The sequence below is a fragment of the Rhizobium sp. BK289 genome, assembly GCF_014193575.1.
GTDB lineage: Bacteria > Pseudomonadota > Alphaproteobacteria > Rhizobiales > Rhizobiaceae > Rhizobium > Rhizobium tropici_C.
This window is the reverse complement of record NZ_JACHZO010000011.1, coordinates 114071-207399: the sequence shown is the minus strand read 5'-3', so window position 1 is coordinate 207399 and position 93329 is coordinate 114071. Positions and strand designations below refer to the sequence as shown.

Here is a 93329-nt window from a genome sequence, read left to right as displayed (position 1 = left end):
CGCCCATGGTACTTCGTCTTAAGACGCGGGAGAGTAGGTCGCTGCCAGGTCTGCTAATCGCAACTCCACGCTAAATCGATGAAATCGATTTATGCGTCACGCTAAACCGCTTCAGCGGTTTATGCGTCAGGCTAAATTGCTCAAGCAATCTATGCCTCATAAAATCTTCTCATCACACAGACGGCCCAAGCCGTGCTACAATAGGCCGCTCATGCGGCCTTTGCCGCTTCTGGAGCCAGGAAATTACCCCGACGTACCCGAAATACGGGGCCAAGGGCGCGGCAAACCCTTCGGGTTTGCGCAACCGCGATAAGCCCAAACGCGGCTTACGCTGGGAATACGCGACAAATCGCTCCGCGATTTGCGCTGGATAAGACGACAAATCGCTCCGCGATTGGCGTCGGTAACGCGATAAGCCACAACGCGGCTTACGCTGGGAACAAGGGACAAATCCTGCAGATTTGCCCGGATGAAGCATGAACCGCATAGCGGTTCACGCAACCGCGATAAACCCTTCGGGTTTACGCTGGTGACGCGGGGTGGAGCAGCCCGGTAGCTCGTCAGGCTCATAACCTGAAGGCCGCAGGTTCAAATCCTGCCCCCGCAACCAATTACAAAAAAAGCCCGCTTCAAGCGGGCTTTTTGCGTTCTGCCAACGCCGAAAGCATCCAACCAATCAGCCCCCAAAACAAGCATAACCAAACCACGCAACGCAACGCGCAAAACAAAGCATCAACACGGAACCAAGCGTTCCCAATACACACAATATCAAAGGTGCAAAGGCACAAGCGAGCGTTCCTAGATTTGCGTTGTAGTGCTTTCGCCGGGAGAGGCGAGGGGCTGCTCAGTCAACGGGCTCGCTCAGCGGTGATGATCCATGCGTGGGAGTTGAACAGCACGCCTCCGAAGATCATATGCGCTTCCAGTAGATCACGCAGCCGCTGCAGTGGCCGGTCGGGTGCCTCATCGGTGTGCATGAGCGCGTCCTTGACCATATAGAGACCGGCAAGGGCATCAAGGGCGGCATCGACATTAGCCCCATAGAACACCGGTTCCTTCACCTCGGTGAAGTCGATCGAGGTGAAGCCGGCGGTGCTTAACAGCTCTTTGGCTATGGTGGGATCGCCAAGCGAAAACGGCTTGCCGGCATTTTCTGGAATTCTGCTCCCTGGAGCTAGCGCATTCCGAATTGCGCCAGACCATTCGTTGCGCTCCTGGTTTTGCCATACCATCCAGGCGATGCGTCCACCCGGGCGCATTGCATGGGCGATATTGGTGAATGCCGCCGGCGGATCTGCAAAGAACATGACGCCGAACCGGCTGATGCATAGGTCGAAGCCGGCAGCTGGAAAGTCGTGAGTTTGTGCGTCACCCAGTTCGAAGCTGATGTTGCCCAATCCGGCTTCGGCGCTGCGTTGGCGGGCAATCTCAAGCATCTCGGCGGACGTGTCCACGCCGACCGCGCTGCCTTGTGTTGCGGCAAGAGCTGCTTCGCGAGTGGTTTGTCCAGCGCCGCAGCCGATATCGAGTATCCGGTCATGCGTCCGGACGCGGGCGGCGGCTCGCAAATGCAGGTTATGCCGTGATAGTTCAGCGTCGTAAAAATCAGCACATTGCAGCACTACAAGCCTCCCTCATCTCGTCTCGATCGCTATTGCGCGCAGTTCTCGCAAGACCCTCGAACAACTCCAATCCATTGTTCTCACACAATTCCGGATGAAAAACCGCTGGACGCTTTTCTGGAACTGCTCCGACGGACGTCGATGCCCCGTGTTGCAGCCTCATAAAACTGATTGCATAATAAAATCGGTTATGCAATATGAATCCAGTTGCAATTCGCAATCGGATGGGTTTTGTCATGGCAGAAACGAGATCGTTCGCAGCCACCGAGACGTCAATCGAGGTCAAGGGAGCGAAACTGCAGACCCAGGCTTTCGGTGATCCCTCCAGCCCGCCCATCATATTGATCATGGGAATGATGGCTTCGATGCTGTGGTGGCCGGACAGGTTCTGCGAGGCGCTCGCCGCCCGCCAGCGCTATGTGATCCGATACGACCAGCGCGATACGGGCCTCTCGACACATTATCCGCAAGGCGAACCCCATTATTCGTTCAGCGACTTGGCCGACGATGCCATCGCCATTCTCGACGGCTACGGATTGGAAACGGCGCATGTGGTGGGCATGTCGATGGGCGGCGCCGTTGCACAGGAGGTCGTGTTGCGCCATCCCCGGCGTGTGCGGACCCTCACGCTGATCAGCACATCACCGCTCGGCGTCGAGGGCTTGCCTTCCTCGACCAAGGCCTATCAGGAGCATTCCAGTTCGGCCGAAGCAGTCGATTGGTCCAAACTCGAGGCCATTGCCGATTTCCTGCGCCGCGAGACGGCCATGCTTGCCGGCACCCGGCATCCGCACGATCCTGATGCCGCAAGTGCCCTGATCGCCCGCGACATGGCGCGGGCGCCGTCATTTGCCAGTGCTACGAACCATTTCACGCTTGTGAGCGAAGAAAGGCCAGCAAGGCTTCACGCTTCCGATATCAAGCTGCCGGTCCTTGCGATCCACGGGTCAGCCGATCCGCTGTTTCCCATAGGGCATGGCGAGGCTTTCACCAAGGTCGTGCGAAATGTGCGGCTGCACCGGATCGAGGGTGGAGGGCACGAAATCCACGAGCGCGACATTGACGAGATCGTGCAGGCCATCATCGATCACACGGCCCGACAGACAACCGGAAAGCCAGGCATGACCTCGCTTTCCGGTCGTTAAAGATCAGCTTCTCGGCTTCAGGTTCTCTGCGTCATAGAGCGGCTTGTAGCCGACGCCGGCGACTTCGACCGGGTAGGTTTCGCCGAAATATTCGACCTTCAGTTTGCGGCCTTCCTGCGCATAGGACCAGGGGAGATAGGCGAGTGCGATATTCTTGCCGATGGTCGGGCCGTAGGCGATCGAAGTGGTGAAGGAGCGGCGGCCGAGCTCATCGACCAGGGTTTCGCCGGTTTCGGGATCCATGACCGGCAGGATGCCGACGGGGTAGCGGGCAACGCCGTTGGAGTCGATGTTGTCGGTCATCACAAGCGTGCAGAGCATGGCCGGCTGGTGTTCGCGGGCGCGGTATTCGAGGTGCTTGGCCTTGCCGCGGAAATCGGCTTCCTTGACCTTCGGGCGGCCGAGATCGGCTTCGAGAAGATTATATTCCGTCAGCAGGTCGGCATTCTGCAGGCGCAGGCTCTTTTCCATGCGGCGGCTGTTGGCATAGGTCTCGACGCCGACGGCGATGGCGCCGGTCGAGCGCAGCGCATCCCAGACGGCCAGCGCATCGCCATAGGCCATGTGCAGTTCCCAGCCCTGTTCGCCGACATAGGAGATGCGGAATGCCGTGACGTTCTTGCCGGCGATGCGGATCTGCTTGATCGCGGCGAAGGGGAAGTTTTCGTGCGAGAGGCTTTCCGGGTGCTCGACCACCTTCTGCAGGTTGGTGCGGGCATTCGGTCCCCAGATGCCGATCGTGACATAGCGTTCGGTGACATCGGTGATGGTGACGTCGAAACCCTTATCCTGGGCAACGCGGCGCATGTAGTGGAAATCGCGCGGGCCGGCGTCGGCGCCGTCGATCAGGCGGCAGCGGTCGGCCATGCGGATGACGGTGAAATCGGCCCGCACCATGCCCTCGTCGTCGAGGAAGTGGGTGTAGATGCCCTTGCCGATATTGGCCTCTCCGCCGATCTTGGCCGCGCAGAGCCATTCCAGCAGCTCGACATGATCGGGGCCCTCGATGTCGTACATGGCGAAGTGCGAGAGGTTGATGATGCCGCAATCTTCGCTCAGCGCCAGGTGCTCGGCATTGGAGACGCGCCAGAAATGGCGGTTGTCCCATTCGTTTTCGCGCACCGGGATGCGGTCGCCGTATTTTTCGAGCAGGTGCTCGTTGGCGGCATAGCCATGCGCGCGCTCCCAGCCGCCAAGCTCCATGAAATAGCCGCCGAGCTCTTTTTCCCGCTCATAGAAGGGCGAGCGGCGGATGTTGCGGCCGGTGGCATAGGGTTCGCGTGGGTGGACGGCGGGGTTATAGATCTTCTGGGCCGCCTCGGTGCAGCGGCCTTCGATGAATTTCTCTTCAAGCATATGCGGGTAGAAGCGGGAATAATCGATCCGGTTGTGGTCGATCGGCGTGCGGCCGTCCGTCATCCAGTCGGCGACCAGCTTGCCGAAGCCGGGGCCATCCTTCACCCAGATGGCGACGCAATACCAGAGGCCGCGAATCTTCTGGCTTTCGCCGACGGATGGGCCGCCATCGGTCGTGACCTGCAGGAGGCCGTTGAAGGAGTGGCCTTCATTGTAGCCGAGTTCGCCGAGGATCGGCGTCAGTTCCATGGCGCGTTCGAGCGGCTCGATGATCTGTTCCATGTCGAGGTCGCGCTGCGACGGCGACAGACGGGCCTCATGCTTTTCGAGGAGGTCGCGCGGATGGCAGAGGCGTGGGTTCTTCTCTTCGTAGTAACCCCATTCGATCTGGCCGCCTTCGGCGGTCTTCGGGTCGCCAGTGTCGCGCATATAGGCGGAGTTGCCCTGGTCGCGCATCAGCGGGAAACCGATTTCCTTACCGGTGTTGGCAAACTCGTTGTAGGGGCCGAAGAAGGTCAGCGGATGGTCGACCGGCATGACCGGCAGGTCTTCGCCGACCATTTCGGCGATCAGGCGGCCCCAGAGACCGGCGCAGACGATGACATAGTCTGCTTCGATCGTGCCGCGATGGGTGACGACGCCACTGATGCGGCCGTCTTTGACAATCAGCGACTGGGCCGGCGTATTGGCGAAGGATTGCAGCTTGCCGCTCTTTTCGCCCTGGTCGATCAGCTTGCCGGCAACGGTCTGCGAACGGGGTATGACGAGGCCGGCATCCGGGTCCCACATGCCGCCCTGGACCATGCTTTCCTCGATCAGCGGGAATTTTTCCTTGATCTCTGCGGGGTCGACCAGGCTCACGCGCGTGCCGAAGGCCTTGCCCGAGGTCACCTTGCGCTTGATTTCCGCCATGCGGTCGTCATCGCCGACGCGGGCGACTTCCAGGCCGCCGACGCGGGCATAGTGGCCGAGGTTATCGTAGAAATCGATGGAGTAGAGGGTCGTCCAGCAGGAAAGGAAATCATGGCTGGTCGTGTAGCAGAAGTCGGAGGCGTGCGCCGTCGAGCCGATATCCGTCGGGATACCGGACTTGTCGATGCCGACAATATCGTCCCAGCCGCGCTCGATCAGATGGTGGGCGATCGATGCGCCGACGATGCCGCCAAGCCCGATGATTACGACCTTCGCCTTTTGAGGAAATACTGCCATTTCGTGCGACCCTGATTGATACTGGAGACGGATTTTATGATGTGTGCGACGCCGACCAGAGCCTGTCTACGACATATTCAAGATGCTTGCACGACGACTGCAAGGCCGTTTCCCATCGAGACATCGCGCCCGTAGTTACAAGTGATCATGTCGCAAAGGCGACGGCATCGCCTCGGGGGCGTTTATTGCGGGATGGATTGCATCATGATCTCGCGACGCAGGATCGGGCCTTCCTCGCCGAAATAGGTCGTCAGCAGGTTGGCGAAATCATCCGACTGGTAGGTCTCGGTTAGCGTCTGATCGACGAGGAGGCGGAAGGCGGAATCGTCTTGCCGGAGCGCTATGCCATAGGGCTCATGCGTGAAGAGGCGGTTGCCGATGGCGAGCGTGGACGGATTGCGGGCATGGGAAGCGAGATCGAAGAGCAGGGCGCGATCGGCGAAATAGGCATCGATCTTGTGGTTTTCGAGCGCGACCAGGCCGTCCTGATGCGTGGCGAACTCGGCGATCCGCGTCTTCGGCACGTCGGAGCCTAGCGCTTCACGCAGGGTCGCGCCCGTCGTCGTGTTGGCGCGAACGCCGATCGTGCTCGTTGCGGGGGCGGGTTTGGCGGAGACTTGCGCCAGTCGCTTGTCGAGGAACAAAGTCATCAGATAATCGGGCGAATCCTTGCGCAGCAGGGCGCTGGCGCCGGTGATGAAGATCGGCTGCGAGAAGTCGACGCTCTGACGCCGTCCGAGATTGATGGTGAGGGCGCCGCAGAGAAGGTCGATCTGGCCGCTCTTCACCGCGTCGAAGCCATCGGCGAGTGCGGTTTCGACATAGTCGCGCTTCAGATTGGCGACCTTGCGTCCGACGGCATCGGCAATCTTGCCGCAGAGGTCGATGGCATAGCCCGTCGGGTTGCCGTCCTTCTTCTTGAAGGAGAAGGGTTCTTCGTCGCTGATGTAGCCAATGCGGATCGTGCCTTTTTGGGCGATGCGGTCGAGCGTCTGTGCTGCCGCTGCCGTATAGGCAGATATGCCGAGGAGAATGCCTGCCAGAACCAGTCGTCTCATGCAATTCGCCGGCATCATCCCGATCTCCAAAAGAAAAATAGGCAATCGCAAGGGCTTAGGCGCAGATTATGGGCTGTCAGGTTTTTGTCAACGGCGGATTGTCCCCGGTCTTTCCTGTCGAGCAGGAGTGGCGGAAACTGTGGTGCGCCGGAAGGCCAGATGTTTATCCGAACAAGGCGTGGCGATCCGCCCAGTCGGAAATCGCGGCGGCAATGGCTTCAGGTTGATCTTCCGGTGCATTGTGCCTGGCCGGTCCGCAATTCCTAACGTCGAGATTGGCAATATTTGCGCGACACCAGGCTGTCATAGGCTCGCCGATCAACAGCGTCTCGGGCGGACCTTCGAAGGTGAGCAGCAATTTGGGGACATCGGCATTCTCGGCAAGCCAGGCGTCGTAGGTCTCGATACGCCTGATCACATCGGCCGGCTCGCCTTCGATCGGCATCGAGCGTGGCCAGGCCAGCAGCGGCCGGCGGCTTTCGCGCGTTTGATAGGGGGCGGCATAAACGGCGTGATCCTCTTCGCTCAATCCTTTGAGAACGGTGGCCCTCAGAGCCTGTTCAATGAAGAAATTCTCGTCCAGCACCTTGGTTTCGCCGACCCCGGCCGTCCGCAGCGCTTCATAGCGAGGACGCGCATTTGGGAGATTCTCCCAGGTCATCGGCCTCACGATCGTTTCCATGAAGGCGATGCCGCGCACGCGCTCGGCATGGCGGGTCGCCCAGTCGAAGGCGAGAGCGCCACCCCAATCATGGCCGATCAATACGACATCATCGAGCGCGAGTTCGTCGAACCAAGCCTCGATATAGCGCGCGTGGTCGTCAAATGAATAGGCGATATCGGGCTTGCCGGACCGGCCCATGCCGATGAGATCGGGGGCAAGACGGCGGGCAGGCGTGGCGATCGCGGGCGCTACATGCCGCCAAAGGTAGGAGGAGGTGGGATTGCCATGCAGGAAGACGAAGGGTGTCCCCGTTCCGGCATCCTCGTAGAAGATCGTCGAGTCCAGGACATTGAGTGAGGGCACGCGGGTATCCCTTCCTGATGAGAAATGGTAAGGTAGCTGACTATTTATCACATTGGTCAGGTACCTGTCTATATCTCATGGAAAAGCGCGTTCCGACACATCTGTCACTGGGCTTGCTGCTGCGGCTCGTTCACCAGCATTGGGCGCAGGATGTCGATGCAGCTCTCGAAAAAGCAGGCTTCGACGATATCCGACCATCGCATGCCAATGTCTTCACCTTCATGCGCCCGGAAGGAATCCAGGTGAGCGAACTCACCCGGCTTGCGCATGTCCGCAAGCAGACGATGACGCAGGCGGTCGAGGAGCTGGAGCGGCTTGGTTACGTCGAACGACGCCCAGATCCCAACGACCGACGTGCACGGCTGGTCTTCCTGACCGAACGCGGCAGGGGAGTGCGGCCTGTCGCAATGGCAGCCGGCCGGCTGGTGGATCAGCGCTGGTCTGACATGGCTGGTTCGGAAGAAATCGATGCGCTCAAGCAAGCCCTGCAGAGCCTGCTGGGAAAGCTGCGCGGCGGCGACAGGAATGACGAAGGCCCAATGGGCGATACAGGCCCATAGGCGGCTCCCGCCGCTCATGGCGTCGGCAGAACACACCGCGAGACCATCACGAAGAGTTTCGTTACGCCCGCGCGTTTTCTCGCCTATCAATCCTGCACCATCGTCAAACTCATGAGGACGCTGATGCACAGGAGCAATGGACTTCGATACGGAGGCGGCGCGATAGGCAGAGCAGGTTTTGTCTTATGTGCCAGTTTTGCAGTTCTTTGTGCAGGCCTCAGCGCCATCTTCCCGTCGCCGGCGGCAGCGCAGACGATCATCGACGAATGGCAGACTGTGAAGCCGCCGGCGCCGCCGGAGCTGAAGACCGTTACCGTCGATCCGAAGACGACGGCGCTGCTGATCCTCGATTTCAACGGCGCGCAGGATCCGACCAAGGGGCCTTGCAACAAGAATACAAAGCCGCGCTGCCTCGCTTCCGTGCCCAAGGTGAAAACCCTGCTCGATCAGGCCCGCGCCAAGGAGATGCTCGTCGTTTTCAGTCTGGCGGGCGTTGGCCAGGCACAGGATATCGCGACCGCGCTGGCGCCCTTGGCAAGCGAGCCGGTCGTCAAATCCGGGCCGGACAAGTTCATTGGCACCAACCTGCGCAGCATTCTTTCCGACAAGGGCATCAAGACCGTCATCGTGACAGGCACGGCCGCGGAGGGTGCGGTGCTGGACACCGCAACGGACGCAGCGCTCAACGGCATGAATATCGTGCTTCCCGTCGACGGCATGTCGTCGACCGAGCTCTACGGCGAGCAATATGTGGCCTGGCACATGGTCAATGCACCCGGCGTCGCGCAGAAGACGGCGCTGACCAGCATCGACCGGATCAGGTTCTGATCCGCCGCGGTTTACCCTGCAGCCGGCCGGCCAGCAGGCTTCCAAGCGCGCCATTCTCCAAAAGTGCCGCGCTCGATGATCCATCGATCAACATCTCTTGAGTTTCGGTGGTTGTCGTCTGTGACATAGTATCGCCGGCAATAACCTCTATGCGACGAACCCTCGGAGGATACGATTTCATGTCTTTTCGCCAGATGGTTCCCGGCCTGGTGCTGGCTTTTTCGCTGATATCGGCAACCGCATCCGCCGCACCGCCCGAGCAAGGCCGTAATGCCGCCGCTGGTGGCAGTGGCGTGCTTTCGCTCCTGCCGCCGGATGCCGTGAGCGACCATGTGCTCAATGCGGATGGCAAGACCATACCCTATACGGCAACGGCGGGCACACTCGACCTCTTCGGCCAGGATGGCCAGCGTAGCGCGGCAGTCTTCTACACCGCCTATGTCGCCAAGAACCGGGATGCGAACCGGCCCGTGACCTTCATCTTCAACGGTGGGCCGGGCGCGGCTTCGGCCTTCCTCAATCTCGGGCTCGTCGGCCCGCGCATCGTCGATTTTGGTCCGGACGGTCGCGATGGCGCCAATGCCAAGCTGGTCGACAATCCGCAAAGCTGGCTCGAATTTACCGATCTCGTGCTGATCGATCCGATCGGTACCGGCTGGAGCCGCACTGCCAAGCCCGATGATCAGAATGATTTCTATAGCGTCGACAGCGATGCCGAAAGCCTGGCCAAAGCGATCGCGCTCTACATTGGCCATAATGGCCGCGCCTCGTCACCGAAATATATTCTTGGTGAAAGCTATGGCGGGTTTCGCTCGGTCAAGGTCGCCAACAGCCTGCGCGAGGATCAGGGCATCCTGATTTCCGGCATCGTCATGCTCTCGCCTCTGCTGGAGGGCCGGTTCGTCTTTGGTGATAGTGGAGATGCGCTCAGTGCGGCCTTGGAGCTGGCTTCGCTGGCGGCAGCCGAGCTGGAACGGCAAAATGCCTTCAGCGAGAAAGCGATCCAGGATGCGCAGGCCTTCGCCTTGAATGACTATCTGCCCGCGCTCGCCGGGCCGCCGCCATCGGGCGATGCCGGCCGAGCCTTCTATGGCCGGGTAGCGAAGCTGACCGGCATACCGCAAGATGTCGTCGCCAGGAACCAGGGTTTTCTCAGTGGGGTCTACCGCAAACATTCCGATGGGAACGGTGGGGATATAGCGAGTGCCTATGACGCCTCCTTTCTGGCACCGGATCCCTATCCGCAATCGGAGGCTGAGCATGGCGGCGATCCGGTTCTAGACGGTTTCGTCCGTGCCTATGGCGGTGCCTTTTCGAGCTATGCCCGCGATGAGCTAGGCTTCCACACGGACATGACCTACACGCTGCTGTCGGGAGCAGTGAACAGGGAGTGGAAATGGGGCGGGCGGAACGGCGGCTCTCGATCAACCGCCGGTGCCACCGACGATCTCAAGGAGCTGTTGTCGCTGTCGCCATCCTTCCGGGTTCTGGTGGGGCAGGGATACAGCGATCTCGTCATCCCCTTCGGCGTCAACAAATATGTGCTCGACCATATGCCGCAGGCCCTTGCCGATCGCGTGGCGCTGAAGCTCTATCGCGGCGGTCACATGTTCTACACGCGACCGGCGTCACGCGAGCAGTTCACGATGGATGCCAAGGCCTTTTATGCCGGGCAGGTTCAGGCGGCGCCATCGGCAAAGTCGAATTAGTCGTGCTGCTGTAGCTGAAAGAGATGCTTGATACGCGAACTCAGCGTGCTGACGGGTGTGCCATGGACCAGCATATCGGCATTGGCGAAGAGATGCTGCTCGGCCTCGATGCGTTTCGCCATGATGGCGCCGAGCTCCTCGGCGAGCGCGGGCCTGTCATGCAGCAAGGGCGCCAGGCAATCCTCACCGATTTCATAGGTGACGACAAAGGTCAGGGCTCGGACCGTCCCGACTTCGCCCGTGCCCATCAGCAGGCCGTTTTCGCCGAAATAGTCGCCCGGAGCGAGCCGCGTCAGCTCGATTTGCCGATGTCCTTCGCGACGGGTGATGCTGACGACGCCCGAACGGACGATGGTGAGCGCGCGTAGGCGAGCATCCTGTTCGGCGATCACGGCATCCTTGTGGTAGGTGCGGCGCTGCATGTTTGTCGCCAGATGCTCCTTTTCGTCCTCGGTCAGCGAAGCGAAAAGCGGGATGTTGTTGAGCAATCGCCATGGCGTGCCGGGGTTCTGTTGTTCTTTGACGGTTTCCGCCGCGTGTTCCGCCGCAACGGTGATCGTGCCGGGAGGGCCGGCGAGCTTCAGGCCTGCTGCTTTCGCATGGCGGTAGAGGAGATCGTAGATCTCGTTCTTGGCTGCTGTCGCCAGAGATATCTCGCGCACGCGGAAGGAAAGCTGCAATTCAATGGCCTGTTCATCGATCGAGCTGATGGCGACCGAAGGTTCGGGCGTCTTCTGGATGGAATTGCAGCTGATCAGCACATTCTGCATGACGTCTGCGACGACGCGTGGCTGCGTGGTCGGCTGGATTCTCACGGTGACGATGGCGCCGTGACTTTCATCGGGCGATGAAAGATTGGTGAGCCGTGTCTTTGCGAGGACGCTATTGGGAATAACGACCAGATCGTTGGTGCCGCTCAGGAGATACGTCGCCCGCCAGTTCGTTTCGACGACGCGGCCTTGAATATCATTGTCGACAACGATCCAATCGCCGACGGTATAGGGGCGGCCAAGGTTGAGTGCGATGCCGGAAAAGACGTCGCTCAACGTGCTTTGCAAGGCAAGGCCGAGAATGATGGCGAAGACGCCCGATGTCGCGATCAGTGTCCCGATCGGAACGCTGAAGACATCACCGACAATGGAGAGAATGGCGCCCAGATAGATGATGCCGACGATCAGATCCTGTAGCAGGCGGCCTTCGCGCGGTTTGCGCTCGAAGATCAGGAAGAGCCGCACGAAGGCGATCAGCACCCATGCGCCGTTGATCCACCAGACGATCTTGGCAAAGCCGACAAAGGTGCGCAGCGTCACGGAATCCTGCGGCGGGCTCGGCTCATAGGGTACGATGCCATGATAAAGCAAAAGCACGGTCAGGCAGACGAAGAAGGCGATCTGGCCGATCAGACGCCCAGCGCGCTGGTGACGCAGCATGACGCGGCTAACGAATGTGCCGACGACAACCAGGATACAGAACTGGACGATCGGATCACCAAGAAGTGCAATGGACATATGGGCTTGGCCGCACTCGGTCTTTCGGATGGCTGCTAAATTGGCATGAAAGGGGCTGCAATACCATATGCAGATAAAGTATGATTAATTGACGCTGATGCCTTGATCTCAGCACTTGTACCTTGATAATTAGATGACGATTATCATCTTATAACTGTCATCCCATCCTGCTATCTGCTCTCGTGGCGCGCAATCCTCAGCGCTCTGACATCCTTAAGGAATACCCATGACACAGTCTTTCGAGATTCGCGGCGATCTGCTGATCGGCTCAGATTCCACCGGCGGCAATAGAACCGTGCGTGCCATCAACCCGGCAACCGGCGCAAACCTGGAGCCGGCCTTTGCGATCGCCGGCGAGAGCGACGTTGCCAAAGCGTGTGAATTGGCGGCGCAGGCGTTTGACGTTTACCGTGCGACCAGCCCCGAGCAGCGTGCGGCATTCCTCGAAAAGATCGCCGACAACATCATGGAGATCGGCGATGCTCTGATCGAGCGGGCAACGGAAGAGACCGGCCTGCCGGTGCCGCGTCTGCAGGGCGAGCGTGCCCGCACCGTCGGCCAACTGCGGCTGTTTGCCCAGGTCGTTCGCTCCGGTGAGTGGCTCGATCTGCGCGTCGATCCGGCACTGCCGGAGCGTAAGCCGTTGCCGCGGCCGGACCTGCGCCTGCGCCAGATCCCGCTCGGCCCGGTTGCCGTCTTCGGTGCCAGCAACTTCCCGCTCGCCTTCTCGGTTGCCGGTGGTGATACGGCTTCGGCTCTTGCCGCCGGTTGCCCGGTCGTCGTCAAGGGCCATCTTGCCCATCCGGGCACGGGCGAACTGGTCGGCCGCGCCATCCGCGCCGCCGTCGCTGCATCCGGTCTTCCGGAGGGCACCTTCTCGCTGCTGACCGGTGCCAACGAAACCGGTGCGGCGCTGGTGCGCGATCCGCGCATCAAGGCCGTCGGCTTCACCGGCTCGCGTGGTGGCGGCCTGGCGCTTGGCGCCATTGCCGCGGCCCGGCCGGAGCCGATCCCTGTTTATGCCGAGATGAGCAGCGTCAACCCCGTTTTCCTGTTCCCGGCCGCTCTTGCAGCACGCGCCGAGGCGATCGGTACGGGCTTCATCGATTCCCTGACGCTCGGTGCCGGCCAGTTCTGCACCAATCCAGGCCTGCTTTTCGCAATCGAAAGCCCCGATCTCGACCGCTTCGTCCAGGCCGCCAGCGGTGCCCTGACCGGCCGTGCGCCCGCGCCGATGCTGACACCAGGCATTCACGCCGCCTTCGACAAGGGCGTTGCCGCGCTGGCCGAGCATGAGGCTGTCAAGACCGTCGCTCACGGCGCGCCGGCTGAAGGCGTCAATCGCAGCCCGGGTATCTTTTTCGAGACAGAAGCGCAGGAGTTCCTAGCCGACGAGCGCTTGGGCCACGAAGTTTTCGGCGCGGCAAGCCTTCTCGTGCGCTGCAAGGATGTCGATCAGATGATCGCCGTTGCGGAAAAACTCGAGGGCCAGCTGACCGCGACGCTGCAGATCGAAGCGGATGACTATGCCACGGCCGCCAAGCTGGTGCCGGTGCTGGAACGCAAGGCCGGGCGTATTCTCGCCAATGGCTGGCCGACCGGCGTCGAAGTCTCCCATGCCATGGTGCATGGCGGGCCTTTCCCGGCGACCTCGGACAGCCGCACCACCTCGGTCGGCACACTCGCCATCCGCCGCTTCCTGCGCCCGGTCTCCTATCAGGATCTCCCGGAAGGACTGCTGCCGTCTGAGCTGCGTGACGATGGGGTGAAGTCGCTGCCGCATCTGCTGGATGGCGTGCGCAAGTAACTGATCAGAGCCTCATCCGCCCTCGCCCTTCGAGGAGTCCTTCGGACTCTCCTCAGGGTGAGGGCTAATCTTTTCTTTCAGGCGAAGCTAAGTACAAATCGTTTCAAGTGAGCGGCCTTTTCCGCCCCCATCCTGAGGTGGGAGTGACCGAGCTTAGCGAAGGAGCGACCCTCGAAGGAAGAGGGTCGGCCCCAACGCGCCACGGCAGGCATGAAGTCGATTTCAAACCTCAAATCTCAGCGTAAACAATCCCGGTAAATGAGCCGGCATGGTGAAGAAGTTCGCGCTCGCCCGAGCCGTCGAGGCTGGCGGAATAGAGATTGCCGCCGATGTCGGTGAAGAACATGCGGTTGTTGGGGAGATCGAGCGAGAGGCCGATACCTTCGTCGAGGCCTTCGAGGACGACTTCGGAGGTTGCTGCGAGATCATCCATTTGGGCGCGATTAACGGTATTGCCGCGCGGGAGATTGCCGCGGTCGGTCCAGTAGATCGTGCGGGTGGCAAGATCCAGTTCGAGGTCGATCGGTTCCGGTAGCTTGTCCAGCAGGATTTCGATGCCGCTGCGGCTCGTCGCGGTTTCGCCGGCCGGTATATTGATGCCGGCGCGGAAGATGCGGCCGAGGCCGGCATCAGGCGGTCCCTTCTGGGTCCAGTAGATCTGGCCGAGCGGCAGATCGAGCGCGATGCCGACACACCAGCGTTCGATATCGGCGCTGTCTTCCGGGCTGTCGCCATTCTGCACCAGGGTTTCGATATCGCTGCCATCGATATTGGCACGCATCACCCGCATACCTTCGCGGTCGCACCAATAAAGCTTGCCGTTGTCGCGGTCGAGCTGGATCTGCTTCGGCGTGACGAGCGTGCTGCCTGGCGGGATCAATGTGATGTGGTTGCCGCCGTCGAGGTCCATGCGCTCGATGGAGCCGTCATGGGCGTTGTAGTCGCTGCCCATTTCCGTCCAATAGATCCAGCCGTTCTCGCTGTCGACGAGAATGCCGTCGGGGCTGCGGCCTTGCCGCTGGACGATGAGCTTGAGATCGGTGCCGTCGATGGCGGAGGAAAGAATTCGTCCGTCGTTGATATCGAGGAAGAACAGTCTTTCGGTCTGGTCGGTGGTGGCAGGCGTCCGTGCTTCTGCTTCTGACATGAGAGCATCCTTTCAAAGGGAGCGGATCTGCGGATCACAGCGCGGCAATCATGGCATCGGTTGATGACAACATCATTCGCCGCTGCGATCGTAACGACCATCTGCTGCGCTGCAGCAAAGATCAAGGGCCGGATTGTCGCGGTGCGCGCGGAGACCTGTCAAATAAGTGTCATCGGCCTGATATAAATCCCCGATAGTCCCATAGGGCTGAAACCGAAGCCGGAGGTGATTGATATCATGTCGACGCTCCAGCAGATCGCCTTTCGCGCCGGCTGTTCCGTCGCGACCGCCAGCCGGGTGATGAATCGCAGTGGTCCGGTCAGCGACGAGATGGTGCGGCGCGTGCGCCGGGCGGCGGCGGAGCTTGGCTATCGGGCGGGTGGGCGTACCGGCACCGGCCGGCCGGCGATCGGGGTGCTTATTCCGAGCATCACCAATCCCGTGTTCGCCGCATCTCTATCCAGTATCCAGAACAGGGCGCTGCATGCCGGGCATAGCGTGCTGATCGCCCAATCGAACTACGATCCGGCACAGGAGGTCGATGCCGTCGTCTCGCTGCTCCAGCAGCAGCCGACTGGCCTCATCCTGACACTCTGCGATCCCGAGCGCAGTTTTGTTCTGTCATCCGCCCTGCCGCCGACTGTGCTGCTTGGAAATCTTCCGACCAGCCGCTTCACAGCTGCGGTCGCGACCGACAATTTCGGTGCGGGCCGGGACCTGACCGAGCATCTCCTGGGCAAGGGACACCGCCGCATCCTATTCATATCAGGGCATTTCTCGGCATCGGATCGGGCGAAACTGCGCTATCAAGGCTATGTCAGGGCGATGACGGCGGCGGGGCAACAGCCTCTCGATGCCCTGGAGATTTCCTTCGTGAATAACCTCGAGCAGCTCGATCTTTCTGATGCTATTTCGCGGTTTAACCCAACGGCGATCATCGCTTCCAACGATCTTCTGGCGCTCGGCGTCATGGGTGCGCTTCGGCGCCAGGGTCTTTCGATCCCGCGCGATATTTCCGTCGCCGGCTTCGACGGGATTTCCCTTGGTTTTCTAGGGGAAGTTTCTCTGACGACCGTCGAAATTCCGGATGGGACGATCGGGGCGGCGGCCGCCTCGCTGCTGCTCGATATGGCTGAGAATGCCGCGCCGCCGCGTCATCTGAGTGTACCCTATCGGCTGCGTGCGGGCGGCACAGTGCGCGATCTCACTCTCCAATCCTGACATCCCTTTGCATATGAAAACGCCGCCTCTTGTTAAGAGGCGGCGCGGATCGTTCAGATGGGTTCGAAAGATCAACTGCGCGGCAGCAGGCCTTCGACGTCGGAAGCGGCGTCGTCGAGCGCTTCCTTCGGAGCGGCCGAGCCGTCGACGATGCGTGAGAGGTTGTCGACGATGGTTTGCGTAACCTTGACGCCGTTGGAGCCCGGGAAGGCATACCAGGGAACCATGATCGACATCTGGCTGAGGCCGGCCTGGAACAGCGGGTTCTTCTTGTAGAAATCGCCAAGATATTCGGCCGACTTGGCAGCAAGCTCATTGTTCGGAACATAGCCGGTGCCGGGAACAACGACCGAGGCGCCATAGGGGCCGGCGGCGAACTTGGCGAATTTCCAGGCGGCTTCTTCCTTGACCGGGTCGTGGGTCAGGATGACGACGGCGTTGCCGCCCGTCGGCAGGCGACCATTGACCGGGTCGATCAGCGGCAGCTTGGCGGTGCGCAGGTCGAACTTGGCGCCGACATTCTTGATGGTGTTGACGAGCGCGCCGGTCGTCTGGAATTCGAAGCCGACCTTGCCGGCAGCGAAAGCCTGTTCGCCGGCAGCCTTGGTGAAGACCGGCATGCCGCCTTCCTTGACGAAGCGCTGGATCAGTTCGACGGCCTTCTGGCCTTCGGGACCGTTGAAGGCGACCTTCGTCTCGTCGTCGCTCAGCATCTTGCCGCCGGCGCCGAAGAGGAGGGCGGAGAACATCCAGTCGTCGCCCTGCCAGCGGAAGTCCATGCCGTCGACACCGTTGCCGAGCGCCTTGATCTTGCCGGCAAGCGTGATGACCTCATCCCAGGTCTTCGGCGGGTTGTCCGGATTGCCGCCGGCAGCCTTCACCAGGTCGGCGTTGTAATACATGATCGGGTTGGACGTCGCGAAGGCGAGGCCGACCTGCTTGCCCTTGACCTGGGCGAGCTTCAGGATCGTGTCCGAGAAGCCCTTCTCGGCCATGTTGCCCTCTTTCTTGACGAGAGGGCCGAGGTCGACGGCGACATTGCGCTCGTCGATCATGCGCAGGCGGTTGAGGCCGATGAAGGTGACATCCGGCATCTCGCTGGTGCCGGCCTGGCGCAGGATAGTCTGGATGCCTTCCTCATAGGTGGCCGAAGGAGCGGCGAACTGGATCTTGATGTCGGGATTTTCTTCCATGAACTTCTTCGAGATCGTGTCCATCACGTTCTTGAAGAAGCCGGGCATGGGATAGTGAACCGTCAGGGTGGTTTCGGCATAGGCCGGGACCGTCACGACCATCGAAATGGCCGCGGCGGCGAGAATCTGGGTGATATGCTTCATCGCTCGTTCTCCGTTTTCAAATTTCGAACCGGTCATCCTTTGAGACCGGTCATGGTGATGCCCTCGACGAAACGCTTCTGAGCCAGAAGGAATGCCGCGACGAGGGGAAGGGTGATGATGAGGGTTGCCGCCATGAGCGCGCCGTAGTCGTCGCCGGCTTCGGCGGCGCGGAAATACATGAGGCCCAGCGGCGGCGTGAAATATTCCTGCTTGGTGATGACGATCAGCGGCCAGTAGAGGTCGTTCCAGTGCGCGACGACCGAGAAGATCGCGAAAGCCGTGACCGCCGGCCAGGCATTCGGCACGATGACGCGGGCGACGATCCCGATTTCAGACATGCCGTCGAGTCGGGCGGCATGGATCAGATCGTCGGGCATGGAACGGAAGAACTGCAGGAACATGAAGATCGCGAAGACCGAGATCGAGAAGGGCGCGACCAGGGCGGCGTAGCTGTTCAGCAGCGACAGGCTGTTGAAGCCGACATAGAGCGGCAGCGCCGTCGCATGGATCGGAACCAGCAGCCCAAGCATGACGAGAACCATCATCGTGCGGGCGGCCGGAAACTTCAGCTTCGCCATGGCATAGGCGCAGGGGATGGCGATCAGCACTTGGAAGAAGAAGATCAGCCCGCAGACGAAGACGCCGTTGAACAGCAGCGTGCCCATCGAAACCTTGCTCAGTGCCTTGGCGATGTTCTCGACGTAATAGAAATGCGTCGGGATCAGCTTTAGCGCCGAAGTGAAGATATCGTCCTGCGCCTTGCCGGCGGTCGAGATCATGAAGATGTAGGGCGCGAGGAAGATGAGCGAGCCCAGGATCAGCAGAGAGAGGCGCAGGATGCGGCCGGGAGTGAAGCCTGTCGAGGTCATGTGTAATGCACCTGCCGGTCGTGGACGCGATATTGCAGGAAGGTCAGCACCACGAGGATGGAGAGAAACACCGTGGTCATCGCCGAGGCATAACCAACGCGGAGATAGACGAAGCCTTCCTGGTAGATGGTGAAAAGCAGCACTTCCGAAGCATGGTTCGGGCCGCCGTCTGTCAGGGCCTTGACGGTATCGAAGACCTTCACCGCATTGATGATGCTGATTGTGGTGACGAAGAGCGTCGTCGGTCCGAGCATCGGCCAGGTGACGAGCCAGAAACGGTCGAATGACGACTTTGCACCATCCACTTCAGCTGCGGCGTAGAGTTCTCGCGGGATGGCGGTAAGGCCGGCGAGAAACAGCACCATGTTGAAACCGACAGATTGCCAGACGCCGATGATCGACAGGCTGTAGAGCGCGGTCGCCGAGGCGCCGAGCCAGTTCGGTCCGCGCACGCCGATCTCGCCGAGCAGCGCGTTGATCGGACCGATCGTCGGATGGAAGAGATATTGCCAGACGGTCGCCATTGCGACGATCAGCGAGGCAACAGGCAGGAAGTAGGCCGTGCGGAAGAAGCTGCGGCCGATGCCTTCGCTTTCGATCAGCAATGCGACCCCGAGGCCGAGCACGATCGAGACGGGTGCGACGATGGCGGTATAGGTCGCTGTATTCCAGAGCGACTTTATGAAGGCGCGGTCGCGAAGCAGATGCGCGTAGTTCTCGAAGGCGACGAAACGCAGGCTCTTGTCGCCGAGCTGGAAATCCGTGAAGCCGAGCACGACGACGGCAATGATCGGAACGATGATGAAGAGCACGATCAGGACGATGGCGGGCAGGGCGAAGAGGAGAGCCGTACGGGCTTCGCTGCGCTCGCGGGCCGCGGCAGCCTGCATCGGCAAGGAGGTGAGGGCAATGCTAGCCATGCGCCTTCTCCCGCGTGGCGTCGACGGTCGTCGGGCTCGCGCGCAGGCGGCGGCCGTCTTCGGCGAAGACCAAGGCCTGCTCGGCCGTGAGCGTCAGCGCAACCGGCATGCCGGCGGATAGGCCGGCGACTTCCGCCGGTGCGAGCTTGGCGACCATGGTTTCGCCGATGGCATCGAGCTTGGCATAGAGGATGACTTCGGAGCCGAGGAATTCCATCCGCTCGATATGGGCGGCGAGCGCATCCTGACGGCCCTGGGAGAGCTGCACGAATTCCGGGCGAATGCCGAGGGTCACGTTCCTGCCGGCAAAGGCACTGTCTTCGAGCGCCAGCCGGATGCCGCCGAAGGCGACGATGCCGTTTTCGGCGAGCGCCGGCAAAAGGTTGATGCGCGGCTGACCGACAAAACGGGCGACTTCCACATGGGCCGGGTCGTCATAGATCGTCTGCGGCGAGGCGAGCTGCAGCAGCTGGCCGCCGATCATGACGGCGACGCGGTCGGCCATCGACAGCGCCTCGGCCTGGTCATGCGTGACGTAGACCGTCGGCACTCCGGCGCGGCGATGCAGATCGACGATCTCGCCGCGGGCATGGACGCGCAGGTTGGCGTCGAGATTGGAAAGCGGCTCGTCCATGAGGAAGACGGCGGGGCGGCGCACCATGGCGCGGGCGAGCGCCACGCGCTGACGCTGGCCACCGGACATCTGGCCAGGCTTGCGGTCGAGCAGGTGATCGATCTTCAGCGAGACGGCCATTTCGCGGACATCGCGGATGATGCCGGCGCGAGTCGCGCGCTGGCCGGGGATCAGCGAGCCGATGAAAGGCAGGCGCTGCACGCGCGACAGGCGGCGCATGGCAAGCGGCACGGCAATGTTTTCCGAGGCCGTCAGGTGCGGATAGAGCGCGTAGGACTGAAAGACCATCGCGATATTGCGATCCGCCGCGGCGACGCCGGAAACGTCGCTGCCGCCGAGGATGATTTCGCCGCTGTCGGCATGGTCAAGGCCGGCGAGGATGCGCAAAAGCGTGCTCTTGCCGCAGCCGGACGGGCCGACCAAGGCGATGAACTCGCCGGGCTGAACATCAAGATCGACGCCTTTGAGGATGGCGTTGCCGCCGAAGGATTTGGCGATGCCGCGAAGCGAGAGCGCACTCATTCGGCCGGCTCCTTCTTTGCCTTCGGTGCTGCCTGCGGATAGACTTCCATGACGACATCATCGAGGAAGTAGGCGGTCATGCCGGGTACGGCGACGAGCTCGGTCGAGACCGTCTCGCCAAGTTCATGGATCGCTGCGCCGATCAGCCGTTCGCCCGGCATTTCGCGCTCCATCTCGCCGAGGATGAAGGCTGCGGGTGGTGCCCAGACCAGCTTCGTATCGTTGAAGCGGCCTTCCCAGGTCCAATGCAGGTGGCCGCTGCCGAGGAGGGCGACGTCATGGGTTGCGATCAGATCGTAGAGCCGGCGGCGCTGGGCGGGGCGCACGCTCCAGTAGCCGGTATCGCCCTCATCGGGCGCATCGACGAAGAGCGGCTTGTGGGCAAAGAGGGCGATGCGGCGCTCGCCACGGCTTTCGAGCTTTTCCTGCAGCCAGTCGAACTGCTTCTGCTCTTCGGCATCCTCGAAGCCCATCAGCAGGCTGTTGAGGCCGATCAGGCGCCAGTTACCGATATCCTTCGCCCAGTAGTCAGGACCGACGAGGCGGCGCCAGCGGTCCAGCCGCTCGGGATTAACGGGCTGATAGGAGCCGGGCAGGTGGCCGACATCGTGGTTGCCGGGCACGATCAGCATCGGCACGGAAATCTGGCGCATCAGATCCATGGAAAAGAGGAGATCTTCGTCCTTGTCGGCGCCATCGACGCTGAGATCGCCGGTATGAATGACAAGATCGGCGCCGCTTGCCTCGATCCATTTCGCCAGCGGCTCCCAATTGCCGTTGAAATGCGGCTTGTTGGGGCTCAAATGCGTGTCGGTGATCTGGATGATCTTCAAGGCGCTTCTCCGAAGTCTTCAGAATGGTGCGCCTGCGGAAGGGATTGCCCTCAAACCGGCGCGTCTCTGCGCTCTCTTTAGAGGGGCCCCATGTCAGTCAGGTAACAGGTGTTTTCAGCTGTTTTTCAGTTTTGTCACATCACCGTCAAATGACGCTGCCGCTTGCCTCATGCGGAATGGAAGGACTGTACGCGGCGGTACCGGTGCTGTAGATCGTTGCGAAAGGGATCAGACATGTCAGACGAACAGAGCCGCATCATCAAACTTGAGGAAACCGTCGCCTACCAGGCCAAGACGATCGAGGAACTTTCCGATCAGATTGCCGAGCAATGGAAGGTAGTGGAGCAGACGCGGCAGAAACTTGATCGGCTGACCGAGCGGTTTCTGACGCTGGAGGAACAGTCGCTCGACGCGCCGGCCATTACCAAGCCGCCGCATTACTAAGGGCCTCGTTCACGTTTCGGTGTTACACGCGGGCGTGTGTAACAAAAATCCCTGTCTTCCCGTATTTCCTTATGACCGGAGCATTTATAATCGCGGTCGAGAGGAAATCGTCATGAAGACTCTATCGACAGACACGATTCGCATTTATTCAGCGCGCGTCACCCGCTTGGCTGGCTTTGCGGCGATGGCGATATTGCTTGGCGGCGTTGCGCTGCAATTTGTCGGTCGCGCCTCTGCCGAGGACGCCCGTGTCATTCCCGCGCCGAGCATGGATGAAAAGGCATCCTCCGCCAATACGGAGACCGCGGTGCTTGCGGGCGGCTGCTTTTGGGGCGTTCAGGGCGTTTTCCAGCACGTCAACGGCGTGATCAGCGCCACATCCGGCTACACCGGCGGCAGCAAGAATGCTGCGCACTATGAAATGGTAGGCTCGGGCGATACCGGCCATGCCGAATCCGTGCGAATCGTTTTCGATCCCCATAAGATCAGCTACGGCCATCTGCTGCAGATCTATTTCTCGGTAGCGCATGATCCGACGGAGCTGAACCGTCAGGGCCCGGATACCGGCACGCAATATCGTTCAGCCATCTTCCCGACCAGCCAGTCACAGGCCGATATCGCCAAGGCCTATATCGACCAGCTCAACCATGCCAAGGTCTTCGACGCCGCGATCGTCACCAAGATCGAGCCCGCTCGGCAATTCTATGCCGCCGAGGCCTATCATCAGGATTTCCTGACGACGCATCCGAGCTATCCCTATATTGTCATCAACGACCTGCCGAAGATCAAGAACCTGCAGCATCTCTTCCCTGGGGATTATCGCGCCGACCCGGTTTTGGTCACGGCAAGCGTGAGCGCGAAATGATGGTCTGCCTGACCGGCGAGCGATGCCCGCCGGTCAGGGCCGCCTTGCAAGAAATGCTCGTTACTCCCGGTGTGTCTGGTGTATTTCTGCTTCACCAGATAGTCATCGAGAGTGCGTTTCGTCATGATCGTCCGCGACCGGCCGAATCTCTTCCAGCTTTTCTTCATCCTTCGTGGGTCGATCATTCGGCGCATTCTGCCGCAGATCATCGCCATCTTTCTGCTATCGGCACTGATCGTCTGGGGTCATGAGGAGCGACCGAACCTCATCGTCTCTTTCAACGGTTCGGCGCTTTCGCTGCTCGGCATCGCGCTTTCGATCTTCCTCGGTTTCCGCAACAATGCCTGCTACGACCGCTGGTGGGAGGGGAGGCGCGACTGGGGACAACTCGTCCAGCTCGCGCGCGGCTTCGCCCGGCAGACGCTGGTGCTGGAGAGTGAAGGCGGTGCGGGTGTCGAGGCGCGCAAAAACCTGCTGCGCCTGACCATGGCCTTCGCGCAGGCGTTGGTCTGTCTTCTGCGGCCCGGCAGCGACGAGGGCAAGGTGCTGCGCTTGCTTGCTCCAAGCGAGGCGGAATTCTACCATGCGGCCCGCAACAAGCCTGATCTCATTCTGCGCCTGATGTCCGCCGATCTCGCGCGGCTGAAAGCATCGGGTGTGATTTCCGATATCCAATATCAGATGCTGGATATCACGATCGGCCAGATGGGGGCGGTGCAGGCTGCTTGCGAGCGGCTGCGCAACACGCCGCTGCCCTTCGGCTATACGCTGCTTTTGCATCGCACCGCCTATCTCTTCTGTTTCCTGCTTCCCTTCGGCTATGTCGATACGCTCGGCTGGGGCTCGCCCTTCGTGACGGCCCTTATCGCCTATACCTTCTTCGGTCTCGATGCGCTGGGCGACGAGCTGGAAGACCCTTTCGGCAAGCGTCCCAATGCGCTCGCCATCGGCGCGCTTGCGGATACGATCGAGATCAATCTGCGCGAAGCGCTTGGGGAAACCGACCTGCCGCCGCTGCCGCAACCCAAAGATTTCCTGCTGATGTAAAAAATCGGCAAAAATATTCGTCGAGCGATGGAATAGAATCCGGAGTGCTTCCGTATATAGGTGTATGGAACGCAAAGGACGCACATTCGATGTTTTGGGGCAGCTCGGTTCGCTGAGACGTTATGCCCGCTCGCTCGTGCGCAATGCGGACGAGGCCGAGGATCTGGTGCATGACGCGCTGGTCAAGGCCTATGAGCGCAAGGCATCCTTCCGACGCGACGGCAATCTGCGCACCTGGCTGTTGTCGATCCTGCACAATGTGCATATCGACCGCCTGCGCCAGACGAAATCGCAGAACCGCCGTCACGAGGAGGCTGCGGCCGAACTTGAGCCGGTATTGCCGGCATCGCAGGATCATACGGTGCGCTTGAGCCAGGTCCGCGAAGCCTTCTTCAGTCTGCCTGAGGAGCAGCGCGAGGCGCTGCATCTCGTGGCGATCGAGGATCTCTCCTATCAGGAGGCGGCATCAGCGCTTGGCATTCCCGTCGGCACGCTGATGTCCCGCATCGCGCGGGCAAGGGCGAGCTTACGCTCTTTCGAAGAGGCGACCTCCAAAGTTTCACATCTCAGGCTTATCGAGGGAGGCGGCAATGAAAATCGTTGATCCGATCATCGATGCCGATCTCGACGCCTATGTCGATGGCGAGCTGACGCTCGCACGCCGTGTCGAGGTGGAATCCTATCTCTCCGAGCACCCCGAGATCGCGGCCAAGGTGATGGCCGATATGAGTATCCGCGGTGAATTGCGCATGGCGTTGGCCGGAGAAGGCCATGTCGTCCGCGCCGAAACGCGCGAAGCTGCCCGGCGGCTGGAGCGCGGGCTGGCCTATGGACGCATGCTGAGTTCTTTTCAGCGCGTCGCGGCCATTGCCGTACTGGTGACGACCGGCTGGGTCGCGCATACATCCTTCGGCGCCTTCACGGCAAGCGAAGTCAGCGCGTCGACACGGCCGCCGGCTTTTGTCGATGACGCAGTACGCGCCTACAAGACAACGGCGGTACGCGAAGAGATCAAGCAGCAGTCGGTCGCGAATTACAATCCCGAGGAAATCCGCGCGTCGACGGCGATCGTCCTGCCGGAGCTGCCGGGTGGCTGGCGCGTCACCGACGCGCAGATCTATCCGTCCGAGTTCGGTCCAAGCGTCGAAATGATGGTCGATGCTGGCAAGGATGGGCATTTGTCACTGTTTGCCGTCCGCCCGGGCACATTCGCCGTCAAGGACGTCAGTCACGTCAAGCGTGACGATGTCCAGGCTGCCTATTGGCAGATCGGTGAAGTCGCCTATGCGCTGATCGGCAATGGCCAGGCGAGCCAGCTCGACGGCGATGCCGAACAGCTTGCCCGAAGCCTCTACTAGTTCGAATTAAAGGAGAACGACCATGAACCCGACCAATCCGCGATACGGCTACGGAGCCGCCGCCGGCTCGCAGGCGCTCTTCGACGAGGGGCTGCGCCGGCATATGCTGCGCGTCTACAACTACATGGGTATCGGCCTTGTTGTGACGGGAATCGTCGCGCTGATCGTCGGCACGACGCCGGCGCTCTATGTGCCGATCTTCCAGAGCCCGCTGAAGTGGGTCGTCATGCTGGCGCCGCTTGCCTTCGTATTCTTCTTCTCGTTCCGCATCCAGTCGATGTCTGCCAGCACGGCGCAGATGATGTTCTGGGCGTTCTGCGCGGTCATGGGCCTGTCGCTGGCCTCCGTCTTCCTGGTCTTCACCGGCACGAGCATCGCGCGTACCTTCTTCATCGCCGCGACCATGTTCGGCGCGACCAGCCTCTACGGCTATACGACGAAGCGTGATCTCTCCAACATCGGCTCATTCCTGATGATGGGCCTGTTCGGCGTCATCATCGCCAGCATCGTCAATATCTTCCTGGGTTCGAGCGCGCTGCAGTTCGCCATCTCGATCATCGGCATCGTCGTCTTCGTCGGCCTGACCGCCTGGGATACGCAGAACATCAAGGAACAGTATGCCGAAAACTATGATCAGGAATCGCAACAGAAGCTCGCCGTCTTCGGTGCCCTGTCGCTCTACCTGAACTTCGTCAACATCTTCCAACTGCTGCTGAACTTCACGGGTGAACGGGAATAGTTGGAATTAATCGCTTGAGCATGATCTGAGCTGAAGGGCACTCCACGCCTTCGGTGATTATGCTCCGGGAATGCGTCTCCCTGGGGGCTTGTTGAGACGCATGACGCGCCTGCAGTATCTGCGCCGATACTGCAGGCGCAACCTTTTTGGGGGGCGAGCCAACTTGGCTGAACCGCTCGCAAAATCACCTTCGCCGCGGGGCGGCAAGGGGAAGGCGCCGGACCAGGAGAGCACCGTCCAAAGAAAAGGCCCGATAGCGCAGATCTGCTGCCATCGGGCCTTTCATCATTGGAGATATGCGGTTTCTCGTCCGTCAGGTGACGGGCGTGGTCTTACCATTCGGCGACGCTGCCGTCCTCATGACGCCAGACGGGGTTGCGCCAGCGGTGGCCTTCCTTGGCGCGTTCGATGACATAGGCTTCGTCGACTTCGATGCCGAGGCCGGGACCCTGTGGGATCGAAACGAAACCGTCGGCATATTGGAACACCTCCTTGTTGGAGATGTAGTCGAGGATGTCGTTGCCCTTGTTGTAGTGGATGCCGAGGCTCTGTTCCTGGATAAAGGCATTGTAGCTGACGGCATCGACCTGCAGGCAGGCGGCAAGCGCGATGGGGCCGAGCGGGCAGTGCGGGGCGAGCGCCACGTCATAGGCCTCGGCCATGGCGGCGATCTTGCGGCATTCGGTGATGCCACCGGCATGGCTGAGGTCGGGCTGGAGAATGTCGACATAGCCGTCCGACAGCACTGACTTGAAATCCCAGCGCGAATAAAGGCGTTCGCCGAGCGCGATCGGCGTCGAGCAATGGTTGGCGATTTCCTTCAGCGCCTCGCGGTTTTCCGAAAGCACCGGCTCCTCGATGAAAAGCAGCTTGTAGGGTTCCAGCTCCTTGGCGAGCACCTTGGCCATCGGACGATGGACGCGGCCGTGGAAATCGACGCCGATGCCGATGTAGGGGCCGATCGCCTCGCGGATGGTGGCGATGGTCTCAACAGCTTTTTCCACCTTGTCATAGGTGTCGACGATCTGCATTTCCTCACAGCCGTTGAGCTTGATCGCCTTGAAGCCGCGGGCGACCACATCCTTGGCATTGTTGGCGACGTCGGAGGGACGGTCGCCGCCGATCCAGGAATAGACCTTGATCTTGTCGCGCACCTGGCCGCCGAGCAGCGAATGGATCGGCTGGCCGAGCGCTTTGCCCTTGATGTCCCACAGCGCCTGATCGATGCCGGCCAGCGCCGACATGTGGACGGCGCCGCCGCGATAGAAGCCGGCGCGGTACATGACGTTCCAGTGATCCTCGATCAGGAACGGATCCTTGCCGATCAGATAGTCTTCCAGCTCGTGCACGGCCGCCTGGACGGTGAGCGCGCGACCTTCGACCACGGGCTCGCCCCAGCCGACGATGCCTTCGTCGGTCTCGATCTTCAGGAACAGCCAGCGCGGGGGAACGATATAGGTCGTCAGCTTGGTGATTTTCATGGGGATGATTCCGTTTGGACTTCGGGTTGCGTCAGCGGCGCGAGGCCGCGGATCTCGGGGTTTCGGGATTTGTTTTCCGGCCTTCGTCCAGCCGTCGTTCGACGGCGAGATCGCGGGCGGCAAGATCGAGCATGCGGTGAGCGCAGTCGCGCGCGGCGGCGCGGTCACGCAGGCGCAGCGCCTCTACCAGTTCGCCGTGAACCGCAATCGCCTCGTCGCGGCTATGGGCGGCGACGTTGGAGGCATGGAGCGCATATTTGAGGCCGGCATGCATGGCGCTGGACAGGCGCCGGAAGACCTGATTGTGGCTGGCACTCAGAAGTACGTTGTGAAAGGTCACGTCGGCCTCCGTAAAGCCTTCCGGATCATCGCCGCTGTCGCGCATGCGCTCCCAGGCGTTTTCCAGATCGGCAATCTCGCGAGCTGTCGCCCTTTCCGCTGCATATTCGGCGGCAGCCGGTTCGATCGTGCGCCGCGCTTCGAGGATCGAGCCGAGAATATCGAAATCGGCGATGTAGGGACCCATCCATTCCAGCACATCCTGGTCGAGAATGTTCCAGTCATCCTTGTTGCAGACCGTGGTGCCGATGCGCGGTTTGCCGCGCACGAGGCCCTTGGACTCCAGCACTTTGAGGGATTCGCGGATAACCGTGCGGCTGACACCGTATATTTCGCAAAGGTCGTTTTCGCGCGGCAGAGTCGAACCGGAGGGATAACGTTCGGCGCAGATGTCTTCGGCGATCGCGGCGGTCACGTTTTTGCGCACACGCGGGCGGCGCGCCGTCTGCGTCGAGGAGCCATGTCCTTGTTTTGCTAGGCCCTGTCTTTCCAGCGATTCCACCCTATCTCCCCCACACCGTTTCGCATGCTTTCCCAATATCTCCCCGGCCAAGGGCAGGCGGATCTTGCATGCAGGCGATGCCCGGCCAGCTTTCGCGGCCGTGTCGATATCATGATACGATAATCATCATACATTGGCAATATTCTTGTATGATGATTTGGAAAACTCGTATTGCCTTTTGGGATCGACGCCGCTTTTGTTACCGCGGCGTCGTCTTCAGCGGATAGAAGGGTTATGGTGGCGGTGCAGGTGGCCAAGCCGCTTGCCGTCGATCATCACGGGGAGGCGGCTTCCGCTCCCTAATTTCATTCAACGACAAGGAGGACGACATGCAGATCAATCGTACAGGTTCGGCTCAATGGTCAGGCGGTTTGAAGGACGGCAAGGGTCAAATCTCGACGCAAAGCGGTGCGCTCAATCATTATCCCTACGGCTTTGCCAGCCGTTTCGAAGGCGTTCCCGGCACCAATCCGGAAGAGCTGATCGGTGCTGCGCATGCCGGCTGCTTCACCATGGCCTTGTCGCTGATCCTCAATGAAGCCGGCTTCACTGCCGAAAGCATGGAGACGACGGCGAAGGTCACGCTTGAAAGCGTCGAAGGCGGCTTCGCCATCACCGCGATCCATCTGACGCTGACGGGCAAGGTTCCCGGCGCCGACGAAGCGACCTTCACCGAGCTCGCCAACAAGGCGAAAGCCGGTTGCCCGGTTTCCAAGGCGCTTGCCTCCGTTCCGATTTCCCTGGAAGTTCACGCCGCCTAGGCCGCAATTTCAGGTTTATGCGTCGCGCTAGCTGGCGCGGCGCGTTTCGTATATATTCCGCATCCGGGCATTGGGCTGTCATTTCCATTGAAATGCGGTGCTCACGGAGAGAGGCGAATGTCTGGAATTCTCTTGATTCATGTTGTCATAAGCTTGATTGCCATCATGAGCGGCATTGTCGTGGCCTATGGATTTCTCGTGGGCAACCGTCACAATCGGTCGACGCTCGTCTATATGCTGACCACCGTTCTCACCAGTCTGACGGGTTTTCTATTTCCATTTCACGGCGTCACGCCGGCGATCATCGTCGGGACTGTCTGTCTTCTCATCTTCATTCCGACGGCGCTGGCGCGCTACAGGTTTCATCTTGCAGGTATCTGGCGTCCCGTCTTCGTGATCGGCGCTCTGGTGCTGCTCTTCTTCAACTGTCTCGTGCTGATCGTTCAGTCGTTCCAGAAGATACCGGTGCTCAACGCGCTGGCGCCGAATGGCAACGAGCCGCCGATATTAGCCGCGCAGGTGGTGCTGCTGGTGGTGATCGTGTTCGTCGGCTTTTTCAGCCTTCGCCGCTTTCATCCGACGCTTATCGGCGCCTGAGCAGGCGACTTTCGCCGCTGCGATAAAATGCCGGACACTTTCGCTGCGTTCCGCGAGGAACGTTGTCGATGATTTAACTCTTGTTTCAAGTTGTTCGGCGCATTCTCGGTTTATTGAATAGCATCCGAAAACCGCCTGTGGGTTGCAGGCGGTTTTCTTGACATCGGCGCTCTGATGGTTTACGAGTGACGAAAATTGAAAATCGTCACTCGTAAACCATCAGGCTTGCTCATGCTCGACCTTTCCGACGTCAGCGCCGATCCTGCCCGCCAGGAAAACATCACCCGCATTCTCGATGCCGCCGAAAAGCTGTTTCGCCACTATGGCTACAGCAAGACGAACGTGGCCGACATTGCGCGCGATCTCGGCATGTCAACGGCGAATATCTACCGATTCTTCGGTTCCAAGACGGAAATCCATCAGGCTATCTGTGGGCGGATGCTCGGCCAGAGCTACCAGATGGCCCTTGGTATCCGCAATCAGCCGATCAGCGCGACCGAGCGGCTGCGGGCTTACGCGCTATCCCAGTACAAGATGATACTGGAGACCATGCTGGATGAGCAGAAGGTTCACGAGATGGTCATCGTCGCCATCGAGCGCGACTGGCATGTCATCGAAAAGCATATCGAGCGTACGCAGGCGCTGGTCGCCGAGATCATCGCCGAGGGCATCGCTGCCGGCGAATTCGCCGAACAGGATCCGCATCTTGCCGCCAAATGCTTCGCTGCGACGACCGTCGATCTCTGTCATCCGCAGATGGTGGCACAGTGCCTTGCCAAATCCTACCAGGCGGATCCCGAAGATATCATCGCGTTCGTCATTAGGGCTTTGAAGAAATAACAATGCGCATCCGGGTGCCCGGCGTGCTCTTACTCTTTGTTCGACTTTAGGAGAGCGACATGGTTTCGCTGACGACCAACACTTTACGGACCATTGCCGGCGCGGCTCTTTTTGCCGCTTTCGGGCTTGGGCTTGCGGGCTGCAATGAGAAGAAAGAGGAGACGGCGGAGGTGATCCGGCCGGTGAAGGTCGTCGAGATCGCTCAGGCTGATACAACGCGCAAACTCGATTATTCCGGCGTCGTTCGCGCGCGGACGGACATGAATCTCGGCTTTCGCGTCAACGGTAAGATCGTCGAGCGCAAGGTGGATATCGGCCAGAGGGTAAAACCCGGCGATGTGATCGCCCGCATGGACGCCACCGACTATATTCTTGCGGTGCGCCGCTCGCAGGCCGATCTGGATGCGGCGGAAAAACAGGTGCAGACGACCGAGCTCGCCCGCACGCGTGCACGGACGCTCTTCGACAAGAATGTCACCTCCAAGTCGCAGCTCGAACAGGCGGAGCTTTCCTATGAGCAGGCCGTCTCGACCCGGGATTCCGCGGCTTCGGCATTGACCGAGGCGAAGAACCAGGTCGCCTATGCCGACCTGACCGCGGACATGAGCGGTATCGTGACTGCGATCAATGCCGATGTTGGCCAGGTGGTCAGTTCCGGCACGCCCGTCATCACCGTTGCTGTCGATGGCGAGAAGGAAGTGCAGGTTGCCGTGCCGGAAATGGATATCGCGCAATTCAAGGTCGGCAAGGACGTCAAGGCACGCTTCTGGTCCGACTCGGCTCTCGTCCTGGATGGAAAGGTGCGCGAAGTATCGGGCAGCGCCGACCAGTCGCGCACCTTCGCGGTGCGCGTGAGCCTGCCGAACGATCCGCGCGTGCTGCTCGGCATGACCGCGACCATCGAAGCGCTCGCCGGCAATACGCAGCCCTATGTGTCCATTCCGCTGAGCGCGCTTGCGCAAAAGGACGGACAGCAGATCGTCTGGATTGTCGATCGGAGCGGAGGCACGGTCCATTCCCGTGCCATCAAGGTTGTCGATTTCGCCGATGACGGCGTAAGGGTTGCCGATGGCCTGAAGGCCGGCGATGTCGTCATTGCCGCCGGCACGCAGTTCATGACCGAGAACATGAAGGTCAAGCTTCCGAGCGCTGGCGCTCAGCAGGCCTCCGCAGACACCAAAGCCGCCTCGGCGGATATCGTACGCTGACCCGGATCGAGGGGACGAGATCATGTCCATCAACAGCACCTCCGGCGAGAGGAAGCGTTTCAACCTGTCGCGCTGGGCGATCGCCCATCCAAGCATCGCTCGTTTTCTGTTCGGGCTCATCATCATCGCCGGCGCGCTCGGTCTCACCCATATGGGCCAGAAGGAAGATCCGGATTTCACCTTCCGCGTCATGGTCGTGCAGACTGTCTGGCCGGGCGCCTCGCTGCAGGACATGGAAGACCAGGTGGTCAACAAGATCGAGCGCAAGCTGCAGGAAACGCCGCATCTCGATTGGGTCAAATCCTACACTCGCGCCGGCTTTGCCATCACCACCATCCAGATCAAGGGCGACACTAACACCGCCGAGGTGAAGGACGCCTTCTACCAGATCCGCAAGAAGGTGGGCGATATCGGCAACGAGCTGCCGTCCGGCCTGCTCGGTCCCTATTTCAACGATGAATTCGGCGATACTTTCATCACGCTGCATTCGATCAGCGGCGACGGCTACACCTATCCGGAGCTGAAGAAATTCGCCATCCAGGCCCGTGACATGCTGCTCTCGACGCCCGGCGTCGAGAAGGCCACCATCATCGGCGACCAGGCGGAGCAGATCTATATCGACGTCTCCTCCAAGGTCCTGGCCGAGCGTGGATTGACGCTCAACGACCTGAGGAACGCCATTATCGGCCAGAATAATGTCGATCCGGCCGGCACCGTCGATACCAGCACCCGCTCTGTGCGCATCTCGGTCGAGGGTGACGTCAACAAGATCGAGGATATCAAGAACCTGCGGCTCAACGCCGGCGGCCAGGTGACCCGTCTCGGCGATATCGCCACCGTCACCGCCGGGCTGCAGGACCCCTATACCGCCAAGTTCCTCTTCAACGGCCATCCAAGCGTGCAGCTCGGCGTCGTCATGGCTCCTGGCTTCAAGGTGACCGATGTCGGCAAATCCATTGAGGAAACCTATAAGCGCTTCGAAGCCTCGCTGCCGGTCGGCGTTCAGGTCGATCAGATCGCCAACCAGCCAGACGTCGTCACCGACGCGATCAGCGAATTCATGCATGCGCTGGGCGAAGCGCTCGTCATCGTGCTGATCGTCTCGTTCCTCTCGATCGGCTGGCGTTCCGGCCTCGTGATCGCCATCGCCATTCCGCTGGTGCTGGCCGCGACCTTCGCCATCATGTACGAGTTCGGCATCGACCTGCAGCGCATTTCGCTCGGCGCGCTCATCATCGCGCTCGGCCTGCTTGTTGATGACGCCATGATCGTGGTCGAGCTCATGGAGCGCAAGCTGGAAGAGGGGCTCGTAAAGCTCGATGCCGCGAGCTTCGCCTATTCCTCGACCGCCTTCCCGATGCTGACGGGCACGCTGATCACCACAGCCGGCTTCATCCCGGTAGGCTTTGCGGCATCGACGGCCGGGGAATATGTCCGCACGCTGTTCTACGTCGTCGGCATCGCGCTCGTGGTCTCCTGGTTCGTGGCCGTCTATTTCACGCCATGGCTCGGCTACATGATCCTCAAGCAGCGCCACCATGCCGGCGAGCATCATGATGTGTTCGACACGCGCTTCTATCGCCGCCTGCGGTCGTCGGTCACCTGGGCCGTACGCCACCGCGTCATCGTGCTGCTCCTGACGCTTGCCGCCTTCGTCGGCAGCCTGTGGTCGTTCCAGTTCATTCCGCAGAACTTCTTCCCGCAGTCGTCGCGTCCGGAAATTCTCGTCGACCTGTGGCTGCCCGAGGGCACCAGCATCAAGGAAGTCGAACGGCAGGCGCAGGCGCTGGAAGCCCGCATGGCCGATGATCCGGACAAGCGCTTCATCGCTACCTATGTCGGCCAGGGCGCGCCACGCTTCTTCCTGCCGCTCGATCAGCAGCTCACCAACCCGAACTATGCCCAGATGCTTGTCATGGCCAAGGACGAGCCGGCCCGCGAGCGGCTGATCGCCAAGATGCGCGGCATCCTGGCGGCGGATTTCCCCTCCGTCCGTGGTAAGGTCGACCGCCTGTTCCTCGGTCCGCCCACCGGCTGGCCCGTGCAGCTGCGCGTCATGGGTCCCGACCGGCAGGAGGTTCGCCGTATAGCCGACGAGGTGAAGCAGCGCTTTGCCCAGAACCCGCTGCTCGGCGCCATCCATGACGACTGGCTCGAGCCTGTGCCGGCCATGAAGCTGGTGATCGATCAGGATCGCGCCCGCGCTCTCGGCGTCACCTCGCAGCGCATCCGCCAGATGCTGCAGGCCACGATGTCCGGTGTCACGCTCGACAATTATCGCGAAGGCGAAGAAACTGTCGGGATCGTCGCCCGCGAGCCGGACGCGAGCCGTCACCTGCTGACCTCGGTGAATTCGGTCTATATCCCGACCGATAGCGGCGGCTTCGTGCCGCTCTCGCAGGTCGCCAAGATCGTGCCCGTGATGGAGCAAGGCATAGAATGGCGCCGTGACCGCCTTCCGACCATCAGCGTGCGGGCGACCCTGCCCGACAATGTGCAGTCGAACGACGTGACGGCCAAGCTCTACAACGACATGGCTGATCTGAGGAGCAGCCTGCCGGCCGGCTACAAGATCGAGATCCAGGGCGGCGCCGAGGACAGCGCCGAAAGCCAGGCCTCGATCGCCGCCAAGGCGCCGATCATGCTCGTCATCATCGTCGTGCTCCTGATGGCGCAGCTGCAGCACTTCGGCAAGGCGATGCTGGTGCTCGCCACCGGCCCGCTCGGCATCATCGGTGCCGCCGGTGCCCTCCTGATCAGCGGCGCGCCCTTCGGCTTCGTCGCGATCCTCGGCGTCATCGCGCTGCTCGGCATCATCATCCGCAACTCGATCATCCTCGTCGACCAGATCGACCAGGATATCGCGGCGGGCATGGATCGGAAGGAGGCGATCATCGGCTCGGCCGTGCGTCGTTTCCGGCCGATCATGCTGACGGCGCTGACGGCCGTGCTGGCGCTGATCCCGATTTCGCGCGGCGTCTTCTGGGGACCGCTCGCCTACGCCATGATGGGCGGCATTCTGGTCGCGACCGTGCTGACGATCTTTGTCCTGCCTGCCGGCTATGCCCTGTTCTTCGGTCGCGAGCCCAAGAGCAAGTCGGTCGAGCCGCCGGCCAAGGAGCGGGCCGACGAGGAGGAGCAGAATACGATCCAGCTGCCGCCGGCCGTGGCCGCGGAGTAAAAGATCTGAAAGAAACAAATATCCCGGCTTTCGAGCCGGGATATTTGTTTGAGCCGTTCAGATCGATAGCAGGATCGTGTGTTTACCTTCGGCGATCTTCAGGATCGTCAGGCTTCCGCCCATGGAGACTGCCGTGTCGATGCCGATGCGGCCCGAGCCGAACGTGGGGCGCGAATGCGGTGTGTGACCGTGGACCACCAGCAGCGGCAATTGCGGTCCTTCCGACAGGAAGGGTTCGCGGATCCACATCAGGTCTTCATCCGTCTGATAGCTTAAGGGAATGCCGGGCTTGATGCCGGCATGGACGAAGAGCGTCGAGCCGAACGTGACGGCTACCGCCAATGAACGCAGCAGATCGACATGCGCCGGCGGCATGGCGCTGAGCGTCATGTCGCGCAATTGCTGGACGCTATAGCCAAGGTCGAAAAGAACATGCCGGGCATCGATGCCATAGGAGGCGAGCGTCGGCAGCGCGCCGAATTCGAGCCAATGGATGTTGGTATCGGGATCATCGAGAAAGCGCAGGAAGACATCGTCGTGATTGCCGCAAAGCGCATAGCGGTCGAAGCCTTCCGGCGGCGGCGCGCTGAGATGGGCCAGCACGTCACTGGAGCGCGGGCCGCGATCGACATAATCGCCGAGAAACAGCAGGAGCTTTCGGCCGGGAAGGGTGCGGGCGTCGGCAATGATACGCCTTTCAGCCTCCGCCATCTCGTCGTGGCAGCCATGGATGTCGCTCAGCGCATAGATCGCGGTATAATCCCGTCCCGTGAGATCGATGCGGTTCCGTTGCTGCTGCATGAAATCGACCGTTCCCCGCCGGGTCGTGCCTGAACGGCCGCGGCAGTCCAATTGCCTGAAATAGTGTCGAGAAACCCGCTTTCGGCGAGTCCTTATAGGACGGTATTCCAAGCATGGACCTGCCGCAAGTCTTACGAGCACAGGCATTGGTCTGAACCGCTGAAACTGCAGGGAATTTCAGAACGCCGTCGGAAACCTCGCCCATGACGCGATCTCCAGAACGATCGCTCAACCGCGATAGGCGGCCTCGAGCCCGGCAATGTCGAGTTTGACCATGCCCATCCAGGCTCGCATGACGCGAGCGGCCTTTGCCGGATCCGGATCGGCGATATACTTGCGGAGCACCGCCGGCACGACCTGCCAGTAGACGCCATAGCGATCCGTCACCCAACCGCATTCCACCGGCGCGCCGCCATCGACAAGGCCGTCCCAAAGGCGGTCGACCTCAGCCTGGTCGGCGCAATCCACCTCCAGCGAGATCGCATGATTATATTCGATGCGGTCGCCGCCGTTCAGTGCCATGAAGCGCTGGCCGGCGAGCGTGAAGGTGACGACCAGAACCTCATCGGGTTTGCCGGAGGGCATGTCGACAATATTCTTCTGCACATGATCGATCCGGGAATCGGGGAAGAGCGAGACATAGAAATTCGCAGCTTCCTCGGCTTCCCGCGCAAACCACAGGCATGGGGCAATCTTGGACATTGGGTGTTCCTCTCTCGAATGGACTTCTCTAGCTAAGCTGCCGGAGGACGTCTGAGGAAACAGGATGCCGACACCGAGCTTTGAAAAATGCCTTTCAACGCGATGCGGGCGGGTAGAATTGTCTTTTAGATATCGATTGTGAACTCGCGGAGGGCGCCGCTGTCCCCCTTCTCCCCAGCGGGGAGAAGGTGCCGCCAGGCGGATGAGGGGGTGCCCGCCAAGGCCACTAAAATCCATGAATTCAAATAGATAACCCCCTCATCCGACCCTTCGGGCCACCTTCTCCCCAAGGGGAGAAGGAGCTTACGGTGCTCGTCCGCCTCCATATGCGATAGCCCTGCCACAAGGGGGGAGATTGGTCACTCGCTGCACCTTCCTGCCTCAAGCAAGCATTAAACTTGCTGATTCCTGTGTTCCTGTTGTTTTAGCTGAAACGGAGCGACATACTCCCAGCGATCTCCCCCCATGTGGGGGAGATGTCCCGAGAGGGACAGAGGGGGGTATTAGCGGTGCGATAGGCGAGAAAGGTATTTGGCCGATGCGACACCAAGCTCAATCGCTCGTCGCCAGCCTCTCCGCGAATTCGATCGCCTCGATCAGGCTGCGCTCATTGGCGATGCCCTTGCCGGCGATGTCGAAGGCGGTGCCGTGGTCGACCGAGGTGCGCACGATCGGCAGGCCGAGCGTGATGTTGACGCCGGAAAGATCCATCCATTTGCCCGTCGCGGGATCGATCTCGAAGCCGAGCAGCTTGACCGGGATATGGCCCTGATCGTGATACATGGCGATGACGGCGTCATACTGGCCGGCGCGCAGCTTGACGAAGACGGTGTCGCCGGGAACGGGACCGACGATATCGAGCCCGTCGGACACCGCCCTGGCGATGGTGGGCGCGGAGATATCGATATCCTGCCGGCCGAAGAGGCCGCCTTCGCCGGCATGCGGATTGAGCGCCGCCACCGCGATCTTCGGGCTGGTTATGCCGAGATTCCTGAGCGCCTTGTGGGTGAGGTCGATCACGAGGCGCAGCCGCTCGGGCGTCAGGCGCTTCGGCACATCCTCGAGTGCGACATGGGTGGTGACGTGGCTGACGCGCATATTGCCATGGGCGAGCATCATCACGGAGCCGCGCGCGCCGGTGAGCTCGGCCAAAAGCTCGGTATGACCGGCATAATGGAAGCCAGCCTTGTTCAGTGCTTCCTTGTTGAGCGGCGCGGTGACGATGCCGCCGACCTTGCCTGACAGCGCCAGCTGAACGCCCTTTTCGATCGCCTTGAACGCCATGCGGCCGCCATCGGCGGAAAGCCGGCCCGGCAGGATCGGCTCTCCCTCGGCATCGGCCTGGATGAAGCAGAGGTTCGGCCAATCGGCCTCCATCTGCACGTCCGGAATTTCGATATCGAGGCCAAGCTGTTGCTCGGCAAGCCGCAGGGCAGGGCCGCTGCCGATAATGGTCAGCTTCAGCTTACCTTCATCGAGCCTATCTTTGAGTCGTGCTGCAGCCTTGACGATGATTTCCGGGCCGATGCCGGCGGGATCGCCCATGGTGATCGCTAAGTGCCGCGTCATGGTTCTTCTCCTCCGGCAATCAGCCCGTTTTCACTTAAGAGATCGCGCCACAGGGTGGGGCCGCCGAATGCACCTGATTTCGAGATGACAGTGGTGCCTTGCCAGGGGCCGTCGACGATCGTGGAGCGCGGCAGGCCCGGCGCTGCCTGGCCGGTGATGCTGAGCGCTGACACGTCGAGCGCCGAGCACAGGTTTCGCAGGGTCTCGCCGCCGGCGACGATCAATGTGCCCGGGGCGGGCAATGCCCTGGCCATGCGGCCGAAGGTGGTCGCGATCCGCCTTGCAGCATCGTCGCGTTCAAGCCCTGTCGGCAGGTCGAGGCTGACCATGGCGACGCCGCTTTGCCGGATTTGATGATCGACGGTTTTGGCATCAGCATCTTCGCCAAGCTTCAGCCAGTTGGGACCGCAGGCCTGGAGTTGCGCCAGGGTGATCGGCTGGTCCGAGCCGAACAGGCCGAGCACCGGCCGTTGCAGCCGGCGCGAGATGGGAACGGAGGGGGCCGGATGGCGTTCGCCTGCGTCTCTTTCGGCGTGGGGCAGAAGCTGCGTTGCCAACTCGATATTGCGTGCGAGAGCACGGGCGAGCCCGCCGGTGCCGCTCCAGAGAACCGGCCCCTCCAGCCGCGAGGACACCCATGCGATGATGGCATCGAGATCGTCATCCGTATGCGCATCGAAAACATGGATGCCATCCGGAATGTGCTTGCCTTCGAGGCTACCAAGCGTCGTGTTGAAGGCCGGCAATCCCTCGGCGCGCAAATGGGTCACGAGATCGCCGCTGACATCGCGCCAGGCGTCCTTGCCGGCATAAAGCACCTGCCGCCCGCCCTTCGTGTGCCGTCCGTGATGCGGGAAGGCTGGCGCCAGAATGCAATGCCGCCAATAGCCGAGCCGGAAGCAGGCAGCCAATTCCGCCGCCCAGGGGCCGCGAAACAGGCTATCCACCTTCTTGAAGGCGAGATCGGCCCCCTGCAGCAGCGGTGCAATGCCGCCGACGATTGCTTCCGCCTCGGTGGCTGTCTTCTCGCGGGTGCCGCTATCGATCGCCAGGCAATCCGGCAGCTTGTTGGAAAGCGCATCGCTGCGCTCGACCGCGATTGGCCCGTAGACACCGACGAATTCGACGGCGGTATCGAGCGCGCCCGTGAGGTCATCAGCAATGAGGCGGAGAGTGGGCATGAACTTTAGGAGCCTTCAGCGGCCTTGCGGGTAGCGGATATCGGAGTGGACGGGAGACCTTGCGGCGGCTCGGACGAAGCGCAATCTTCAGCCTTCCATTAGGGATGTCAACGGGTTGCTTTGTCACCGTTTCATGTCGGGCCATGGCATATGGAGCAGGCAGGTGCCGCATGTACCTTCTCCCCTCGGGGAGAAGGTGGCCCGAAGGGTCGGATGAGGGGGCGATTGAACCGAATCCGAGAATTTCGTGCTTCCGGCAAATCCCCCTCATCCCCCTGTCGGGACCTTCTCCCCGAGGGGAGAAGGAGGGTGCGCGACAACGATCTCACCCCATATGCAATTGCCCCGCCGTTTCATTGATCGCGGCTGCGACGCCGGCCCGCGTTTACTCGACTGTGCATATGCGGCTATGCTTGTATCTCAACCACGCGGCGGATCGCTTCAGTCGCGTCAAGGAGGGCAGGGTGAGCTACGATTTCCATGTGGGCCAGAAGGTCGTCTGCATCGACGATACGTTCAAGCATGTCAGCATCGATCAGCTGATCCGCAAGGGAACGATCTACACCATCCGCTGGGTCGGCGAGTACACGCATTATGTCGACGGCACCTTCATCGGCGTGAAGCTCGAGGAGATCCATCGCGGTAATGATGACGGCCCGGAAGGCTATGGCGCCGCCGACATGCCCTATCGCGCCAGCCGCTTCCGTCCACTGGTGAAGGACAAGATCGCTTCGCTCAGAAAGCTGCTCGCGCCGACGCCGGATGCGCCCGCCGAGCCGAAGGTGAAGACCAGGAAAAAAGAAAAGGTCTGACGGCAGGCGGCATCGGAGCCTGCCGCCGCTATGGATCAGGCCTGCCGCGCCCGCGCAAGCCCGTGCTCGATCAGCCGGCTGACAAGCTCCGGATAGGAAATGCCCGAGGCTCCCATGGCCTTGGGATACATGCTGATATTGGTGAAGCCGGGCATGGTGTTGATCTCGTTGATGACGACGCTGCCATCCGGCGCTAAAAAGAAATCGACGCGCGCCAGCCCTTCGCATCCGAGCGCGCGAAAGCCATCCGCTGCCATGCGCTTCAGCATGTCTGCCGTATCAGCCGGAATATCCGCCGGCACGGTGACGACGGCGCCGTTCTGGTCGAGATATTTTGCCTCGTAGGAATAGAAGCCGTGCGTCGCGGCCGTCGCGATCTCGCCCGGCACGGAGACGAAGAGCGAGCCGTCAGGCTCTTCCAGCACGGCGCATTCGATCTCGCGGGCGCGCACGAATTCTTCCACCAGCACCTTGCGGTCATGCCGGAAGGCTTCGGTGAGCGCGCTCTCGAACCCTTTGGCATCCTGCACCTTGCTGACGCCGACCGACGAGCCCTGGCGCGTGGGTTTGACGAAGACGGGCGAGCCGAGCGTGGCTGCGATCTCATCGAAATCTGGCTTGTCGCCACGCGTCAGTGTGACCGAGCGGGCCACCGGCAGGCCGGCCTCGCGCAGCAGGCGCTTTGCCATATCCTTGTCGATCGCATTGGCCGAGCCGAGAATGCCGCAGCCGACGAGGGGCAGGCCGATGATCTGGGCAAGGCCCTGAATGGAGCCATCCTCGCCGTTCAGCCCATGCAGCACCGGAAACAGCACGTCGACCGCAGGCAGCTCGCGGGCGCCTGCCCCTTCCAGCGCCATCAGCCGGCCCTTGCCGCCCGGAACCAGGCAGACTTGCCGGCCCTCATAGGCAACCGGCTCCGGCAGCGCGCCGCCCTTTTCCTCCACCAGCAGCCAGCGCCCGGCGCGATCGATCAGGATCGGCACGATCTCATATCTGCCGCCATCGATCGCCTTGACGACATTGCGGGCCGACATGACGGAAACCTCATGCTCGCTGGACTGACCGCCAAACAGAACGGCGACGCGTAGTTTCGACATCGAGGCTTTTCTCCCGGGCCAGGTTGGAGGTGATGGTGGGAGAAGGGTTTAAACGGGAGATTGCAGCGGAATTGGGGAGGATCACGCTTAGGGCGCCTTTCACGAAGAACATCTTCGTCCGCTTCGACAGTTACGACGATAAGGACATTCTCGACCTTAAGGCGGACCTCAACCAGCACGTTGTTTCGTCGGAGTGAAGTCTTGGGATTGAGGTCTGTCGCGATCTCATTAGCCTTGCTGGCGTTGTGCTGGCAGGGCTTTGTAAGCAAGTCGTTGAACAGGTTAGCGGGACTACGGCGTAAACTCATAAAATTGCTTGTCGTTTATGGTCGGCTCTGATTCAAGGCTTCCAACTACGGAGGCCTTTGATGACGCGTCGCCGCTACGAACTTACCGAGCATGAATGGTCGATCATATCGCCGTTGTTGCCCAACAAGCCCCGCGGTGTTCCCCGCGTGGATGACCGGCGGGTGCTGAACGGTATCCTTTGGCGGTTCCGGACAGGTTCGCCCTGGGCGGAAGTCCCGGAGCGCTATGGCCCGCCGACCACCTGCTACAACCGCTTCATGCGCTGGCGCAAAGCCGGAGTATGGGATCGGCTTCTCGAAGCAGTCTCGGCCGCCTACGATGGTGACATCGTCATGATCGACTCGACCTGTGTCCGCGTTCATCAGCATGCGGCCACGGGAAAAAAGGGGATGGAGATGATGGCGGCATGGGACGTTCCCGCGGCGGACTTACGAGCAAAATCCACGCGCTCGTCGATGCCGAAGGTCGCCCCGTCAACCTTCGTCTGACCGGTGGGCAGGTCGCCGACTGTACCCAGGCCGACGCGTTGACGGACGAACTGGGTGAAGGAGATATCCTGCTGGCCGACAAGGGATATGACAGCAATGCCATCCGGGCTAAGGCCGCCGAGCGAAAGGCCTGGGCCAATATTCCGCCGAAGACAAACCGGAAAGGCTCCTTCGTGTTCTCCCGCTGGGTCTATCGACAACGCAATCTCGTGGAACGGTTCTTCAACAGGATCAAACAGTTTCGAGGCATCGCAACCCGGTATGACAAGCGTCTGGAAAACTACTTCGCCGCTGTAAAGCTCGTCGCTGCAAGAATATGGTGCCAGAGTTTATGAGTCGACGCCGTAGAAGACTACTTGCCCGATGGCTACAAAGCAAAAGATTTGGAATCGCTGATCGCTTTTGTCGCCGCTGACGATTTCTGGGAGCGGCTGCCTTTTGAACCCAAAGCGGAATTTGATAGACTTGCCAAGGTCATTCTCGGTATCGAGGACAAAGGAAAAGTGGCGGCTGTTGAGTCCGAAGAAGAGGAGCGTGAACAGCGTCTGACCCAAACGCCACATTAGTTTGCGTCTAACTTCTCGGCTCTATCAGTATATAAGATTGGGCAAAGCCCATTAGCTTATTGTGCGACAAGGCGATGCACGTGCCATCGCTTTATTGAAAGAGGCCACTGACGCAAAAGTAAGCGATCCGTCGATTGTCATAGTTTTTGGCGAAATAACAAGAAACTGGTGCTGCTAGAGAGATTTGAACTCTCGGCCTCTCCCTTACCAAGTATGTTCTTGTCTTCTACTATCACTTTGCTTTCCTTTCATTATCGCCGATGCCGGTTTCAACTTCCCCAATATTTCCCCATGGCAAGTTGTTTATTGAGGAGGCGAGATTGGATACGTTGATGTGCGCGTAGCGCAGCACCATCTTTTCCGAGGTCCATCCGCCAAGCTCCTTCAAGGCAATCAAATCCCGGTTGGCTATGTAGTGCCAGGTTGCCCATGTGTGGCGGCAATCATGGGGGGTGAAGTCCTTTATGCCAGCTCGGCGACACGCTCCTTTGAAGCCCGTTTTGATCTGTCCGCCGCCTTCATCGTCTTCCTTGACCTCATAAGGCTTTCCCCGGTTCGTGAGGAATACGGCGCCGGTACGATGCTTCATGTTGCCGAGGGCGACGACAACACGCGGATGCAGCGGCACGCCGCGATCGATGCCGGTTTTCGTGTCGAGGAAGGCGACATGGGCGCGCATCAGATCGACATCTTTCCAGTCGAGATACAGCGCTTCCGAGAGACGCGCGCCCGTGTACAGCAGGAACGTTACCAACGGCTTCAAGTGCGGTGAGCAAGCGCCAATGAGAGCATTTGCCTCGTCAGTTGTGATCCAGCGCACCCGCCCTTTAGGCTGCTTGGGGCGAGCTATGTCGAAAGGTGCGCAGAGACGATACTTTGCTGCCAGTTTCAGAATGGCCGATATCGGCGTGTAAACTTGGCGGTTCAGGGTTGACGGCGAGGCGTCTGGATAAAGCTTCCGGGCCGCGCGGTCGATGGCGAGCTGATCAATCTCATGTAGCGGCTTCGTTCCGAAGTGTTTGGCGATCTTATCGACAAAGCGGCTTGAGCCGCCTTGTTCCAGATACATCACGCTGGCTTCAAGGAACGTCGCTGTTTTGCTGCGGCCATGGATACTACGGTCGAGCAGTTCCGCTTCGCGTTTGATGCGGATTTCTTCCGCCCTTTTTTTGTCGTCAGTGCCTGTAGTTTCATCCACTGCGATGCCTCTGACGGTGCCACGGATGTACCAGTTTTTTCCTCCGTGACGCTGGACGAGCTTGAGGGGCATGAAAGTGACTCCAATAGTGCTTTGACATCGGCGTCCGTGAAAATCTTGCGGCGGCCGATTTGTCGGAAGAATGGGCGCTCCTTGAGTATTTCCTGAAGCGTGCGGCGGGAGACGTGCAGCGCAACCGCCACGTCATCCATGGTGTGAAGCTGAGGGAGAGACATCAGTCCCTGCCTTTCTTCTTCGCCAGACGGCGCAGATCCGCACGCCCCATTTTGATCGGGCTTGTCGGGCCGTTCAGTTTATAGCTGTTGATGCTACCATTTGCATGCATCCGGCGAATAGTTCGCGTTGAGCAGCCGAGCGCATGTGCGATTTCCTTGATGCCAACCGGGCTATCGTCTTTCATCTTTGCCACATTCCCTCGTGAAATCGGAATGCCGGCATCCGTTTAAACGGGTGCCGGCTTTTCGGGTCAGCAGATTTGCCGAGCCTTAATTGTTCGAGCGGTCGAGAACGTTGACCACCTCGTCGAGCATGCGGTTAGACGCATCCAACGCGCGCGCAAATTGATGCAGGATGTTCTGGTCGTAGCTCTCCGACTCGGCGATATGAGACATGTAGCTCGACAGAATTTTGCCGATCGCCTGCGCCTCAAAGGACTTATCGATAGCGGTCTCAATCTCTTCGGAAGTGGGCTTCATACGGGCGCTCCCTCCAGCTTGCGGCGGATGCGGCCCGGATCGATCACTTCACGGGGCGCGACAAGATCGCCCTCGAAGTAGACGGCTCCCATCAAATAATGGCGGCGATCCATGGCCGACCATTCGCGCGTAATCCAGAAAGGCACAGCGTTCCGGCTATGCCTGTCGTCGACCTCATAATAGCCGTCGCCGCTCCATTCGACGCTCGCGCGGCGCACGCCTACCATGACTGTAACGTCGCCCGAATTGTGGAATACATGGCCGCCGTAGACTTCCTGACGGTCGGGACGCATGCGCAGGAGAATTACCTCGATCTGCTTCATGCACGCTTCCAACTGTTCTTCGTCGGTAAGCTGCTGGATCTCGATGGTCGGCGCGACACTGGCGAGCGCTGTCGCCGGCACTGCGGCGCTGATGCCGACAGCCGATAGGAACGAACGGCGCGAGAGCGGCCCGAAGGCAGCGCTTGCATTGCTTGGCGTTTGTGCTGTAGATTTTCCCTGCATCTTTATATCCTTATTGGTGTGATAAAGGGCGGAGCCGGTTCCTACGCCGGGGCTCCGCCCTTTTCCGTTTGCTTCGCATTCAGACCCTCTTTCACTAATTCACGAATCGCCTTGGCTCTCGTGCTAATGCGGTTGCCGAAGCGATATTCATCAACCTGCTCGATCAAACCCTTTTCGAACATGATCGGAACACGTTCCGTCTTTGCTTCTGACATTTGCTGCTCCGTTATCGACGCCATCGGCGCTTTTTGTGCCGATTTTTTATTAATTGATCTTTTGCATTTGATGGTCAATAGATATTTGAGCCTCTTGTGCCGATTTTTTGTGGTGAGTTATGGTGAAGCCTCGCGAAAACCGCGTTCCGATGATGCTTTCGAACGATGAGCTTGAAGCAATTGATGATTGGCGTTTCAAAACTCGGGTCGCCACGAGGTCTGAAGCAATACGCCGGTTGTGCAAGCTTGCTCTGATTCTCGACGCGCGAATGGAAGGCCTGTTTGATTATAGACTTCGCGCGTTAGGAAGCGTCGCTCAGCTAGGGGAGGCGATAAGTTACGAGCCGTCCGACAACACAGAGAATGCTGTTGCGAATGCATGGAACTCTATCAGGGCGACAGAAGCCCTTATGCGCTCAGTCGATGAAAAGAGGAAAAGCCCTGAATCAGCTGCGGCCGCCTTCGAGGAGGCGGCTCTTGCGATTAGCGATCTGACGGGTCGAATAAAGGAGCTTTCGGATGCAATGATTACATTGCGAATGCCGTCGAAGATCGAAGAAGCTTTTCTCGACATTGAGGTCAATACAGAAATTTGGAATAGAATGCTTGGACGTCCATCAGACTTCGCACATCTCACAATTGATGAACTTGTCGATGTCCTAAAGAATGGCGGACAGCCCAAAGAAGATAAAATCTCCGGAAAGGATTAGGCGACTTAGGCGCTTGACTTGCCCCCAGGCCATAGTCATTTTCTCCGCAACGTATGGGGGATTTAATGACCAAAAGCTTTCTAGTGCTAGTTTGCGCATCTATTGCGTTGACCGCTTGCCAGACGGCGTCTCCGCAGGATGACACGGTCTACGTCCGAACCGATGGCATTTCACAGGTGGGACGCCCGGATCTTCAACAGCAGTTCCAAATTGACAGCACAGTTTGCATTGGCGAGGCACAGAAAGCGGCTGTAGGTGCGCCCATCGTCTACTCCAACGGTTCCCTTCTAAGTGAGATCAGCGCGGCTAGCGTGAATCAACAGAAGAGCAATGCTTTGAACGATGTGGTAAAGGGCTGTATGGCGCAGAAGGGCTATATACTGGTAAAGAAATCGGAAGCCGTGGCGACAGCACAGCGGTTCCGCGCTAACGTTAAGAAATAGAGCTGGGAGCATAACTGACTGGTGCGAGCTTGCGGACAACTTGTCCGTAAGATGATCGAAGCGACAACGTGTCGTTCTGATCATCCAAACATCCTGTCGAACATCTCGGCCGCCGTTTCCTGCTCCGACGATCTGCCCTTGAACATACGGTCGAAGTGCTCGGCACTGAGATAGATGACGTTATCGATTGGCCGGTTGAGATTGTTCTTTCGGCGCTTCTGGCTGTCTGCAGCTCTATGGCTGTCCGAGCAAAAGCGCGATGTCTTGCGCTTGGCTTCGAAAGGCACGCCGCACCAGGCGCATATTGCGCGGTGAAACTGCTCCTTCATTTCCTCGTTATAGCAGACGCGGCTGCAGAAGAGGGTACTTTCCAGCTTCGCGACGAACGCCGTTCCGCAACGCTTGCAGCTTGCCATCGCACGCTGGCGATGCTTTTCGTCCCGGCAGGTGCGACCGCAGAGAGTCTGCTCGTTGCCGCGCGGCTTGAACATCTCGCCGCATTGAGCACATTCCCGCTCCTTGTGGATGAGCATCGCCTTGTTGCGGCACTTCATGCAGCAATAGAGGGTCCCCGCCTTCTTCGGACGGAACGGCGTCTGGCATTCCTTGCACTGGCGCTCGTCGAGATGGCGGCGAGCGAGGCCCTGGCATTCGGGACTGCAATGGACCTGCTTAGCACGGCGCGGCTGGAATGATGTTCCGCATTGAGGGCAGGGGATGGCTTCCAGCCTGCGGCGAGCAACGCCGGCACACATGAAGGAGCAGTATTTTCGTTCGCGCTGGTCGGCCCCATAAGGCAGGAAAGGCTTTGCGCATACGTGGCATTCGATCCGCTCGAAACTCTCGCGCCTGATCGTGAGCGCCGCATTCTTGCCGCTTGCGCCGGTAGCTCGCTGGCCTTCGCCCCGCCACATCGCCCGGGCATTCGTGGCGCACTTGACGGAGCAATAGCGGCCGCGCCGCGTCGTCTCGCCGAATTCGACGGGGCCGCCACACTGGATGCAATGGCCGTCGATGCGGGTGTATTCGTGCTGGCCTTCGTCCCAGTTCGGCCTGACGGCGCCATTGCGCTTCAGCGCCAGCGCGACCAGCGTCGCAGCCTCATGGTCCGCTGTGCGCCAGGCGTGCCCCTGACGGCATAGATTGGAGCGGATCAAAGCCCGCATCTCGCCCTCGCGCTCGAATGCGCTTGATATCCAGATTCTCATTTCGCGAGCCAGCCGACTGACGATGCGCAGGCGATCGCGGCCGGAGAAGATCTCGGGCGGAGGCGGAGCGACATGCAGCTGTTCGATCCATTGTGACCTGTTGCGTTGCCTGCGACCCATATCGTCACCCGAACAATGTGTCGAACAGGCCGGCGCTGATCTTACCGGTTGCGGTATGGGGCAGCACTTTCACGCCGTCGCGCTGGTTGCGCATCACGGCGAGCTGATCGATATAGGCATCGTCCATCGCGCGCAGGATGGCGATGTGATGCGGCTGCATGGCGATGCGGTACAGGCGGCAATAGGCCTCAATCTCGGCGTGGGTGATGGGATTGGGGCCGTTCATGTGATAGCAGCGCGAGCGGCTGAGATCGAGGAACCAGCGCCATAGCAGCGCGCCACCAGAAGGGACGCGCGGCCGCTTGCGCGTAACGAGGCTTTCCTTGAGGGCCGTGACCATGTGATGTTTGAGACGGTCCGTCTTTTTCATCGCTGCCTCGGATGTAAGTTGATCTGCGCAACGCGATCGGGCAACTGGTCGTTCAGCTCCTGAACGCCCTGCCTGGTGATCCGGGTTGCGGTGTTCTCGACGAAGCCTTGAAGGTTGCCGTCGTTATCGACGCTCACGCGGACATCAGATGTCACATGAACGTTGACCGCAGAACCGACGCTGAGGCTGGACAGCCGATCGTTGGGAATGACCTGCGAGCCTCGCGGCAGGTTGACCAGCTCGGGACCTTCCTCACCCACCCAGGCAGTGCCGCCAGGCGCGAAATCCGTTCCCTTCGCGAAGCCAGGCCGTGGGGTCGGAATAGGAACGGTGGAGATATCCGGCACAAGCGACGAAGATAACCCGCCGCCGAGAATGCTGCTGAACAGGCTGTCGAAGATGCCTCCGGATTTGCTGGTGCCGAAGATGCCATCGAGCAGGCTGTCTTCAAGCTTGCTGATAAGCTTGTCGAGGACGCCGCTGAAGGCCTCGGCCGCGGACTTGCCCTGGCGCAGATCATCGATGAAGCCCTTGGTGGCATCCTTGGAAACGTCGCGCCATTCGTTGACGGCATCGCGCAGATTTTCCTGCTCCTCGTGCAGCTTGCTGGCGCCGACGCGGGCATTCGCATATCCGTCCGCGAGGGTGAGCATATCCTGCGCCTGCTGGCGGGCGGCAGGTGAGAGGTTGGCGAAATCGCCGCTGAGGAGCTGCTGGACGCTCTTCAGTTCCTTGCCGGCGGCAGTCCCTGCCTTCTGCGCCGCCGACAGCAGATCCTGCGCGGCGCCGGCTTTCTCGACGGCATAGCCATAATCGTTGACGAGCGGATTGATGGCAGCCTGCGCCGCCGTCTCGGCCTGAAGGGCAGCGGTGCGTTCCCGGATCTTGCCGGCCTCGCGATCGTAGCTGTCTAGCTTGTCGGCCTTGCCTGACCCATCCTTCGATTTTTTCGTGGTGGCATATTTCTTGTCGGTGATGTCGATCTGCTCGATCTCCGGCGCCGGCATCGTGGGGGTCGCATGACCGTGAGGGGTGGCGAAGCGCTTGGCCTCAACTGTCTGTGGCAGATCATCCTTGCCCTTCGTGGTCGCGTCCTGCATGGCAGAAATCTGCCCTTCGACGGATTTCAGCATGTTGCGGCCGACCGGATTGTCTTTGCCGTACTGAGCGATGATCTTGGCGCGTTGCTGTTCGAGATCCAGCAGCTTTTCGGAGTTGGCAATCTGCTCTTTGCCGGCGCTGAGCGATTGCATGTAAAGGCCGTAGATTTCCTTTTCGGTGTTGCCGGGCGGCGCCAGATCGGTCAGCGGATTGCCGTTGTTCATGGCAGTCAGCGCACCTTCCAGCGTCTGCCATAGGGTACCGGCCTTGCCGATCGCCGTGTCGAGATACTGGATGATGCCATTTATGCCGGCGATCGCGTTATCGAACTTGATGTTGGCGAGGCCGCCCGCGATGCCTTCCAGCAAGTTTGCGGTTTTCTCGGCTGCTCCGGTCGCCGTATCGAAATCGCCGACCAGGCGCGTGAGAGAGGTCTTGAGATCGGTGAAGGCCTGCCCGATCGTCGTCGAAGATCCTTTGAGCTTCGTGTCGAGATCCGACGATCCGGCGATGATGCCGTCGAAGAGGGCGCGGCTGGAAAGCTGCTGGTTGTTGACGAGGTTCTTCAGCTCGGCGACCGAGCCGTTCGCCTGCTTGATGCCCTTGGCGGCGGCTTGCGCCAGTGCCGGCATGCCTTCGACGATAGAGTTGAATTCCTCGGCATGGACCGTGCCGCTGCCGAGCGCTTGCGCGAGCTGCAGCATGGGGCCGGCCGCTTCCGTGGCGCTCGTGCCGGAGATGCGCAACGCCTTGCCGACATTATCGGTAAAGCCGATCAGCTGTTCGCTGGAAATCCCAAGCTCCTTCTGGCTGATCGAAACGCGGCTGTACAGCTGAGCAAGGCTTTCGATCGGCGCGTGGTTGCGCAGTGCGACTTCATAGAGCTGACCGAGTGTGGTCTTTAGGCCGTCGCCGGAGAGGCCGGCCACCTTCAGCGCGTTGGTAATGTTGGTGGCGGAGTCGGCCAATTCCTGAAACGACTTCACCCCGGCAATGGCACCGATCGCGGCGAAGGCCTTGCCGAAGGTTCCGACGCGCGAGGATGTGGTTGCCATCGCCTGGTTGATGCGGGCCGTGGCGCGCGCCATGTCGGCCTCCATCTGGCGCGTTGCGCGTGCGGAGCCGTCCGTGAGCTGCTGATAGGTGCGCGTGCCCGTCGCTGCGCCCTTCTGCATGTTCTTCTCGAAATCGCGCAAACGCGCCTCGAGCAATACGACGAGCCGTTCCGTATCGTCAGGCATGACCCCTCCTAGAAATAGGCGTGCTCTTCCGACCAGTCGTCGGAATCGTAGATGGATATGCCGCTGTCGCCGGCCGCGCAGCGCGCGACCGCCATGGCGGATGCAACCGCGCCGTCGATGCGGTCGCGGCTCTTGCCCTTGTGAAAGCTCTTGTTGCCGGCCTTGTCGGTCTCGACGGCGATGTTTTCGAAGTTCCAGCGAAGGATAGGATTGCCGCCATGGCGGAAGCGGCGGCCGATGATGGCGCGTTCCAGTTCCTTGACGGCCGGCGCCATAGTCACCCAGCCTTGCCGCATATCGACGCAAGGAAAGCCGTCATCGAGCAGGTTGTTCTTAAGGACCTGCGCCATATGCGGATCGAAGGCGATCTCGCGAACTTCGAAGCGGGCGCAGATCTCGCGGATATAATCCTCAACATAGCGGTAATCGACGACATTGCCCGGCGTTGGAATGATCAGCTCGTCTTCGGCCCAATCCACATAGGGCACTCCGTCGCGATCCTGCCGGCCGCGCAGATTATCGGCCGGGCAGAAATACCAGGGATGGACAACATACCCATCCTCGCCATCGCGCCAGGCAGCCACGACTACGGTCAAATCGCTCGTCGAGGACAGATCGACGCCAAGCCAGCAGGGCTTTCCTTCCAGATCGTCGAGATCGACGGGGAACTTGCCTTCGTCGTAAACCATCATGTCAACGAAGGGATCCGCGCTGTAGTCGAGCCAGACATTGAGGTTGAGCTGCTGAAAGGCCGAGCGCAGTGCCGGGATTTCCTCCGCCTCGCGGGCGAGCTGGCGCAGGCCGTCGATATCCGGATAGCCATAGGGGAGGCCGGGATTGGCGGCATACCAGACATCCTCGTCGCGCCAGTCCGCATCGCGCGGCGTCTCGAACAGGATCGGCAGCCAGGTCGGATCTACGATCTCGCCACGCTGGACCTTGCGGGCGTATTCGTAGAATTCGAAGGCGACGTTCTCCTGCCCGCGTCCGGCCGTGCTGATGACCATGAGAAGCGAGCCGGGAACCTTGACGAGGCCGGACTTGATCGCTTCCCACAAGTCGCGTTTCGGCCAGGCGTGCAGCTCGTCGGCCAGCGCGAATACCGGCGTATGACCGTGAGCAGTTCTGGCATCGGCGGAGATCGCCTCGAAGAAAGCGCCGTTCTTCGGGTTGCGGATACGGTTTTTCGAATCCGTCAGATGCAGCCGGCCTTCCATGCGCGGATGGGCTTCGATGATGTCGTAGGCTTCCTTGTAGGCGATGCGCGCCTGCGACCGGTCGGAGGCAGCAACCATACATTCGCCGCCCGGAATGCTCTCTTTCCCGATCGTATGCAGCAGCGCCAGCGCAGCACCGAGCGAGGTCTTGCGATTGCCGCGCGGCAGCATCATCGCGACGGTGCGCACTATACGGCGCCCGTCCGGATGCCGGGGGCCGTAGATCTTGCGCACGACGCGTTCCTGCCAGTGAGACAGGTCGAAATCCTTTTCGGGCAGGGTGGATTTCGGGTGCTTGAGCATGCGCAGGAACTGGACGGCGCGCTCCCCGTAGCCGAACGGATCGGGGATCTCCGAGTCATCAAAAATCCATGAGACCATCGAACAGCTCCGATTGCTGGCGGTCAAAGACCGAGCCGCCCTTGTCGCCGCCCTTCATCTTCGGGCGGGATCTGGCGGCCGGCGTCAGGCCGAGTTCCGCCGCCAGACGCAGCACCGTCGATTGCGCCTTGCCGAGCAGGCTAACGGCGGGGTTCTGTTTGAGGATGCCCTTCCCGCCGTCGATCAGCGGGCCATGCAGGTCGATGGCCTCCTGCGCCTTGCGCATGTTCCACAGCGCCATCACGTACGCGTCTACGGTACCGAACATGGCTTCCGTCAGCATCTGGCGCTCGCGCAGATCATCGACGACGGCAAGCCATTCGGATCGCATGGCATCGGGGATATGCGCGGGAACGGCCGGCGTTTCCGTCATGCCGCCTTCGATCACCTTCAGGTCTGCCTTTCGGCCGCGAGTGCTCATGCACCACCTATCGCTACGGTGCGGATTTCGAGGCCCTTACGCCGGCCAATCTCCTTCACCTCTTTGATGTTGTGGGCCATGCCGGCATAGATGACGCGATCGGCGTTCGTGATGCCGTCGAAAAAGCGGATCCGAAAAATCGTCACGGTCTCATCGGCGGCGCCATAAGCGCGGATGAACTCTTCCGTGGACGCCTGAATGATTTCGGCACGCTGCGTCGTGAGGTCAGTCCATGTGAAAATGGGGTTGCCGGTGTCATCGATGACATCGCCTGAGCGCTGAATGACGATGCTTCGATCGAGACGGCCCGCTCTCATGCGATTTCCTCCACCAGGGCGGATACCGTGACGACGGCGTGGCTCGTCTCGCCGTCCGGATCGCGCAAATATCTCACATTGGAAATGCGGATATCTGCGCAGCTATAGCCTTCGCCGAGAGCGAGCCTGCGCCCGGCTAACGTGAATCGCATGGTCGCTGCAATCAGCTTGACACCGCCCAGCCCCGGTTCCCGTTTCCAGACATGCAGATCCATGAAGACGCGCTGTAGCTTGCGGGCCACGCTGTCTCCCTCGTCGATCGTCTGTCCCTCGCCGATGATGATGGAGGGATCGGGCGCGGGACGCTGGTTGCGGTCGAGAATGCTTGATGCCGGGACAAGCATGGTAAGCGCCGCCGTTTCGACCAGGCGCGTGCGAATGCTTTTCTGAAGGGCGAGATCCGCGCTCATTGTCCACCCCAATTGTCACGCACAGCCTTGCTGATGGACCGTTTGATACGGTTAGTTATGCGCTTGCGGGTGAGGCGCACGGCCGGCCAGAAAAAGGGCTGCGCCGGGGCATTCTTCGTTCCATATTCCTCAAGGTGCGCATAGCGAACGTCCGTGTTGCCGGCCGTCACCATGACCGTGTTTTCGGGAACGACCTGCGAGCCGCCCGGCTGCGAGTATGGCGGCGTCGTTCCGCCCGGCGGCGTGGCGACGATGCTCTTTTCCAGATCGCCGGTATCCCTCGGCGCCAGCTGCTGCATGACGCCTACAAGCTCATCGCCAGATTTGATGATCGCCGGCCGCACGGCTTCCCGCACCGCTTGCGGTATGGCCTTCATGCGCTGCTGGAACCGGGCGAGGCCGCCATCGTTCGCCATGTCAGAAGCTCCAGTTGCGATATTCGCGCACGACATCCTGCACGCCGAACGGCAATGACTGCGCCGTCACGCCGATCACGGACGCCTCGCGGTTCTCGTACCAGTGGGCGGCAAGCATCAGGACGGCATTCTTGATGTCGAAAGGCACATCGCCCGGTTCGAAACCCGTCGCCATCTCGAAACCGAGCAGCCGGTTGATGTGGCTTTCGGCCGCCTCGACCTTCTGCATGATGAGCGCATCGTCGGCATCCCCGATGATGTTCATGTGCTGCTTTGCGGTTTCGAGATCGACGATCATGCGGCGGGCTCCTCAAGAATTCAGCAAGCGACAAACTGTCGTTTGCTGCGTTACGCGCCGGCCGTTGCGGCCACACGGACGATGTTGGAGTTGATCGCCAGGCTGATGTTCATCTTCATGACATTGTTGGCCTGATCGAGAGCCTCGGCGGCGCTCATGACCTTAGCGATGAACAGACGCTGGCTCGGCGTCGGATCGCTGCCGGTGGCCGGAGCATCGTTGAGGACGATCTTGAAGGCATAGTCGTAAGGCGTCTTTTCCGCTGCGATGACGGCCAGCTGACCGGCATCGGCATAGTCGATGGCAGTGACCACTTCCATGGTGCCGGCGTTGCGCGTGCCCTTCAGCGTCTTGTCTCGGCCTTCGCCGATGATGGACTGTGTGATGGCCTGCGAGGTGTCGCCAAGCGTGCCGAGCGTGTCCAGTTCCTTGACTTCTACCCAGGCTTGGCTGGTGAAATCAGCGGCGACGAAATCAGTGCTTTTCTGGTCGATTGCAGTGCCGATATAGAGCTTGCTGCCGGCCGTTGCGAAAATAGGCATGTCAAAAATCCTTATGTTGCCGCCGTTCAAGGCGCTGTTTCTTCGATACGTGGCAGGGAATGGCTGCCATCGGTTGCCAGTTGCTCCGGTCCCAAAAGAGGCGTTCATTGCCCTTGTGCGGGGTGATGTGATCCACCATGTCGGCGACGCGGCCGCAGCCACAGGCGCAATGGCGGTTCTCTGGCAGGGCGAGGAACGCCTTGCTTTCGCGCTCCCACTCGCGGTTGTAGCCGCGCGCGCGGGCCGATGGCCTTGTCTTGTCGTGACGCGCCTTACGTTCGCGGGCGCGGCGCTCCTCGCACGGGCAGGCTGCGCCGGAAGCGATCCGGTGACCGCAGCCACATATGCGGGGAGCCTTGACCGGCATGGCTATGCGACCGGACGGATGGATGCGTCACCGAGGACGGCGAGTGCCGCCAACGCGATCGAGGTTCCGCCTGCCTTGGTGACGGACGGACGGACATAGCGCCTGAAGCCGAGATAGCCGAGCTTGTACGTCGTCGCGGCTGCAAGGGTCGAAGGGATATCGCCCTGCAGCTCGCCGTCGTCAACATCAGTGAACGTGGCGTTGTCGTCGCTGTCCATCAGCTTGACGCCGAAATCTCCGGCTCCGGCGATCGCGCCGGTCGTGAAGACGAAGGCGAGGGAATTGAAGCCGAGCGTATCGATGCTGACACCATCGGCCGCCGCAGTCTGCACGGCCGGCGCGATCGCCTGCCTTGCGGCTATGTTGTGTACGATATCACGCATAAGGAAGTCTCCGGTTGAGGAAGAGGGTTCGCCAGGGTGGCGAACCCATGAGTTTCAAATCGCCAAGTTGGCGACCTGAAATCAGGCGGCCATCTTCAGCTTCTTGAACTTCGCGGCCTGCAGCACGCCGCCGCCGACGCGGCGGGTTGCGTGGATGCGCGTCATGCCGTTGGTGGCAAGCAGGTAAGGGTTGACGAGGATGGAGAGGCCGAGACGATCGACGATGCGATAACCGCTCCAGTCGCCGAAGATGATCGGGTACTGGTTGGCGGCGAGATCCGGCATGTCCGGCAGCTCGATGACAGGGCGGCCGAGGATGGTTTCCGGCTGGCCCTGCTGGAACGCCGGCTGCCAGATGTAGCGATCCTGCGCATCCTTGAGGGTGCGGATGATGCCGAGCGTCGTACCGTTCATGCCCCAGGTGCCGGCGTTGCGGTAGAGCGCCGGCAGCGAATACATCAGCTTGATCATCTGATCTGGGTTCAGGATGGTCGCATGGCCGTTCAGCATCTCGCCGATATCGGCGTTTTTCATGATGCCTTCCGGTTCCAGCGCGCCGTTGCCATTGACGAAGGCAGCACCTTCCTTCTGGCCGAAGTCTTCGGAGAGCGCGAGGCGCACTTCCGACTCCGCCTGTCCAGCCGAATCGGCCAGCAGCTGATTGGAGATATCGACATAGGTGTTGGCTTCCTTGACGACGATCTCCGCCTGACCGAAGGCGGGTTCGCTCCCTTCCTGCGGCTGCTTTTCACCCTTCCACTTGGCATTGGTGATGCCGGTGCGCTTCGGGTATGTCTGTGAAGGCGCGCTGGTCGAGCGGACGCTGGCAACCGAGCGGACAGGGGATACCAGCGTAAGGTCACGGATGAATTCCGTAGTCATCTCGGTCGGGGCGAGATAGCCGCCCTGCGGGTCGCTGGACACGCTGAGCGCCTTCAGCTCGTCAACCGGCGCCTGGTTGCCGAGGCGGAGATAAGTGCCGAAGGCCTTCTTTTCGATCTCGACCTGCTCGTCATCCTTTTTGCCTGCTCCGCCGCCAGGGCGGTTCGCCTTAGTTTCGAGCGCCTTGATGCGTTCGTCGAGTTTCGACGTGTCCGTCTTGGTCTCGATCTCCTTCAGCTTGTCGTCAACGGTTTTCGTGAGGCCGTCGAGCGCCTTGGTGACGATATCGGCCGGATCGTCTTCCTCACCCTTGTGGATGAGGGTAGATGCGCCGAGAGCGGCAACCGCCGCCAGGTTCCTTACGTGTCGCATGATTACCTCGCTGCGAAGTGGGCTGCCGCCCGGTTGATGGCCTCGGCAATGCCGATGGCCTGAACTGCCGACTTGGCGCTTGTGACGCGCGCGCCGGGATGCATCGGGACCGTGACGAGGCTGACTTCCATCAGCTGCAGGTCCGAGATGGTTCTGCCGACGCCACGGCGTCCGGCCGATTTCTTGCTGATGAAGCCGATCGACAGGCCGCGAACCGCGCCGGCCTTGACCAGCGCATGCACCTCGCGGGCGCGGGCAACCTCGTTGATCAGCAGCGCGCCCTTGACGTTAAGGCCGTTGGCGTCCTCGGAAGCGTCCGTCCAGATCCCGATAGGGTCGCTCTGATCGTGCGAGAACAGGATGGGCAGCGGCAGGCGCGTGCCCGAGAAGGCGCCCTTCTGGATCACATCGCCGATACGATCCGGCGATCCGAACTGCCACGCCACGCCGGAAATCTCGCCGGTATCCGAAATGTTCATCTTGGTATCGAAGTAAAAGCGCTCCATCATTCGGCCTCCGGACCAAATTTGCGACGATCTGCGGCGAAGGTATCGACCTGCGCCTGCAACCAGGCGGCCGCCTTCAGCACGCGGACGATGTTCTTGTGGTTGGACGGGATCTGCTTGCCGTCTTCCTCGATCTCCATGCGCAGGCAGCAACGGGCGAGCGAATTGATGCGGGCCGTCTCGCGGGCTTCCGAAGAAACCTTGCCCTCGTCGTCAGCCATCTCCGCCAACTCGTCCATCATGGCGATGCGCGCGTTGCGCTGCGCCTGGCTATCGGGACCGGCCACGACGAAGAAAATCCCGGTGCCGTCGCCGGTCCAGGGATTGACGATCTCCATGCGCCGGCCCTTGTCCTGATCGACGACGTTGGAAAGGATGTCGGAAAGGTCCATCACTGCGCATTCTCCGGTGCTGGCTTCGCCGGCTGGCGAAGGTCGATGTTGGGATTTTTGAACTCGTTGCCGCCGTCGTACGGGGCAGCGCCCTCCCAGCCGCGAATTTCGTTAGGGTTGAACACGCGGGCGCTGATCAGGCTGGAATAAGCCGTGGCGCGCTGTACGATATCGGCGCGCGTCAGGTCGTCGCGGTCGAAGACGACGCGGTAGAGCTTGCGCTCATCCGGCGTGAAGAGGGCACGGCGCAGAGCGCCTTCCAGCGATTTGAGCCACGGCTCCAGCGTGTAGACGAGGAATTCGCGGCCCATCTGTTCGGCATTCGACCAGGTGGCGCGCGTCAGGTCGTAAAGCATCGACGGCGGAACGCGGAAGGCGCGGGCAATCTCGACGATCTGGAATGTTCTCAGCTCAAGGAACTGCGCGTCGGTGCTGTTCAGCGTCATGGCCCTGAACTTGGCGCCATCCCACAGAATGGCCGTCTTGCCGGCGTTGTCGGCGCCCTCGTGCGCGGCCTTCCAGCCGGCCTTCATCTTCTTCAGGCCTTCGTCGCCAAGGCCCTTTTCGAACTCGATGACGCCGGACGGCCGCGCGCCGTTCTTGAACAGAGCGCCAGCATGCTTCTCCATCAGCTTCGCGACGTTGATGGCGTCCAGCGCCAGCGACAGGGGCGAGCGGCTGAAAGGGCTGCGCAGATGGATGATGTTGCCGATCTCGATGGCGCGATTGTTGATCTCAAAGGACGGCTCCGAACGGCCATCGGCGCTATAGGTCACCGTGTAGTAGGCCGGCTCGTAGCGAACGATCTCGCGGATATCGTCGCCGACACGGTTGACCCACGCCAGTCCGCCCTTGTCGTTCGTCAGGGCGGTCGCAACCAGATCGCGAATGAGGTCGTAAAAGCTGCTCCATTCGTTGGGCTGATCCTTGAGGAGGATCGAGACAGGGTGATCCTTGTCTTCGGCCTCACCATCGGCGCCAGCCTTCATCACCTTCACGTCGAGGGACGCGGCGGCTTCCGAAATCAGGCGGATGGCGCACTGGACTGCGGGGACCGTCAACGCCATGCCGAGGCCGATGCTGCCGGCCGCGCCGTTCCCGGCTGTCAGCACAGCGATTTCCTCATCGCTCGGATTGCCAAGCGATTTTTGCTCAATTGCGGGCGCGGATTTACGGAAGAAGTTCAGCATTGCGATTTTATGCCGAACTTTTTCTGATTTGGAAATTTGACAACTGCGGACAGTGGATATCCCGCTAAGCCTTTGTCTTCCAAAAAGAAAATGCTTCTAATTGAGAAAATTATCGAGCGAAGGTCCCCCCGCCGGTCCCCGGAAAGGGCCGAAAGTTCAGACCCACCCCCCGGCCACGGCTACCGAGGTCCGAAAGTGTTCCAGACCAGAACGCTTCGGCTCGCTTGACCCGTTCCCACTCGAAACGGGTTTCCCTAACGCTACATCGAGCCTGTTGGGCACGGCGCGTGCCTCCTCACCCTTCTCCAAAGCCCTAAGAGCACTATCGGCAAACTCAGAGAGAGAGATTCTTCCACTCGATATCTTCGTGGTACTCAGCTTTTTGAACCCTATGCGCCGCTTCAGCCAGTCCACCCACTCTTTCGAAATTATGCGGATAACGTTGGTGAGGTTCTTTTGGCCTGGAACCGGCCGCACCTCTACGTCAACATGCGCATTCTCGTCTCTTGCCCTGCGCAGAGCGTTCTGCACAGTCGTGCGACTAATGCCTGCCTCAGCTGCGATCTGATCGATACACAGATCACAGCAGCCTTTATCCATGACCTCGCGCACAACGATAGCAAGAGCGGCCTGCTCGCCGTGGGTGTAGTGCTGACGGATATTCTCGGGAAGTTCACTCGGGCCGCCTACGATACGTTTGCGACGGCGTGATGCCTCTTTGTCCGGCGAGACAGGACGTGCACGCGGTCCTTTCGGAATGAAGCGATTGGAGAGTCGTCCGATGGAGCTGGCACGACGAGGCGCAGCCTTTCGCGTATGCGCCTCACCAGTCTCATAGGCCTTAGCCAGCTCTTCGTCACGGCACGCGCCAGAAACCAGCCTCGTGCGCAACAAGGCTGCTGAAACAGAAATTGAGGAGGTCACTTGTCTGCGCCTCCCTGAGCCTTCAGTTTGGTATAGAGATCTGCCTTATCCTTCGGAAGGCGCTTCTCCGCATTCTGAATAAGGCGCTCGGCCTGAAGCTGTTTTTCGGCTGCCGTCTTCTGCTTTTGCGCGATCTTGCGGCGCAGGCGTCCATTCTTCGCCATCAGTTGCGCCCTCCGAATTCAATCGCATGGGCGCGCTTCGTGGCCTCAATCGCTTCAAGGTTACACAGCCCGAACTTTTCTTTGAGAATGGGGATGCTTTTGCCGATGCACTGGTCGCGGTGAGTCGCCAACCAATGCGATGCTTCCGCAATGACGGCAGAACGTCCGGTGAACGAAGTACCCGTATTTTCCCCGTATTCGCTCGTGCAATCGCGATTTGTTCCGCCTTCAGTTGCCGGGGAACAGGGAGCGCTTGTTTCAGAAAGAGAAGGGAAATCAGATGGTTGAGTGGTGCTGCTAGAGAGATTTGAACTCTCGGCCTCTCCCTTACCAAGGGAGTGCTCTACCCCTGAGCTATAGCAGCATTCCGTGGCGCGATTTAAGTGCGCCGTATTGGGCGAGGCGGCTATTGCCATAGGTCGGGGCGGAGTGCAAGCCGCAAATTGCAAGTTCTTTGAAAGATCGCTGGAAAAAATGTGTCGGTCTTTTGACGCCTAAGGTTTTCCGCTATGAGGAAGCCATGGCTGCGGACAAGACGAAAATCGATGGTGGGCAGGCTTTGCAGGGCGGTTCGGCGCCCGGTGGGACCAGTGGTGGGGTCGGCGGCGAGGCGGGCGAGCCCGTGGGCGGCAAGCAGGTCACGGAAGCGGATCGGCGGCGCGAGCGTGCCGCGCAGAAGCTGCGGGAGAATCTGTCCCGCCGCAAGCAGCAGGTGCGGGCGCGGCGCGCCGGCCAGGCCGACGAGACGGATGGTTTGCCGGCGGCAAAGCCTGTGGATAGCGCTGAAGCCGCCGCAAAAAGGGACGAATCGCAATGATTGATGTTGCCCATCATCAAACGAATTGATGCGTTAATCTATTTCGTCTAAAGAGCGCCTTTTACCAAGGTGCACGAAACCTGGCGCCGGCACTCAAGGCGCCCGGGACTATCAGGAAAGGCGGGCCTCGCCCGTATTGCTTATATGGATCGTATCAGGATTGTCGGCGGCAATGAGCTCAACGGTATCATTCCGATCTCCGGCGCCAAGAATGCCGCCCTGCCGCTGATGATCGCCTCGCTTCTGACAAGCGATACCCTGACGCTGGAAAACGTGCCGCATCTGGCCGATGTCGAGCTCCTGATGCGAATCCTCGGCAATCACGGCGTCGATGTCGCCGTCAACGGCCGGCGCGAGCGCCAGGAAGACGGCTATTCCCGCACGATCCATTTCACCTGCCGCACCATCGTCGATACGACCGCGCCCTACGAACTCGTCGCCAAGATGCGCGCGAGCTTCTGGGTCATCGGGCCGCTGCTCGCCCGCGAGGGTCAGGCGCGCGTGTCGCTGCCCGGCGGCTGCGCCATCGGCACGCGCCCGGTCGATCTCTTCATCGAGGGTCTCGAGGCGCTCGGCGCCACCATGGAAATCGACGCCGGCTATATCAATGCCACCGCGCCGAAGGGCGGCCTCATCGGCGCGCGCTATGTCTTCCCCAAGGTTTCCGTCGGCGCGACGCATGTGATGATGATGGCGGCCACGCTTGCCCGCGGCACCACCGTCATCGGCAATGCGGCCCGCGAGCCCGAAATCGTCGATCTCGCCAATTGCCTCATCGCCATGGGCGCCAAGATTTCCGGCGCCGGCACCAGCACGATCACCATCGAGGGCGTCACCTCGCTCTCCGGCGCGCGCCACCGCGTCCTGCCCGACCGTATCGAGACCGGCACCTATGCCATGGCCGTTGCCATGGCCGGCGGCGATGTCACGCTCGAAAACACCGATGTGGCGCTGCTCGACACGGCGCTCGAAAGCCTGCGCCGCGCCGGTGCTACGATCTCGCCGACCAATAACGGCATCCGTGTCATGCGCAATGGCGGCGGCATCAAGCCGGTCGATGTGGTCACCGATCCATTCCCGGGCTTCCCGACCGACCTGCAGGCGCAGTTCATGGCGCTGATGACCCGCTCCTCCGGCATTTCGCACATCACCGAGACCATCTTCGAAAACCGCTTCATGCATGTGCAGGAGCTGGCCCGCCTCGGCGCGAAGATCTCTCTGTCAGGCCAGACGGCCCGCATCGAGGGCGTCGAGAAGCTGAAGGGCGCGCCCGTGATGGCGACCGACCTTCGCGCTTCGGTCTCGCTCGTCATTGCCGGCCTTGCCGCCGAAGGCGAGACGGTGGTGTCGCGCATCTATCACCTCGATCGCGGCTTCGAGCGGCTGGAAGACAAGCTGACGCGCTGCGGCGCCATCGTCGAACGCATCAGCGACTAAGCCCTATCGCGGTCTTTGCGGAATAGTTTTCGGCTTTCGTGCCCGCCGCTGTCGCAAAACCGCGACACGGATTTGCGCGGCATGCCTTAATTCCATCCGATGGCGCGAAGAGAGCGGGCAAGCCCGTTTTCTTCGGTTGCGTCTTTTGCGCTCGCATCTTATGTCCACAGAAGGGAAACGCTGGAAACGGCGTTTCGCCGGGCGTTTTTCTGGTGGCGCGATCGGGGATAAAGGACGAATGAGCGATCTCAAGCTAATGGCACTCGACACGGAGGACCTGGATGTCATCTCTGCCTATATGCAGGATAGCGTCTTCAAGGTCGGCGATATGTCCTATGCGCCGAAGCAGGAGCAGTTTTCGCTCGCGGCCAACCGCTTCGGCTGGGAGCAATCGGATCAGCGCAGCAAGCCTTACGAACGCCATCGTTCCGCGCTGGTGTTCAAGCGCGTGCAGGCGGTGCGCTCCAGCGGCATCGATCGGCGCAACCGCGACGAGGTGCTGTCACTGCTTGCGATCCGCTTCGAACAGAAAGGCGAGGGGCCTGACGGCACGATCGAACTCACCCTTGCCGGCAAGGCCACGATCGCGCTCGATGTCGAATGCATCGAGGCCCAGCTCGCAGATATCGGCGGCGCGTGGGAAACGGCGCATAAGCCCCGGCATCCCGACGCGGGAGTATAGGCTTGTAACGGTTGGATACGGCCGCTGAAGTCGGTCTTGATGGAAGGGAATATCAGCATTGGCTATCTGGCTGGATCAGGCGTCGGAAGGGTTCGAGCAGCAGTTTGCCGCGTTCCTGACGACGAAGCGGGAAGTCTCCGAGGATGTGAATGCCGTCGTGCGCGGCATTATCGATGATGTGCGGGCGCGTGGCGATGCAGCCCTTGCTCATTATTCCAGGAAATTCGAGGGCATCGATTTCGCCACGACACCGATGCGCGTCAGCGAAGCGGAGATCGATGCCGCCATTGCCGCCGTTCCGGCCGAGGTTCTCGGCGCATTGAAGGTCGCCGCCACCCGCATCGAATCGCATCACCGCCGGCAGCTGCCGAAGGACGACATCTACGAGGACGATCTCGGCGTCGGCCTGGGATCGCGCTGGACGGCGATCGAAGCCGTCGGCCTCTATGTGCCCGGCGGCACGGCGAGCTATCCGAGCTCAGTGCTGATGAATGCCGTGCCGGCCAAGGTCGCCGGTGTGGACCGCGTCGTCATCGCCGTGCCGACCAAGGATGGTGCCGTCAATCCGGCCGTGCTTGCCGCCGCCCGCATGGCAGGCGTCGAGGAGATCTACCGCATCGGCGGCGCGCAGGCGATCGCGGCCCTTGCCTATGGCACGGAGACGATCAAGCCGGTCTATAAGATCACTGGCCCGGGCAACGCCTATGTGGCGGCCGCCAAGCGCCAGGTGTTCGGCACCGTCGGCATCGACATGATCGCCGGCCCTTCGGAGGTGCTCGTCATCGCCGACAAGAACAACGATCCGGATTGGATCGCCGCCGACCTTCTGGCACAGGCGGAGCATGACGAAAGCGCGCAATCGATCCTGATCACCGACGATGCCGAATTCGGCAAGGCGGTAGAAGCGGCGGTCGAGCGGCAGTTGAAGCGGCTCAGCCGCTCGCAGACGGCGGCAGCCAGCTGGCGGGATTTCGGGGCCGTTATCCTGGTCTCCGATCTGAAGCAGGCCATTCCGCTTGCCAACAGAATCGCGGCCGAGCATCTGGAACTCGCTGTCGACGATCCCGAGCCATTGCTTGCCGGTGTGCGCAATGCCGGCGCGATCTTCGTCGGCCGCCACACGCCCGAGGTGATCGGCGATTATGTCGGCGGCTCGAACCATGTGCTGCCGACGGCCCGCTCAGCGCGCTTCTCCTCTGGGCTCTCGGTGCTGGATTTCGTCAAGCGCACCTCGATCCTCAGGCTTGGGCCGGAGCAGCTTCGCGCACTCGGGCCGGCGGCGATCGCGCTTGCCAATTCCGAGGGGCTGGATGCACATGCGCGATCGGTCGCGATCCGCCTCAATCTCGAGGGGTAAGGCATGGCCAAGGGCGTCTTCCGGCTGAGCGATGTGGTCCTGGACGACACGATCGGCCGCTCGACACCCGATGTCGAGCATGAGCGCGCCGTCGCCATTTTCGACCTGATCGAGGAAAACAGCTTCGAGCCGATCGGGCATCAGGGCGGGCCCTATCTGCTGAACCTGTCGCTGGTCGACCAGAAGCTGGTTTTCGACATCCGCATGGAAGACGGCGCCGTTGTCGCCACCCATATCCTGTCGCTGACGCCGTTTCGCCGGATCGTGAAGGATTATTTCATGATCTGCGAGAGCTATTACGAGGCGATCCGCTCCGCCACGCCAAGCCGCATCGAAGCGATCGACATGGGCCGGCGCGGCATCCACAACGAAGGCTCGCAGACGCTGATGGACCGGCTGAACGGCAAGATCACCGTGGATTTCGACACGGCGCGGCGGCTGTTCACGCTCGTCTGCGTGCTCTATTGGCGCGGGTGACCGATATGGAAGAGCCGCAGGCGATCGAGCATATCGGCAAATCCCCCGGCGCCATCCTCTTCATGTGCGGCCTGAATACCATTCGTTCGCCCATGGCCGAAGCGATCGCCCGGCAGATGCTGCCGCAAGGCACCTATATCGCGTCTGCCGGCGTGCGTGCCGGCGAGCGCAATCCCTTCGTCGATGTCGTGCTTTCCGAGATGGGGCTTTCACTCGGCCGGCGGCAGCCGCAGACCATGGAGGAGCTGGAGGATGATTTCTTCGATGTCATCATCACGCTCTCTCCCGAGGCGCATCACGCCGCGCTGGAACTGACACGGGCCAATGCGATCGACGTCATCTATTGGCCGACGATGGACCCCTCGGCGACGGACGGAACGCGCGAGCAGGTTCTGGATGCCTATCGCGGGGTGAGGGACTATCTTCTCGGCCTCATAGAGAGCAGGCTTGTGGAACATCGCGGCTCGCTTTAGAGCCGCAGATGAAACAAATGCAGAAACCCTTATCAACGTGGTTCACAAAACCGCGGCGATTGTGTAGTTTCCGCGCAAATTTCCGGCGACCCCGCCTTTTTAACAGGGGTGCCGGCCTCAACCGACAGGAAAAGAAGCTTTAATGCCGAAAGAAGAAGTCCTCGAATTTCCCGGTGTCGTCACCGAACTCCTGCCGAACGCGACCTTTCGCGTGAAGCTGGAAAACGAGCACGAGATCATCGCCCACACCGCGGGCCGCATGCGCAAGAACCGCATCCGCGTTCTGGCCGGCGACAAGGTGCTGGTGGAAATGACCCCTTACGACCTGACCAAGGGCCGCATCACCTACCGTTTCAAGTAGTCCGCCGCTCGCTGGAGCCGGATGCCGCCGACATTTTCGGCATCATGCTCCGGAGCCGGCTCTCATTCCCGCATGACAGGTCGAGATCTGATGGCGTTGAAACACAAGCTGATACTGGCCTCCGGATCGCCGCGTCGCGTCGAGCTCCTGCATCAGTCAGGCATCGAGCCCGCGCGTCTCATGCCCATGGACATCGACGAGACGCCGAAGAAGTCGGAACATCCGCGCTCGCTGGCGCGCCGGCTTTCGGCGGAGAAGGGCGATGCGGCGTATGCCGCAATCAAAAGCGACGCCGCCTGGCAGGGCAGCTATATTCTCTCGGCCGATACGGTTGTCGCTGTCGGACGGCGCATCCTGCCCAAGGCGGAATTCGTCGATGAAGCGTCCGCGGCGCTGCATCTGCTCTCCGGGCGCGGCCATGTCGTCTATACCGGCATCTGCCTGATCACGCCGGACCGCAAGCTGCGCCAGAAGGTTATCGAGACCAAGGTGCGCTTCAAGCGGCTCTCGGGCCGCGACATCGAAATGTATCTCGCCTCCGGGCAATGGCGGGGGAAGGCCGGAGCCTACGGCATACAGGGGCTTGCCGGCTCCTTCGTGCAGAAACTTGTCGGTTCCTACACCAATGTCGTCGGATTGCCGCTTTATGAGACCATGCTCCTGCTCGCAGGCGAGGGATTCGATGTCCACGCCGGATGGCAGGAAGGATAGAGCTGATGACGAAGGCTGAAGAGATCAAGGTCGGTTCCAAGGTCGAGCCGCTGCGCAAGACGCGACCCTGCCCGGAATGCGGCCGTCCATCGATGCGCGAACACTATCCTTTCTGCTCGGATCGATGCCGCTCCGTCGATCTATCGCGATGGCTCAATGGCGCCTATGCCATCCCAGTGACTGAAGACGAGACGAAGGCCGACGGCTCCGACCAGGAATGAATGTGGCTTTCCAACGCCGCTTTCATTCACGAACCCCTTCATTTTGTTCGCGAATTGCCAAAATTCGATTTCCTGTCAAAAAAGAGTCATTTGCTGCTGGACATGGCCGAACAAGATGCTATAACCCCGCTCGCTTCCGGGGCGAACCAACCGCCCGGCGCCCCTCAAGGCTCCTTCTCAGGCGTGAAGCACGGATGCCCAGATAGCTCAGTTGGTAGAGCAGCGGATTGAAAATCCGCGTGTCGCTGGTTCGATTCCGGCTCTGGGCACCATCTTTTCTCCCCAATCATGCGGACAATGAAGCGCGACGCTGGCTTCGAGCAACTTCTCGTTCAGATCGGGTTTTCGAATGGATGCCCGAGGGGCGTGCCTGATTGTGAGAAGAGAAACTTCTTGCGTGTAGTGTTTTGGTCGCAACAATCCTGCGGTTGTGTTTCATTAATTCGGTGCATGATCCCTTCAAGATATTGATGACATTCGGAATCAAGCGTACGAATTATTGACAGATCACCTATTGATTCGAAGCGAGTCATACCGCACCTTAGATACAGCGGGATAAAGTGATCTCGTAAAGGCCGGCGTTTATTGCAATAGCAAGCTATCGAGGCGCCATGTTAAACAATGATGTGCTATTTAACACGTTCGCCCGTTCTTTCGAAGCACGGCGCGAAGTCGAGATGTCATTCTCAGAATACCTGGAAGCGTGCCGGGATGATCCGCTCATGTACGCAAATGCGGCAGAGCGGCTGCTGGCAGCCATGGGCGAACCACTGCTGATCGATACGGCCAAGGATACAAGGCTTGGGCGTATCTTCATGAACCGGACCATCCGGACCTATCCGGCTTTCTCCGGGTTTTTCGGCATGGAAGAGACGATCGAACGCATCGTCGCCTTCTTCCGCCATGCGGCTCAAGGCCTGGAGGAGCGCAAGCAGATCCTCTATCTGCTCGGGCCGGTCGGCGGCGGCAAGTCCTCGCTCGCCGAGCGGCTGAAGTCGCTGATGGAGGTGCATCCCATCTATGTGCTGAAGGCCGGCAACGAACTCAGTCCGGTCTTTGAAAGCCCGCTCAGCCTGTTCGATCCCGTCACCATGGGGCCGATGATCGAGGAACGCTACGGCATTCCGCGGCGGCGCCTGACCGGGCTCATGAGTCCCTGGTGCCTCAAGCGGCTCGAGGAGTTCGAGGGTGACATTTCCCGCTTCAAAGTGGTTCGGATCCAGCCTTCGCGGCTGCGGCAAATTGCCGTCGCCAAGACGGAGCCGGGCGACGAGAACAACCAGGATATCTCATCGCTGGTCGGGAAGGTGGATATCCGCAAGCTCGAAAGCCTCGCGCAGAACGATCCGGATGCCTACAGCTACTCCGGTGCATTGAACCGTGCCAACCAGGGCATTCTCGAATTCGTCGAAATGTTCAAGGCACCGATCAAGATGCTGCACCCGCTGCTGACGGCGACGCAGGAAGGCAACTACATCGGTACGGAAAATATCGGTGCGATACCCTTCTCCGGCATCATCCTGGCGCACTCAAACGAATCGGAATGGCAGACCTTCAAGTCCAACAAGAACAACGAGGCCTTCATCGACCGCATCTGCGTCGTGAAAGTACCTTATTGCCTGAGGGTCACCGAAGAGCAGAAAATCTACGAAAAGCTGATCGAGGAATCCGAGCTCAGCGAGGCGCCGTGTGCGCCGTCGACATTGGAGACGCTTGCCCGCTTCACGGTTCTGACGCGGCTTTCCAAGCATGAAAACTCGACGGCCTTCTCCAAGCTTCGGGTCTATGACGGCGAGAGCCTGAAGGAAACCGATCCGAGGGCGCGCAGCGTGCAGGAATATCGTGACTCGGCCGGTGTCGACGAAGGCATGGATGGAGCCTCCACCCGCTTCGCCTTCAAGGTGCTGGCGGCGACCTTCAACTACGATACGACGGAGGTCGGCGCCGATCCGGTGCATCTGATGTACATGCTCGAGCAGGCAATCCGCCGGGAACAGCTGCCGCTTGAAACCGAGAAGCTCTATATCGAGTTTATCAAGAGCGAACTCGGACCACGCTATGCGGAGTTCATCGGCAACGAGATCCAGAAGGCCTATCTGGAATCCTATTCGGATTACGGCCAGAACCTTTTCGATCGCTATGTCGACTACGCCGACGCCTGGATCGAGGATGTCGACTTCAAGGATCCGGATACGGGCCAGCTTCTCGACCGCGAACTCCTGAACCAGGAGCTCACCAAGATCGAAAAGCCGGCAGGCATCGCCAATCCGAAGGACTTCCGCAACGAGGTAGTCAAGTTCTGCCTGCGGGCACGAGCGAGCCATGGCGGCAAGAACCCGTCCTGGACCAGCTACGAGAAAATCCGCGAGGTCATCGAAAAGCGGATGTTCTCGCAGGTCGAGGACCTTCTGCCGGTCATTTCGTTCGGGTCGAAGAAGGACGGCGAGACGGAGAAGAAACATGGCGAATTCGTCGAGCGGATGGTGGCGCGGGGATACACCGAGCGTCAGGTCCGGCGGCTTGTGGAATGGTACATGCGTGTGAAACAGGCGGGATGAGCCACCAAGGAAGAAGGAATGCACATTGTTGACAGACGCCTGAACCCAGGCGGTAAAAGTCTGGAGAATCGTCAACGATTTTTGCGTAGAGCAAAAGCGCTGGTGCAGAGAGCGGTCTATGAATCCTCTCAAAATCGCGACATTCAGGACATTCTGAAGGGTGGCGAGATCAGCATTCCCCTGGATGGAACCGAGGAGCCTCGGTTCCATCGCGGCCCGGAGGGCCTCAAGGAGCATATTCTTCCCGGTAACAAGGACTTCATCGAAGGCGATATCCTGCCGCGGCCGGAAGGTGGCGACGGCAGGCCGCGCGCCGGCGGTGACGGCAGCGGCGAGGATGCCTTCCGCTTCATCCTGACGCGGGATGAATTTCTCGATCTCTTTCTTGACGATCTTGAACTGCCCGACCTCGCCAAGCGGCGGCTGATGTCGGCGGACCAGATCAACCCGGTGCGGGCAGGTTACTCGGTGACGGGATCGCCCGCCAATCTTGCGATCAACCGCACAATGCGGCTGGCGATGATGCGTCGTGTGGCGCTGCATCGTCCGAAGCCGGAAACAGTCGAAAAGCTCATCGAGGAGGCGGAGGAGTGCACGGACGAGAAGCGCCGCGCACAGCTCGAAGCCGAAATCAAGAGGCTGGAATCGAAGGTCCGGCGCATTCCCTATATCGATCCGATCGACATTCGCTATCGCCGTTTCGAGAACGAGCCGAAGCCGGTGGCGCAGGCCGTCATGTTCTGCCTGATGGACGTATCCGGCTCGATGACCGAGCACATGAAGGACCTTGCCAAGCGTTTCTACATGCTGCTCTACATCTTCCTGACCCGACAGTATCGCCGTGTCGAGATCGTCTTCATCCGCCATACCGACGTCGCCGAGGAGGTGGACGAGGAGACCTTCTTCCGCAGCCCGGCGACGGGCGGCACGCAGGTTTCGAGCGCTCTCGAAGCCATGCGGCGGATCGTGCGGGACCGCTTCCCGGCGTCCGACTGGAACATCTATGCGGCACAAGCGTCGGACGGCGACAATGCCTATTCCGACAATGCGACGACGGCGGCGCTGATGACGAGCGAGATTCTGCCCGTCTGCCAGTATTTTGCTTATCTCGAAGTGGGTGAATCGCGCAGTGTCGCGATCTCCTCAGGCTCGGCGATCTGGTCGCTCTACGAGCGGATGCAGGCGGGGTGGCCGGTGCTTTCCATGCGGCGTGTTAGCGATCGCAGCCAGATCTATCCGGTCTTCCACGATCTCTTCCAGCGCCGGACGGCGGAAACAAGGAGCGGATGATGGCCAAGGCATCGATGGAACGGCTTTTCGAGGGTGCGGACTGGGATTTCGCCACCATTCAGCGGATCCACAATGCCTGCGAAAAGATCGCCGTCAACGAGCTTGGTCTCGATGTCTATCCCAATCAGATTGAGATCATCACCGCCGAGCAGATGCTCGACGTCTATTCCTCGATCGGCATGCCGCTGTTCTACAAGCACTGGTCCTTCGGCAAGCACTTCGCCCATCACGAGGCCTTCTATCGCAAGGGGCTGCGCGGGCTCGCCTATGAGATCGTCATCAACAGTTCGCCCTGCATCTCCTATCTGATGGAAGAGAACACCGCGACGATGCAGGCGCTTGTCATCGCGCATGCCGCCTTCGGCCATAACCACTTCTTCAAGAACAACTATCTCTTTAAGCTCTGGACCGATGCCGAAGGCATTCTCGATTACCTTAATTTTGCCAAGAGCTATGTCGCACGCTGCGAGGAGCGCTACGGCCACGCCGCCGTCGAGCGCACGCTGGATGCCGCCCATGCGCTGATGTCGCACGGCGTGCACCGCTATGCCGGCAAGAAGACGCCAGATCTGCGCGACGAGGAGAAGCGCGAGCGCGAGCGGCGCGAATATGACGAGAAGATCTTCAACGATCTCTGGCGCACCGTTCCGGCCGGATCTGGCAAGAAGACCCATGATCTCGATCTGGAGCGGCGGCGTTCGCTGGCGGGCCTGCCGCAGGAGAATATCCTCTATTTCCTGGAAAAGATGGCGCCGCGCCTGAAGCCCTGGCAGCGCGAGATCATCCGCATCGTGAGGCATGTGGCGCAGTATTTCTATCCGCAGAGCCAGACCAAGGTCATGAACGAGGGCACGGCGACCTATGTGCACTATCGCATCATGACGCGGCTGCACGAGCTTGGCGGCATCAGCGACGGCGATTTTCTGGAGTTTCTGAAATCGCATACCAATGTGGTCTTCCAGCCGACCTTCAACGATCCCCGCTATTCCGGTCTCAACCCCTACGCGATCGGTTTTGCCATGATGCAGGATATCGAGCGCATCGTGACGAAGCCGGAAGCGGAGGATCGCCAGTGGTTCCCGGAAATCGCCGGCACCGGCGATGCCATGGCGGTGCTGCGCGATCTTTGGGCGAATTATCGCGACGAGAGTTTCGTGGCGCAGTTCCTAAGCCCGCACCTGATGCGTCAGATGCGCATGTTCCAGCTGACCGACGATCCGGAAGAGGAAGAGGGTTTGAGGGTTGCCGCCATTCATGACGAGCGGGGCTATCGCCGCATCCGGCGGGAACTGTCACGGCAATATGATGTCGGCTGGATCGATCCGCATATCGAGATCGTCGATGTCGATCTTGCCGGCGACAGACGGCTTCTGGTCAGGCATACGGTGCTGAACGGTGCGCTGCTTGACGATATGGATGCCAAGCGCGTGCTGCAGCACCTGGCCGATCTGTGGAGTTACGACGTACTGATGCAGGAAGTCGACCGCTCAGGCGCGGTGCTTCGCGATCATCTCGTCCATCCCCGCGCCTCGGCGCTAGCGGCGTAAAATCCCACTCGCCTATGACCGGCTTTTGGGCCGGCGCTGATGGTCGCTCACCTGCGCATCGTCTTCCTGACGGCTGAGGATCAATGCATCGTACCACGGGACTACGCAACTACTTGGAGGGAGAGGGAAGGGTCCAGCGAGCCTTGTCGAAGACAAGGGCGGTTCGGATCTGTTCGGGTGTCGTTCTGCGCAATTCGAGTTGAAGGTTGAAGTTGTTGTTGCTCTGGAATTCCTTGAAAAAGGCGAGCTTGGCGCCGAAGGCCTGCAGCGTCACATCCTGAAGCGTGCCGATCGCATTCAGCGCCGCCTGGAAATCCAGCCAATGGGTCTCATTCAGCAGCAGGACGACAGTGTCGATGAAGGTGCCGGCGATGGACTTGCCATCGTCGTTGTCGGGCATGATCACCTTGATGCGGATCGTCTCGAGTTCGCCGGTCGGCTTGCCGCGTGCGATGATGAAGAAAGACGCCGCGTTCGCATTGCCGTAGGCGCCCTTCTGGACGGCGTAGCTGCATTCCGATGTGCCGCCGCCCAATTCGCTTTGCCGCCACTCGCCCACGGGCAGGCCGAATTTTTCGAGATCGGCGCAAAGCGCTTGGCCTGATATCCGCCAGCTGCGCACGAAGGCGCTCAGCAGGGCGTCGACGGGGGCATCCAGCAGATGGGATCTCCTTGCCGAAGATTTATCGCTCGCCGGTTTTATGCGGCCATGCCTCGGCGCTTCGGCTGCCGTCGGCGGATGTTCGGCTGGAGTGCTTGCCGTGGCGACATGTGCCGGCTGCTGCGCCTGGGCAGGCTTCGGCGGTAAGGGTGCCGGCTGTTGTTCCGGCTGGGGAAACAGGTTGAGATGATAGCGGCTGTCCAGCACCCTGAGGTTACGCATATCATTGGCAAGGAGCGCGGTCGCCAGGATGATCGAGCCGATGACGATCGTCGCAATCCAGAAGACAGCCCTGCTTTTCTTGCGAGGTGGCGCCACCGACATGGTTCAGATCTCAGCTACTCCCGAGGAAACCTGTTGGCCGCGATAACTGTATGTTGCGCAGCCAATACCTGGCTACAGCATATGCGTTTATGAACGATTGATCATTCTAATGTTTCTTTGTCAATTCATGACCTTGCCCAGAGCGCGTCGCGGTTCCTTCCAGCTCATATCTCGCGTTTCGGGCCTGGCTTTTCGCAGCTTCGTCGCTTCAGGCAAAATAGGTCTTGAGCGCCTTGACGGTCGCGGCATCCGTGCGGCGCCCGGACGGCGCCGAGAAGCCGAGGGCGACGACGCGCTCGTCCGGCTCGGCAAAGGCCGCGGAACAGGAGGCATGGATCTCGCTGATCTGCAATCGCGGCCATAGCCGGCCGACGTTTGCAAGCGTGACGCCGGAGCCGGGCATGATGGAGATGCGGCCGGCGGCTGCGGCAATCGCTTGTTCGAGCATGTCAACGCCCTCCGCCGCGGTCTTGGCGCCGCCCGACGTCAGGATGCGCTCGAAACCGAGCTTGACGGCCATTTCCACGGCCTCGGCGATATCAGGGACAAGATCGAAGGCGCGATGCAGCGTCGTGCCGAGACCTTCCGCATGGGCGGTGAGGATGGCAAGCGCATCGAAATCCAAGTGCCCGTCCGGTAGGGAGGCGCCAAGCACGACGCCCCGCAGTCCGGCATTGCGGGCTGCGTCGATGTCGCGCTTCATGACGTCGAGTTCATCAGCCGAATAGACGAAGTTGCCAGCGCGCGGGCGGATGATGGCGTAGGCGGGGATGGGCATCTTGGCAGCCTCTGCCATCAGCCCGGCGCTTGGCGTCAAGCCGCCGACGGCGAGCGCGCTGCAAAGCTCGATACGGTCGCCGCCGCCCGCGACAGCGGCTTTCAGTCCGGCAATATCCTCGACGCAGACCTCAAGCAGCATGGCCGCGCTCCCCGGCATATTGCAGGCCCAGGAGGGCGGCGCCGATGAGGCCCGGTTCCAGCTTGCATTCACTGGGCACGACGAGCGGCCGACCGAACTTGCGCAGGATGCGGCTCCGCACCGCGTCATCCAAGCGCGCAAGCAGCGGTTCGACATTGGAAAGACCGCCGCCGACCGGAACGATGGTTGCGCCTGTTATGTTGACCGTCAAAGCGAGCGGCGAGGCGACCAGATCGACCATGACATCGATCGTGCGTTCCGTACGCTCATCGCCCTTCCGCCATTGGTCGATGATTTCTTCGCTGGAAAGGTCCTGGCCATGAAGCGTCTTGTGCAGGCGTTCGATGCCGCGCGCGCCGCCGACCGTATCGACGCAGCCCTTCTGGCCGCAGCCGCAGGGATAAGCGGGAATGGCGACCGGCGGATTGCCGGCAAAGGATGCGATGATGGGACCATGGCCCCATTCCCCGGCAAAGCCGCCGGCCGCGTTGACGAGCCGGCCGTCGGCCACCAGGCCGCCGCCGACGCCGGTGCCGAGAATGGCGCCGAAGACGATGCGATGGCCGCGGCCGGCACCGGACATGGCCTCGGCCATGGCGAAGCAATCGGCATCATTGGCGATCAGCACGGGATAGCCGAGTTCCGCTTCCAGATCGGCGGCGAGGTGCCGGGTGTGGATGCAAGGGATATTGGCGCAGGTCAGCGCCTGCGTATCGGGATCGACCACGCCGGCAATGGAAAAGGAGAGGCAATCCGGTTTTTCGCCTGCTTCCGCGATGACATCGCGCAGGACTGCGACGAATTCGGCAAAATCATGCCTGGGCGTAGGCCGCCGCGCCAGCGGCACGATATCCGTCATCGAGTGGGCGATGCCGCCCTTGATGGCGCTGCCGCCTATGTCGAAGGAAACGATCATGAATATCGACCCGCTGGGAACATGCGGCCTTGCTCGCACCCTTTGCCGGTCTTTGCAAGATCAATCCTTGCCGGCTGCGCCATCGTCAATCGGCCGGCAGCGTGATCCTGGCTTCGAAGCCATCGGTCTTGCCTGTCGCGGGTGACAGCAGGTCGAGATGTCCGCCGATCTGCTCGACGATACGCTCGACGATCGAGAGGCCGAGGCCGGAGCCTGCCGCTTTCGTCTTGCCGCGCCGAAAACGCTTCTTCAGGCCAGCAAGTTCATTGGCGGAAAGCACGGTGCCACCATTGATGACGCGAATGGCGCGATCATCGACCTGGACCGTCACGTCGTCATCGTCCGAACCATGGATCAAAGCATTTTCGATAAGATTGCGCACGACGATGGCAAAGGCGTCGATATCGACATTGCGGATCAGTTTCGCCTTTGCTTCATTTTCCAGCTGGACGCGGCCGGCCGTGCCGGTGTCCCGGTCATAATCGCCAATGACGGTTTCGATGATGGCCACCAGATCGGCCGGTTTATCGCCCGTACCGATGCCGGCTTGAGCGCGGGAGAGCTGCAGCAGCTTTTCCGCCAGTCGCCCCAGATTGGAAAGCGATGTCTCGATGCGGCCGGCGCGGTCGGTCAGAGGGCCCTCAGGCAGTTCGGCGATCAGGCGCTGCGTCTGGGCGAGCGCGCCCGCGATCGGGGTGCGCAGCTCATGGGCGCTGTTGGCGGTGAATTCCCGTTCGGCTTCGAGCGCCAGGCGCAGGCGGTCGAGCAGGAGATTGACGGAGCGCGCGATCGGCTGCAGCTCACGCGGCAGCGTCTCGCTGTCCAATGGCGCCATGTTGCCGCTGTCCTTTGTGGCAATCTGCGATCGCAGGCGGTCGATGGGCCGCAGCGACCGACCGACGACGAAACCGATGGCGACGATGCTCGCGGGAATGAGGGCAAGCAGCGGCCAAAGCAATGCGACGCCGCTTTCGCGGGATGCTTCGCGGCGATTCTTGAAGGCATCCGCGACATGCAGGAAGATCGTGCCGTCGGCCGATGATTCCGTATAGATCCGGTATCGCGGCGTATTGTGGAAGCCGATTTTCAGCGGTACGTCATAGGCGGTTGCCGGGGCATCGTGGGAATGAAGGATGACCTTGCCGTTCGCATCCAGCACCTGATAGGTCAGATATTCGCGGTTCAGCCCCTTGTTGAGCTCTTCCAGGCTTTGCGGGTCGCCCGAATGGTCGCGATTGGCGAGATCGTCCAGCACCAGGGGCATCAGCCGTTCGGCGGTTTCCTGCAGCGCGCCGTCGAAGGTCTCGGAAAGCTCCTTGTTGACCACGTAGACGCCGATACCGACTGCAATCAGCCAGAAGACGACGACGGTCCCGGTGAGTGCCGCGATCAGGCGACGGGTGATGCTGGCGCGGCTTGGGCCTTTCTGCTGTGTCATCGCTCACCCAGGCAATAGCCGACGCCGCGTGCCGTCCGGATCCGGTCCCTGCCGATCTTCTTGCGCAGACGGCTGATATAGACTTCCACCGTATTGCTTTCTATCTCGGAGCCGAAGGCATAGAGTGCTTCCTCTATCTTGTCTTTCGAGACGATGGCGCCGGGCCTTGCAACCAGCAGATCGAGCACGGCCCATTCGCGCCCTGTCAGCACCACATCCTTGCCCTCCAGCCGGACGCGCCGTTGCGGCTGGTCGATTTCAAGATCGGCAAAGCGGATGGTCGGCTGCGGGCTGCCGGTATAGCGGCGGGCTACCGCCAGGATGCGGGCCGTGAGCTCGCCGAGATTGAACGGCTTGACGAGATAGTCGTCGGCGCCGCTGTTCAATCCCTCGATGCGATCGGAAATCTGGTCGCGCGCCGTGAGGATGATGACGGGCGTTTCGTCTGGCCTGCGGCGCAGCCGCTTCAGAAAATCGATGCCGCTGCCATCGGGAAGCTGCAGATCCAAAAGGACAAGGCCATACTGCACGGCGCTGGTAACCTCATCGGCATCGGTGAGATTCCTGACCCAGTCCACAGCGTGCGGGCCTGCCGCGATATGGTCGCGAACCGCGCTGCCGATCGTGTCATCGTCCTCTACCAGAAGAATGCGCACTTGCACCTCGCAACCATTGAACGCGCTTCAGTTAATGCCGACGAAGCTATCGGGTCAATAACGGCCGAAATAAGCCAAGCCTGGATGCACAGTTCTTCGGGTATCCATCCGCCGAAAACGGTCCCGGTGCCTATGGACAGACAGGAACGTGATGGTTACTTGTTTGCGCGGAGAACGAAGCGGCCGCAGGATGGCTGCACAGGTCATTGGAGGATGCTCGGTCATGCTGAAGGGAATTTCGCCGCTGTTGAATGCGGATGTGCTCTATGCGCTGAAATCGATGGGACATGGCGACATGCTCGTCGTGGTCGATACGAATTTCCCCGCCGAAGCCATCGCAAGCCAGACGGTTCTGGGCGAGCTGCTGCGCATCGACAACGTGCCGGCCGCCGACGCGGTTGCCGCGATATTGTCATTGATGCCGCTCGACACGTTCATCGACGATGCCGCAACGCGCATGGAAGTGGTCGGTGCGCCCGACGAGGTGCCGCAGGTGCAGCGCGAGGTGCAGGCTGCGATCGACAAGGCCGAGGGCAAGCATTGGCCGCTGACGCCGGTCGAACGCTACGCCTTCTATGAGCGCGCCAAGGATGCCTATTGCGTCATTCAGACCGGCGAACGCCGTTTCTACGGTTGTTTCACCTTGACCAAGGGCGTCATTCCGCCGGAAGCTGAGTGATCCGGCACGGTCGGTCCGGATCACCTGGCCCGGATCGCGAGCATAAGTGCCGAGGATCGGGCGCTGTTTCGATAAAGGAATGCGATGGCGAGAAAGCTGGATTCCCAGGGGCGGCTTGACGATGCGGCACGAGCCGGATGGCTCTATTACGTTGCCGGCCGGACTCAGGACGAGATTGCGGTCGCAATGGGAATCTCTCGCCAATCGGCGCAGCGTCTGGTATCGCTCGCCGTTGCTGAACGGTTGATCAAGGTGCGGCTGGATCACCCGATCGCCGCCTGCCTGGAATATGCTGCGGCGCTGAAAGCAAAATTCGGTCTTCGTCATGTCGATGTCGTGCCGAGCGATCCGGATAGCACATCGTCTACCATCGGCATCGCCGAAGCCGGGGCAGCCGAAATCGAGCGCTGGCTGCGGCGTAGCGATCCGATCGTATTGGCGATCGGCACGGGGCGCACGCTGAAGGCCGCGGTCGACCAACTGCCGGCCATCGAATGTCTGCAGCACCGGGTGGTGTCGTTGACCGGCAATATCGGCCCGGATGGTTCAGCCGCCTATTACAACGTCATTTTCAGCATGGCCGACGTCGTCAAGGCGCGACATTTTCCGATGCCGCTGCCGGTGCTGGTATCGTCGGCCGAAGAACGCGAACTCTTGCATGCGCAGGCGCTGGTACGCTCGACGCTGGATATCAGCGCCCAGGCCGATGTGACCTTCGTCGGTATCGGTGAGATGGGCATCGAAGCGCCGCTCTGTCTCGATGGCTTCCTCGAGAGAGAGGAGATGCTGGCGCTCATGAACCGCGGCGCTGCCGGCGAGATCTGCGGCTGGCTTTTCGATGGCGATGGCAAGCTCATGCCTGATGATGTCAACGATCGCGTCGCCAGCGCGCCGATCCCGTCCCGGGACACCTGTTCCGTCATTGGAATCGCCAAGGGAAGACGCAAGTTCGAGGCGATCAAGGCTGCGGTTATTGGCCGGCAAATCAACGGGTTGATCACCGACGAGGCAGTTGCTGAATTTTTGCTCAGGGATTGAGCAAAAAATTTTTCTATAAAAACAAAGAGATGGGTTTCTTGCTCGGCAATGCAGCAACGAATCTGCATTGACATTTTGTCGCAATGAGCGAGTAATTGCCCACGAGCAAAGCGAATGCTCATTTTTAGTCTTCTGGGAGGAAGATATGAAATTGAAAACTTTATTGCTGAGCGCCTGCTCGGCGCTGATGTTTGCCGGCCTGGCGTCCGCAGAAACCCTCACCATTGCGACGGTCAATAACGGCGACATGGTTCGTATGCAGAAGCTTACGGACGATTTCAAAGCCAAGAACCCCGGCATCGACCTGCAATGGGTCACGCTCGAAGAAAACGTATTGCGCCAGAAGGTTACGACCGACATCGCTACCAAGGCCGGCCAGTACGACGTGCTGACCATCGGCACCTACGAAGTGCCGATCTGGAGCAAGCTCGGCTGGCTCGCGGCGCTCGACAAGCTTTCCGCCGACAAGGACTATGCGGTGGATGACCTTCTCCCGGCCATTCGCAGTGGTCTGACCACCGACGGCAAGCTCTATGCAGCACCGTTCTATGGCGAAAGCTCGATGGTGATGTATCGCAAGGACCTGTTCGAGAAGGCCGGCCTCAAGATGCCGGACGCCCCGACCTGGGACTTCGTCGCCGATGCAGCCCGCAAGATCACCGACAAGGACCATGAAGTCTACGGCATCTGCCTTCGTGGCAAGGCAGGCTGGGGCGAGAACATGGCGTTCCTGACGGCCATGTCGAATTCGTTCGGCGCCCGCTGGTTCGACGAGAAGTGGAAGGCACAGTTCGACCAGCCGGAATGGAAGGACACGCTGAGCTTCTACGTCAAGCTCATGAAGGATGCCGGCCCTCCGGGCGCTTCTTCCAACGGCTTCAACGAAAACCTGGCCCTGTTCCAGTCCGGCAAATGCGGCATGTGGATCGACGCGACGGTTGCAGCCTCCTTCGTTTCCGATCCGAAGGAATCGAAGGTCGCCGACAAGGTCGGCTTCGCTCTGGCTCCGGATAAGGGCCTCGGCAAGCGCGGCAATTGGCTCTGGGCATGGAACCTCGCCATTCCGGCTTCCTCGAAGAAGACCGAAGCGGCGGAGAAGTTCATTTCCTGGGCCACCAGCAAGGAATACACCAACCTTGTGGCACAGAAGGAAGGCTGGCTGAACGCACCTCCCGGCACCCGCACGTCGCTCTACGCGAATGCGGACTACCAGAAGGCCGCGCCTTTCGCGAAGATGACGCTCGACTCGATCAACTCGGCTGATCCGACGCATCCGACCGTCAAGCCGGTTCCCTATGTCGGCGTCCAGTTCGTCGCCATTCCTGAATTCCAGGGCATCGGCACGGCTGTCGGCCAGCAGTTCTCGGCTGCTCTCGCCGGCCAGATCTCCGTCGATCAGGCGCTGAAGGCTGCCCAGCAGCTGACGGAACGCGAAATGAAGAAGGCCGGCTATCCGAAGTAAGGGCCTTCGAAGCTAAGGAAAGCAGCGCCCCCTCTCGAGCGCTGTTTTCCCCTAGGCCGCCGAGCGCCGAACTGCCCTTGGCGGCCCCTTTTGTTTCAGCCGGTCCGCGGCCATCCCCTCCTTAAAAAGATAGGTCGGTACTTGCCATGGCAACGTTGCACACCCGTTCCACCGCCCGCGTCATGATGGCGCCTTCGGTTCTGCTTCTCTTCGCTTGGATGATCGTCCCGCTCGTGATGACGATCTATTTCTCGACGCTGAACTACAATCTGCTGAACCCCGGCACGCATGATTTCATCGGCTGGCTCAACTACGAATATTTCATCAGCGACCCGGCCTTTGTGAGCTCTCTGATCGTGACGCTGCTGCTTGTCGGCGGCGCGCTGCTCATTACCGTCATCGGCGGCATTGCGCTGGCGCTCCTTCTCGATCAGCCGATCTTCGGCCAGGGCATCGTGCGCATGCTGGTGCTCGCACCCTTCTTCGTGATGCCGACCGTCGCCGCCCTCATCTGGAAGCACATGTTCATGAACCCGGTGAACGGGCTCCTGGCGCATCTCTTCAAATTTTTCGGGCTCGATCCGCTGACCTGGCTGGAGACGGTTCCGCTGCTGTCGATCATTATCATCATCGCCTGGCAATGGCTGCCTTTCGCGACGCTTATCCTGCTGACGGCCCTGCAGTCGCTGGATGAGGAGCAGAAGGAAGCCGCCGAGATGGATGGCGCCGGGCCGGTTTCGAAGTTCATCTACATCATCCTGCCGCATCTGGCCCGCGCCATCACCGTCGTGATCCTGATCGAGACGATCTTCATGCTGTCGGCCTTCGCCGAGATCCTCGTCACCACCAATGGCGGGCCGGGCACGGCGACGACGAACCTCACTTATCTCGTCTATTCGCAGATCGTTCTGTCGCAGGACGTCGGCGGCGCATCGGCGGGCGGCATCATCGCCGTCATACTCGCCAATATCGTCGCGATCTTCCTGATGCGTGCGGTCGGCAAGAATCTGGAGGCTTGAGATGGCACGCAAGATCACCACGCAACGCAAGATCGTCGTATCGCTCGCCGCCTGGGTCGTGGCGCTCCTCATCTTCTTTCCGATCCTGTGGACGATCCTGACGAGCTTCAAGACGGAGGGCGATGCGATTGCCTCGCCGCCGCAATTCCTCTTCTTCCACTGGACGCTGGAGAATTATTTCGAGGTGCAGTCGCGCTCGGATTACTTCCTCCACTTCGGCAATTCGGTCATCATCGCCTTCGGTTCGACCATTCTCGGCCTGCTCGTCGCGGTACCTGCCGCCTGGGCCATGGCATTCTCGCCGACCAAGCGGACCAAGGATGTCCTGATGTGGATGCTGTCGACGAAGATGATGCCGCCGGTCGGCGCCTTCATCCCGATCTATCTGCTGTTCCAGAGCTTCGGTCTCCTGAACAACCAGTTCGCCAGCCGGCTGGGCATGGTGATCGTCCTGATGCTCATCAACCTGCCGATCATCGTCTGGATGCTCTATACCTACTTCAAGGAAATCCCCGGCGAGATCCTCGAAGCCGCCCGCATGGACGGTGCCACGCTGGCAAAGGAAATCATCTACGTCCTGACGCCGATGGCGATCCCCGGCCTTGCCTCGACGATGTTGCTCAACATCATCCTCGCCTGGAACGAAGCCTTCTGGACGCTCAATCTCTCCGCGGTCGACGCCGCACCGCTAAGCACCTTCATCGCCTCCTACTCCAGTCCGGAGGGCCTGTTCTATGCCAAGCTTTCGGCGGCATCGACCATGGCGATCGCTCCGATCCTGATCCTCGGCTGGTTCAGCCAGAAACAACTCGTTCGCGGCCTCACCTTCGGCGCGGTTAAGTAAGGAAGACAAGCATGGGTAGCATTGTTCTCAAGCAAGTTTCCAAGGTCTTCGGCGAAGCCAAGGTCATCCCTTCCATCGACCTCGAGATCGACAATGGCGAGTTCGTCGTGTTCGTCGGCCCGTCGGGCTGCGGCAAGTCCACGCTGCTGCGCCTGATTGCCGGCCTCGAAGACGTCTCCGGCGGCCAGATCATGATCGACGGCAAGGACGGCACCAATCTGAAGCCATCCGACCGAGGCCTTGCCATGGTGTTCCAGTCCTACGCGCTCTATCCGCATATGAGCGTGCGCAAGAACATCGCCTTTCCGCTGAAGATGGCGGGCATGCCGCAGGCGGAGATCGACAAGAAGGTGGCGGATGCCGCGCGTGTCCTCAACCTGACCGATTATCTGGAGCGCAAGCCGCGCCAGCTTTCCGGCGGCCAGCGCCAGCGCGTCGCCATCGGCCGCGCCATCGTGCGCCAGCCGGCGGCCTTCCTCTTCGACGAGCCTTTGTCGAACCTGGACGCAGCGCTGCGCGTCAACATGCGCCTCGAGATCAGCGAGCTGCACCAGCAGCTGAAGACGACGATGGTCTACGTGACGCACGATCAGGTGGAAGCCATGACCATGGCCGACAAGATCGTCGTGCTCAACCGCGGCAATATCGAGCAGGTGGGCTCGCCGCTGGAGCTCTATCGCAGCCCGCGCAACCTCTTCGTCGCCGGCTTCATCGGCTCGCCGAAGATGAATTTCGTCAAAGGCGCCTATGCCCAGAGCCTTGGCGGCGACACGATCGGCGTTCGTCCGGAGCATGTCGTGCTGTCGACCAGCTCTGGCGACTGGCAGGGCAAGGTACTTGTGGCGGAACATCTCGGCTCCGACACCTTCCTGCACATCGACGTCGACGGGATCGGCACGGTGACGGCACGCGGTTCGGGCGATTTTCCGGCTCGGGCTGGCGATACCGTCTACCTAACGCCGGACAAGGCGCATATCCACCGGTTCAATGCCGAGGGGCTTTCGATCTGAACCCGAGTCAGGGCCGTGTGCGCTTTTGCGAGCATGGCCGATTGCATTTCTCCCGGGCCGCATCCTGCGATCTCCGCGGACGGGCAAGCCTATAGCCGGTGCGGCTTTCCCAAGTCGTCCGGAGCCAGAGACCTTCAAAAGGACCAGAGACATGACGTGCAAATTATCGCTCGCAACTCTTCAGCAGGCGGCTGCAAAGGCGGCCATTCCTGCTTACGATCCGAAATCGCTTTCGGCGGGCATCGTGCATTTCGGTGTCGGTAATTTCCATCGCGCCCATCAGGCTGTTTATCTCGACGATCTTTTCAATGCCGGAGAAGCCCATGACTGGGCGATCATCGGTGCGGGTGTGCTGCCGTCCGATGCGGCCATGCGGGAAAAGCTCGCAGCCCAGGATTTTCTGACGACCGTCGTCGAGCAGGACAATAATCGCACGGCCGCGCGCGTGACCGCGCCGATGATCGACATCCTGCCGGTCGGCGATGCCAAGGCCATCATCGCCAAGCTTGCCGATCCGACGATCCGCATTGTTTCGATGACGATCACCGAAGGCGGCTACTTCATCGACGCCTCGGGCAAGTTCAATCCCGCCCATCCGGCGATCGTGGCCGACGGGCAGAACCCGGATGCGCCGAAGACGGTGTTCGGCCTGATCGTCGCAGGTCTCAAGGCGCGCCACGCGGTCGGCCTGCAGCCTTTCACCGTCATGTCCTGCGACAACATCCCCCACAATGGCGGCGTCACCAAAGCCGCCGTGGTCGGTACGGCGCGGCTTTCCGATCCGGCCTTTGCCGACTGGATCGCCGCGAACGTCGCCTTCCCGAACGGCATGGTCGACCGCATCACGCCGGCGACCGGCGCGCGTGAAGTCGACCTGCTGAAAGAAGCCTTCGATATCGAGGACAACTGGCCGGTGTATTGCGAAGAGTTCAAGCAATGGGTGCTGGAAGACAACTTCCCGGCAGGACGTCCGGCGCTGGAAAACGTCGGCGTGACCTTCGTTCCCGACGTGACGCCCTATGAGCACATGAAGATCCGCATTCTCAACGGCGGCCATGCGGCGATTGCTTATCCGGCGGCGCTGATGGATATCCATTTCGTGCATGAAGCCATGGAAGAGCCGCTGATCCGCGCCTTCCTCGCAAAGCTCGAAAACGACGAGATCATCCCCGTCATCCCGCCGGTACCGAATACGGTGCTTGCGGATTACTTCAAGCTGATCGAGCGGCGCTTCTCCAATCCGAAGATCGCCGATACCATCCCGCGTCTGGCGCAGGACGGCTCCAACCGCCAGCCGAAATTCATTCTGCCATCGACAGCCGACCGTCTCCGTCGCGGCGAGGATATCGTCGGTCTCGCACTCGTTTCCGCTCTCTGGTGCCGCTATTTCGCCGGCAAGAGCGACAGCGGCAAGGAGATCGTCTTCAACGATGCCAGCGCGGATCGGCTGCATGCAGCAGCCCTCAAGGCAAAAGACGATCCGAATGCCTTCCTGGTCTTCAATGATATTTTCGGCGATGTCGCCAAATCCGATCTCTTCCGCAAGCGCTTCGCGCATGCACTGAAAACGCTGTGGGAAAAGGGTACCCGCGTCACCCTGCAGCTATACTTGGACAACAAACTCGCGGAATGATTTTCAAGCGGCCGGACTTCTCCTGTTCCGGCCGTTTTCCATTGCCGTGCCGGGTTTCCAGCCGGCGGGACAGCAACAGAATTCAGGTTGGATCTGTGATGGCGGATGCGGGAACAGGGCTCCTAATCTTCGACTGCGATGGTGTGCTTGTCGACAGCGAGCCGCTGTCGGTCAGTGTGCTCATCCAGGCGATGCATGATGTCGGCATCGAGATGAGCGAGGAAGATGTCTACAGCCGCTTCCTCGGCAAGAGCCTGGCGACGCTCGTCGACACGATGCAGACGGAGTTCGACGTCTTCATCGACCAGGCATTTCTCGATCGCATCCGCAACGATCTTTACGAGCGCTTCAAGCACGAGCTGAAGCCGATCGACGGCATTGCAGCGACACTGGATGTGCTCAAGCTTCCGCGCTGCGTCGCCTCATCGAGCCAGCTGGAGCGCATCCGTCTCTCGCTCGGCGTGACCGGCCTTCTCGACAGATTGGAGCCGAATATTTTCAGCGCCAGCATGGTCAAGCGCGGCAAGCCCGCGCCGGATCTCTTTCTCTATGCGGCGGAAAAAATGGGCGTGCCGCCGAAGGATTGCATCGTCGTGGAGGACAGCCCGGCGGGGATCACGGCAGCCCGCGCGGCCGGCATGACGGTCTTTGCCTTCACTGGTGGTTCGCATGCTCATTCGCCGAGTTACCGGGCGGAACTGGAGCAGCTCTCGCCCGAGGTCGTGTTTGACGCGATGCCGGAATTGATACAACTTGTCCGCAACAAGACATAAGTGGGCGGGACCTCTTTTGCATGCGTGATCACGTGGTTGCGGTCGATATCGGCACAGGCAGCGCACGCGCTGGTGTCTTCACCGCGGGCGGTTCACTGCTGGGTAAAAGCGAACATCCGATCCTGATGAATCGCCCGCGTGAAAACCACGCCGAGCATGATTCCGAAAATATTTGGGCCGCCGTCTGCACCGCGGTTCGCGGAGCCGTGAAAGCATCCGGCGTTGCCGCATCCGCCATCGGAGCGATCGGCTTCGATGCGACCTGTTCGCTGGTCGTGCGCGATCGCGATGGCGGGCAACTCACCGTTTCCACCTGTGGCGAGAAGAGATTCGATACCATCGTCTGGCTCGATCACCGCGCGCTTGCCGAGGCGGATTATTGCACGGCGACGAAGCACGAGGTTCTCGATTATTCCGGCGAGTTCATGTCGCCCGAAATGGAAATGCCCAAACTGATGTGGCTGAAGGAGAACCTGCCGGAAAGCTGGGCCGAGGCCGGTTATTTCTTCGACCTTGCGGATTTCATGACATGGAAGGCAACCGGCTCGCTTGCCCGGTCGCGCTCCACCCTGGTGGCGAAATGGAACTATCTCGCCCATCGCGAGCCGAGCTGGCAGGCCGATTTTCTCAACGTGATCGGCCTTGGCGACCTGTGCGAGCGCGGTAGCCTGCCTGAAGAGAGTGTCGCAGTGGGCGGAAGCATCGGCACATTGACGGCCGACGCGGCTGAAGCGCTGGGGCTCGATCGCGCCTGTCATGTCGGCGCGGGCCTGATCGATGCCTATGCCGGCGCGCTGGGTGCGCTTGCCGCCCATGCCGGCGATGCCCGCATGTTGGAACATCAGCTGGCGCTGATTGCCGGAACCTCGAGCTGCGTCGTTTCCTTTGCACGCGAGCGCAAGCGCAGCACGGGCATGTGGGGTCCTTATTACGAGGCGGTCTTCCCAGGCATGTGGCTTGCCGAGGCCGGACAGTCGGCAACGGGTGCGCTGCTCGATCATATCGTCAGCATGCATGCGGCCGGCGGACCGCCAACGGCGGCGCTGCATGACCGCATCGTCCGGCGGATCGCCGAACTGCGGCTGGAGGAGGGCGATTCGCTCGGCGGACGCATCCATGTGCTGCCCGATTTTCACGGCAATCGGTCACCGCTTGCCGATCCGCATGCATTGGGCGTCATCAGCGGCATGACGCTGGACGCTTCCTTTGATGGTCTCTGCCGGCTCTACTGGCGTACCAGCGTCGGCATTGCGCTCGGCATTCGTCACATCCTGGAGCGGATGCGGGACTACGGCTATGTGCCCGACACGCTGCACGTGGCCGGCGGCCACGTGAAGAATTCGCTGCTCATGGAACTCTATTCCGACGTGACGGGCTGCAAGGTCGTGATCCCGAAAATGAACGAGACCGTGCTTTTGGGCACGGCGATCGCCGCTTCCGTCTCCTGCGGCCTCTATGAAAGCCTGGGGGCTGCGGGCGCTGCGATGTATCCGGGCGGTCACGAACGGCTTCCAAACGCGGGAAAGAAGGCATTCTACGACCGCGATTACCGGCGCTTCCTTGCCATGTACCGCCACCGTGCGGAACTGGACGCCATGGAATAGAATGGCTTACCGGAGCGGCGCATGGGCAAACATGCCTTGTAGCTCTTCTATGCGGCGAGTTCTGGTTTCCGCGGTCTCGCCAGCTGCCTGAATGACGGCGACGGCCAGATATTCGAGCAGCGACATCATGGCCGTGAGATTTTCGCGGCTGTTAGCCCGCTGCGGTGGCAGGGACAGGGTGACGTTTGCGAATTCATGTGCCCATTCGGTAAACTGGCCTGTCACCAGCAGTACCTTGCATCCGGACCGGCGCGCGGAGCGGGCGAGCAGGCGGGACGAAACAAAGCGCGGTGAATCGATGATGACGAGCAATCCGTCTTTGGATCGCTCGCCGAACAGTTCGATATAGCTGCCATTGGCCCCGTCGAGAAACAGGACCTGATCCCGGGCAAAGGCCAGGCGGTCGGAGAAATGACGCCCAATTCCCGCAAGGCTGGGATGGGCGGCGACGAAGACATTGTCGGAGGACAGGATGGTCGTGGTCGCCTCCTGCCACTGCGGCTGGCCGGCGAGGTTGTAGATATGCTGCAGCATTTCGACCTGCTCGGCGATCTGGGCCGCAAGCGGACGGCCTTCGCTGGCGTCCCTCTGAAGCTGTTCGAGAATGTTAGGCAATTGTGACGTAAGCGTTGGCGCATTTTCCTTGAGATGCACCTTGATCCCATCCAGGCCGTGATAACCAAGGGACCGCAGGAACCGCCCTACCGTCATTGGGCTGAGCTCCAGCCTGTCGGCGACCGAAGAGGCCGTTTCGAACGGTAGTTCATTTAGATGCTCTGAGAAATACTTAGCAATTCTTCGTTCGGCAGGAGTGCCGATCTTGATATATTGTCTAAGTTTCTGGCTAAGGTCTTCCAATTTTTCACGCCTCGTCGATGGTCTTTCCGATGTTCGGTTGCGCCAATTCCTGGTTCAATCGCTCATTCAAATCTAATCGAGCGGCTGGTCTTGTTTCGATTGTTGTTCTTAATGTGGCGAACAGGATATATTACTGTAAAATATATTACAATAATTCAAATTTTTAATTGAACGTATTTCGTACACCGACGCGAGATATTGATATTGATGCAACCACTTCCTAGGTGTCCACTTGCCATCAAAAGAGGTCGACCGAATGATTGTTCTTGCTGCGCGTCTTTCCCTTGCCAATCTCTTTGCGCCGGAGACGCGCAAGGTTTTCTGGAAGGTCCTGGGCCTGACTTTGCTGGCGCTGGTCGCGCTGTGGTTTGCGCTGCGGGGCGCGTTCAATTCCTTCATCCTGCCCTGGCTGCAGGGCTTCATGCCATCGACGGCCGACTGGACGGGCTGGCTTACGCTCTTCCTTGCCATTTTCGCGGGGATTGCATTGGCTCTGGCGATGGCGCTGCTGATTTCGCCGGTGACGGCACTGATCGCCGGCCTGTTTCTTGATGATGTCGCCGAAGTTGTGGAAAAGCGCGACTATCCCGGCGATGCGCTCGGAACGGCGATGCCGCTCGTTGCGGCGATGAAGAGTTCCGTGCGTTTTCTCGGCGTCGTCATCGTCGGCAACATCGTGGCGCTGTTTCTGCTGTTCATTCCGGGCGTCAACCTCGTCGCCTTCTTCCTAGTGAACGGCTATTTGCTTGGCCGCGAGTTTTTCGAATTCGCCGCCATGCGCTTCCGCTCGCCGGACGAGGCGCGGGAATTCCGGGTCAAGCACGCTTTGACGGTCTTCCTTGCCGGCCTGGTGATTGCCGCCTTTCTGGCGATCCCGTTTCTCAACCTGCTGACGCCGCTGTTTGCAGCGGGCATGATGGTGCACCTGCACAAGCTGATCTCACACAGGGAGACAGGCCTGCGGTCAAGACAGGCTTAGCCTGCCGCTTCCGCTCCGATGACCTGGGGCGGAAGTTCGATCAGAGGAGCGGGTATGTCGCAGGTCTTTTCCGGCGAGCGACAGAGGTCGGCAATGACGCAGCGTTCGCATTCCGGTTTGCGCGCCTTGCAGACATAGCGGCCATGCAGGATCAGCCAATGGTGGGCATGGTAGAGATATTGATCAGGAATGATCTTCATCAGCCGCTGTTCGACTTCATCGGGGGTCTTGCCGGGCGCCAGTAGCAGCCGGTTGGCGATGCGGAAAATATGCGTATCGACGGCCATCGTCGCCTGGCCGAAAGCCATGGAGAGCACGACATTTGCGGTCTTTCGGCCAACGCCGGGCAGGGTTATCAGCTCTTCGCGCGTTCGTGGCACTTCGCCGCCGAAATCTGTGATCAGCTTTTCGGACAGGGCGACGACGTTCTTGGCCTTGTTACGGTAGAGGCCGATCGTCTTGATGTATTCGCGGATGCGCTCCTCGCCGAGGTCGAGCATCTTCTGCGGCGTATCAGCGATGGCGAAGAGGGCGCGCGTCGCCTTGTTGACGCCGGCATCGGTTGCCTGTGCCGATAGCGCCACGGCGACGACGAGCGTGAAAGGGTTGACATGCTCCAGCTCGCCCTTCGGCTCCGGCCGCTGGACGGAGAAGCGGCGGAAGATCTCTTCAAGGTCTGCCTTGGAATAGAGGCTCTTTCCGGTCGGCTTGCGGCCTGCGGTCGCATTTGACTTTTTCGCGGTTTGGGCGCTGGATTTGATCTTGGGATTTGCCATGAACGACCTATACTCAACTCCTATGACGGAACGCAACGCCGATAGGGCGGCAGAGGGCAACAGGCCGGTCTTCGCTGCCGAATTGTTCCCTCATCGCTCGCTGGGGCGAAAGGGGTTCAGGGTCATGCTGGCCTTGGCGGGCGGCTTCTGTCTCGTCTACAGCGTCCTGTTCATCCTTCGCGGCGCCTGGCCGATCGGCATCTTCTTCGGCGCCGATCTCTTCCTGCTCTATGGCGCCTTCTGGCTGAATTACCGTTCGGGTCGCGTGCGCGAAGAGGTGACGGTATCGCGCACCAATGTTTCCATCCGCAAGTTCTCGCCGACGGGCCGCATGGTGGAGCACGATTTCAATCCGTTCTGGACGCGCTTCCTCGTTCGCCGCCACCGCGAGATCGGGGTCGTATCGATGCATGTCCGCGACAGGAGCCACGATACCGATGTCGGCTCCTTCCTCAATCCGGAGGATCGTGAGAGTTTTGCCAAAGCCTTCAAGCGTGCCTTGGCGACCGTGACACAACGGATATGAGCGGCCTACCCAAACCGGCGATATCGCATTTTTGCAGAGAGACCACTTAGGCAAGAAACGGGTGGTTTTAGCCCTCTTGCCGTGGTTTTCTCCTTTCCAAGGAGAAAGATCATGAATGCGATTGCACAGCTGAAGAAAGACATCACCCCGGAAGGTCACGATTACGACACCGTGCGGGAGGTTATCGAGCTCATCACCGAGGAATATCGCGACCAGCCGTCGCTGGAGATGCTCGCCGAAAGGCTCGGCCAGTCGCCGACTCAGCTGCAGAAGACGTTTACGCGCTGGGCTGGGCTGTCGCCCAAGGCGTTTCTCCAGGCCGTTACGCTCGATCATGCCAAGCGGCTCCTGCGCAAGGAGGATCTGCCGCTGCTCGAAACGTCCTTCGAGGTCGGCTTGTCCGGCCCCAGCCGACTGCACGATCTTTTCGTCACGCATGAGGCGATGTCCCCGGGCGAATGGAAGGCGAGGGGCAGCGGCCTGGTGATGCGCTATGCGTTCCACATCTCGCCCTTCGGTCTCGCCTTGATCATGGTCACGGATCGCGGCCTTGCCGGTCTCGCCTTCAGCGATTCCGGCAATGAGAAGGCTTGCCTCGCCGACATGACCTGCCGCTGGCCGAATGCCGAGTTCATCGAGGATCCGAACGCAACGGCACCTTATGCGGCCCGCATCTTCGAGCGCTCGAACTGGTCAAGCGACCAGCCGTTGCGTGTCGTATTGATTGGCTCGGATTTCCAGCTTCGGGTCTGGGAAAGCCTGTTGAAGATCCCGATGGGCCGCGCGGTGACCTATTCCGACATCGCCAAGGATATTGGCCAGCCGACGGCGATGCGGGCCGTGGGCGCAGCTGTCGGCCGCAATCCGATCTCTTTCGTCGTGCCCTGCCACCGTGCGCTCGGAAAGAACGGTCAACTCACGGGATATCACTGGGGGCTGACGCGCAAGCGGGCGATGCTGGGATGGGAGGCGGGGGATGCTTGAGGGGGTGTGCCTTCGGAAGCCCTGAGTTTACCATGCCTGCGCTACCCCCCTCTGTCGCTATCGCGACATCTCCCCCACAAGGGGCGAGATTGGTAATTCGCGGCGGCCTCTCGCTTCAAAGCAAATATTGCGCCTGCGGAAATTGCAATTGCTGAACATTCGGTAGCGCGAGCCACAAACTCCCAACGATCTCCCCCTGTGGGGGAGATGTCCCGACAGCGACAGAGGGGGGTATGCACCCTCCGCGAACTCAAATGCCATGGCTCACGCCGCCTTCGCTATCGCCATCTGCAGCAGCGCCTTGGCAGCGCTCTCATCCGTAATCAGCGTATTGCAGCCGATGCGCTTGATGGTGGCGCTGATCGCCTGGGCGCGGTGGGCGCCGCCGGAGGAGATCACGATGTGCTTTGCCTTTTTCAGCGTATCGAGATCGACCGACATGACACGCTTGTTGATCGGGTGATCGACGGAATTGCCCTCGGCGTCGAGGAAGTTGAACATGGTGTCGCAGACGCAGCCCATGTCGATCAGCTCTTCCAGTTCCCGCTTCGAAATGAAGCCTTCCGACAAGGAGGTCGATTGCGGGCCGATATCGCCGCAGCTGACGATGGCGAGATCGAGGTTTTCCGCCAGCCGGTAAATCGCTTCGAGGCCGCATTTCTCGATGAGATTGCGCTTGGTCTCGACGGAGTCGACGAGAAGCGGCGCCAGGAACATATAGCATTCGGCACCCAGCTGGCTTGCCAGGCGCCACGTATAGTCGATCGGGTTTGTCTGGTGGACGGCGACGATGCCGCCAAGCAGGGAAACCACCTTGCAATTGTCGCGGCGGGTCGGGCGGAAGCTTGCGAGCGAAGCCGTCATCGTCCGGCCCCAGCCGACGCCGATCGTATAATTGTCGGGGATGGCCTCCGTCAGGAACTGGCCGAGTGCCAGGCCGACGCTCTTCGCCTGCGCGTTCACGTTGCCGCCAGCAGGCTCTGGAACGACGATCGCCTCGTCGAGTCCATAGGTGCGCTCGAGCTTGATTGCCAGTTCGACGCAATCATCGATGCCTTCGGTGATCCAGATCTGCACCTCGGCACGGCGCATGGCCTCGTCGAGCAGGCGGATGACGGTGGTACGGCTGATGCCCAGCTGTTCGGCAACGTCCTTCTGCGTCAGGCCCTGATTGTAATAGAGCCAAGCGGCGCGAAGCCTCAGGGACGAGGTTTCCGAATAGGCGGTATGGGTTCCGCGTCTCAGTTTGGCCACGGGTCCTCCGGCAGGATTGTCGCATGCGCCGTTTAACGTCATGATCCGCCCAGAATGCGAAATATTGTTATGGCGGACGACAGGAGCAGGCGAGATCGGCTCTTCTGCTGCCGATATTCTATGACGTGAAACTTATGTCAATCGAATTGCACAAATGTCCTTGACTTTTCCGTGCGGGATTGCTGATAGTCGGTGGTGAGGAATTCGGTCTTGTCCAATCGAGGAGGACAATGTGCAGATGCTGCTCCGAGCAAGCGCCAGGCCGGACAGGGAGCCATATAGGGCGCCCGGTGCCGGCGAAAAGCCTGTTTTCGGAAGGTTGTCTCCTCATCGCTCAGCCGTTCACCGGAAATGGAACTTTCGCGCTTTTTATCCCGTTACCGAAACATAGGAGAAGGAAGGCTGCATCCCTGACGCCTTCAAGTCCGTCCGACGAAAAGATCGGATCTGCTGCCCGACATCTCCCATCCAAATGGGCCTCATTCAACAAGGATACCTGTTATGACTTCCAAGCTTGATCAACTCCGCGCCATGACGACGGTCGTGGCCGATACCGGCGATATCGAGGCAGTCGCTCGCCTGAAGCCGGTGGATTGCACCACCAACCCGACCATCGTGCTGAAGGCGCTTGGCACGCCGATGTTCGCCGACGCGATCAAGGAAGCCGTTTCCTGGGGCAAGAAGCAGGGCGGCGCCTCCGAAGCCGTCGTTGCCGCAGTTGCCGACCGTCTGGCGATCTCAGTCGGCGCAGCGCTCTCCGGCCTCGTTCCCGGTCGCGTCTCCACCGAAGTCGATGCCGACCTCTCCTTCAACACGGAAGCATCGCTTGCCAAGGCCCGCGCCATCATCGCCGCCTACAAGGAGCGCGGCATCGAGCGTGACCGCATCCTGATCAAGCTCGCCTCCACCTGGGAAGGCATTCGCGCCGCCGAAGTGCTGCAGAAGGAAGGCATCGACTGCAATCTGACGCTGCTCTTCAGCAAGGCCCAGGCGATTGCCTGCGCCGACGCCAAGGCGTTCCTGATCTCGCCCTTCGTCGGCCGCATCCTCGACTGGTACAAGAAGTCGACGGGCAAGGACTACACGGCCGAGGAAGATCCGGGCGTCATCTCGGTGCGCGACATCTACCATTACTACAAGGCCAACGACATCAAGACGATCGTCATGGGCGCCTCCTTCCGCAACACCGGCGAAATCGAAGCGCTGGCCGGCTGCGACCGTCTGACGATCAGCCCGAACCTGCTCGACGAGCTCTCCAAGGACGAAGGCAAGCTGGAGCGCAAGCTCTCGCCGGAGCCCAAGGGGTCGGTCGAAAAGATCGCCGTCGACGAGAAGACCTTCCGTTGGATGATGAACGAAGACGCAATGGCGACCGAGAAGCTCTCCGAAGGCATCCGCGCCTTCGCCAAGGACCTGGTCGCGCTGCGCACCATGGTCAGCAAGGAGCTGCAGCTCGCTGCCGCTTGAGGCGACTTGGCTTCCCCTCTTATGAGATGCGTTGTTAGAGAAGGGGTGCCGCAGGGATGCGGTGCCCTTTTTTGTTTTGGAAGATATGTCAGGGACTTCGCGCTTGCGGCACAGGTGCCGCGCACACAAATGCGCGATGGCCTACCGAAGAAACTCCGCCCTGACCTTCTCCGACTGCCCGCCGATCGTCGGCGCCGCTAGCCCATTTTTGGCTCGAACACCATTCACGCGGATGGGGCTAGCCGTCGTGCGCAGGGAAGTGCCGTCATCACGGGTTACCGTCTGCAGTATATCGAGCTGGCGGAAGGCGGCACTTTGCAGCAATTTCGGCCAATCCAGCACCTCCGCCGCCCAGATATCGGCCGG

General features: G+C 60.6%; 96 protein-coding genes and 3 tRNA genes (1 of these 99 cut by a window edge). 49 read left to right on the top strand and 50 right to left on the bottom strand.

Going from position 1 to position 93329, the window contains the following annotated elements:
• Nucleotides 1–533: 533 nt before the first annotated feature.
• Nucleotides 534–610: transfer RNA gene (locus FHT84_RS21870), tRNA-Met, on the top strand.
• A 238-nt stretch (nucleotides 611–848) separates the two neighbouring features.
• On the opposite strand, the gene FHT84_RS21865 is transcribed toward FHT84_RS21870, so the two are convergent.
• Nucleotides 849–1622, bottom strand: coding sequence for a class I SAM-dependent methyltransferase (locus tag FHT84_RS21865; RefSeq protein ID WP_183765729.1), 774 nt, complete (start codon nucleotides 1620–1622; stop codon nucleotides 849–851).
• 236 nt (nucleotides 1623–1858) lie between these two features.
• Here FHT84_RS21865 and FHT84_RS21860 point away from each other — a divergent pair, with 236 nt between their 5' ends.
• On the top strand, nucleotides 1859–2767 hold the full coding sequence (locus FHT84_RS21860) for an alpha/beta hydrolase (protein WP_113249554.1): 909 nt from the start codon (nucleotides 1859–1861) through the stop codon (nucleotides 2765–2767).
• A 3-nt stretch (nucleotides 2768–2770) separates the two neighbouring features.
• On the opposite strand, the gene FHT84_RS21855 is transcribed toward FHT84_RS21860, so the two are convergent.
• From FHT84_RS21855 to FHT84_RS21845, 3 genes are all read right to left on the bottom strand, one after another.
• A complete protein-coding gene (locus tag FHT84_RS21855; RefSeq protein ID WP_183765732.1) occupies nucleotides 2771–5332 on the bottom strand; it encodes an FAD-dependent oxidoreductase in 2562 nt (853 codons plus the stop codon).
• Nucleotides 5333–5514: 182 nt separating this feature from the next.
• Nucleotides 5515–6405: an amino acid ABC transporter substrate-binding protein gene (locus tag FHT84_RS21850; RefSeq protein WP_112341780.1), complete on the bottom strand. Its 891-nt coding sequence runs from the start codon at nucleotides 6403–6405 to the stop codon at nucleotides 5515–5517.
• Between the two features lie 148 nt (nucleotides 6406–6553).
• Complete coding sequence (locus FHT84_RS21845; RefSeq protein ID WP_112341751.1) at nucleotides 6554–7417, bottom strand: haloalkane dehalogenase; 864 nt, start codon at nucleotides 7415–7417, stop codon at nucleotides 6554–6556.
• Nucleotides 7418–7494: 77 nt separating this feature from the next.
• On the opposite strand from FHT84_RS21845, the gene FHT84_RS21840 reads away from it, so the two are divergent.
• The 3 genes from FHT84_RS21840 (at nucleotide 7495) to FHT84_RS21830 (ending at nucleotide 10514) form a co-directional block, all read left to right on the top strand.
• Complete coding sequence (locus FHT84_RS21840) at nucleotides 7495–7977, top strand: MarR family transcriptional regulator (protein ID WP_113249487.1); 483 nt, start codon at nucleotides 7495–7497, stop codon at nucleotides 7975–7977.
• Between the two features lie 123 nt (nucleotides 7978–8100).
• Complete coding sequence (locus FHT84_RS21835) at nucleotides 8101–8805, top strand: isochorismatase family protein (RefSeq protein ID WP_246698674.1); 705 nt, start codon at nucleotides 8101–8103, stop codon at nucleotides 8803–8805.
• 179 nt (nucleotides 8806–8984) lie between these two features.
• On the top strand, nucleotides 8985–10514 hold the full coding sequence (locus tag FHT84_RS21830) for a carboxypeptidase (RefSeq protein ID WP_113249489.1): 1530 nt from the start codon (nucleotides 8985–8987) through the stop codon (nucleotides 10512–10514).
• Here the strand turns inward: FHT84_RS21830 and FHT84_RS21825 are convergent.
• The gene (locus tag FHT84_RS21825) at nucleotides 10511–12022 is read right to left on the bottom strand and encodes a mechanosensitive ion channel family protein (RefSeq protein WP_113249490.1); all 1512 of its coding nucleotides are present in this window, start codon (nucleotides 12020–12022) and stop codon (nucleotides 10511–10513) included. The two genes, FHT84_RS21830 and FHT84_RS21825, sit on opposite strands and share 4 nt — an antisense overlap.
• Before the next feature lie 226 nt (nucleotides 12023–12248).
• Between FHT84_RS21825 and FHT84_RS21820 the strand changes: the two genes are divergently transcribed.
• A complete protein-coding gene (locus tag FHT84_RS21820; protein ID WP_183765735.1) occupies nucleotides 12249–13829 on the top strand; it encodes an aldehyde dehydrogenase (NADP(+)) in 1581 nt (526 codons plus the stop codon).
• A 229-nt stretch (nucleotides 13830–14058) separates the two neighbouring features.
• Here FHT84_RS21820 and FHT84_RS21815 read toward each other — a convergent pair whose 3' ends face one another.
• Nucleotides 14059–14976, bottom strand: a complete 918-nt coding sequence (locus tag FHT84_RS21815) for a 3-hydroxyacyl-CoA dehydrogenase (RefSeq protein ID WP_183765738.1) — start codon at nucleotides 14974–14976, stop codon at nucleotides 14059–14061.
• Between the two features lie 237 nt (nucleotides 14977–15213).
• Between FHT84_RS21815 and FHT84_RS21810 the strand changes: the two genes are divergently transcribed.
• Complete coding sequence (locus tag FHT84_RS21810) at nucleotides 15214–16197, top strand: substrate-binding domain-containing protein (protein ID WP_112341758.1); 984 nt, start codon at nucleotides 15214–15216, stop codon at nucleotides 16195–16197.
• Nucleotides 16198–16268: 71 nt separating this feature from the next.
• Here FHT84_RS21810 and FHT84_RS21805 read toward each other — a convergent pair whose 3' ends face one another.
• From FHT84_RS21805 to FHT84_RS21785, 5 genes are read right to left on the bottom strand one after another with little or no spacing between them, the layout of a single operon-like run.
• Entirely contained in the window at nucleotides 16269–17534 is a 1266-nt protein-coding gene (locus FHT84_RS21805) for an ABC transporter substrate-binding protein (RefSeq protein ID WP_112341759.1), read from the bottom strand.
• Between the two features lie 32 nt (nucleotides 17535–17566).
• Nucleotides 17567–18403 carry a carbohydrate ABC transporter permease gene (locus FHT84_RS21800; protein WP_113249494.1) on the bottom strand — a complete coding sequence of 279 codons (837 nt, stop codon included), beginning with the start codon at nucleotides 18401–18403 and terminating at the stop codon, nucleotides 17567–17569.
• Nucleotides 18400–19323 carry a sugar ABC transporter permease gene (locus FHT84_RS21795; protein WP_183765740.1) on the bottom strand — a complete coding sequence of 308 codons (924 nt, stop codon included), beginning with the start codon at nucleotides 19321–19323 and terminating at the stop codon, nucleotides 18400–18402. The genes FHT84_RS21800 and FHT84_RS21795 overlap by 4 nt, the downstream gene beginning before the upstream one ends.
• Nucleotides 19316–20479, bottom strand: coding sequence for an ABC transporter ATP-binding protein (locus FHT84_RS21790; RefSeq protein WP_183765743.1), 1164 nt, complete (start codon nucleotides 20477–20479; stop codon nucleotides 19316–19318). The genes FHT84_RS21795 and FHT84_RS21790 overlap by 8 nt, the downstream gene beginning before the upstream one ends.
• The gene (locus FHT84_RS21785; protein ID WP_113249497.1) at nucleotides 20476–21312 is read right to left on the bottom strand and encodes a metallophosphoesterase; all 837 of its coding nucleotides are present in this window, start codon (nucleotides 21310–21312) and stop codon (nucleotides 20476–20478) included. Before FHT84_RS21785 ends, FHT84_RS21790 begins: the two co-directional genes overlap by 4 nt.
• Before the next feature lie 234 nt (nucleotides 21313–21546).
• On the opposite strand from FHT84_RS21785, the gene FHT84_RS21780 reads away from it, so the two are divergent.
• The 6 genes from FHT84_RS21780 to FHT84_RS21755 all read left to right on the top strand — a co-directional run bounded on the left by FHT84_RS21780 (nucleotide 21547) and on the right by FHT84_RS21755 (nucleotide 25765).
• Nucleotides 21547–21756 carry a SlyX family protein gene (locus tag FHT84_RS21780; protein ID WP_113249498.1) on the top strand — a complete coding sequence of 70 codons (210 nt, stop codon included), beginning with the start codon at nucleotides 21547–21549 and terminating at the stop codon, nucleotides 21754–21756.
• A gap of 112 nt (nucleotides 21757–21868) precedes the next feature.
• Nucleotides 21869–22621 carry a peptide-methionine (S)-S-oxide reductase MsrA gene (gene msrA, locus FHT84_RS21775; protein WP_113249499.1) on the top strand — a complete coding sequence of 251 codons (753 nt, stop codon included), beginning with the start codon at nucleotides 21869–21871 and terminating at the stop codon, nucleotides 22619–22621.
• Nucleotides 22622–22744: 123 nt separating this feature from the next.
• A complete protein-coding gene (locus FHT84_RS21770) occupies nucleotides 22745–23668 on the top strand; it encodes a bestrophin family protein (RefSeq protein ID WP_113249500.1) in 924 nt (307 codons plus the stop codon).
• Between the two features lie 64 nt (nucleotides 23669–23732).
• The gene (locus FHT84_RS21765) at nucleotides 23733–24272 is read left to right on the top strand and encodes a sigma-70 family RNA polymerase sigma factor (protein ID WP_112341767.1); all 540 of its coding nucleotides are present in this window, start codon (nucleotides 23733–23735) and stop codon (nucleotides 24270–24272) included.
• Nucleotides 24259–25026 carry an anti-sigma factor gene (locus tag FHT84_RS21760; RefSeq protein WP_113249501.1) on the top strand — a complete coding sequence of 256 codons (768 nt, stop codon included), beginning with the start codon at nucleotides 24259–24261 and terminating at the stop codon, nucleotides 25024–25026. The genes FHT84_RS21765 and FHT84_RS21760 overlap by 14 nt, the downstream gene beginning before the upstream one ends.
• 22 nt (nucleotides 25027–25048) lie before the next feature.
• Entirely contained in the window at nucleotides 25049–25765 is a 717-nt protein-coding gene (locus tag FHT84_RS21755) for a Bax inhibitor-1/YccA family protein (protein ID WP_112341769.1), read from the top strand.
• A 332-nt stretch (nucleotides 25766–26097) separates the two neighbouring features.
• Here the strand turns inward: FHT84_RS21755 and dgoD are convergent, their stop codons facing one another.
• Nucleotides 26098–27246, bottom strand: coding sequence for a galactonate dehydratase (gene dgoD, locus FHT84_RS21750; RefSeq protein WP_092712672.1), 1149 nt, complete (start codon nucleotides 27244–27246; stop codon nucleotides 26098–26100).
• A 31-nt stretch (nucleotides 27247–27277) separates the two neighbouring features.
• Nucleotides 27278–28087 (bottom strand): FadR/GntR family transcriptional regulator, encoded by an 810-nt coding sequence (locus tag FHT84_RS21745; RefSeq protein WP_169646382.1) that lies wholly within the window; start codon nucleotides 28085–28087, stop codon nucleotides 27278–27280.
• A 329-nt stretch (nucleotides 28088–28416) separates the two neighbouring features.
• Between FHT84_RS21745 and FHT84_RS21740 the strand changes: the two genes are divergently transcribed.
• The 5 genes from FHT84_RS21740 (at nucleotide 28417) to FHT84_RS21720 (ending at nucleotide 34674) form a co-directional block, all read left to right on the top strand.
• Nucleotides 28417–28848, top strand: a complete 432-nt coding sequence (locus FHT84_RS21740; RefSeq protein ID WP_104824404.1) for an OsmC family protein — start codon at nucleotides 28417–28419, stop codon at nucleotides 28846–28848.
• A gap of 117 nt (nucleotides 28849–28965) precedes the next feature.
• Nucleotides 28966–29445 carry a hypothetical protein gene (locus FHT84_RS21735; RefSeq protein WP_112341771.1) on the top strand — a complete coding sequence of 160 codons (480 nt, stop codon included), beginning with the start codon at nucleotides 28966–28968 and terminating at the stop codon, nucleotides 29443–29445.
• 231 nt (nucleotides 29446–29676) lie between these two features.
• Nucleotides 29677–30285 (top strand): TetR family transcriptional regulator, encoded by a 609-nt coding sequence (locus FHT84_RS21730; protein ID WP_183765746.1) that lies wholly within the window; start codon nucleotides 29677–29679, stop codon nucleotides 30283–30285.
• Nucleotides 30286–30344: 59 nt separating this feature from the next.
• Complete coding sequence (locus FHT84_RS21725) at nucleotides 30345–31493, top strand: efflux RND transporter periplasmic adaptor subunit (RefSeq protein ID WP_183765749.1); 1149 nt, start codon at nucleotides 30345–30347, stop codon at nucleotides 31491–31493.
• 22 nt (nucleotides 31494–31515) lie between these two features.
• On the top strand, nucleotides 31516–34674 hold the full coding sequence (locus tag FHT84_RS21720) for an efflux RND transporter permease subunit (protein ID WP_183765752.1): 3159 nt from the start codon (nucleotides 31516–31518) through the stop codon (nucleotides 34672–34674).
• Between the two features lie 57 nt (nucleotides 34675–34731).
• Here FHT84_RS21720 and FHT84_RS21715 read toward each other — a convergent pair whose 3' ends face one another.
• The 4 genes from FHT84_RS21715 to FHT84_RS21700 form a co-directional block, all read right to left on the bottom strand.
• On the bottom strand, nucleotides 34732–35475 hold the full coding sequence (locus FHT84_RS21715) for a metallophosphoesterase (RefSeq protein WP_183765755.1): 744 nt from the start codon (nucleotides 35473–35475) through the stop codon (nucleotides 34732–34734).
• Between the two features lie 228 nt (nucleotides 35476–35703).
• Nucleotides 35704–36177, bottom strand: coding sequence for a VOC family protein (locus FHT84_RS21710; protein WP_112341775.1), 474 nt, complete (start codon nucleotides 36175–36177; stop codon nucleotides 35704–35706).
• A gap of 552 nt (nucleotides 36178–36729) precedes the next feature.
• Nucleotides 36730–37746 carry a 4-hydroxythreonine-4-phosphate dehydrogenase PdxA gene (gene pdxA / locus FHT84_RS21705; protein ID WP_113249509.1) on the bottom strand — a complete coding sequence of 339 codons (1017 nt, stop codon included), beginning with the start codon at nucleotides 37744–37746 and terminating at the stop codon, nucleotides 36730–36732.
• Nucleotides 37743–38927: a four-carbon acid sugar kinase family protein gene (locus tag FHT84_RS21700; RefSeq protein ID WP_183765758.1), complete on the bottom strand. Its 1185-nt coding sequence runs from the start codon at nucleotides 38925–38927 to the stop codon at nucleotides 37743–37745. Before FHT84_RS21700 ends, pdxA begins: the two co-directional genes overlap by 4 nt.
• Nucleotides 38928–39391: 464 nt before the next feature.
• On the opposite strand from FHT84_RS21700, the gene FHT84_RS21695 reads away from it, so the two are divergent.
• Entirely contained in the window at nucleotides 39392–39739 is a 348-nt protein-coding gene (locus tag FHT84_RS21695; protein ID WP_112341783.1) for a CAP-Gly domain protein, read from the top strand.
• Between the two features lie 35 nt (nucleotides 39740–39774).
• On the opposite strand, the gene FHT84_RS21690 is transcribed toward FHT84_RS21695, so the two are convergent.
• A complete protein-coding gene (locus tag FHT84_RS21690) occupies nucleotides 39775–40839 on the bottom strand; it encodes a D-alanine--D-alanine ligase family protein (protein ID WP_183765761.1) in 1065 nt (354 codons plus the stop codon).
• Between the two features lie 368 nt (nucleotides 40840–41207).
• On the opposite strand from FHT84_RS21690, the gene FHT84_RS21685 reads away from it, so the two are divergent.
• A protein-coding gene (locus tag FHT84_RS21685; protein ID WP_183787578.1) for an IS5 family transposase occupies nucleotides 41208–41971 on the top strand; the annotation gives its coding sequence in 2 pieces (ribosomal slippage) (nucleotides 41208–41523 and nucleotides 41523–41971; 765 coding nt in all).
• A 21-nt stretch (nucleotides 41972–41992) separates the two neighbouring features.
• Nucleotides 41993–42202 (top strand): hypothetical protein, encoded by a 210-nt coding sequence (locus FHT84_RS21680; protein WP_145644433.1) that lies wholly within the window; start codon nucleotides 41993–41995, stop codon nucleotides 42200–42202.
• A 232-nt stretch (nucleotides 42203–42434) separates the two neighbouring features.
• On the opposite strand, the gene FHT84_RS21675 is transcribed toward FHT84_RS21680, so the two are convergent.
• From FHT84_RS21675 to FHT84_RS21655, 5 genes are all read right to left on the bottom strand, one after another.
• On the bottom strand, nucleotides 42435–43472 hold the full coding sequence (locus tag FHT84_RS21675; protein ID WP_183764674.1) for a site-specific integrase: 1038 nt from the start codon (nucleotides 43470–43472) through the stop codon (nucleotides 42435–42437).
• 163 nt (nucleotides 43473–43635) lie between these two features.
• Entirely contained in the window at nucleotides 43636–43821 is a 186-nt protein-coding gene (locus FHT84_RS21670; RefSeq protein ID WP_183764677.1) for a hypothetical protein, read from the bottom strand.
• Between the two features lie 85 nt (nucleotides 43822–43906).
• A complete protein-coding gene (locus FHT84_RS21665) occupies nucleotides 43907–44116 on the bottom strand; it encodes a hypothetical protein (RefSeq protein WP_183764680.1) in 210 nt (69 codons plus the stop codon).
• A complete protein-coding gene (locus FHT84_RS21660; protein ID WP_183764683.1) occupies nucleotides 44113–44622 on the bottom strand; it encodes a hypothetical protein in 510 nt (169 codons plus the stop codon). Before FHT84_RS21660 ends, FHT84_RS21665 begins: the two co-directional genes overlap by 4 nt.
• Before the next feature lie 41 nt (nucleotides 44623–44663).
• The gene (locus FHT84_RS21655; RefSeq protein WP_183764686.1) at nucleotides 44664–44837 is read right to left on the bottom strand and encodes a hypothetical protein; all 174 of its coding nucleotides are present in this window, start codon (nucleotides 44835–44837) and stop codon (nucleotides 44664–44666) included.
• A gap of 149 nt (nucleotides 44838–44986) precedes the next feature.
• On the opposite strand from FHT84_RS21655, the gene FHT84_RS21650 reads away from it, so the two are divergent.
• Together FHT84_RS21650 and FHT84_RS21645 are read left to right on the top strand one after the other, a co-directional pair.
• A complete protein-coding gene (locus FHT84_RS21650; protein ID WP_183786356.1) occupies nucleotides 44987–45547 on the top strand; it encodes a hypothetical protein in 561 nt (186 codons plus the stop codon).
• A gap of 65 nt (nucleotides 45548–45612) precedes the next feature.
• Nucleotides 45613–45990: a hypothetical protein gene (locus tag FHT84_RS21645; RefSeq protein ID WP_183764692.1), complete on the top strand. Its 378-nt coding sequence runs from the start codon at nucleotides 45613–45615 to the stop codon at nucleotides 45988–45990.
• Between the two features lie 80 nt (nucleotides 45991–46070).
• Here the strand turns inward: FHT84_RS21645 and FHT84_RS21640 are convergent, their stop codons facing one another.
• From FHT84_RS21640 to FHT84_RS21555, 18 genes are all read right to left on the bottom strand, one after another.
• The gene (locus FHT84_RS21640; RefSeq protein ID WP_183764695.1) at nucleotides 46071–47318 is read right to left on the bottom strand and encodes a hypothetical protein; all 1248 of its coding nucleotides are present in this window, start codon (nucleotides 47316–47318) and stop codon (nucleotides 46071–46073) included.
• Between the two features lie 4 nt (nucleotides 47319–47322).
• A complete protein-coding gene (locus tag FHT84_RS21635; RefSeq protein ID WP_183764698.1) occupies nucleotides 47323–47688 on the bottom strand; it encodes a hypothetical protein in 366 nt (121 codons plus the stop codon).
• Nucleotides 47685–50030 (bottom strand): tape measure protein, encoded by a 2346-nt coding sequence (locus FHT84_RS21630; protein WP_183764701.1) that lies wholly within the window; start codon nucleotides 50028–50030, stop codon nucleotides 47685–47687. Before FHT84_RS21630 ends, FHT84_RS21635 begins: the two co-directional genes overlap by 4 nt.
• Nucleotides 50031–50038: 8 nt before the next feature.
• Nucleotides 50039–51628 (bottom strand): terminase TerL endonuclease subunit, encoded by a 1590-nt coding sequence (locus tag FHT84_RS21625; RefSeq protein WP_183764704.1) that lies wholly within the window; start codon nucleotides 51626–51628, stop codon nucleotides 50039–50041.
• On the bottom strand, nucleotides 51609–52049 hold the full coding sequence (locus FHT84_RS21620; RefSeq protein ID WP_183764707.1) for a phage terminase small subunit P27 family: 441 nt from the start codon (nucleotides 52047–52049) through the stop codon (nucleotides 51609–51611). The genes FHT84_RS21625 and FHT84_RS21620 overlap by 20 nt, the downstream gene beginning before the upstream one ends.
• A complete protein-coding gene (locus FHT84_RS21615; RefSeq protein WP_183764710.1) occupies nucleotides 52046–52366 on the bottom strand; it encodes a phage head closure protein in 321 nt (106 codons plus the stop codon). The genes FHT84_RS21620 and FHT84_RS21615 overlap by 4 nt, the downstream gene beginning before the upstream one ends.
• Nucleotides 52363–52776, bottom strand: coding sequence for a DUF3168 domain-containing protein (locus FHT84_RS21610; RefSeq protein ID WP_183764713.1), 414 nt, complete (start codon nucleotides 52774–52776; stop codon nucleotides 52363–52365). Before FHT84_RS21610 ends, FHT84_RS21615 begins: the two co-directional genes overlap by 4 nt.
• On the bottom strand, nucleotides 52773–53192 hold the full coding sequence (locus tag FHT84_RS21605; protein ID WP_183764716.1) for an HK97-gp10 family putative phage morphogenesis protein: 420 nt from the start codon (nucleotides 53190–53192) through the stop codon (nucleotides 52773–52775). The genes FHT84_RS21610 and FHT84_RS21605 overlap by 4 nt, the downstream gene beginning before the upstream one ends.
• A 1-nt stretch (nucleotide 53193) precedes the next feature.
• Nucleotides 53194–53490, bottom strand: a complete 297-nt coding sequence (locus tag FHT84_RS21600; RefSeq protein ID WP_183764720.1) for a head-tail connector protein — start codon at nucleotides 53488–53490, stop codon at nucleotides 53194–53196.
• A 50-nt stretch (nucleotides 53491–53540) separates the two neighbouring features.
• Nucleotides 53541–54032: a hypothetical protein gene (locus FHT84_RS21595; protein ID WP_183764722.1), complete on the bottom strand. Its 492-nt coding sequence runs from the start codon at nucleotides 54030–54032 to the stop codon at nucleotides 53541–53543.
• Nucleotide 54033: 1 nt separating this feature from the next.
• On the bottom strand, nucleotides 54034–54399 hold the full coding sequence (locus tag FHT84_RS21590; RefSeq protein WP_183764726.1) for an HNH endonuclease: 366 nt from the start codon (nucleotides 54397–54399) through the stop codon (nucleotides 54034–54036).
• A gap of 2 nt (nucleotides 54400–54401) precedes the next feature.
• Nucleotides 54402–54782 (bottom strand): hypothetical protein, encoded by a 381-nt coding sequence (locus FHT84_RS21585; RefSeq protein WP_183764728.1) that lies wholly within the window; start codon nucleotides 54780–54782, stop codon nucleotides 54402–54404.
• Between the two features lie 81 nt (nucleotides 54783–54863).
• Nucleotides 54864–56036: a phage major capsid protein gene (locus FHT84_RS21580; protein ID WP_183764731.1), complete on the bottom strand. Its 1173-nt coding sequence runs from the start codon at nucleotides 56034–56036 to the stop codon at nucleotides 54864–54866.
• 2 nt (nucleotides 56037–56038) lie between these two features.
• Nucleotides 56039–56545, bottom strand: coding sequence for an HK97 family phage prohead protease (locus tag FHT84_RS21575; RefSeq protein ID WP_348649337.1), 507 nt, complete (start codon nucleotides 56543–56545; stop codon nucleotides 56039–56041).
• Complete coding sequence (locus FHT84_RS21570; RefSeq protein ID WP_183764734.1) at nucleotides 56542–56934, bottom strand: hypothetical protein; 393 nt, start codon at nucleotides 56932–56934, stop codon at nucleotides 56542–56544. Before FHT84_RS21570 ends, FHT84_RS21575 begins: the two co-directional genes overlap by 4 nt.
• Entirely contained in the window at nucleotides 56934–58046 is a 1113-nt protein-coding gene (locus FHT84_RS21565) for a phage portal protein (protein WP_348647378.1), read from the bottom strand. The genes FHT84_RS21570 and FHT84_RS21565 overlap by 1 nt, the downstream gene beginning before the upstream one ends.
• 998 nt (nucleotides 58047–59044) lie before the next feature.
• Nucleotides 59045–59212, bottom strand: a complete 168-nt coding sequence (locus FHT84_RS21560; RefSeq protein WP_183764740.1) for a hypothetical protein — start codon at nucleotides 59210–59212, stop codon at nucleotides 59045–59047.
• Between the two features lie 289 nt (nucleotides 59213–59501).
• Nucleotides 59502–59576, bottom strand: a tRNA-Thr gene (locus tag FHT84_RS21555).
• Between the two features lie 258 nt (nucleotides 59577–59834).
• Here FHT84_RS21555 and FHT84_RS21550 point away from each other — a divergent pair.
• The 13 genes from FHT84_RS21550 to FHT84_RS21490 all read left to right on the top strand — a co-directional run bounded on the left by FHT84_RS21550 (nucleotide 59835) and on the right by FHT84_RS21490 (nucleotide 71143).
• Entirely contained in the window at nucleotides 59835–60029 is a 195-nt protein-coding gene (locus tag FHT84_RS21550) for a hypothetical protein (protein ID WP_145644569.1), read from the top strand.
• A gap of 144 nt (nucleotides 60030–60173) precedes the next feature.
• Entirely contained in the window at nucleotides 60174–61466 is a 1293-nt protein-coding gene (murA, locus tag FHT84_RS21545; RefSeq protein WP_145644434.1) for a UDP-N-acetylglucosamine 1-carboxyvinyltransferase, read from the top strand.
• A 238-nt stretch (nucleotides 61467–61704) separates the two neighbouring features.
• Nucleotides 61705–62148 (top strand): DUF2948 family protein, encoded by a 444-nt coding sequence (locus FHT84_RS21540; RefSeq protein ID WP_112343186.1) that lies wholly within the window; start codon nucleotides 61705–61707, stop codon nucleotides 62146–62148.
• A gap of 58 nt (nucleotides 62149–62206) precedes the next feature.
• Nucleotides 62207–63505 carry a histidinol dehydrogenase gene (hisD, locus tag FHT84_RS21535; protein ID WP_112343187.1) on the top strand — a complete coding sequence of 433 codons (1299 nt, stop codon included), beginning with the start codon at nucleotides 62207–62209 and terminating at the stop codon, nucleotides 63503–63505.
• A gap of 3 nt (nucleotides 63506–63508) precedes the next feature.
• Entirely contained in the window at nucleotides 63509–63982 is a 474-nt protein-coding gene (locus FHT84_RS21530; RefSeq protein WP_112343188.1) for a UPF0262 family protein, read from the top strand.
• 5 nt (nucleotides 63983–63987) lie between these two features.
• Nucleotides 63988–64455 (top strand): low molecular weight phosphatase family protein, encoded by a 468-nt coding sequence (locus FHT84_RS21525; RefSeq protein WP_113249517.1) that lies wholly within the window; start codon nucleotides 63988–63990, stop codon nucleotides 64453–64455.
• A gap of 142 nt (nucleotides 64456–64597) precedes the next feature.
• Entirely contained in the window at nucleotides 64598–64816 is a 219-nt protein-coding gene (gene infA / locus FHT84_RS21520; protein ID WP_004117876.1) for a translation initiation factor IF-1, read from the top strand.
• Between the two features lie 90 nt (nucleotides 64817–64906).
• A complete protein-coding gene (locus FHT84_RS21515; RefSeq protein ID WP_112343190.1) occupies nucleotides 64907–65527 on the top strand; it encodes a Maf-like protein in 621 nt (206 codons plus the stop codon).
• A 5-nt stretch (nucleotides 65528–65532) separates the two neighbouring features.
• On the top strand, nucleotides 65533–65748 hold the full coding sequence (gene yacG / locus FHT84_RS21510) for a DNA gyrase inhibitor YacG (RefSeq protein WP_145644435.1): 216 nt from the start codon (nucleotides 65533–65535) through the stop codon (nucleotides 65746–65748).
• A 196-nt stretch (nucleotides 65749–65944) separates the two neighbouring features.
• Nucleotides 65945–66020, top strand: a tRNA-Phe gene (locus FHT84_RS21505).
• Between the two features lie 339 nt (nucleotides 66021–66359).
• A complete protein-coding gene (locus tag FHT84_RS21500; protein WP_113249519.1) occupies nucleotides 66360–68306 on the top strand; it encodes a PrkA family serine protein kinase in 1947 nt (648 codons plus the stop codon).
• Nucleotides 68307–68324: 18 nt separating this feature from the next.
• Complete coding sequence (locus FHT84_RS21495; protein ID WP_112343194.1) at nucleotides 68325–69596, top strand: YeaH/YhbH family protein; 1272 nt, start codon at nucleotides 68325–68327, stop codon at nucleotides 69594–69596.
• Nucleotides 69593–71143 carry a SpoVR family protein gene (locus tag FHT84_RS21490; RefSeq protein ID WP_145644436.1) on the top strand — a complete coding sequence of 517 codons (1551 nt, stop codon included), beginning with the start codon at nucleotides 69593–69595 and terminating at the stop codon, nucleotides 71141–71143. The genes FHT84_RS21495 and FHT84_RS21490 overlap by 4 nt, the downstream gene beginning before the upstream one ends.
• 109 nt (nucleotides 71144–71252) lie before the next feature.
• Here the strand turns inward: FHT84_RS21490 and FHT84_RS21485 are convergent, their stop codons facing one another.
• From FHT84_RS21485 to FHT84_RS21465, 5 genes are all read right to left on the bottom strand, one after another.
• Entirely contained in the window at nucleotides 71253–72128 is an 876-nt protein-coding gene (locus tag FHT84_RS21485) for a DUF6030 family protein (RefSeq protein WP_145644437.1), read from the bottom strand.
• A gap of 208 nt (nucleotides 72129–72336) precedes the next feature.
• Nucleotides 72337–73047: a copper homeostasis protein CutC gene (locus FHT84_RS21480; RefSeq protein ID WP_145644438.1), complete on the bottom strand. Its 711-nt coding sequence runs from the start codon at nucleotides 73045–73047 to the stop codon at nucleotides 72337–72339.
• On the bottom strand, nucleotides 73037–73963 hold the full coding sequence (locus FHT84_RS21475; protein ID WP_145644439.1) for an ROK family protein: 927 nt from the start codon (nucleotides 73961–73963) through the stop codon (nucleotides 73037–73039). Before FHT84_RS21475 ends, FHT84_RS21480 begins: the two co-directional genes overlap by 11 nt.
• Before the next feature lie 85 nt (nucleotides 73964–74048).
• Complete coding sequence (locus FHT84_RS21470) at nucleotides 74049–75401, bottom strand: ATP-binding protein (protein WP_145644440.1); 1353 nt, start codon at nucleotides 75399–75401, stop codon at nucleotides 74049–74051.
• Nucleotides 75398–76057, bottom strand: a complete 660-nt coding sequence (locus FHT84_RS21465) for a response regulator transcription factor (RefSeq protein WP_112343200.1) — start codon at nucleotides 76055–76057, stop codon at nucleotides 75398–75400. Before FHT84_RS21465 ends, FHT84_RS21470 begins: the two co-directional genes overlap by 4 nt.
• Nucleotides 76058–76280: 223 nt before the next feature.
• On the opposite strand from FHT84_RS21465, the gene FHT84_RS21460 reads away from it, so the two are divergent.
• The 9 genes from FHT84_RS21460 to FHT84_RS21420 all read left to right on the top strand — a co-directional run bounded on the left by FHT84_RS21460 (nucleotide 76281) and on the right by FHT84_RS21420 (nucleotide 86119).
• Entirely contained in the window at nucleotides 76281–76736 is a 456-nt protein-coding gene (locus FHT84_RS21460; protein WP_112343201.1) for an RbsD/FucU family protein, read from the top strand.
• A gap of 84 nt (nucleotides 76737–76820) precedes the next feature.
• Complete coding sequence (locus FHT84_RS21455; protein WP_145644441.1) at nucleotides 76821–77774, top strand: sugar-binding transcriptional regulator; 954 nt, start codon at nucleotides 76821–76823, stop codon at nucleotides 77772–77774.
• A 145-nt stretch (nucleotides 77775–77919) separates the two neighbouring features.
• Nucleotides 77920–79236, top strand: a complete 1317-nt coding sequence (locus FHT84_RS21450) for a sugar ABC transporter substrate-binding protein (RefSeq protein ID WP_112343203.1) — start codon at nucleotides 77920–77922, stop codon at nucleotides 79234–79236.
• 146 nt (nucleotides 79237–79382) lie between these two features.
• Nucleotides 79383–80255, top strand: coding sequence for a sugar ABC transporter permease (locus FHT84_RS21445; protein ID WP_112343204.1), 873 nt, complete (start codon nucleotides 79383–79385; stop codon nucleotides 80253–80255).
• A 1-nt stretch (nucleotide 80256) separates the two neighbouring features.
• Complete coding sequence (locus FHT84_RS21440; RefSeq protein ID WP_112343205.1) at nucleotides 80257–81099, top strand: carbohydrate ABC transporter permease; 843 nt, start codon at nucleotides 80257–80259, stop codon at nucleotides 81097–81099.
• Between the two features lie 11 nt (nucleotides 81100–81110).
• Entirely contained in the window at nucleotides 81111–82109 is a 999-nt protein-coding gene (locus tag FHT84_RS21435; protein ID WP_145644442.1) for an ABC transporter ATP-binding protein, read from the top strand.
• 151 nt (nucleotides 82110–82260) lie between these two features.
• The gene (locus tag FHT84_RS21430; RefSeq protein WP_183764743.1) at nucleotides 82261–83742 is read left to right on the top strand and encodes a mannitol dehydrogenase family protein; all 1482 of its coding nucleotides are present in this window, start codon (nucleotides 82261–82263) and stop codon (nucleotides 83740–83742) included.
• A 98-nt stretch (nucleotides 83743–83840) separates the two neighbouring features.
• Complete coding sequence (locus tag FHT84_RS21425) at nucleotides 83841–84515, top strand: HAD family hydrolase (RefSeq protein ID WP_145644444.1); 675 nt, start codon at nucleotides 83841–83843, stop codon at nucleotides 84513–84515.
• 20 nt (nucleotides 84516–84535) lie between these two features.
• The gene (locus FHT84_RS21420; protein WP_145644445.1) at nucleotides 84536–86119 is read left to right on the top strand and encodes an FGGY-family carbohydrate kinase; all 1584 of its coding nucleotides are present in this window, start codon (nucleotides 84536–84538) and stop codon (nucleotides 86117–86119) included.
• Between the two features lie 6 nt (nucleotides 86120–86125).
• Here FHT84_RS21420 and FHT84_RS21415 read toward each other — a convergent pair whose 3' ends face one another.
• Entirely contained in the window at nucleotides 86126–86977 is an 852-nt protein-coding gene (locus tag FHT84_RS21415; RefSeq protein ID WP_145644446.1) for a MurR/RpiR family transcriptional regulator, read from the bottom strand.
• Nucleotides 86978–87233: 256 nt separating this feature from the next.
• Here FHT84_RS21415 and FHT84_RS21410 point away from each other — a divergent pair, with 256 nt between their 5' ends.
• Nucleotides 87234–87956 (top strand): sulfate transporter family protein, encoded by a 723-nt coding sequence (locus tag FHT84_RS21410; protein WP_145644447.1) that lies wholly within the window; start codon nucleotides 87234–87236, stop codon nucleotides 87954–87956.
• Here FHT84_RS21410 and nth read toward each other — a convergent pair.
• A complete protein-coding gene (nth, locus tag FHT84_RS21405; RefSeq protein WP_145644448.1) occupies nucleotides 87953–88732 on the bottom strand; it encodes an endonuclease III in 780 nt (259 codons plus the stop codon). The genes FHT84_RS21410 and nth overlap by 4 nt on opposite strands.
• A gap of 22 nt (nucleotides 88733–88754) precedes the next feature.
• Here nth and FHT84_RS21400 point away from each other — a divergent pair, with 22 nt between their 5' ends.
• Entirely contained in the window at nucleotides 88755–89258 is a 504-nt protein-coding gene (locus FHT84_RS21400; protein ID WP_145644570.1) for a DUF2244 domain-containing protein, read from the top strand.
• Between the two features lie 111 nt (nucleotides 89259–89369).
• On the top strand, nucleotides 89370–90242 hold the full coding sequence (locus tag FHT84_RS21395; RefSeq protein WP_113249529.1) for a bifunctional helix-turn-helix domain-containing protein/methylated-DNA--[protein]-cysteine S-methyltransferase: 873 nt from the start codon (nucleotides 89370–89372) through the stop codon (nucleotides 90240–90242).
• Nucleotides 90243–90506: 264 nt separating this feature from the next.
• Here FHT84_RS21395 and FHT84_RS21390 read toward each other — a convergent pair whose 3' ends face one another.
• Nucleotides 90507–91496, bottom strand: a complete 990-nt coding sequence (locus FHT84_RS21390; protein WP_113249530.1) for a sugar-binding transcriptional regulator — start codon at nucleotides 91494–91496, stop codon at nucleotides 90507–90509.
• 501 nt (nucleotides 91497–91997) lie between these two features.
• Here FHT84_RS21390 and tal point away from each other — a divergent pair.
• Complete coding sequence (gene tal, locus FHT84_RS21385; protein WP_112343216.1) at nucleotides 91998–92963, top strand: transaldolase; 966 nt, start codon at nucleotides 91998–92000, stop codon at nucleotides 92961–92963.
• Between the two features lie 141 nt (nucleotides 92964–93104).
• Here the strand turns inward: tal and FHT84_RS21380 are convergent, their stop codons facing one another.
• Nucleotides 93105–93329, bottom strand: partial view of a CaiB/BaiF CoA-transferase family protein gene (locus FHT84_RS21380; RefSeq protein ID WP_113249531.1) — the end only. Its footprint extends 933 nt past the window's final position; 225 of the gene's 1158 nt are visible here — the last part of the coding sequence; its start codon lies beyond the right edge, outside the window; the stop codon is at nucleotides 93105–93107.

Excerpts from the sequence above, each read along its gene's own strand:
- yacG (WP_145644435.1), top strand. The coding sequence starts at position 65,533 with ATGACGAAGGCTGAAGAGATCAAGGTCGGTTCCAAGGTCGAGCCGCTG.
- FHT84_RS21500 (WP_113249519.1), top strand. The coding sequence starts at position 66,360 with ATGTTAAACAATGATGTGCTATTTAACACGTTCGCCCGTTCTTTCGAA.
- FHT84_RS21740 (WP_104824404.1), top strand. The coding sequence starts at position 28,417 with ATGCAGATCAATCGTACAGGTTCGGCTCAATGGTCAGGCGGTTTGAAG.
- FHT84_RS21840 (WP_113249487.1), top strand. The coding sequence starts at position 7,495 with ATGGAAAAGCGCGTTCCGACACATCTGTCACTGGGCTTGCTGCTGCGG.
- infA (WP_004117876.1), top strand. The coding sequence starts at position 64,598 with ATGCCGAAAGAAGAAGTCCTCGAATTTCCCGGTGTCGTCACCGAACTC.
- FHT84_RS21725 (WP_183765749.1), top strand. The coding sequence starts at position 30,345 with ATGGTTTCGCTGACGACCAACACTTTACGGACCATTGCCGGCGCGGCT.
- FHT84_RS21760 (WP_113249501.1), top strand. The coding sequence starts at position 24,259 with ATGAAAATCGTTGATCCGATCATCGATGCCGATCTCGACGCCTATGTC.
- FHT84_RS21420 (WP_145644445.1), top strand. The coding sequence starts at position 84,536 with ATGCGTGATCACGTGGTTGCGGTCGATATCGGCACAGGCAGCGCACGC.
- nth (WP_145644448.1), bottom strand. The coding sequence starts at position 88,732 with ATGGCAAATCCCAAGATCAAATCCAGCGCCCAAACCGCGAAAAAGTCA.
- FHT84_RS21590 (WP_183764726.1), bottom strand. The coding sequence starts at position 54,399 with ATGCCGGTCAAGGCTCCCCGCATATGTGGCTGCGGTCACCGGATCGCT.
- FHT84_RS21610 (WP_183764713.1), bottom strand. The coding sequence starts at position 52,776 with ATGAGCGCGGATCTCGCCCTTCAGAAAAGCATTCGCACGCGCCTGGTC.
- FHT84_RS21700 (WP_183765758.1), bottom strand. The coding sequence starts at position 38,927 with ATGCCCACTCTCCGCCTCATTGCTGATGACCTCACGGGCGCGCTCGAT.
- FHT84_RS21570 (WP_183764734.1), bottom strand. The coding sequence starts at position 56,934 with ATGGACCTTTCCGACATCCTTTCCAACGTCGTCGATCAGGACAAGGGC.
- FHT84_RS21485 (WP_145644437.1), bottom strand. The coding sequence starts at position 72,128 with ATGTCGGTGGCGCCACCTCGCAAGAAAAGCAGGGCTGTCTTCTGGATT.
- FHT84_RS21790 (WP_183765743.1), bottom strand. The coding sequence starts at position 20,479 with ATGAGTGCGCTCTCGCTTCGCGGCATCGCCAAATCCTTCGGCGGCAAC.
- FHT84_RS21805 (WP_112341759.1), bottom strand. The coding sequence starts at position 17,534 with ATGAAGCATATCACCCAGATTCTCGCCGCCGCGGCCATTTCGATGGTC.
- msrA (WP_113249499.1), top strand. The coding sequence starts at position 21,869 with ATGAAGACTCTATCGACAGACACGATTCGCATTTATTCAGCGCGCGTC.
- FHT84_RS21600 (WP_183764720.1), bottom strand. The coding sequence starts at position 53,490 with ATGATCGTCGATCTCGAAACCGCAAAGCAGCACATGAACATCATCGGG.
- FHT84_RS21810 (WP_112341758.1), top strand. The coding sequence starts at position 15,214 with ATGTCGACGCTCCAGCAGATCGCCTTTCGCGCCGGCTGTTCCGTCGCG.
- FHT84_RS21670 (WP_183764677.1), bottom strand. The coding sequence starts at position 43,821 with ATGAAAGACGATAGCCCGGTTGGCATCAAGGAAATCGCACATGCGCTC.
- murA (WP_145644434.1), top strand. The coding sequence starts at position 60,174 with ATGGATCGTATCAGGATTGTCGGCGGCAATGAGCTCAACGGTATCATT.
- FHT84_RS21585 (WP_183764728.1), bottom strand. The coding sequence starts at position 54,782 with ATGCGTGATATCGTACACAACATAGCCGCAAGGCAGGCGATCGCGCCG.
- FHT84_RS21595 (WP_183764722.1), bottom strand. The coding sequence starts at position 54,032 with ATGCCTATTTTCGCAACGGCCGGCAGCAAGCTCTATATCGGCACTGCA.
- FHT84_RS21490 (WP_145644436.1), top strand. The coding sequence starts at position 69,593 with ATGATGGCCAAGGCATCGATGGAACGGCTTTTCGAGGGTGCGGACTGG.
- FHT84_RS21395 (WP_113249529.1), top strand. The coding sequence starts at position 89,370 with ATGAATGCGATTGCACAGCTGAAGAAAGACATCACCCCGGAAGGTCAC.
- FHT84_RS21770 (WP_113249500.1), top strand. The coding sequence starts at position 22,745 with ATGATCGTCCGCGACCGGCCGAATCTCTTCCAGCTTTTCTTCATCCTT.
- FHT84_RS21440 (WP_112343205.1), top strand. The coding sequence starts at position 80,257 with ATGGCACGCAAGATCACCACGCAACGCAAGATCGTCGTATCGCTCGCC.
- FHT84_RS21605 (WP_183764716.1), bottom strand. The coding sequence starts at position 53,192 with ATGGCGAACGATGGCGGCCTCGCCCGGTTCCAGCAGCGCATGAAGGCC.
- FHT84_RS21710 (WP_112341775.1), bottom strand. The coding sequence starts at position 36,177 with ATGTCCAAGATTGCCCCATGCCTGTGGTTTGCGCGGGAAGCCGAGGAA.
- FHT84_RS21765 (WP_112341767.1), top strand. The coding sequence starts at position 23,733 with ATGGAACGCAAAGGACGCACATTCGATGTTTTGGGGCAGCTCGGTTCG.
- FHT84_RS21855 (WP_183765732.1), bottom strand. The coding sequence starts at position 5,332 with ATGGCAGTATTTCCTCAAAAGGCGAAGGTCGTAATCATCGGGCTTGGC.
- FHT84_RS21620 (WP_183764707.1), bottom strand. The coding sequence starts at position 52,049 with ATGAGCACTCGCGGCCGAAAGGCAGACCTGAAGGTGATCGAAGGCGGC.
- FHT84_RS21480 (WP_145644438.1), bottom strand. The coding sequence starts at position 73,047 with ATGCTGCTTGAGGTCTGCGTCGAGGATATTGCCGGACTGAAAGCCGCT.
- FHT84_RS21425 (WP_145644444.1), top strand. The coding sequence starts at position 83,841 with ATGGCGGATGCGGGAACAGGGCTCCTAATCTTCGACTGCGATGGTGTG.
- FHT84_RS21715 (WP_183765755.1), bottom strand. The coding sequence starts at position 35,475 with ATGCAGCAGCAACGGAACCGCATCGATCTCACGGGACGGGATTATACC.
- FHT84_RS21460 (WP_112343201.1), top strand. The coding sequence starts at position 76,281 with ATGCTGAAGGGAATTTCGCCGCTGTTGAATGCGGATGTGCTCTATGCG.
- FHT84_RS21825 (WP_113249490.1), bottom strand. The coding sequence starts at position 12,022 with ATGTCCATTGCACTTCTTGGTGATCCGATCGTCCAGTTCTGTATCCTG.
- FHT84_RS21640 (WP_183764695.1), bottom strand. The coding sequence starts at position 47,318 with ATGGGTCGCAGGCAACGCAACAGGTCACAATGGATCGAACAGCTGCAT.
- FHT84_RS21720 (WP_183765752.1), top strand. The coding sequence starts at position 31,516 with ATGTCCATCAACAGCACCTCCGGCGAGAGGAAGCGTTTCAACCTGTCG.
- FHT84_RS21580 (WP_183764731.1), bottom strand. The coding sequence starts at position 56,036 with ATGCGACACGTAAGGAACCTGGCGGCGGTTGCCGCTCTCGGCGCATCT.
- FHT84_RS21830 (WP_113249489.1), top strand. The coding sequence starts at position 8,985 with ATGTCTTTTCGCCAGATGGTTCCCGGCCTGGTGCTGGCTTTTTCGCTG.
- FHT84_RS21455 (WP_145644441.1), top strand. The coding sequence starts at position 76,821 with ATGGCGAGAAAGCTGGATTCCCAGGGGCGGCTTGACGATGCGGCACGA.
- FHT84_RS21470 (WP_145644440.1), bottom strand. The coding sequence starts at position 75,401 with ATGACACAGCAGAAAGGCCCAAGCCGCGCCAGCATCACCCGTCGCCTG.
- FHT84_RS21630 (WP_183764701.1), bottom strand. The coding sequence starts at position 50,030 with ATGCCTGACGATACGGAACGGCTCGTCGTATTGCTCGAGGCGCGTTTG.
- FHT84_RS21860 (WP_113249554.1), top strand. The coding sequence starts at position 1,859 with ATGGCAGAAACGAGATCGTTCGCAGCCACCGAGACGTCAATCGAGGTC.
- FHT84_RS21475 (WP_145644439.1), bottom strand. The coding sequence starts at position 73,963 with ATGATCGTTTCCTTCGACATAGGCGGCAGCGCCATCAAGGGCGGCATC.
- FHT84_RS21430 (WP_183764743.1), top strand. The coding sequence starts at position 82,261 with ATGACGTGCAAATTATCGCTCGCAACTCTTCAGCAGGCGGCTGCAAAG.
- FHT84_RS21515 (WP_112343190.1), top strand. The coding sequence starts at position 64,907 with ATGGCGTTGAAACACAAGCTGATACTGGCCTCCGGATCGCCGCGTCGC.
- FHT84_RS21820 (WP_183765735.1), top strand. The coding sequence starts at position 12,249 with ATGACACAGTCTTTCGAGATTCGCGGCGATCTGCTGATCGGCTCAGAT.
- FHT84_RS21400 (WP_145644570.1), top strand. The coding sequence starts at position 88,755 with ATGACGGAACGCAACGCCGATAGGGCGGCAGAGGGCAACAGGCCGGTC.
- FHT84_RS21650 (WP_183786356.1), top strand. The coding sequence starts at position 44,987 with ATGATGCTTTCGAACGATGAGCTTGAAGCAATTGATGATTGGCGTTTC.
- FHT84_RS21655 (WP_183764686.1), bottom strand. The coding sequence starts at position 44,837 with ATGTCAGAAGCAAAGACGGAACGTGTTCCGATCATGTTCGAAAAGGGT.
- FHT84_RS21530 (WP_112343188.1), top strand. The coding sequence starts at position 63,509 with ATGGCCAAGGGCGTCTTCCGGCTGAGCGATGTGGTCCTGGACGACACG.
- FHT84_RS21445 (WP_112343204.1), top strand. The coding sequence starts at position 79,383 with ATGGCAACGTTGCACACCCGTTCCACCGCCCGCGTCATGATGGCGCCT.
- FHT84_RS21675 (WP_183764674.1), bottom strand. The coding sequence starts at position 43,472 with ATGCCCCTCAAGCTCGTCCAGCGTCACGGAGGAAAAAACTGGTACATC.
- FHT84_RS21560 (WP_183764740.1), bottom strand. The coding sequence starts at position 59,212 with ATGGCGAAGAATGGACGCCTGCGCCGCAAGATCGCGCAAAAGCAGAAG.
- FHT84_RS21495 (WP_112343194.1), top strand. The coding sequence starts at position 68,325 with ATGCACATTGTTGACAGACGCCTGAACCCAGGCGGTAAAAGTCTGGAG.
- FHT84_RS21795 (WP_183765740.1), bottom strand. The coding sequence starts at position 19,323 with ATGGCTAGCATTGCCCTCACCTCCTTGCCGATGCAGGCTGCCGCGGCC.
- dgoD (WP_092712672.1), bottom strand. The coding sequence starts at position 27,246 with ATGAAAATCACCAAGCTGACGACCTATATCGTTCCCCCGCGCTGGCTG.
- FHT84_RS21435 (WP_145644442.1), top strand. The coding sequence starts at position 81,111 with ATGGGTAGCATTGTTCTCAAGCAAGTTTCCAAGGTCTTCGGCGAAGCC.
- FHT84_RS21850 (WP_112341780.1), bottom strand. The coding sequence starts at position 6,405 with ATGCCGGCGAATTGCATGAGACGACTGGTTCTGGCAGGCATTCTCCTC.
- FHT84_RS21615 (WP_183764710.1), bottom strand. The coding sequence starts at position 52,366 with ATGAGAGCGGGCCGTCTCGATCGAAGCATCGTCATTCAGCGCTCAGGC.
- FHT84_RS21665 (WP_183764680.1), bottom strand. The coding sequence starts at position 44,116 with ATGAAGCCCACTTCCGAAGAGATTGAGACCGCTATCGATAAGTCCTTT.
- FHT84_RS21625 (WP_183764704.1), bottom strand. The coding sequence starts at position 51,628 with ATGGTCTCATGGATTTTTGATGACTCGGAGATCCCCGATCCGTTCGGC.
- FHT84_RS21815 (WP_183765738.1), bottom strand. The coding sequence starts at position 14,976 with ATGTCAGAAGCAGAAGCACGGACGCCTGCCACCACCGACCAGACCGAA.
- FHT84_RS21645 (WP_183764692.1), top strand. The coding sequence starts at position 45,613 with ATGACCAAAAGCTTTCTAGTGCTAGTTTGCGCATCTATTGCGTTGACC.
- pdxA (WP_113249509.1), bottom strand. The coding sequence starts at position 37,746 with ATGACGCGGCACTTAGCGATCACCATGGGCGATCCCGCCGGCATCGGC.
- FHT84_RS21525 (WP_113249517.1), top strand. The coding sequence starts at position 63,988 with ATGGAAGAGCCGCAGGCGATCGAGCATATCGGCAAATCCCCCGGCGCC.
- FHT84_RS21835 (WP_246698674.1), top strand. The coding sequence starts at position 8,101 with ATGCACAGGAGCAATGGACTTCGATACGGAGGCGGCGCGATAGGCAGA.
- FHT84_RS21730 (WP_183765746.1), top strand. The coding sequence starts at position 29,677 with ATGCTCGACCTTTCCGACGTCAGCGCCGATCCTGCCCGCCAGGAAAAC.
- FHT84_RS21450 (WP_112343203.1), top strand. The coding sequence starts at position 77,920 with ATGAAATTGAAAACTTTATTGCTGAGCGCCTGCTCGGCGCTGATGTTT.
- FHT84_RS21410 (WP_145644447.1), top strand. The coding sequence starts at position 87,234 with ATGATTGTTCTTGCTGCGCGTCTTTCCCTTGCCAATCTCTTTGCGCCG.
- FHT84_RS21635 (WP_183764698.1), bottom strand. The coding sequence starts at position 47,688 with ATGAAAAAGACGGACCGTCTCAAACATCACATGGTCACGGCCCTCAAG.
- FHT84_RS21690 (WP_183765761.1), bottom strand. The coding sequence starts at position 40,839 with ATGTCGAAACTACGCGTCGCCGTTCTGTTTGGCGGTCAGTCCAGCGAG.
- FHT84_RS21755 (WP_112341769.1), top strand. The coding sequence starts at position 25,049 with ATGAACCCGACCAATCCGCGATACGGCTACGGAGCCGCCGCCGGCTCG.
- FHT84_RS21660 (WP_183764683.1), bottom strand. The coding sequence starts at position 44,622 with ATGCAGGGAAAATCTACAGCACAAACGCCAAGCAATGCAAGCGCTGCC.
- tal (WP_112343216.1), top strand. The coding sequence starts at position 91,998 with ATGACTTCCAAGCTTGATCAACTCCGCGCCATGACGACGGTCGTGGCC.
- FHT84_RS21540 (WP_112343186.1), top strand. The coding sequence starts at position 61,705 with ATGAGCGATCTCAAGCTAATGGCACTCGACACGGAGGACCTGGATGTC.
- FHT84_RS21575 (WP_348649337.1), bottom strand. The coding sequence starts at position 56,545 with ATGATGGAGCGCTTTTACTTCGATACCAAGATGAACATTTCGGATACC.
- FHT84_RS21800 (WP_113249494.1), bottom strand. The coding sequence starts at position 18,403 with ATGACCTCGACAGGCTTCACTCCCGGCCGCATCCTGCGCCTCTCTCTG.
- FHT84_RS21735 (WP_112341771.1), top strand. The coding sequence starts at position 28,966 with ATGTCTGGAATTCTCTTGATTCATGTTGTCATAAGCTTGATTGCCATC.
- FHT84_RS21780 (WP_113249498.1), top strand. The coding sequence starts at position 21,547 with ATGTCAGACGAACAGAGCCGCATCATCAAACTTGAGGAAACCGTCGCC.